This is a genomic window from Gulosibacter sp. (assembly GCF_052090685.1).
Classification (GTDB): Bacteria; Actinomycetota; Actinomycetes; order Actinomycetales; family Microbacteriaceae; genus Gulosibacter.
The window spans coordinates 1-115,343 of the sequence record NZ_JBQDBE010000003.1; the positions used below are offsets into that span (position 1 = coordinate 1).

The following is a 115,343-nucleotide window of genomic DNA, read 5'->3' on the forward strand; positions in this document are numbered from 1 at the left end:
TCCACGGCACCGCGGGTGTCGCAGCGAGACTCCGAAATACATCCAAGCGACTAGGCCTCTGCACGCGACGATACGTTGAGCAGCAGCGGTTGCAGCGCGTCCGCGAGCGCGGTGCCGCCTAACTCCGCATCCGCATCCTCGACATATTCTTCGGGAGAATGCGAGATGCCGCTTGGGTTGCGCACGAAAATCATGGCGGATGGGATGCTCGCGGCCAAGACACCAGCGTCGTGCCCGGCACCGGTGCTGAGTATCGGTGCCGACGGCAACGACTCCTGGAGCCGTTTCGAAAGCGAAGCGTCGAAACTCACGGTAGGGCTGATCGATTCTTCGCGAAATTCCATCGTGCATGACTCTTCGGCGGCGATCAGTTCTGCTTGTTCGCGGATGTCTTCGACGAGATGAGCAGTCACAGCATCATCCGGGTGGCGCACATCAATCCAAAAATCGACACGCGAGGCAATCACATTCGTCCCACCCGGGACCGGCTGGAGCCGACCGACCGTGGCACGAGCATCCGATTCTCCGGTCGCGAGATCGCGAATCTTGACGACCATTCTGGCCGCCGCGATCATGGGATCGCGTCGATCGCTCATGAGAGTGGTGCCGGCGTGGTTGCCTTGCCCGTAGACGGAGATGCGCCAGCGGCCGTGGCCGATGATGGAGGATGCGATGGCGATGGGTTGGTTGAGATCGATCAAGCCGCGACCCTGTTCCACGTGCAGTTCCACGAACGCGCCAACCTGGGCCATTAATTCTGGTTGTGGACCGATGTGTTCCGGGTCGAGGCCATGCTTGCGCGCAATTTCCGCGAAGGTATTGCCTTCCGCATCACGAAGATTCCGCGCGACATCCGGTGAGATAGCTCCGGCCATGAGCCGAGAACCAAGACACGCGACACCGAAGCGTGAGCCTTCTTCCTCGGGGAACACGACGATCGAGAGAGCGCGATCACGAGAAATCTCGCGCTTCTGCAGCTCGTCGAGTGCCACAAGCGCCGACGCGACACCGAGTGGGCCGTCGAACTGACCGCCGCCGGGAACTGAATCGAGGTGGCTGCCCGTAATGAGAGCGTCTTCACGGTTCCCGTTCGGCAAATCCCACCATGCCCAGATGGCACCGTTGAGGTCAGGCTCCACGGAAAGGTCGCGGCGCTCTGCCTCGGCAATGAACCAACTCCGGAGGTCCGCCTCCGCGGTCGAGAACATTGGCCGGCTGTAGCCGCCACGGCGCAGGTCAATACCGAGATGTTCGATATCGCGCATTAGCCCGGTGACGGATGCGGTGGCGATCATGCGGGTGTTCCTCCTACGAGTTCGTGGTTCGCGAGCACGCGAAATTCATCGGGAACTGAGCCGGTGCCAGTTGCGAGCCCTGCGGCCAGCTCCCCAATAATTGGCGCAAATTTCCCACCGTGTCCCGAGCACGGCGACACCACAGTTACTCCATCGACGCGATCGAGCACGAAATCCTCCGTCGGCGTGCTCGTGAACAAGCATGTCGTTTCTGCGTAGGGCTCGGGGATGAGGCCGGGCAAATATTCCTTGACGTACTCCACGAGGCGAGCTCGATTGGCGGGGTCGATTTGACCATCCTGTTCGGCTGCGGAAGACAGCATCTGGCCGCCGTTGAACTGCGCTACCTTCTGACCGCGGTAGTCTGCGTCGCGGCCACCGGGTAGACCGTAAGACTCCCAGGTCCCGTACTTGTGGATGAATGTTGGCCAGATTGCGCGATTGGGTTCGGCGTAGTCGGCGTAGGGGAAGTGGTAGGCCTGTTCCTGGCGCACTTGGATTTTCGGCATTGCCCGCACGAAGCGTTCGGGGAGTGAGAGATTGCGCAGCAGCTCTGGAATCCAACCACCTGCAGCAACGATCACTTCCTCAGCCTGCAGCTGTCGACCGTCTTCGGTCGTAATCACAAACCCGGTCGCGGTTCGGGCGACATCCGCGACTTCCCAGCGGGTGCGGATCTGAGCGCCCGACTGGATCGCGAGATCGATCATCGAATACACCGTGTTCTGGGCGTCGAGCACGCCAGCATCAGGCTGCCAGAGTACTTCCCCGTCGAATTTGAACTGTGGCCAGCGGGCTTGCGCTTCTTCGGCGCTGAGCAGCTCGTGAGTGATGTTTTCGGCTTCCAAGACCGGTACGAGACTGCGCGGATCGCGCACATCTCCATGGTCGATCGCGCCGAACGTGGAGATCAGGGTGCGGGAACTACGGCGGCTGAGTTCATCCCAACCGGATGCCGCTGCTTTGACGAGTTGTACATAGGTTCGTTGGTGGTAGGCATATCGGAAGATTCGAGCCGAGCCATGCGAGCTTCCTTGCGCGTTGGCTGGAATATCACGCTCGAGCAGCGTAACTTCATGACCTTCGTCAGCGAGACGCCATGCGGTTGCTGCGCCCATCAGGCCGGCACCGATGACGACGTATTTGGATGATTCCACGATGGTTCCTAGTGAGTGGTAATGATTGTGAGTCCTCTGGATTGGGGACTGGTTCTATTACGTCACTGGATAATGTGTGTGTCCAATATCGATTATGGAATGATTATTTTGGATAGACTATTAATCTATGGAGATTAGGCACCTCGAGTATTTTTTGGCGGTCGCTCAAGAGCTACATTTTGGTCGAGCGGCGCAGCGGCTACGGATTTCGCAGCCACCCTTGACCGTCGCGATTAAGCAGCTCGAATCCGAGCTCGGAGCGAAGCTCTTCGTACGCAGCACCCGGCGGGTGCAGCTCACTCCCGAGGGCGAGACATTTCGGCGGCGAGCATCAGAATTGCTTGACAGCTTGGACGCGGCAATCGAGGAAGTGGGCAGCGTCACGCGCGGCTTGAGTGGAACGCTCAAGGTCGGCTACGTGAGTTCCTCAAGCTATTCCGTGCTCCCGAATACGATTCGGGAATTCTCGCAACGACTTCCCAATGTGCGATTGGATATTGAGCCACTGACGTCGGGTGAGCAAACTGATGCGCTGCTCGAGGGCGAACTCGATATCGGGTTCTTGCGGGATGCCGGTGCGGTTCCTGGAATCAACCTCACTCGAGTGGCCGTCGAACACTTGCTCGCGGTGTTGCCATCGAGTCATGTGATGGCGAATGTGGGTGAGATTGAGCCGACTGATCTCGCCGATGAGCGTCTCGTGCTCTTCCCCTACCGATTGATGCCCGGCTATGTTTCGCGCCTCATGGAGATTTTTGCAGGGGTTGAACGCCCGCCAAAGGTTGTGCAGAAAGCGGTTCACCAGGAAACGGTAATGGGGCTCGTTGCGGCGGGTGTCGGGGTGTCTGTCCTGCCAGAATCGATCCGGCGAATTCAGATGCCTGGAGTGGTGTCGAAGCCGATTCATGGCAGTCCGACTTCCGAGCTCTTCATCGCACATACTGATGACGCGAGCGAAGCTGCCCGGGCGTTTCTTGGGTGTGCCGTTTCGGTGGGAGAAGTGGTTGAGGATGAGGTCGCGCGGAAACGTGCGGCGGATGAGGCAGCAGGGGATGCGGCGATCAGTCCTGTCGCTTAGCGTGGCACGCGGAACTCGTCCGGAACCGCCCCGTTTTGCGTGGCGACACCGGCAGCGAGCAATCCAATGAGCGGCCCAAACTTCGCGCCGTGGCCAGAGCAGGCTGACACAATCGTGATGCCCTCGACGCGTTCGAGCACGAAATCTTCGGTCGGTGTATTCGTGAAGAGGCACGTCGCTTCGCTATACGGCTCCGGAACCACTCCGGGAATGAACTTGCGGACATAGTCGGTCACCCATTGACGGTTCGCCGGGTCCACTTGTCCGTCCTGTTGCGCGGCCGAGGGCAAGACTTTGCCACCGTTGTGGAGCGCCACCTTGAGACCCCGGTGGTCCCCATTTCGGCCGCCAGGCAGCGCATAGATTGCTTTCTTCACACCGCCCTCGCGCAGCATATGATTCATGGTCGGCCACTCTGGGGCCCGATGGCGATCGTGAACCGACGCTCGGAGTTGTGGCATTCACAAGAGAACGAGTAGGGCTTCGAACGATTGACAGTTAGGAGATCAGTTCGCTGGACCTAGCCTCCAATGAGAACGAAGAATCGGTCTGCGGTGTGCGAGGGAGCGCAGCGCAGTGAGGAGGCAACGAATTGACAAGTTCAATGCAGGCACTCGTAGCGCGAGGAGGGCGTGCCGCGCTCGAACCTCGAGCGATACCAATGCCCGGCCCCAATGACGTGCTGGTTCGAACCACAGCAGCCTCGATGTGCTCGGCGGATCTCGCGACGATCGAGGGCGCTTTTGACTTCGCGTCGGGCGAGGAGAACACCGACGCGGGGGTGGTCGTGGGCCACGAGGCCATTGGCATGGTCCACGCCACGGGAGAGCTCGTCGAAGGGTTCAAGGTTGACGATCGAGTCGCATCGATGTCGACGACGCCATGCGGTCAATGCGTTAATTGCCAGCGTGGATTTCGCGGGCACTGCGGCAGCAAGGTCTGGGGTGGATACATGGCCGGCGTTACTCTGGACGGCACGCTTTCGGAGTTCTATCTCGTTCCGGACGCGCAACACAACCTGTGCCGGATCCCCGATGATCTCACTGACGAAGAAGCGCTTCTCGGGGTAGACACCCTTGCGTCGGGGAGCTCGGGAATCGAGGGCGCGAATATTCCTCTCGGCGGCGTTGTCGTGGTGATCGGCCAGGGCCACGTGGGGCTTGCGGCGATGGCGACAGCGCGACAGTCGGGTGCCGGTCTGGTGATCGGGGTGAAGAACCGTCCGGGTGGCGAAGAACGGGCCGCCGCGCTTGGCGCTGACACGCTCCTCAATAACCACGAACACGATGTTCGCACCGAGATTCTTCGCCTCACCGACGGGCAGGGCGCCGATTGTGTTGTCGAGGCTTCGGGGTCGCGCCAGGGCTTTCCGCTGGCCGTTGAACTGACCAGGGTCGGTGGCACGATCAGCATACTCAGCTCGTATGAGTCGTTGTCCGAGTCGGATGATGGGGTGCTGGGAATTCCACTGGAGCACTGGGGCTGGGGGCTGGGCGACAAGACGATAATCAGCACGTTTCAACGATGCGGAAAAGAACGATTATCGCGGCTTTACCGACTTTTGCAGAACAAGCGCATCGATGCCTCCCTGTTCTTTACCGATTCGTACCATTTCAACGATATTGAGCGCGCTATCGCTGATCTTGCGGATCCTAAAAAATCAGTACTCAAGCAGTTCATCAAATTCTGAATACACAGAGGAGTCATTATGTCCACAGTCGAATATGACGTCGTCGTCATTGGTGCAGGTTTCTCCGGGCTTATTGCGGCGCGAGATTTGGAAGCCGCGGGTCACCGAATTCTCGTTCTCGAGGGAAGAGACCGTCTCGGTGGTCGCACTTGGTACCGCAACTACCGCGACAGCGACAAATTGATTGAAATGGGCGGCACATGGGTTTCCAAGGACTGGATGCCATCCGTCATGCGCGAAGTCGAGCGATACGGAATCGACATTGTTGAGCAAGCGGAGTGTCAACAATACGCATGGGTTACCGGCGGCCAAAAGCGTGAGCACGCGCCCATTCCGCCAGAGGAATTCCAGGCCGCTGAGAAGTTCATCGCGTCTTTCCACGAGGAACTCAAACGAGTTCCTGGTGGAATGCTCGTGGAAGCGGAAGATTATAGCGATTTGGATGTCCCAATTTCACAATGGCCACCGATCCGCGATCTTCCGCGGGCCACTCGCGAGTTCGTGTATTCCTGGGCAGCAATGTATACGGGATGCTCGGAAGACCACACCTCGTTGCTCCACCTCCTGACCATTGCAGGACAGTTCGGCGACAACCTCACTGGCTTTCACTACGGCCTGTCGGCACGGTTTGCAGATGGAACTGTGTCGCTGATCAATGCAATCGCGGGATCCATAGCCGGCGAGATTCGGCTGAACACTCGCGTTCGAAAGATTCGACAGCCGGAAGGATTGCCTGTCGTGATTGAGACTGACGGTGGAGAAGTCACCGCGCGGACGGTCGTCTGCACGGTGCCGATCAATTCCCTGCACAGAGTGGAGTTCGACCCAGCACTTCCCGAGAAAGCAGCATCGAAGGTTGCCAAGGGCACCAGCTCGAAGTCGTTCAAGATCTGGGCACACTGCCGGAATGTCCCCGAGGAGTTCCTCGGCGTGGGTTGGAACACCGGTGTTGAATGGGCGTACAGCCTGTATCGTCTCGAGGACGGAACGTCGCTCGTCTGCACATTTTCGTTCGACGCAACTCAGATCGAGCCGACGAGTTTGGAGAGCGTCCAGAATGCCCTTCGGAACTTCCTCCCCGAAGTCGAAGTCATCTCGATCGACTCTCACAATTGGAACAATGACGAGTTTTCCGACGGAACGTCGATGATCATCGATGCGAACTGGGTGGCGAGCGGCGAGTATCTTGCGTTTGCGAAGCCCCACGGGAGCATTTATTTCGCGGGAGCCGACCACTCACTAGTGTGGACCGGGTGGATCGCGGGTGCCATCGATAGTGGTTCATCGGTAGCGAAAAGAGTTCAACAATCATTATTGCCCGTCTCGGTGAACTAGAAGCCGTGCTGCGGCGCTACTTGTGAGCCTTACGAGGCTGCGAATGAATTCTCGTTGATTTGCCAACTGCCTATTTCTGCAGAGGTCAATACGTTTTTTCGTTAGAAACTATTCACAATATTGATGCAAAGGGGCCATTAGCGTGAGTGATAAGACAGGCGTGTCAGCGATTATTCCGCCGCATGAAAAAGAAAACACAAAACTGACCGGGAACATGGGCGTCGTTGACGTCATTTTTACGGTGGTTGCCTATAACGGCCCAGCCGTGGTGTTTATGGGGTTCCTCCCAGTGCTCATCCTTTGGGGGAACGGACTCGGTGCACCTGCACTGATCATTGCGGTTGGGCTGCTCCTAGCCGTCGTTGCCTCGGGACTGCTCAAAGTCTCGGAGGCTACGCAGCGCCCGGGTGGCTTCTACTCGCTCATATCCGCAGGCGCGGGTCGTGTCGTTGGACTCGGGGCGGGATTCACCGCCCTCATGACGTATTTCGCCGCGGCAGTCAGCGTGTACGTGATCGGCGGGATTGCGTTCGGCGACTTGGTCGTCGACTTCTTGAACGGTCCGAATCTCCCGTGGTGGGTTGGCGGAGCGATCATGCTCGTATTCGTCGCTGTCCTCGGTTACTTAAGTATTCAGTTTTCAGCTCGAGTTCTCTATGTCCTACTCGGCGCGGAATTCGTCTTGATCGCGGCTTACATTATTGCGGTTCTTGCCCAAGGCGGTGCCGACGGTCTCGGCCTCGATTCATTCAAACCTGAGCACATCTTTTCCGGATCCCTCGCCGTCGGAGCACTCTTTGCCGTGACAATTTTTGGTGGCTTTGAGGCAACCGTGGTCTTCCGCGAAGAAGTGAAGAACCCGGACCGAACGATCAAACGAGCCACCTATGGCGTGGTGGCGCTGCTCGCTGGATCGTATGCCTTGCTTGCGTGGACGTTCATCAATGCCTATGGACCTTCCGTCATTCTGGAGGTGCTCGCGGAAGACGTCAGTGGTGCCGCGGGCGCAAGCGTCATGGAGTATGTCGGACCCTGGGGATACTTTTTCGCGAATCTGTTGCTGTTTACGAGCGCGTTAGCTTTGGCTCTCGCGTCGCACAACATCCTCACACGGTACGTCTACAACTTTGGTGTCGACAGGATCTTTTCTCGTTCAATGGCTGCGAGCCATCCGAAGCACGGCTCGCCGTTCAAAGCATCGTTCTTTGTCTCGGTCGCTTGCGTTGTCGGCGTTATCGGCGTCGCACTCACGCCAATCGATGAGGGTATTCTCTATGGCACCGTCGTTTCATTCGTTGCATACGGCATGATCATCCTCATGACGCTCGTGACCTTAGCGATTGGGCTGTACATGTTCAGGAATCGCATCGGCAACAAGCTCCATGTATCTGCCATGTTCATTTCGTCGGCCATCTTCTTTGCGGCATTGTTCTTCGCATCTGTACGCTTCGACCTCCTGAGCGGCTTGTCGGGGCCGCCAGCGATTATCGCTCAAGTCGTTTGTTGGCTATTCATCCTCTCGGGTGTTGCCCTTGCCGCATGGTTGAAGTCGCGTAAGCCCGATGTGTATGCCCGCGTTGGCCGTCGCGAAGATTAAGCGATAGGTATCCGCGACGCTGCGAGGCGCGCCTGATACCACGAAGAGAAAGACAAGGAAGAAGAGAAGCAAAGAATGACTCAGTTCCTAAAATCTACGACTGATCACTCCGATGTGTTGATTATCGGAGCTGGACCGTCGGGTTCGACTGCGGCGCGCATCCTCGCCGAGAGTGGTTACTCGGTTACCGTGCTCGAGCAAGGAGGCTGGGTGAACCGACTTGACTATCCCAGCGACAAGCTCGAGCGCGATGTGCTCACGCACAGTATCTGGTCCGGCAATCCCAATACAAGACAGCGCTCCTGGGATTACCCGTGCGACGTCGAGGACGCGGAGATGCACCCGATTAATTTCAATGGTGTCGGCGGGAGCTCGATCATGTTCGGCGCGGAGTGGCCGCGGTTCGTTCCCTCAGACTTCCGGGTGAAGTCGCTCACCGGCGTCGCCGACGACTGGCCACTCACGTACGAGGATCTCGAACCCTTCTACGACCTCGCTGACGAGATGATCGGTTCGTCTGGACTCGCTGGTGACACGGCGTACCCGTCCGGTATCGAGCCACCGATGACGGGAGTACCCATCGGACGAATCGGCGTGAAAGCCGCAGAGGGACTGAATAAGCTCGGGTGGCACTGGTGGCCCAACTCGCACGCTATCGCGACGAAGACCGTCGGCGATAGGGGCGCGTGCGCCCGGTGGGGAACCTGTATGACTGGTTGCCCGGAAGGCGCAAAGGCGTCGTTCGATGTTGCGATGTGGCCCGCAGCATTGACCGCGGGCGTGACCCTCATCACCGAAGCGCGAGTCAGCGAGATTACCGTGAATGATCAGGGACGAGCGACAGGAGCAACCTGGATCGACGCCGATGGTAAAGAACATCACGCGAGCGCGACCAAAGTCATTCTCTGCGCCAACGCGGTGGGGACAGCGCGAATCCTCTTGATGTCCACGTCTAAGCGATTCCCGAACGGCCTCGCCAATTCCTCGGGCCTCGTCGGCAAACGGCTCATGATGCATCCGCTCGTGACGGTCATGGGCGTCTACGACGAACCCTTGCAGAGCTGGCTTGGGCCGCACGGGGCGAATATCAACTCGATGCAGTTCGCCGAGTCTGATGCGAGCCGGGGCTTCACCCGCGGCGCGAAGTGGTTCTCGATGCCAGTGACCGGCCCCATGGAGATCCTCGACCGCTACGCGGATCTACCGGTGGAGGAGCGGACCGGTGCCGCCGGCCAGCGCCTTGTCGAACAGGCCATGGGCCGATCGTTCGAATGGGGTGCGGAGATCGAGGATCTGCCGATGGAGTCGAACGCGGTGTCGCTGAGCTCGAAACTCGTCGACAGCTCGGGCCTTCCCGCGCCGAAGATCACGTACCGAATCTCCGACGACAGTCGGAAGAACATTGAGTTCCAGGTTGCGAGGATGACGGAAGCGCACATGGCGAGCGGTGCCGTCGAGACGAAGCGCGTCGAGTGGATGCCCGAGGTCGGCTGGCACATGCTCGGTACGTCGCGATGCGGTACCGATCCGGAGTCATCAGTCGTGGATGAGTTCGGGAAAACGCACGACGTTCCGAACCTGTACATCCTCGACGGCAGCGTGTTCGTGACGTCCTCCTCGGTGAATCCCACGCCCACCGTCGTTGCGTTCGCGGCCCGGTCGGCAATTCAAATCGCAGAAGGCGCCGCATAGCCGTATCGCGGCATCGGACGCGCGGAAGGGCTCCTGGCGGATTCGCCAAGAGCCCTTCCGCCGCCCTCTCGACGTGGTCGCGGCTAGAATGCGCTGATGCCGCCGTTGACGCTAATCGCCTGACCGGTGAGCCGAACGGATGCGGGACCCGCGAGAAACGCGACGATCTCGGCTTGGTCTTCCGCGTTCGCGACACCGAGGGCGGCGAGTGCGGCCGCCTTCTCGAAAAGCTTCTTGCTGAAACCCTCCTTTGTGGCGCGTGCGGTGGTCGGTGTGCCCGACAGCAGGGAAGGCGTCACGACGTTCACGCGGATCCCGTCCCTCTTTGCCTCGAGCGCGGCTGCGCGCGAGAACATGACGATCGCCGCCATCGCACCGCCGAGTACCGTTTCGCCCGGGGTGGCGGCCTTGGCGGCATCCGAAGCGATATTGATGATGCTGCCAGACTGGCGCTCGCGCATGTACGGGAGCACTGCCCTCGTGAGCAGCATCGGCGGGACGCCCTGCTGGATGAGCATGTCCGGGATGGCCTCGATTGGGGTCCGGAAGAGCAGCTCCGGAGTTGCCGGCGCCGAAATCGAGTTCACGAGAACGTCGACGCGACCGAGCGCAGTGGCCGCATGATCGATCGAGTCTTCGACGGACTTCGGATCGACCGCATCGAAGGCGATGGCTTCGACGGTTGCCTCGGGGAACTCGTTGAGGAGTCGGTCACGGGCGGCCTCAATTCGCCCCTTATCGCGCGACATGAGCGCGAAATGCCGGGTGCCGAGCGCGGCCAGCTTCGCTGCGCTCGCGTAACCGATGCCCGAACTCCCGCCGGCGACGATGGCCCGGACCTCTGGGTAGTCGACGGCCACGTTCGGCTCTGCAGTCTCAGTCATCTCGACGCCTTTCGATGTGAATGCACCACAGTGCGCGAAAAAAGCCACTGTGCGTAAAAACTGCGCGTATAAAGCTGTGCAATTCAAGGCATCGTAGGTCCCCACTGCACGCTCCCTCACTCGTAACTCTTTCAAGCAAACTCGTCCGCCATAGTCGTATGTACGAATGACGGCGTGCGCAGGCCTCGATAGCGTCCAGGCATGGATAACGCGTTGCGTCAGGGCCTGCTCTTCGAAGATTTCTCACTGGGGGATGCATGGGTCACTCCCCGACAGACCGTGACGGGGTCGGATGTGGCCGACATCGCCGGTTTGACCGGTGTGCCGATCGAGACCTCGCCACACGGGCGTCAGATTCTGCCCGAGGCGGGCGTCTTGGCGATCGCGACCGGTCTCGCCTGGGTGCGGCTCGGAATCAACGAGGCGACCGCCATGGCGGTGCTCGGGATGGAGGAGTGGGAGTTCGTCGCGCTGGTGCAGGTCGGCGACACGATTCATGTGGTGCAGCGGGTCGCTTCGCTTCGGGAATCGCAGAGCAAGCGGGACCGCGGTGTCGTGAAGTTCTCGTTCGCCGTCAGAAACCAGAACGACGTCATTTGTCAGCAGGGGATATGGGTTTTCCTGTGGTCGCGCAAGCCAAGCGTGTGATCGTCCAACTCGGAAAGCGAGACTCTCGGAAGAATTCTGTCGAATCGAGATCGCGTTGGTGATTGTTCCAAAACTTGGCAGTATGCACGGTGCGTACTGTCGAAGCAGATTCACGGTTGTGTCGGACGTCAAGGGGGAATGTAGTGACACTTAACGAGCGCTATTCGGTGCTGTTCGAACCCATTCAGGTTGGGCCGCACACCGCGAAGAATCGCTTCTGGTCGACGCCACACGCCATCGGCTACGGTATCGACAACGTTGCTTCCCAAGCCGGCGTGCGTGCGAACCGAGCGGCGGGCGGTTGGGGAGTGGTGTTCACCGAGGCAAACACGATCTCGCCGGACATGGACAAGACTCCGTTCAAGATGTCGCGCCTCTGGGACGAGGGCGATGTCCGCAATCAGCGGTTCGTGGCCAGCGAAATCAAACGCAATGGCGCGCTCGCGGGCATCGAGCTGGAATACAACGTTTCGGTGAGCCCGATGACCGAGGGTCGTGGGCTCGAGCCCAAGGGTCTCGGGGGCAGCATGGGCGAGTCCGGAATGCTCGTCCCCTACGCGGGTACTTTGATGGAACTCGACCGCGACGGAATCGAGGAGATCATGCAGATCTACGTCAGCGCCACACTTCGCGCGCGGGATGCCGGCTACGATCTCGTGACATTCCACTGCGGCCATGCCGCGTCGATCATTTCCCGATTCCTCATCCCTTACTTCAACACGCGCACAGACGAGTACGGTGGTTCCGTCGAGAACCGCACTCGATTCATCCGGGAGATGCTCATCGCGGTTCGGGAAGCCGCTGGCCCCGACATCGCGTTCGGACTTCGGCTCGGCGTCGACACTCTGGACGCGCCGATCGGGCTTGGCGATCGAGGCATTCGAGCAAACGGCGATACCCCACAGATCATTCAGGCACTCGACGACCTCGTCGACTACTGGGATTTTGTCCCGGGCGTCGAAGACTGGGGCATTGATGCGCAATCCTCGCGAACCGTCGGTGAGAATCACCAAAAGCCCTACGTTGACGGGCTCAAGGCCTACACCGCCAAGCCCGTCGTTAACGTTGGCCGGTTCAACAGCCCCGACACGATGGTGGATGTACTGAACAATGGCCAGTGCGACTTCATTGGCGCGGCACGAGCCGGGATCGCGGACCCGTTCCTGCCCGAAAAGGTTCGCACTGGCAATATCGAAGACATTCGCGAGTGCATTGGCTGCAATATCTGCGTTTCGCGGGACGTCGTCTCGATGCCTTTGCAGTGCACGCAGAATGCGACTGCGGGGGAGGAGTACCGTCGAGGCTGGAAACCGGAGGAGTTCTCACTGGCCAAGAACCGCGAGAGCGACGTCCTCATCATCGGTGCCGGCCCCGCGGGTATGGAATGCGCGATGGTGCTCGGGAAGCGCGGCCTTCGCAATGTGCACCTCGTCGATGCCGAATCGAAGATCGGCGGCAGCGTCAACTGGGTGTCGAAGCTTCCCGGGCGCCACGAATGGCGACGACTCATCGAATATCGCGAGCACCAGCTGAGCAAGCTCGAGAACGTCGAGATCATCTTGGGAACAGAATTCGACGCGGATGAAGCGCTTGACTATGGCGCGGGCATTGTTATCGTCGCGACCGGTTCGCACTACTCGCGTAATGGGCTCGACCCGTTCAACCGGCTGCCGATTGGCCTGGAGCCCGTGTTTGGGGAGCGGCTCCTAACTCCGGAACAGGTCGTTCGGGACGAGGTCGAAGTCGGCGAACGCGTGGTCGTCGTCGACTACGACGGTTATTTCATGGGGCCGGGTATCGCCGAACTCCTGGCGAAGCAGGGTAAACAGGTTGTGCTTGCGACCAAGGGCGAGCACATCGCGGAGTATCAGCGTCGAACGCTCGAGGCGTCGCACACGCTTCGCGATCTGCGTGCCCTCGGAGTGAAACTCTGGACAGAAACGGCGGTCACACCCGCCGGGCCAGATACCGTGTCTCTCACCTCGCCGGACCGGCAGGAAACGTTCGGCGTTGACAACGTCGTCCTTGTCGGACCGCGGCACTCCGACGATGGGATATTCCACGGGCTGCAACAGCGAAAGAGCGAGTGGGCCGAGAACGAGATCCAGATGGTGCACCGGATCGGCGACAGCGTCCGGCCCCACTTCATCGCTGAAGCGATCTTCTCCGGCCACCGACTTGCCCGAGAAATTGACACGGAGAACCCCGCGAAACCGCTCCCCTTCATCCGGGAACGACGAATCATCGACTCCTCACCAGAGGATTACCAATTGGGCGCACGCTCACTGTCAAGCATCTACTGAGTATTCGCATTCCAGAGAGGAACTACAGCAGCATGGCTAACAATCCACGGAACATCCTCATTACCGGCGCCGGTAGCGGCATTGGTGCCGCAGTGGCAAAGGTCTTCGCCGATGCCGGCGACCGCGTCCACCTCTTGGATATTTCGGACGAGCGCCTCGGGACGGTCGCCGAGGGGCTGCCCGACGACCGCGTCGAGACCCATGCGGTCGACGTGACCGATTTCGACTCGGTGCAAGACGCGGTTCGTCGTGTCGCGGAGCACGGGTCGATTGATGTCCTCGCCGGCTGCGCGGGCGTCTTCGACGGCCTGGCCACCGTCGAAACCACGACGCCCGAGCTGTGGCACCGCATTATCGACATCAATCTCACCGGCACGTTCAACGTCGTGAAACCGGTCGCTGAACAAATGATTCGACAGAAGTCGGGCAGCATCGTGCTCATGAGCTCGATCGCGGCGCACCGTGCCACACCGGACGGGCTCGCCTATGACGCTTCGAAGGCGGGGATCGAAGGCATGGTCCGTCGGCTCGCGGTCGATCTTGGCCCTCACGGGATCACCGCGAACACGATCGCACCGGGCGTGATCAAGACCGGCATCCGCGCGACCTCGGAAGAGATCCTGGGCGAGCTTGTGCCCGACACGAATGTCGGCGTTGGCACGAATTCGGATCTCCAGCGGATGCTGCTACCCCTGCAGCGACCTGCTGATGCTTCCGAGGTCGCGTCGGTCGTGTTCTTCCTCGGTGGCGAGGGCGCGAGCTACATCAGCGGCGACGTCATCCACGTCGACGGTGGCTGGATTGCGGCCTAGGGAGGGATTAGACGCGCATGGCATTGACGATGCCCGCGGGGAAACGACTCGCGGTTTCTCTTGGCCCCGACTTCGACGCACACAGCGTATGGATGGGAACGTTCCGTTCGACATCGCAGTCGGATTTGTCCCGTGGTGAGTTCGGTGCCGAGGTTGGTGCGCCGCGACTTCTCGACACGCTTCGCCGGTACGGCATCACGACGACGTGGAGTGTGCCTACACACACGATGCAAACGTTCCCGGGTGCGGTTGCTGCCGTGGTCGAGGCTGGTCACGAAATCGCTGCCCACGGGGTGTGGCACGAGTACGTTCCCAAACTGGAACTGGACGAAGAACGTCGCCTCGTCGAGCTACAGGTGCGATTGCACGAGCAGCTCATCGGCAAGCGGCCGCGCGGCTATCGATCGCCGGCACTCGACATCACCAACAACACGTTCGCGGTGCTGGAAGAATTCGGGTTCGAATGGGACTCGTCGCTTATGGGCCGTGACTTCTATCCCTACCATCCGCGACTCGTGACCGAGATCGATAAGGAACAGGGGAACACCTTTAGCGACCCCTACAGGCTGCTCGAGATCCCGGTTTCGTGGGGGCTCGATGACTTCCCCGAACTCGAATTGCTCAAAGGAAACGCGACCCAGCAATCGAACGAGACGTTGCTTGCTCGCTGGAAAGCAGCGTTCGACTTCGCCTACGAACGATGCCCGGGCGGCATCGTGACGCTCACCCTTCATCCACAGACGATCGGACGCTCATACAACCTGCTCATGCTCGAGGCATTCATCGGGTACGTGCAATCCCACGATGGGGTCTGGTTCCCCACGATCTCCGAGGCCGTCGACGCCTGGCAGCCCGACGTCACGAATCACTAGCCAACACCGTTCGCGGAAGAGAGAAACGTCATGACTTCGAAACCCACCCCGCTCGGCTTGGAAGAAGAGCACGTTGCGCTGAAAGACATGGTGCGAGATTTCGTCAATCAGCGGGTGCTGCCCGGTGCCGGGCAACGCGACCGGAACGACATCTATCCGGAAGAGCTGATTCCTGAACTCGCGGAACTCGGTCTCTTCGGCATCACGATCTCCGAGGAATTTGGCGGGTCCGATGCCGACTACGTGAGTTACGGGGTGATTTTCGAGGAACTCGGACGCGGGCAGGCGAGCCTGGCCAGCCTCGTGTACACCAATACCGCGGGTGGGTACCTGATCGACAAGTTTGGGACGCAGGAACAGAAGGAACGGTTCTTACCCGGGATCGTATCCGGTGAACGGATGAGCGCCATCGCGATGACCGAACCGTCCACGGGGAGTGATCTCAAAGACATCAAGCTCACCGCCCGACGCGAAGGCGACAACTACATCGTGAACGGGTCGAAGATCTTCATCACGCACGGTCGCCGGGCCAATCCCGTGCTGCTGCTGGCGAAGACCGACCCCACGATTCAACCCGCGCACCGTGGCGGCATCAGTATGCTGCTGATCGAGCACGACACCCCCGGGCTCTCCTACGGCAATGACTTCGAAAAACTCGGGCACAAGGGCCTTGAGCTTGCCGAACTCGTGTTCGAGAACGCGGTCGTGCCCGCCAAGAACCTCCTCGGAGACGATGAGGGTAAGGGCTTTTACCAGATGATGGCGGCCCTCGATCGTGGCCGAATCTACATGGCCGCGTCGTCGACCGGCATGGCGCAGGCGTGCCTCGACGAAGCGCTCAAGTACGCAACACAACGCGAAACATTTGGGCAACCGTTGAGCGATCGCCAGGCCATCCAGATGAAGCTCGCCGATATGGCGACGAGCATTGAAGCGTCACGATTGCTGTACCTCAACGCCGCTCACAAGACGGTCGCCGAGGGTCGAGCGAGCGGTGCCTCGGCAATGGCAAAAATCTATGCCACCGAGTCGGCGATGAAGTCGATCTATGACGCGATGCAAATTCTCGGTGGGTCGGGGTACATCAAAGAATTCCCAATTGAACGTTATTTTCGCGATGCCGCACTGATGCCAATCGGTGAGGGGTCGAACGACATTCTGCGATTTGTCCTCGCGAAAGAACTTGTCGCTGGTATGAACTAGCGGCGTTGACTGTACTTATAAGGAGAAACTGTCATGACAATCAATGGAGATAACGGGAAGAAGTATTGGCAGACTGGCGTAAGCCGAATTGAGCCAGAACACGTCTACATTCGTGGCTATGATCTGGAATCTCTTATCGGAATGCCCTTTGCTGCCACTGTGTTTCTGCAACTTCGTGGTCGTCTGCCTTCTCCGAATGAGGCACGCGTTGTTGATGCGATACTCACCGCAATTCTTGATTACGGGCTCGAGAAATCAGGGACAGCCGCGAGTCGGTTCGTGGTGTCGAGCAATCCGAATATGCAGGCCGGTCTCGCGGCGGCAGTGCTCGCGGCCGGAGAACACAGTCTTGCTCCGGAATTCGCCGCCAGCTATATCGCCGAACAGTATGAAGCGTTCCAGCAGGCCGACACTGATGACATGACGGAATTTGCCAAGTCCGTTGTCGAGGACGCGACCGCGCGGAGATTCCGTATCCCCGGCTTCGGCCATCCCGTCTTTCGCTTCGAAGATCCGAGATCGCAGAAACTCAAGCAGATCGCGGTGGAGGCGGGACTGTGGCAGGGTCCCGCAGCACTGTACGAGGCAATTCACGCTGAGTTCGTCAAGAACCCAAAGCTTGCCCATTTCCCGATAAACGACGTGGGTATGCTGGCAGCGCTATGCGTAGCGCTCGGGTTCACGCCGAGGGAATCGACGGCGCTCGCGGTGATCGGCACCCTCCCCGGTGTTGCTGCCCATATCACCGAGGAAATGTCATCGGGGCATCTCATTCGCAAGATTCAGTCAACTGAAGCTGAATACGACGTGCCCGCGCGGGATCTTGCGGCCGACTTGCTAGAGGCCGGTTGGGTACCCGGTTCACCCGTCGAGAGCGCCGCATCCGTTCGCGGATAGTACGATTCCAAATTTCCAAACGGCTATTCAGAGTCATTCTAGTTTGTGACTCTTTGGAAACTGATTAACTAGTCGCAGTGCTATTTAGCCACCTGAATGGATTCGCTTCAAAGGCGTCGGGTGTAAAACGAAAGTGAAGGATAAGCATGGGTACTCCCACAAATCGTGAGCGCATCGATGAGCTGACTCAGATTGAAATCGCAAAGCTTCTTTCGAATACAAGAAAGTCAAAAGAGCGCTGGGAGCAATCGGCAGAATTTCTCGTCGACTGCGTTGCAAGCTCATATCAGTTGATGGATCCATACCCCATTTCAATTGAACGGGGGCAAGGAGCAAAAATTTGGGATGTCGATGGTAACGAATATCATGACTTCATGAATGGCTTTGGAGCAATGATCCAGGGCCACGCAAATCCCATTATTGAAAAAGCTGTTGCCGAACGATTTTCTCTCGGCACACATTTCGGTGCGCCGAGTGGTGACGCGGCGGCGGTTGCCAGCGAACTCGCACGACGCTTCGGGCTGCCAAAGTGGCGATACACGAACTCGGGTTCTGAGTCGACGATGGACGCCATTCGCATCGCGCGCGCGACGACTGGCCGGGAAGCGGTGCTGAAAATCTTTGGTTCTTACCACGGTCACCACGACGCGGTGATGGTGGACGTGGGCTGGATCGACCAGTCGAAGCGAGGCACGCGCGACCGCTACGCATCTGTTGGATACGGCGAAGGAATCCCGCAGTCGACCATCGAACTCACCTACGCGGTGCCGTTTAACGATGCCGCCGCCATGGAGAAGCGTATCCACGAACTCGACGCGGAAGGCCGGAAGCCGGCATGCGTCATCATGGAAGCGGCAATGCTCAATCTTGGCGTTGTCCTTCCCGAACCCGGCTACCTCGAGCAGGTGCGGGAGATCACTTCGCGCCACGGGATCCTGCTCATTTTTGACGAGGTGAAGACCGGCCTCTCGCTCGGGCCCGGCGGAGCGACCCGTGCGTTCGGTGTCACTCCGGACCTCCTGGCCGTCTCGAAGGTGCTCGGCGCCGGTCTCCCCGCTGGGGCTATCGGTATGACCGAGGAAGCGGCCGCACGAATCTCGGACGGCAGTGTCGTGCAGGTCGGTACGTACAACGGCAACCCGCTTGTCCTCGCCGCGGCTCGTGCATCACTCTTCGAGGTGCTCACCGAAGACGCCTATGAATACATCGGCAAGCTTCGCGAGCGCATGGTCGCTGGGTTGGATGACGTCATCGCTCGCTATGACCTCACTGCGTACACCGTCGCGATTGGGGCGAAAGGATGCGTCGCGTTCTCTGACACGAAGGTCGTGGACTTCGAAAGCTTCTGGGTGGACCAGGAGCACTACGACCACACTTCCGCGCTCACGTCTCTGGCTTGGCTGTTCAACGTCAATCGCGGCGTCTTCACCGCACCCGGTAGAGAAGAAGAATGGACACTCTCGGTCGCACATGATGAGTCGACGGTAGACGCGTACGTTTCGGCGTTTGACGCGTTCGCATCCGCGATTCGCGCATAGGACCGGCCACAAGTCACAAGGTTAAGCGGCGGATCGGCCTCCCTCTCGACATCGGGCGCGTTTTCGCCTTTCTCGCCGATCCTCGCACTACGTTTGTGTCGGGGACGGTGCCGCCGGTTGACGGCGCGCAGACCGCGCACCTCAACTATCTGGAGCCGGTGACCGCGGTTCCCGAGCGGCTTTGGAATTGAACGCGGTGAATTCGATTGGAGACGGGCGCGTGAATCACGGCTTCGGTGGCAAAGTGGCGCTCGTCACTGGCGCGACCTCCGGAATGGGGCGAGGGAGAACTGAAGGTCTTGCTCGTTGCGGAGCGAACGTAATGGCGGCTTGAGCGCGCAGCAACCGCTTTTGAAATAGAGTCTGCGTTCTGGAAGAAGTCCAATAGTCCACAACGGATCCGTTTAAATAACAGTGCGATTCGTCCGGGGAATGGCACAATATTGTTCCAACACGAATAACAGCGTGCGCAACTCAGCGTTGAGTATTGCAAGAGGAGAAATTCATGACGATAAAAGCCCATAACATTACAGGTTCGGCTGTGGATGATGAAGCACAAAAGTCGGGCTTGCAAGGAAAAATGAATGCGTTGGAAGTCGTGTTCACGGTGATGGCCTATAACGCGCCGGCACTCGCGTTTATGGGTTTCCTGCCGGTAATGATTCTGATGGGAAATGGGTTGGGGACGCCCGTCCTTCACATCGCGGTCGGAATTCTCATCTTCATTATTGCAACTGGCCTGATGAAAGTTTCTAACGCATTAAAACGATCCGGCGGTTTCTACTCATTTACTACTGCCGGGCTCGGTAAAGAAGCAGGGCTTTCCACCGGGTTCACTTCGATGATCACCTACTTTGCGGCAATGACAGCAAACTACGTTCTTGCTGGGATTGCGTTTAGCGACTTCGTTTCGGGCGTCTTCAACGGACCCGAAATACCTTGGCCGGTCGGCACCGTGATCGTCTTTGTTGCAGTTTCCGCATTGGGATACTTGAATATCAGTTTCTCTTCAAAAGCGTTGCTAATCTTCCTCGGTCTCGAACTGGTACTCATCGCGACATACTGCGTCGCAGTGTTCGTCCAAGGCGGGGCCGAAGGGATCTCCTTCGATTCGTTCAAGCCTGAACACATCTTGTCTGGATCGATTGCCGTGGGTGGTCTGTTTGCGGTCGGTCTGTTTGGCGGCTTCGAGGCGACAGTAATATTCCGCGATGAAGTGAAGAATCCAGATCGCACGATTCCGCGCGCCACATACGGTGTCGTCACGTTGATTACTGTTCTATACGCCGTAGCAGCGTTTGCGCTGATCAATGGCTACGGCGCGGGCATCATCATGGAAGTGCTCGCGAACGATGTCGTGACGGTGTCGGGAGAAAGCATCCGTACGTACGTTGGTGATTTCGCGTATAACGCAGCCATCGTTCTGCTATTCACCAGCGCCTTCGCGGGGGCACTTGCCGGCCACAACGTGCTTGCGCGTTATGTCTTCAACATGGCAGCCGACGGGGTCTTCCCGAAGACACTCAGTTCTACGCACTCTAAGCATGGCTCTCCATACAAGGCCTCGGTAATCGCGTCCGTAGCTGCGCTGATCATCTTGGTGGTTCTCGGTGTCCTACTCTTCCAGAACAACAATCTGTACGGATACATCGCTGGTGTGTATTCCTACGGGATGCTGATTCTTATCACGACGGTTTCATTCGGAATCGGGGTATTTCTATTGCGCAAACTGAAGGGAAATAGGTTGCATGCCATCGTCATGTTTGCCGTGGCGGCACTCATGCTCGTGATCTTGGTATTCGCTTCCTTCCGATTTGATTTGCTCAGTGGAATGACGGGCGCGCTCGGGGTTACGGTTCTCGCGATCATCTGGCTGTTGATCGCATCGGGTGCCGTGATTGCATCCATTTATAAGCGAAAGAAAGCGGATGTGTATGCTCACATTGGCCGAGAATAGTCTGGAAATCGGCATCGACTAATTCAGCAGCGTAGTGCTGCTCGCGAAGGGCACTTGGTGGTCTCGTGATTTTACCACGTGACTGTCAGGCGCCCGTTGTCGCGTTTTCGAGTCCTTTGTTGACGATCCAGCTGAGGCCTTTGAAGTTGGAGAAAATCCATACCTGGTGGTCGTTCAGCGCGATATAACAGTGACATGGCAACCACGAATTCGATCCTTTCCCACGAAACACCGGCTCTCTCATCAGAACGCATCGTCGCGCTCGTTCAAGACCTCTACGGATTCCCCTGCGTCGTTCAGCGTCGGCTGTCGAGCGAGCGGGACCAGGTAATGCTGATCGCCAGGAGCGACGACGGCGAAGCCGAGTACATCCTGAAGGTGTCGAACGGTGCGGAACTCGAGGTCAACGTCGAGCTCGAGAACTCGGCAGCGGTTTGGGCGCGTCAGAATGATCCGGAGCTCCCGGTAGCCGGTCCGCTCCAGAATGCCGCGGGCGAGTACTACAGCCATTCCGATGGGCATTTCATCCGCCTCTTCCCGAAGGCACCGGGAACCGCATCAATCAAGGGCTCTGCCCTCAACAACGCAGAGCTGAAAGCGTACGGAGAAGTCTCAGCGCGATTCGCGAAAGCGCTGCGCGGTTTTTTCCACCGTGGTGCCGCGCGAAAGCTGCTCTGGCATGTGGAGTCGCGCGACGACGTCCGCGAGCTCATGACCTATATTTCCGATCCCGATCGCCGTGCGCTTGTCGAGCGCGCGTTTGCGCGATTCGACGACCGAGTCGCACCAATTTGGAGCTCCCTGCGCGCCCAGGTGGTCCACTCGGATCTCACGCTCGACAACGTCATGCTGGAGAACGGCGCAGTTACCGGAATCATCGACTTCGGCGATGTCACGCACACCACGCTTGTGGCAGATGTGGCGGCCGCGCTATCCGCGGTGGGCGATATGCGGCAGGGAAGCGACCTCTTCAGGGCGTTCCGCGTATTCCTTGATGGCTATCAACGGATTTCGCCTCTCGAGCCCAATGAGCGTGCCGCGCTCGGCGACGTATTGGGCCTGCGCCTGGCGGTCACCGTAGTCCTCTCCGCTTGGCAGGGCGCCGTGCACCCGAACAATGGCGACTATCTGGAGGCATGGGACGACGCGGCCTGGAATATGCTGGCGGGACTGGATGCGCTCAGCCACGCGCAGTTACTCCACGAGTTCGGAGTGGCGACACCAGAGCTCGAGCCGACGGGCTCGTTGACCGAGCGCCGAAACCGTGTGTTTGGATCTGCCCTCGTGCCACTCACCTACAGTCAGCCGCTCCGGCCTGTTGCGGGATCCGGTGCCTCGCTTTGCGAGGCGAACGGAAATGTAGTTCTTGACGCGTATAACAACATTCCCTCCCTGGGCTACGCCCACCCGCGCGTGGTAGGCGCCATCGCAGAACAGAGCCGTACGCTCTCGACCAACCTGCGGTACCTGCATCCAGCGTCCATCGATTATGCCGAGCGACTCCTCGAAACGATGCCCGAGGAATGTGGATTTGACACAGTGCTTTTCGTCAACTCCGGTAGCGAGGCGAATGATCTGGCATGGCGAATCGCTCGCGCGGCAACGGGCCGCACCGGTGCAATGGTAACGACCAACGCCTTCCACAGCGTCACGATGGCTGGCACGGAGCTCTCTCCGGGAGAATGGTTGAAGAGCCAGACGACCGACCGAGTGGCGACGTTCGAGGCCGGTGCAACGATCGACGGCGCCATCGACCAACTGCGCGGCAGCAGCATCGAACCCGGTGCGCTCTTCCTCGATCCGATCTACGGTTCGGACGGCATTCTTTCGTTTACCAACGAGTACCACGCAGCACTCAGTGATGCGGCACACGCGGTCGGTGCTCGGATCGTGGTCGACGAGGTGCAGGCAGGATTTGGGCGCACCGGACGGCACATGTGGGCTTTTGCGGCCGTTGGGCTAAAGCCCGACATAGTGTCGCTTGGGAAACCGATGGGCAATGGCTACCCCGTGGCGGCGCTGGTACTGCGAGGTGAGGATCTCGCGGCGCTCGGAGCCGAACAGGAGTTCTTCAGCAGCTTTGCGGGATCACCGGTCGCGGCGGCCGCCGGACTCGCCGTTCTCGACGTGATTCGGGATGAGGGCCTGGTCGCGGAATCCGCACGCAAGGGTGAGTACTTGCGTGCTCGACTCCGTGAAGAACTGCGCGGGCACCGGGCGCTCGACCACATCCACGGCAACGGCCTCATCCTCGGTCTCAACTTCGGGGTTCGAGGAGCGGCCAAGTTCATCGCCGACTTTGCACGCCAAGAAGGAGTCCTGCTCAGCGCGACCGGGTTCGAGTGGGACACCATCAAAGTTCGGCCGCCACTGGTCATCACCGACGCGGAACTCGGCCGAGTCGCGAAGACCATCGGTGCGGCCGTCGCCGCGATGCCGAATTGAGCCATCATGAAGTGGCGCGGGCCCGGCTGCATTGCGGGGCCCGCGCTCTTTCGTTTGCCGATACGGGTACGGACACACGAATCGGCGGGTGCAGGGAAACCCCGCACCCGCCGATTCAAGACATCAGCCCACGTAGACGTCAGCCCTTGCGCTTGAACATCACGAGCCACTGGCCCTCTTGGACCACCTCGTCGCGCTGATTGAGAACCCGCACATCGAACGTGACGATCCCGCGGTCCGGTTTGCTCTTTGAAGGACGGATTTCCGCCACGGTCTGGTCGACATGGATCGTGTCGCCGATGAGTACCGGTCCAACCAGGTTCCAATTCATTCCGAGGAAGGCGATCGCGGTGCCTTCCTTGATACCGAGTCGCGACTCGAGTCCGGTTGCAATTGCGAATACGCCCGGTCCGTGAAAAATACGACCGCCAAATTGCGTTGTCTTTGCATATTCTTCGTCGGTGTGAAGGGGGTTGAAATCGCCGGAAATGCCCGCAAAGATCGTGACTTCAGCGTCGGTGATCGTGCGTCGCGGTGTAATCCAATGCTGCCCGACAAAGAAGTCGTCGAGATAAAGGCCACGGTCAGTCGACTCGGTGACGGAAATGCTATCGGTCATAGTGAATAATCCTTTCCAAATGGATATCAAAATTGTCGCGTCAAGAGACTTGTCTCCATAGTGTGGATAGACCGACACGATGTCGATTCTGTTGGAATCATTCCAAGATCGGCTACGGGTGATCCGAAGCGCGAGGATTCCGCATACTTGAAGGTGAAAGGGTGACACCGAGTTTCTGGTTCTCGATACTTTCCGCACCGAATCGAGCGGCATTGTCAGGCGCCGGGTGGGGCGAGGCCGTGTTGGCTTCCCTGACCAGTGCCCCGGGCATGCTGAGCGTCGCTAGATCGAGCGACGTGAGCGCGAGAAACAGCGAAGAAATTACCGCGGGGTCGCGCAAACTCACGTCGAGGAGTTCCTCGACCTTGGTCAGCCGATAGCGCAGCGAATTGTGGTGGATTCCGAGGGCATCCGCGGCTGCAGCGATATTCTGCGCATGGTGGAAATACTGGCGCAGCCCTATCAGGATCTGGTCTCTTTCGAGTAATGGGCCGAGGTACTCCCGTGACCAATCCGACATGACGTCGATTCCGACGTTTGCGAAGAGACGCGTCGCGAAGTCGAATTGCTCGAACGAAATGTGCGAAGTCGGGTTGGATCGTGAACGCAGTGTACGAATTCCGAGCCACGCATCGGCATAGGAATCGAAGGTTTCCGTGACGTTATTGATATTTCGTCCAAGGCCGAAGAGTCGCTCCGATAGCTTGTCGCGATGGCTTCGAATGACACGCGTCAACGTCGCTTCGCTTGCCTGAACCAAATAGACAGCACCGTCTTCGCGTCGCGTTGAAAGCGAGAGGACTTCGGCTTCGTCGAGAAGCTGCGTGAAGAGTCCGTAGCTCTCCTCCAGCAGCGACCGACGACTGGCCTGCGGAGCGGATCGCGTTGGTGCGGCCACAACAACGCGCAATGGCGAATCGTAGGTAAAGCCGAGCGCGGCGATTCGGCTTTCCAGCTCTGGATACTCGCGCTGAGGCTTGATCGATAGGGCTTGTTCGAACAAAGAAGTTCGTACCGCCTCTTCTTGCGACCGGGCTTGGCTATTCACCCGCTGCACCGTCTCGATGAGGGATGCGGCGATATGAATGGCCGCAGCTGTGGACGTGTCGGGGAATCCCTCCCTGCGTGATGCCACAACGAGCCAGCCGGGCAGGGTGTGGGATGCATCGGCAACCTGGAGCCGAATCGCCTGACCGCTCCAGTCGGCCGTGCCAATGTATTGACTCGGCGCATCCGTCTTTTGTAGTTGCTCGAGCACTTGCCTGAGCGGAATCTGCCCGGTGCTTTCGCGCACCGTACCGTTCGCGGTGACGACCAGAGCGACGGCATTGCAGATGCGCTGGAGGCGTTCCAGAATTGCCTGCGTCGGGGTGTCGCTGTTGAGTTCTTGCGCAAATGAACGCTGCAGCGAGGTCAGTCTTCGCAGCTCCGCGGTCGTCGGATCTAAGGTGAATCGTAGAACGCTCTCCACGGCCATCGTCGTCGAGATGTGCGCGGGTGCGATCGCGATTGCGGCGGCTGAATTCTCATCAGAGATCGCTTGGAGATCTTCGGGCTCCCAGCCCACAAGCATCCAAGCGTTCACATGAGACGCGTGAAGATCCTCGAAGAACGCATCGCGAGCGCTCGTGGTATTCGGCCGTTGGGCGATCGCCAACGAGCCAGTCGGGATGCTTCCGTCTGGCTCCCAGATCGAAACCCCGGCGATTTCCGGGTCGGGATCCTCGGGTGCTCCGATAAACCTGACCGGTGCACTCCAGGAACGGAACAGGTCACTGAGCCGAAGCGTGGAGGCGGTTGTCGCCATAGCGCATCCTCCCATGTTCAATCGACACTGACCGCAACAAGTATCCCCAAGAGAGTCGGCTCAATAGGACTGTAAAACTCACAAGGGCATGAGTTGTTCCTTGTGAGAAGTCTAGAATAAGGCGGAGTGCAGATTGCTAGCGTTGGTGTGCAGCTAGACAAAATGCAAGGATTCACAACGCCGTGGAATAAACGTAGTGCTCAGGAACGAGCCTGCTATGCGGGCGTGAGTCCCACCCGGAAGGGTAGACCACGAGGAGAACAAGGCACCATGATGCATGCGCAACTTGATTCCGCAGATGTCGTCGTCATTGGCGCGGGAATCTCCGGAATCACGACAGCCTACGAACTGAAAAGGCGCGGTTACGATGTCGTGGTTCTTGACCAGCGGTTCCCTTCCTACGGAGCGTCGGGACGAAACGGGGGTGCACTCTGGGTGCAAACGTGCCGTTCCGGCATCGAGCTTGATCTCGCGAAGGCGGGTCAGCAGAAGTACAACGAGTACATCGATGAACTCGGCAATGTCTTCGACTACCGGCAAAACGGTGGCCTTTTCTTCTTCGAAACCGAGGAGCAGGGGCACGTGTTCGAGGAATACGTGAGGGACCGCAAGCGAGCTGGGCTCGAGGTCGAGTTGCTCGATCAGAGCACCATGCGGAAGCGTTTCGAGTTGGTTCCTGATGTCGCTATTGGCGGCGTCTACTGCGCGGAAGACGCGCAGTTGTCCAGCCCGAAGTTCGTTCGTGCCGTCGCCTCCGCTGCCACTCGCGCTGGTGTGCGGGTGTACGAGACGACGTCGGCATTGTCGACGATTCGCCAAGATGACGTTGTCGTCGGCGTACGAACGGTACGCGGCGACGTGCGGGTGTCTGCTGTCGTGTGGGCAACGGGACCGTGGGCCGTCAATCTTGGGGTCGAAGGCATTGAGATCCCACTGACGACCGCCCGCCAGGGGCAACTGATCTTGCAAGCCATCGCGCCGGTTCCAGGCAATCCGGTGATGCGTGGGCCTCGCGGCGTCGAACGTTGCACGGCACTCACCGGAGTCAAAGGGTTCGACGAGGCGATATTTGATGACGCGTACTCGAACCGCGCCGAGCACGAGAGCGCGTCCAGCGATGTGGGGTACGACGATACGATCGCTCAGAGCAGCGAGGGAGAGCTCTGGGTCGGCTCGAGCATTGACGGGCATGGCTCCCTCAACCCGCACATGGGTCTTGCGGCGTCGCAGACCATGGTGAACTCCACGCTAAGCCGCTATCCCGATCGGCAGGCGCTCGGCATCGTCGGTCTCTGGGCAGGCATCGCGTCCTGGACTCGAGACATGCTGCCCGTGATCGATCGGGTAGACGGCGCGTACGTCAATGCGGGCCACGTGTTTGGTGTCGCGACCGGCCCGATCGGCGGCCAACTAATGGCGGAGACCGTCTCTGGTGAGTCTGGCCCGCTCCACTCACCGCTGCGGTTGAGCCGGCCCGGAATCCAATAGATCGCGAGATCGCGAATTTGGTGCTTTGCCAACGGAGGTTTGAATTCTCCGTAAAGGATACAACTGTACCTCTATCAATGCGGAATTAGCGTAGATCACAGGAAATGGCCTCGCTATTCCAAATAGAGCAACTTTCAAGAATTTCTTCAATGAGCGAAGTGAATTAGAAAAGGGTCCCGATGTTAGCAACACTCGGTCAACTGCCATATTTTCAAGAATTATGGTCAATTGCTGATAGCACTCCCAGCGCCACTGCGTTTATCGACGCTGATCGTAAAATCAGTTATGCGGAAATGGTTGAAATCGTCAACCAGCGCGCGCATGCGCTCCTTACGGCCGGGTTGGGCGAGGGCGATCGTGTGGCGCTCGTCGCAGAGAATTCTGCCGACTATGTGCTGACCGCGTTCGCGGTGTGGGTGGCCAAGGGCGTGCTCGTCACAATTTATCCCTCGATCCCAGCGAAAGACGTACAAGCGACGATTGCGGACGCAGATCCAGTTCTCGTGCTGACCGATGAGCGCACGCACGACCTGGTTCTAGCCTCGGTTCGCGCGGGAATGCACACCTCGCGCATTGACAGCGAGGAATTCGTCGTCCAGGGACTCGCTTCGAGCGCAGAACCGACGCCCTTCAACTTGCGCGAGCCACTGCACCTTATTTGCTACTCCTCGGGCACGACCTCTCGTCCGAAGGCAATCATGCTCAGCGCCCACGCACTTCACAACGGGGCAAAGGTCTATGGCGAGGTCTGGGGGCTCGAATCCCGTGACGTCACTCTCGTTGCCCTGCCGATGGCCTGGCTCTACGGACTTGTCACGTCGGCGATGTCCACGCTTCGGGTCGGCGGCACAGTGGTCCCGCTTCGTCGTTCCAAACCAGAACTCGTGGCCGAAACGATCCAACGCCGTGGGGTGACCGTCTTGCCGACTGTGACCACGGTGCTCGGCAAGCTCGCGTGGTTCTTAGAGAACGAGGAACGGCGTTGGGACTTGAGTTCACTTCGCCTCATTATCTCCGGTGGCGAACCGAGAAACGAGCAGGCGTTCACGATGCTCCGCGAGTACACGGGTATCCCAGTCCACGACACCTATTGCCCGTCCGAGAGCTTCCCGCTCATCACCTACGACCCCCGCCGCGACCCCCAGCCACGCTCTGGATCCGCGGGGAGGCTGGTACCCAGTGCACAAATGCGTGTGGTGGATGTGAACGGCAAGGATGTCGCAACGGGTGAGCCGGGCGAGGCATTGGTAACGGGTCCTGGCCTCCTACTCGGATACTGGAACGATCCGGACCTCACCCAGGAATCGATCGTCGACGGTGTGTGGTACCGGACCCATGACCTCGTCAGGGTGGATGCGGACGGCTACGTCTACGTTGTGGGGCGGCTTTCCGACATGATCATTCGTGGTGGCAGCAATGTCTCGCCGGGCGAGGTCGAGAGCGCGCTCCGGCAGCATCCCGCGATTGAGAACGCAGCCGTCGTTGGTCAGCCTGATCCCGATTACGGGGAGGAAGTCGTCGCGGTCGTCCAACTCTCGGCGGGAGCGAGCGTCGGTGATGAAGCGTTGCGCACGTTCGTAGCAGAACGACTCGCAAGCTTCAAAATCCCAACGACATTCGTGAGGGTCAACGAGTTACCGATGAACGAAACCACGCTGAAGATAAATCGCTCGAAGGTTCGTCAAATGTTGGCATCACTCAAGGAAGAGGTGCAGTCATGACCGGTCTTCGCGTCGCGAGCGTGCAGTTTGAACTTCGCTCAGAAGAGTCCCTGGACGCGTATTTGACGCACACGGAAGCCCTCGTATCTGAGGCGGTCGGCAACGGTGCAGAGCTCGTCGTATTTCCTGAGTTTGCCAGCACCGGCTTGCTGGGAACTATTTCGGATCATGAGGTTACGGCTGAGACGATCTCAGACGATTATCGGCACCACCTCGCAAGTTTTGCGGATGCAATCGCTGCGGCGACGCAGGACATCGCGCAGCGTCACAACGTGACGTTGCTGAGTGGCAGCCACAATCGCATTGCGGAGGACGGTTCGCTTCGCAATACCGCTTTTCTTGCGCATCCGGACGGTCGCTTGGAGATGCAAGACAAGCTGCACCTCACGCCCCAGGAACACGAGATGGGCGCAACCGGAGGCAATGAACTGCTCGTGACGCAGATCGGTCCGTTCAAAGCCGGTCTCCTCATTTGCGCCGACATTCAGTTTCCAGAGCTTTCTCGCTATCTCTCGAAGAACGGAGTCGAGCTGATCGTCTGTCCTTCGCTGACATGGAACCGACGCGGCGTGCACCGGGTCAAGACCGGGTGCGAGGCGCGGGCAATCGAGAATCAGATGTTCGTCGTTATGTCCCCACTCATCGGCTCCAGTGGTTTCCCGAGCGACGCACCGATGTACGCAGTCGGGAAATCGTTGGTGACCACGCCAGTCGACCGGGCGTTTGGTCTCAACGACGGGCTCTTGGCCGCCTCGGAATCCAACGAGGAAGGCATTATTTATGCCGATCTCGATCTCGATGTGCTGTCGGCTTCTCGGGAGAACCCCGAAGCCCCGGGGCTCAAGCTTCAGCGCCCCGATCTCTACCGCGAACTCGACGGCGAATTGGCAGCGTCATGATCGTCTATTCGCATCGAGTTCGCTATCACGAAGTCGACCAGCAGGGTTTCCTCTTCAATGGCCGCTTCTTCGAGATCGCGGATGTTGCTATGGCCGAGTTCTTTCGAGCAATTGGTTGGAGCTACCGGGAACTCAATGAAGTCGGTGCCGATCCATCCGTGGTCAAGGCCGAAGCCAACTTCGTCGCACCGGCGAAGTATGACGACTTATTGGATGCCGATGTGCGATGCACGCACGTCGGCACGAGCAGCTTCATCCTCGAGACGACCGTGCGGCGAGACCTTGAACGAATCGCCGAACTCACGCTCACCTACGTGAACGTCGACGCGGCAGCCGCGAAATCGGTCCCCCTGCCGGATGCGATTTCGGGCGCGCTACGGGACCAGTGGGCAGTCGTCGACTAGGCCAACCACAACACGCTTTCGCGGCAAAGCCCGAATCGCTCAATCCAATCCTGAATCACCCAAACCAAGGAAGGTGTGCACATGAAAATTGCAGTGCTGGTGAAAGAAGTTCCTGACACAGCTGGCGCACGGAAGTTAGACCCGGTCACCGGTATTCTCGACCGCGCGGCGTCCGAGTCGGTTCCTGACGAGATCAACGAACGCTCTCTGGAGCACGCACTTTGCTATCGCGAAGCGGGAAATGATGTCGAGATTACCCTGGTCGCCGTCGTGCCGAGCGGTGCCGACGGCTCAGTGCGAAAACTGCTCGCCATGGGGGCAGATGACGCCGTGCTCGTTTCGGACGAGTCTGTTTCGGGAGCGGACGCGGTGCGAACCGCCGGAATTATCGCCGCAGCACTCTCGAAGATTGCACCGGATCTTGTCGTTGCCGGAAGCGACTCGACGGATGGCCGAAGTGGTCTGGTTCCGTCGATGATCGCCGAATACCTCGGTTGGCCAGTGCTCCCAGGGTTGACGACCGTACAGATCGACGGGACCGCAGTGACCGGCGATGTCGGAGTGGCCGGCGAGCAGCTCCAGCTTCGTGCCGAGCTGCCCGCAGTGATCTCGACAACGGAAATCTCGGCGGAGCCACGATTCCCGAATTTCAAGGGGATCATGAAAGCGAAAAAGAAGCCGATGGAGACGTGGACGCTCGCCGACCTTGGAGACGTACCGCAACATCCCGCAAGCTCGGTGATGGTATCGGCGATTGAACGCCCCGCACGCGTGGCCGGCCCGAAGGTGGAAGACGACGGTACGGGAGCCAAGCAACTCGCCGAATTCCTTACCGCCAACAAGCTCATCTAGTCGACGTAGACGTCGGCTGAATCGAACGGAAAAGACATGGTTAACGTACTTGCATTTATTGAAACCACTGTGGCTGGCGAGATAAAGGGGAACGCTGCTGGCTCACTCGCTGCTGCCGCTGCGGTTGGCTCGCCTTCGGCGGCCGTGCTCGTCGCGCCGGGTGCCGACACGGTGGCGCTCATTGCCAAACTCGGTGAGCTCGGCGCCACCAAGGTGTTCGTCGCGGAAGCCGCCGGTGACGGCTCATTCGACAGCGATGAGGTGCGGCTCCTCGCCGGTGTGATTGCCGCGGAGACACCGCACGCAGTCATCCTGCCGGACACAATCGACTCACGCTCCATCGCGGCAAGACTCGCGGTACGCGTCGGTGGCGGTGTCGCGGCCGACGTCACAGGGCTCCGGTTCGACGAGGAAGGCGACGAAATTATCGCGGAGCACGCGGTATTCGGTGGCGACTACATCACTGAGTCGGCGATCGATGGCGGCGTCATGATCATCTCGCTGCGGGACGGCGCGATCGAGGGACGAGCCGAGGGCGTTGCCGCACCGGAATCGGTGACGATTGAACTCGAACCCGCTACCGGACGGTACGCGCAGATCGTCAGTTCCACACCGGTGGTTGCGGACTCCAGTCGACCCGCGCTCAACGTGGCCGACATCGTGGTCTCTGGCGGTCGCGGAATCGGCTCGAAGGAGGCGTTCTCGATTGTCGAGGAACTTGCGAGCGTTCTCGGCGCGGGCGTCGGGGCCTCACGTGCGGCTGTCGACGCCGGTTATGTGCCGCAGACCTATCAGGTTGGTCAGACTGGCACGACAGTCACACCGCAGCTCTACATCGCGCTCGGTATTTCGGGTGCGATCCAGCACCGAGCCGGCATGCAGACTTCGAAGACGATCGTTGCAATCAACAAGGATGCGGACGCGCCGATTTTCGAGGTCGCCGACTTCGGTGTCGTTGGCGACCTGTTCAAGATCGTGCCGCAGCTCGTCGAGGAAATCAACACGCGACGAGGCGTCTAAGCATCGTCGCGTAGCGGAGGCCGCGCGGGAGAATTCGCTGAAGAACACAGGAATGCAGATGTCAGAAGAGTTAGACGGGGCACCCCGTAAGCAACGTATGGGGAAGCCTCCGCGCGAGGTTGTGGAGCAGCGTCAACAGCACGCATCGGAGGCTGACTCGGACATTCCACTGGAAGCTCAGCCTCCGAAACGCACGCGCATGGGTACCGGAAATGCTCCTTCGTCAGCACGCACGGCAACTCCCGCACACGACGCGGGAGTCTCGAACGAACCCATGGCGGGGCGACTGGCTAGTCGCCAGCGGATGGGTGGCACTGGCCCAGCCTCAGGAGGCACGCGGCAGCGGATGGGGGCCGGAAATTCGGATACGGCGAACTCTGCTTCGGGAGGCGCACGAACACGCATGGGCGCATCCCCAGCGGCAGCTAGTGCGGCAACGTCAGCCGAACCGGACTCGACTCCCCAGGGCTCGCAGCCACCGGGCACCCAACCAAAGCAACGCATCCAGCCCGCAGCATCAGCATCCACAGCGAACCCCGCAGCGGTGCGGTCGACGGCGGACTCAACCAAAGCCGGCGATGCGAGCGGAAGCAACCGCTGGATTCGTCGCGCCATTTGGATTGTCGCGATCCTTGTCGTCGCGGTCGTGCTCGTACTGGTGGCGCGGTGGCTACGGGGGCTCGCCGGAGTCCAGGACTTCTTGGCGGAATTCCCGGGGCACAGTGAGCTGCCCGAGAACGCTCCAGTCGGCCTGCCCGGGTGGATCGGCTGGCAACATTTCTTCAATATGTTTTTCATGGTGCTGATCGTTCGAACCGGGCTCCAGGTTCGGCTCGAGAAGAAGGCACCGGCCTACTGGAAGCCGAAGGAACGATCCTTCTTCTCTCCCCGAGGAGCTACGCCCAAGAAGGTGAGTCTTTCGCAGTGGCTGCACCAGTCGCTCGACGTGTTGTGGATGCTCAACGGTCTCGTGTTTATAGTGCTCCTTTTCGTCTCCGGGCAGTGGATGCGCATCGTTCCGATGAGCTGGGACATCGTGCCCAACGCACTGTCTTCGGCATTGCAATACGCGTCCCTCGACTGGCCCACGGAGAACGGTTGGGTGTATTACAACGCCCTCCAATTGCTCGCCTACTTCACCACCGTGTTTATCGCGGCGCCGCTCGCGGTCATTTCGGGTATCCGCTTCTCGACCTGGTGGCCGGACAAGAACACGAAACTGTCGAAGATCTATCCCGTCGAGGTAGCGAGGGCCATCCACTTCCCGGTCATGCTCTACTTTGTGGCGTTCACGATCGTGCATGTTTTCCTTGTGTTCTTCACCGGAGCCTTGCGCAACCTCAACCACATGTACACCTCCCGCGACGTCGTTGACTGGTGGGGGCTCGCAGTATTCGCCGGATCGGTCGTGGTTATCGCCGCGGCCTGGATCCTGACTCAACCCATCTTCATGCGGCCGCTTGCGGCCCGAACCGGCACGCTCTCAAAGTAAGGAAAAGCACTCCATGGCCCTCGTAGAGTTCCCAACGATCCCCGATCTCAACCACATCATTGACGGCAAGCGCGTCACTACCTCGGACCGACTTCCGGTGTTTAACCCGAGCACCGGCGAACAGGTCGCGGACCAAGCCGTCGCCACCGAGCAAGATGTAGACGCCGCGGTGCAGGCGGCGAAGCGTGCGTTCACGACGTGGACGCGGACTTCCGGCGCGGAGCGCGCGGAACTGCTCCTCCGGTTCGCCGACGCGATCGCCGCGGAAGCGGAAAGCTTTGCGCGGCTCGAGTCGCTCGATGTCGGCAAACCGATTTCGACGGCGCGCGAGGAGATGTCGTTCTACGTCGACCCGTTGAAGTACTTCGCCGGCGCCGCGCGGCTCGCGCACGGCACCTCCCTCGGGGATGTCGGGCCGGGCCTGCACTCGCGCGTCGAGCGGGAGCCGATCGGTGTCGTGGGGCTAATTATCCCGTGGAACTTCCCGCTGCTCGAGGCGGTGTGGAAGATCAGTCCGGCGATCGCCGCCGGGAACACCCTCGTGATGAAGGTGACCGGGGTGACGCCGCTCTCGACGACTCGCTTCTTCGAAATCGCGCAGGAAATCTTCCCTCCGGGCGTGATGAATCTTGTCGTCGGGAACTCGACCGGCGGCAAGGCACTGGTTGCGCATCCGGACGTCTCGCTCGTGTCGCTCACAGGCGCGACGAGCACCGGCAAACAGGTCGCCGCATCCGCCGCCCAGACGCTGAAGCGGATGCATCTTGAGCTAGGTGGCAAGGCTCCGGTCATCGTGCATCCAGACATCGATCTCAAGGCCGCGGCCGAATACCTCGTGGGGACCGGTTATGCGAATTCCGGCCAGGACTGCACCGCGCCGTGTCGCGTCATCGTGCACGAGGCCGCGTACGAGGAGTTCGTGGGGCACTACGTGGACTTCGCAAAGGGAATCCAGATGGGCCAGGGCCTCGACGAACGCACGACAATGGGACCGCTGGTCTCGGCGACGCATCGTGACTCGGTGAGAGGCTTCGTCGAGCGGGCGGCAGACTATGCGACGATCGCGCTCGGGGGTGGCGCTGAGGACGGCGGCGGCTATTTCGTCAGCCCAACGGTAGTACTCGATCCGGCGCAGGACTCCGAGATCGTGCAAGAGGAGGTGTTCGGGCCCGTCGTGTCGATCCAGCGGGCCGGGAACGAGGAGCAGATGCTTCAGTGGGCGAACGATAGCCAGTACGGGCTCGCTGCCAGCGTGTGGAGCAATGATTTGAATGTTACGCAGCGGGCTGCTCGCGAACTCAACTTCGGTACCGTGTGGATCAACACTCACATGCAGGTCATTCCGGAGGCTCCGTTCGGCGGCTTCGGGAACTCGGGCTATGGCAAGGAGCTCTCGATGATGGCGCTCGAAGAATTTTCGCGGTACAAGCACGTCATGACGCAGACGGCGTAGGGCGCCACGAACGATGTTGCCGTCGCGCGTCGGCTGATGGCATCGTCGAGTGAGTGATGGGGGCGGGAATTAATTCCCGCCCCCATCACTCACTTGAGTCCTACCGAGTTAGTTGCTCAGTATCGAGGCACCCTTAAGCGACAGCTTGTTGCTGTTGAGCACGTTGACGCCGTGGTCCGGGAACTCGTCCCGGTGAAGCTCGTATGCGGCCGAGACGATGGTGCACCCGATGATGACCGACTGCGCCTCGCCATTCTCGGCGACGCCCTGAATGATCTTGTCGGCGAGTACGGCAGCGGCGCGGGTGTCCGCGAGGATCGCGTCGCCATCGCGGCGGATCGCCGTCACCCCTGTGCTGAACCCTGCAAGACCGTAACCCGCGATGAGATCTTCCGTCGGCTGCACTGCCTCGTCGATATCGGTGATGACGTGGAACTTCGGGCCGAGCTGGGCCGCGAGCCCACCGAGGAGCTGCATCGGCGCGATGACCGGAATCGTCGCGGCCTCTCGGGCAGCCGGGACCGCGGGATCGTAGAAGCACGCGACCACGACCGAGTCGTATCCGTCCGCTTCGGCCTTCTTCGTCGCCTCGACGACGAGCTCCTCCTGCACAGACTCGTACGACTCGTCGTCCGCCTCGAAGCGAGTGACGTGGTCGGCGATTACGTCAATCCCGTCGAGCCCGGTGAACTGCCGCCGAATGATGTCATCAAACGCGTGGTCATTGCGCTCCTGCGCGAAGTTGAATGGCGTGAGAAAGAGCACTCGTGCCGCGGACTTGGTTTCCATGATTCCTCCGTTGGTCATGTGAGTCGTGCTGATTAGCGCGATACAGTCGCGCCTCACTCCATGGTGGGAGGGTAGTCGCTTCGCGTCTTGTGGAGTTTTAACAAGATTGCTTGCGAACCGGGGCGGATCTCCCAAATGAGAGCGGTGTCAGTTGCACAAATTCTGAGCAGTTGTTTCTCGGCGGTGCAGGACGTGGACCGAAACTTGCACCGTATGTGGATTATCTAATCCCGTGCTCGCTTGATTGTGATTCTTCCGACGTGCTGTGCGATGCGCCCCCATTAGCGTTGTTACATTGGCTCCGCTGAGGAGCGTCCCGACATAACGTGGTGATGGGAGTAGGTTTTGAATCCAACCTCTGAAGTCTTGGATGCACTGATTATCGGTGCAGGCCCAGCTGGTGCAACAGCTGCTCGTGTTCTTGCCGAGAGTGGCTACAACGTGACCTGCCTGGAGCAGGGCAAATGGATAAATCGACTCGAGATTGCGGGTGACAAGCTCGAGCGCGAGGTACTGGCGGCAAGCTCCTGGTCGATCGATCCGAATGTACGCAATCGGAAGACAGACTATCCGTGCGATGTCGAAGACGCGGAAATCCATCCAATTAACTTCAACGGAGTTGGGGGAGGAACGGTCCTCTACGCCGGTGAATGGCCACGGCTCATCCCCTCGGATTTCAAATTGAAGAGCCTTTACGGCTTTGCGGATGACTGGCCAATCTCCTACGAAGATCTTGAGCCGTACTACGACCTCATGAATGAGATGGTCGGGTCTTCGGGGTATCCCGGCGACACCGCCTACCCTGCTGGTCTCGAGCATCCACTCACCGCACTGCCGATTGGAAAAATGGGTGTCAAAGCGGCCCAGGGGATGAACAAGCTGGGTTGGCACTGGTGGCCGGCGGCACAGGCCATCCGGTCGAGCAGCGAGGGCGACCGTGGTGCGTGTGCTCGGTGGGGGATGTGCCAGCATGGCTGCCCTGAGGGTGCGAAAGCGTCGTTCGATATCGCGATGTGGCCCGCCGCGATTGCAGCTGGCGCCAAGGTAATCACTGAAGCGCGTGTCCGTGAGGTGACTGTCAACGATCAGGGCCTCGCCACGGGCGCAACCTGGTTGGACGCGGAAGGAAACGAGCACCACACCGCGGCAAAGGTCGTGATCATGGCTGCGAATGGCGTCGGCACGTCTCGCATCCTGCAGATGTCGACATCAAACCAGTTTCCAGACGGGCTCGCGAACTCATCTGGACTTGTCGGCAAAAATTTGATGCTTCACCCGTTCGTCGGAGTAATGGGCATCTACGAGGAAGATCTCGAGGGGTGGATGGGGCCGTTCGGCGCCAGCCTATTTTCGATGCAGTTTGCTGAAACCGATCTCAGTCGTGGGTTCAAACGCGGAACGAAATGGTCGCTCATGCCGGTCACCGGACCGATGGATGTCTTGGAGCGTTACGGCGATCTGCCAATCGAAGAACGCACCGGAGCGGCTGGACAGAGGCTCGTAGAGAAGGCCCTGGGACGGGCATTCGAGTGGGCCGCAACCATCGAAGACCTCCCGGAAGAGCACAACCGGGTAACGCTCAGTACGACGCTCAAGGACAGCTCCGGCCTGCCAGCACCAAAGATTCACTACACGGTCTCGGAAGATAGCAAACGCAATATCGCCTGGAACGTCGAACGGATGCAGGAGGCTCACCGTGCGGCTGGCGCGATCGAGACGAAAGAAGTGCCGTGGATGCCGGGCTGCGGTTGGCACTTGCTCGGTACTGCTCGTTGCGGTACCGACCCCTCTACGTCCGTCGTGAATGAATTCGGTCAATCACACGACGTTCCGAACCTGTATGTCATGGACGGCAGTGTCTTCGTGACTTCTTCGACCGCGAACCCCACTTTGACTATTTCGGCGTTCGCAGCGCGCGCGACCGAACACCTTGTTGAGAATGCTTCGAACCAGGAGGTACCGCTGTGAATGGCGTGCGGAACACCGTTGACGTAACTCTAGACCTCGAGACGAGGTCGGCGGTCGCGCGAATCATGGACGTGCTTCTGCCAGGGACGGAGTCTTTGCCTTCGGCTACTGATGTGAACGCGCAGGACGAGATGCTGGACCGAACCCTCAAGGCCGACCCGACGCTAGCGCCGATCGTGCGCAAAGCCGGCGAGATGGCGAAGGATGCTTCGGAAATCACATTCGACGACATCCAGACTTGGATGGGCGAAGACTTGGAGCGCCTCAACTTCGCGTTGCATGCGGCCTATTACATGGTCAAAGAGGTTCGCAATCGCCTCGGGTATCCGGGACAAGGCCGCCATCCGGTTTCAGAAGCGACCCCCGACCAGCTGGTCACACCAGAACTGCTCGCGCCGGTAATTGAGCGCGGGCCGATCTACGTGCCGACTCCCGAGGAGTAGCCGCAGTCTTCACAACCCGCACGTGTGACGACTTGGCCACAAAAATCACCTTGATTTAGCGCCCAAATTTACGCATTGGACATAGGAAAGGCCGGATCAGCGCGGTACGCGAAATTCGTCCGGAACTGCCCCGTTTTGCGTTGCGACCCCGGCAGCGAGCAATCCAATCAGTGGCCCGAATTTCGCGCCGTGACCCGAGCAGGCCGACACAATCGTGATGCCATCGACGCGTTCGAGCACGAAGTCTTCGGTTGGTGTATTGGTGAAGAGGCACGTCGCTTCGTTATATGGTTCCGGAACCACTCCGGGAATGAATTTGCGGACGTACTCGGTCACCCATTGACGGTTCGCCGGGTCCACTTGACCGTCCTGTTGTGCGGCCGAGGACAAGACTTTACCGCCGTTGTGGAGCGCCACCTTGAGGCCACGGTGCTCCCCATTTCGGCCGCCAGGGAGCGCATAGATTGCTTTCTTCACACCGCCGTCGCGCAGCATATGAATCATGGTCGGCCACTCGGCGTCATCGAGCAGTTGCGCATAGGGGAAATGGAAGGTCTGTTCTTGTCGCACCTCGAAGTGCGGTAGCGCATCCACGAACCCACCCGGCAGCGGGAGGCTTGGCAGGATGTGCGGCAGCCAGCCACCGGCTGCGATGACAACCTCGGCCGCGTGGATGTCGCGGCCGTCTGTTGATCGCAGAACGTAGCCGGTGGTGGATGCTGTGCTCACCTCGGCGACGTCCCAACCGGTGAGTATCTGCGCGCCGGCTTTCTCCGCGAGAGTGACCATCGAATCCACCGCACCTTCGGCATCGACGACGCCTGCCGTCGGTTGCCACAACACGTCGGTGTCGACCGCATACTGCGGCCAGCGGGTGCGGGCATCCTCATGCTCGATCAGTGTGTGTTCGACGCCCACCCGCGAGAGGACCGCGGCGAGGCCACGCGGGTCGCGCTCGGCACCGAAGTCGATTGCGCCGACTCGCTGCATGAGCGCTCGGTCGCTTTCGCGCTCGAGCTGGGACCAGACGGGTGCCGCCTCCTGCACGAGTCGCGCGTAGGTGTCGTTCGGATACGCGTAGCGAAAGATCCGGGCGGAACCGTGAGAAGATCCGAAGGCTCCGGCGGGAACATCGCGTTCGAGGAGGGTGACTTCCTGGCCTCCGGCTGCGAGGTGCCAAGCGGTAGCTGCGCCCATGAGTCCGGCGCCGACCACGACGTATTTGGAAGATTCCACGGGACTACATTACGGGTTCGTGCGGGGATTACGGGTTCGACCGGTCCGGTTCGGACACGGAGGTCACTATTAGGGTCCGACCCACTGGACTGAACCAATTGGATCCACCAGGACCACTTCGACAACGCCGTCGATTTCCGCGAGGAAGAACTTGCCCACGCGCATGCTTGAGTGTTCGAGGGAGCTCTCGTCAAATGAGCATGTCTCGCCTTCCGGGCAGATGATCTCGAGCATCGTCCCATAACCGCGGGCCGGGAAAGCAAGCCCGGAATTGGGGCCTCCTGCGGACCACGCGTTGAGCTCAAGTTTGAGCTCGGGAAGCGGTTCCGGCGAGGTCTGCAAAATGATGTGGGTGCCGGTGAACGTTCCGTCCGGCGCGATGACGTCGGCGAGCGGCCTGGGAGTCACTGCGTCGCCGCCGGTCTGGGTCCAATTGAAGCCGATGTCTTCCGTGGTGAGCGCACACATGTCGCCGCATTCTTCGATGAACGCCTCGACCGATGCGGCGGATGCGGTGGTGTCGGGCGCAAGTTCGGTTGGCGAGCTCGAGACGGCAAATACTGAGGACGTGATTGTGAGTTCCGCAGGCTCCTGCACCATGAAATGCGGCGCGAGCGTGGCGGTGTGCGTTCCGACCGGAAGCAACCACTCGTCGACGACCGGGCTGTTCATCGACCCGAGCTGTACCCCGCTCGAGATGGTTACCGGGGCGAGCGGGACCGCGCGACCCTCGAAGGCGATGAATTCTTCGGTCTCCCACATCGGGATGCTGCCGTCCACGGTGAGCACGGTGTTGTGCTCGTACACGGTGAGCGTCGTTGTGAATGGCATGTCCTCGCAGGTGCCGCTGAGGTCAATCTCGCTGCGTGGGGAATCACTCTCCAGGCCCCGCGTTGCGAGCACCTCGACTTCGAACTCAGGCTCGGCCTCACCGCGGCGCTCTGCGGCAATCGACTCGACTTCCTGCAACTCCTCGGCGAAGTTTGACGAGAAGTTCGGGTTCGAGTACTGATCGAAATTGGCGACCATCGCATCCGCCGCGAGGTAGTCACCCGCGCAAAGGTGCCGAGCAAAGTCGATCGCGGTCGTGACTTCCGGTGCATCCTCGTCGAAGCTCTGCCCGCATCCCGTCAGCGCGAACGCGAGTGCGGCGGTGGCAGCAACACCGGCGCTGCCACGTCGCCTGCGCCCCAGCGAAAAGAGCCTCATCGTCATGATGGAGGAGTGTAGCGACGATGGTGCCGACTCAACCGAGACAAGCCATATAACTCGATAACATTGGAACGTGTCGAATGAAGTTCGCGAGCAATGTGAAGCTGCCCGGCCGCTACCGCACGATGCTCTGGCCGCACATCGTGACGAACTGGTCGAGCTAGCTGCGGGATATGGCCTGAGCGATGTTCGCGTCTTTGGTTCGGCGATGCGGGGTACCGATAGGCCGGGTAGTGACTTGGACATTCTCGTGACCCGCGCGCCGGGGATTGGCCTGTTGACTTTGGCTGCGTTTGCTGATCAGGCGAGCGACCTGCTTGGCGTCGAAGTAGACGTCGTCACTGATGGCGCGCTCCGTCCTGGTAGCGAGATTCTGAGGACGGCGATTGCCATATGAATGCGAGAGATAGCGGAGCACTTCGAGAGACTGTGCTCCCGGCAACGACCACCCCTAAACCTCCACCCGCGGCACCCGATGACCAATGCGGGTGACGATCTCGTAGTTGATCGTTCCGGCGGCATCCGCCCAGTGCTTTGCGGTCGGAACGCCCGCTGCAGCGTCTCCGAAGATGGTCACGAGATCGCCCACCTGCACGGGCTCATCGCCGACGTCAATCACGAACTGATCCATGGCCACGCGGCCAGCAACACGGTAGTGACGCCCGCGCAATTCGACCTGGCCTAGTCCGGATGCCTGCCGCGGAATTCCGTCGGCATATCCGAGCGGTACGAGCGCGAGCGTGGTCTCGGCCTGGGCGCGGTACGTGTAGTCGTACGAGACACCCTGCCCGGCTGGGACTCGTCGGACTGCGACCACCGGGGCTTGGAGCGTCATCGCCGAGCGCAGTCCAAGTTTCCGCGCTGACCGATCCGCGAAGGGGGAGAGACCGTAGATGCCCACGCCGACTCGGACCGTGTTGAGCCGAGCCTCCGGCAACGAAATGGTCGCCGCAGTCGCCGCCAAGTGCGTCATGCGCGGGCGCAAACCGGCCTCGTTGGCCCCGCGCACCGCATCCTTAAACACTGCGAGTTGACGCAAGTCATCCTCTCGGGAGGCGCCTGAAAGATGGCTAAACATCCCGACCACCTCGAGCCGCCCCGCCTGCTCCAATTCACGAGCCCGTCGGAATAGCGCTGCCCATTCCGCCGGCGCCGCGCCACCCCGCCCGAGGCCCGTTTCGACCTTGAGATGGATGGCTGCCCGCCCCGCGGTGCTCGCTTCCGCAACGGCTTCGAGCTGGGTAACCGACACAATCCCGAGCTCGATGCCCGCCGACAACGCATCCGCAAAGCACGCACCGGGCGCGTGCAACCACGCGAGCACCGGAACATTCACAATGCCCCCGCGTACGAGTGCCAGAGCTTCGTCAATGTCTGCGACGCCGATTCGGGTCGCGCCGCCCGCAATCGCGGCGCGTGCGGCACGAATTGCACCGTGTCCATAGCCGTCAGCTTTCACGACGGCGATGAACTCCTCCACGCCCGCAAGCTGCTTCAAGTGCGCAACATTCGAGGAAATCGCGGCAGTGTCAATGAGCGCGCGACGCCCCACAGCAGGCACTTCCTGAGGTTGATCGCCGTTCATGCGTGGCTCCGAATCCTCACGGTGTTCCGTAATTCGCATCCCAACCCCGCCCTATCGAAGCGGGTTGAACGGCGCGATCGCAGGATGCGTGCGACCGGTGTCGATCTGCTCCGCGAGGAGCTTGCCGGTTGCCGGTCCGAGCACGAAGCCCCACATGCCGTGACCACCAGCCACGTACACGTCTTTCATCTTCGTCTCGCCGACGAGCGGTAGCCCATCCGGGGTCACCGGTCGAGAGCCGACCCATTCATCCTGACGCTGCTCAAAATCGATGCCGGTCATTAGGTGCTTGGCCTGATTAACGATGGCCTGGATGCGCTGCGGCTGCAAGGGCTCGTCGGGTCGACGGAACTCCATGGTCCCGGCAATCCGGAACCGTCCCTGATATGGCGTGCACGCCAGGCGAGCATGCGGCAAGTACACGGGGTACTTGACCGGCTCGGGTGTCTCGACGGTAAACGAGTAGCCGCGGCCAGCTTGCACGCGAACGCGCACCCCGAGTTTGCGCGCGAGCTGCGGCAACCACGCGCCCGTGGCGAGCACGAGCTTGTCCGCGCGCAGTTGCTCACCATTCTCCAACAGCACACCGGGCTGGGTGCCGCGCAGCACGGATAGCACCTTCTTGCCGGTCAGGATTGTGCCGCCCCGCTGTTCAACCGCCTCGCCGAGCGCCTCAGTGTATGGACCGGGTTCGAGGAACCGCTGACCCTCGAGACGGTAGGCGGAACGAACATTGTCGGAAAGAATCGGCACGAGCTCCTGTGGATTCTCGAGCGGTTCAAATTCAACCGCTTGCCCGTGTCGCACAACGCCGGCAACCTCGTCTTTGAAGCCCTTAGCCTGGTTTTCCTCGGCAAACCCGATTACGAAGGGACCCTCACGAGTCCAGGAGGCAACTCCGCCGTCGATCATCTCGTCGAAGTGCTCGAGCGCGAGCTTGTCGATCGGCGTGAGCCGGGCCATTGTCTTGTCCCAGGTGCGGCTATTCGCGTTCGCCATGAACCGCGCGATGAAAGCCCACAGGTTGAAGTCGAGGCGGATCGGCATGTGCATCGCCCCGTTCGGGTCGAGCAGCCCCTGCGGGCCACTGAGCCAGAGGCTTGGATGCGCGAGTGGGATGGTCTTCCCCGGCGCCAACCAGCCGGCATTCCCCCAGGAAGAACCGGCCGCGACTCCTTCTCGGTCGACAACTGTTACTTCATAGCCGCGTTCCTGCAGATGCCATGCTGTCGAAAGCCCAACAATCCCTGCGCCGACCACAGTTGCTGTACGCATTCTTCCCTCCTTTGGTGATGCGACTCATTACTCAGCAAAGATTCCATACTCTTCGGCGGTATCGCTGTTTGAGCGAATATAATTCTGGATATTGGAGCATTACGGAAGAAAATTTAGCGAATACGGGTGTTCTTGGCTGCGAGTTGACGAATTTTCTTCGACGCCGGGAATCGATCTCGGTAGCCAGCCGAACGCGTCATCCACCTGAGAGAAAGGCAGCAGCCCATGGCAATTCACGCGATATCGGAGCGCCGGGTGCTCGACGAACTCGACCTTGCCATGATTCGCGAGCTCGAGCGCGACGGCCGCATGTCCAACAGCCAACTCGCCGCAAAGCTCGGAATCGCTGACTCAACCTGCCATAAGCGGATGCGTGCGCTAATCGACAGCGGGACGATCACGGGGTTTCATGCTGAGGTTGATCCGGATGCGCTGGGGCTGCAGATTGAGGTGCTCATTATGATCCGCATCCATGGTCAAGCCCGTGGTTCGCTGCGAAAATTTCAAACTTTCCTCGAGCAGCTGCCCGAATCCAAGCACGTCTATTTCATTTCGGGAGATCGCGACTTTATTGTCCACGCCGCCGTTCGCGACTCGGGAGCGCTTCGCTCACTCGTGTCAGATCAGATCAGCACCCGCGAGGAAGTCGCGGCGACGAACACCAGCATCATTTTTGACCACTCGCCGCAGCGGCGGGTTAAGGGGTAACGCGGTGGACGTGGCCCGTCAATAGTCGATAGCGCGCTGATGCGGATGGTGTGTCACTATTCCTTCAGACTCGACGCCACGGCACGCGCAGCTTCGAGTCCGCGCTCGATCGCGCCGTCGATGTGCCCGACCCATTTTGCCAAGCGGTAAGCACGCCCATGGAGATCAATAGGAGGACCGTGTCACGATAAGTACACCTTCGATCGATACCGACGAATGATATTGAGCTGGAACCCACTGCACACCAACACCGTTTCGGAGCGAAATACATGATCAACGGCAATGTGTCGCACTGGTGGACGCAAATCGGCATCCCCTCACCCCGCCGCCCGCTCGATGAAGACATCAACGTCGACATCGCGATTGTGGGCGGCGGGTACACAGGGATGTGGACGGCCTACTACCTGAAGAAAGCACGGCCCGAGCTGAGCATCGCGATCCTCGAAGCTCGCTTTTGCGGCTTCGGGGCATCGGGCCGAAACGGCGGTTGGCTCACGAACACGGTAACCGGTGGGCTCTCGCAGTACGAGAAAACGCACGGGCACGCGGCGGGCGAACGATTTCAGCTCGCCATGAACGCGACCATCGACGAGGTCATCGCCGTCGCCGAAGGTGAGGGAATCGACGCCGATATCGTCAAGGGTGGCAACCTCGAAGTTGCCTACGCACCCGCACAGTTGGCGCGCCTCGAAGCGAGCTTCAAGGCCGCATCCGAATGGCGCGGCACGGACTGGGAACTGCTTTCGAGCGAGGAAGCGCGAGCCCGAGTCAATGTTGCTGGCACCCTCGGCGGGATGTGGCATCCGCACGCTGCCCGCATCCACCCCGCCAAGCTCGCTGCGGGACTGTCGCGGGTGGTCGAAGGCCTCGGGGTGGAAATCTACGAGCAAACGAAGGTATCGGAAATTAGTCCGCACGAAGCGATCACGGAACGCGGTACGGTCACCGCTTCGTCGATCATTCGCGCAACCGAAGGGTTCACCGCAGGCATTCGTGGGCTGCACCGCGAGTGGTTACCGATGAACTCCTCGCTGATTGTCACCGAGCCACTATCGGATGCGCAGTGGGAGGTACTTCGTTGGCAGGGCAACGAAGTGCTCGGTGATCTCGCGCACGTATATATGTACGCGCAGCGCACGGCCGACGGCAGGATTGCCTTCGGGGGCCGGGGAGTACCGTATCGCTGGAACTCGCAAACAGACCTCGACGGGTACACCCAGGCGATCACCGCGCGAACCCTCCACGATCTGCTCATCCGGTTCTTCCCCATTCTGCACGGAATCGACCTCGACCACCTTTGGTCGGGGACTCTCGGAGTACCGCGCGATTGGGCTTCGACGGTTGACTACGACCGCTCGACCGGGCTCGGCCACGCAGGTGGGTACGTGGGCACCGGCGTTTCGAACACGAACCTTGCCGGGCGAACATTGCGTGACCTTATCCTCGGCGAAGACACGGAACTGACGAATCTTCCCTGGGTTGGCCACAAGGTTCGGAAGTGGGAGCCGGAACCGCTGCGCTGGCTCGCGACACGTGTGATCTACGGTGCCTATGGGACCGCAGACAATCTCGAGTTCCAGGGCAAGTCAAGCACCTCGAAACTTGCCACCCTCGCGGATATCGTGTCGGGGCGCATCCACCAGCATTAAAGAGGTGAGCTTGCGCAGCAGCACCGCGCAGAATTGAGCGACAGGGGAGGGGTAAACGATAGGAGTGCACAGTGACCACAGTGTCGATCGGTGATGCCGCCGAGACGAGCGGCACGTAGGTATCGGTTGGGTACGCGTGAAGCAATGGCCAGTAAGTGGAACTGGCAGGTTGTGGCGCAACGCATGACCTGAGTAAACAGGCGTGTGAGACTCCTACTCGAAAATCTCTGGATGCTCCGTCAGGCGCAGCCGAGTTCGTCGAATGTGCAATCGCATGATGGATCCCGCCTCTGCAGCATCGCGGCGCCGAATCGCGCTCGCGATGAGCTGATGGTCGCTATCAACCGAGCGGTCTCCGGAATTCCGTCCGATGGACATGAACACACGTCGATAGTGGTGAGTACGGTCCCATAGACCTCGTACCGTGTCCGAAAGCAAGAGGGTCTCCCCTCCTGAATACGTGAGATAGTGGAATTTACGATCGAGTTCGAGAAACGCTTCAAGTTCCTCGGTTTCCGAAATCTCTTGCGCGAGTGCTTCAGCTCGGTTGATGACTTCATCTGTGAGTTCGGGGACTGTGAACTCGAGAAGAAGCGGTTCCAATTGCTCACGAATCCGGTAGAGCTCGTCACATTCTCGAAGACTCAGTTTTGAGATCCATGCGCCTGTATTTGCGATACTGCTGATGAGACCGTCAGCTGCGAGCAACCGGAGCGCATCCCGCACGGCTGCCCTCGACGCGCCGTAACGCTCGGCAAGGTCAGTTTGGCGGATGCGTGTGCCGGGTTCGAAGTGCCCAGCAAGGATGTCAAGACGTAACTGCCTGGCCACATTCGCACCGGCTGCTCCGTGGCTGATTGCACGGAACTTGGCCGCGGATTCTAAAGTCGTCATTGTCCTATTCTGCAGGTTGTCTCGGGTGCCATAGTTTCCGGGTTGTCGTCGCTTCGTATGCTTTGCCATTCGGGTAGGACACGAGCTCGAATTGCATGCCCCAGGGGGCACGGAAATAGACCCAACGCTGTCCCTCTGCAGCGTGGGCACTCTTCACAGGCGTACCCATTACTTCGACGCCCTTGTTGCGAAGGTACTGAACAGCGGCGTCCATGTCATCGACGTAGAGAGCGAGGTGGTGGCCGCCAATGTCGCTATTTGCAGGCTGAGGCAATTGGCCATCGGCTGAGTCGTACTCAAATAATTCGAAGTTGCTGCCGTTACCGAGACGGTAAAAGCGAATTTCCCGAATTTTCGTACGGGGATGGACACCTATCTGAACTTGCATCCAGTCGTCGGTGGCGCTCTTACTGCCGAGGGTGTATATGTGCTCAGCGCCGAGCACGTCTACAAGAAACTCTTCTGCTTCATCAAGGTTAGGCACCGTGAATCCAATGTGGTCGGTGCCATGGATAGTCGGAATCATGAGTTCACGATAACTCAAATTGGCGCCAAAAGGGTGATGTTTGCACTCTGGAGCGCTTGAAAGGCCCAAACTGGCGTTGCTATTGGCGCCAATGTGGGGGTATTCTCGTGTAGTAGCGCCAGAGTGGCGCCTGCGCGTACGAAAGTGAGGCAAGGATGCCGAAGCGAGAACGCCTGGATACGGGCGTCGAATGGGTCCAAATTGAGACCACTGACGAAGACTGGGCCGCGGCAGATCCGCAACTCCTCAAAACCATGCTTGGACAGCTCCACCTCATTCGAGCTTTCGAAGAGGCGTTGTTGGAGCTCGCAGGTGAAGGTCTTGTACACGGTCCAGCACACTCCAGCATCGGTCAAGAGGGTGGCGCCGTAGGGTCCATTATTGGGCTGAACTCGAAAGACACCGTGAGCGGTTCGCACCGAGGTCACCATCAGTTCCTTGCCAAGGTCATCGGACACGTTACGCGGGAAGGTCTAAATCTTGATCGCCTCGTATCTGACGAGTTGCAGAGTGTCCTGCAACGCACTTTTGCCGAAATATTGGGACTTGCGCAAGGCTTCTCGGGTGGGCGTGGTGGCTCAATGCACCTTCAATGGCTTGAGGCCGGTGCCACGGGTACAAATGCAATTGTTGGCGGGGGTGCGCCCATGGCCGCAGGAAGCGCTTGGGCGCACAAGCATTCCGGCACCGACAACGTGTCGGTAAATTACTTTGGTGACGGATCGAGTCAGATCGGATCGGTCCTCGAGTCAATGAATCTCGCTGCGGTGTGGAAGCTACCGGTAGCCTTCTTCATCGAAAACAATCTCTATGCCGTTTCGACGCATGCGAACGAGGCGACAGCTGACACTCGTTTCTCCGTTCGGGGGCAAGGGTTCGGGATCCCTGGTTGGCGAGTAGACGGGATGGACCCACTCGCTGTGCACCTGGCAATGAAGGAAGCTAAAGCGAGGATGCGATCGGGTGAAGGCCCCGCCGTTGTAGAGGCGGAGGTCTACCGTTTTTTCCATCAGAACGGTCCTTTTCCTGGCAGTGCGTTCGGCTATCGCACAAAAGAAGAGGAAGCGACATGGCGTGAGCGTGACCCACTATTACGTGTCGCCAACGAGATGCAGAAGCTTGGGTTGATTGACAACAAAGGTGTCGAGTCGGTTCGCGCGCAGGCGCAGAAATCGATGGCCGCAATCGTGGACGAGCTCATCGAGCAAGACCCAGAGAATACGGAAAAGCGACGTATTCGACCCGAGCTGTGGCCGAATAGCGCAAATGTTGACACCGGCATCCGAAGTTCTGGCAAAGAACTTGAGTCACTCGAAGTGTTGGAACCACATTCTGAATCAAAGCCACGGCGCCCGCTTAAGTTCGTGGATGCCGTCGCGCAGGTCATGGACCGGCGGATGACCATGGACGAACGAATTATCGTTATGGGCGAGGACGTACAACACCTCAATGGCGGTACTAATGGTGCCACTAAGGGGCTTCTAAAGAACCACGGTCCAGAGCGAGTTATCGGAACTCCAATCAGTGAGAACGGTTTCTTCGGTCTTGCTACGGGGCTTGCAACCGATGGGCGATACCGCCCTGTTGTCGAGTTCATGTACCCGGATTTCATGTGGGTCGCAGCCGACCAGGTGTTCAATCAAGCTGGCAAAGTACGGCACATGTTCGGTAACAACAACTCGGTCCCGCTCGTGCTCCGCACCAAAGTAGCGATGGGTTCCGGTTACGGATCGCAGCACCTGATGGACCCCGCTGGCGTTTTCGCGACGCAGACAGGGTGGCGAATTGTCGCGGCATCGAACGCTGCGGATTACGTTGGACTGATGAACGCCGCGCTTGCGCTAGAGGACCCCGTGCTTGTGATCGAGCATGTCGACCAGTACTCGAAACAAGACCAGGTGCCAGAGGGTGATCTGGATTACATCATTCCGCCGGGTAGTGCGCGTGTCGTCCGTGAAGGAAAAGATGTCACAGTTCTCACCTATCTCACAATGGTCGAGCACAGCGCGGAGGCGATCGAACAGACCGGTGTAGATGCTGACCTCATCGACCTTCGTTGGCTAGATCGTGCCTCGATCGACTGGGACACGATTGGTGAGAGCATTAAGAGGACTAATAGCGTGTTGATCGTTGAGCAGGGATCTCTGGGACCGTCATACGGGGGTTGGCTTTCGGACGAGATCCAGCGTCGATTCTTCGACTGGCTCGATCAACCGGTCGAGCGAGTGACGGGCGGAGAAGCATCTCCCTCAATTTCAAAGGTCCTTGAACGTGCGGCAATCGCAAAGACTGAAGAGGTCGTCTCCGGCCTCAAACGAGTTCGTAAAGGCTGGGGTAATCGCTAATGGCAATCATTGTTCGTATGCCGCAGTTGGCGGCAGGAGGCGACAACGCTTCGATTCAAAGCTGGTTGGTAGCTAAGGGTGACACCGTTGCCCAGGGTGATCCGATCGCAGAAATTGAGACGGAAAAGGCCGTCGTTGAGTATGAAGCTGAAACCGCTGGTGTACTAGCTGGCACCCTTGCTGAAGCTGGTGACACCGTTGAAGTCGGCGAACCAATTGCGGTGATCGCTGAGAGTGGTGAATCCGTTGAGGATGCCCTGGGGAGTGCGAATGCTACTTCCGAGCCAGCAGATCAGCCAGCGGCAGAGACAGCACCGTCAGCTTCCGGTCCAGTACAAGAGGAGTCGGTCACGCCCTCGACTCTGGACGTTCCTGCCACATCCAAAGAATCTGAATCACCGTCAGCCGCTTCTGACCGAGTGTTCGCGAGCCCCCTCGCGCGGAAACTCGCGAAAGAAAATGACGTTCACGTATCGCTCCTTAACGGCACGGGCCCCAACGGTCGCATTGTTCGGCGCGATGTCGAAGACTTCCTTGCAGCAAAACCGCAACAAGACGCTTCGCCAACGCCTGCGTCAGCTAGTACTACAGTTCATACAGCCAACGTCGCTGGACCTGCGCCCGAGAACGTCAAGTACGAAGATATTCCACACTCTGGGATGCGACGAGCGATCGCACGACGGTTGACGGAGAGTAAAACAACAGTTCCCCATTTTTACGTCAATGCAGATATTCGCGTTGACGCGATGTTCGCGATGCGTAAGCAAATCAACGCGAAACTTGAGGCCAAGGTCTCAGTGAATGACCTCGTCGTCAAGGCTGTCGGCGTAGCGCTTGCAAAGGTACCAGGGGCAAACGCGATTTGGACTGAGGAAGCCACCCGTAAGTTTAAGTCGGTTGACATTGCCGTTGCTGTGTCGGTACCAAACGGACTGTTGACACCTGTAGTGCGTGGTGTAGAAACCAAGTCGATCACGAAACTTAGTGAGGAGATTCGTGAACTGGCGGCCCGGGCACGGGAGGGCAAGATTAAGCAGCACGAACTCGAAGGCGGGTCATTCTCAGTGTCAAATCTTGGAATGTACGGGACCAAATCCTTCTCCGCTATCCTGAATCCTCCCCAGGCTGGAATTCTCGCTGTTGGCGCAGCTGCCAAACAGCCTATTGTCAGCGACGATGGTGAGATAGAAACCGCCATGGTAATGAGTGTGACGTTATCTGCGGATCATCGAGTACTGGATGGAGCACTTGCCGCGGAATGGCTTGCGGAGTTTGAACGCATCGTAGAGAACCCTATGGAGATTTTGCTCTAGTCAAATGCCGTAAAGATACCGCGTGCTGGTTGCGGTACTCGCTAGCGGTGACCGACACTGCCCACTAACACTTCATCCCTGTGCATCTGTATTGACCAAATATTGGCAAGCAGTGAACACGCTATAAACGTGCGAGTTAAATGCAACATGGTGACTCTTGCTGCAAACATGGCCAACTTCATCGGAAAGAGTTGGCGTTAAGTTGCAAAATTCTGCAACTACTGGCTTTCCTAAACCGTGGGTGTATTGCTACACTGAACAGATAGCAGGAGGCCTGCTAAACAAATTCAACTAACCGCCCAACTCAGTGAAGAGGGGCCGAGGAGTGTGAACAGTGACGTCAAACAATCGACTCAGTGGAAAGACAATCGTCGTAACAGGTTCGGCATCAGGAATTGGTGCGGGAATTGCTGAGGGTATGGCTGCGGAGGGTGCGAATCTCGTGATCGCTGACCTCAACTTGGATGGTGCGGCTGCCGTGGCCGAGAAAATCGTGGCAAGTGGTGGTCGCGCTATTGCTGTTCGGGTAGATGTGACGGAGAAAACGGAGGTGGCCGCCGGAATCGCCAGTGCCGTTGAAGAGTTCGGTCGGATCGATGTGTACTTCAATAATGCCGGGATGAACTCACCGATGAAATATCTCGACATCACTCCGGAGAACTTCAGTCTTGTTATGAAGGTAAACGCGCTCGGTACGCTTATCGGCACGCAGGAAGCAGCCAACCAATTCATTAAGCAAGGGACTCCCGGCAAGGTGGTCAATACTGCTTCGATCGCTGGGCGTCAGGGATTTCCAAGCTTCGCGCCCTATAGCGCGGCCAAATCTGCGGTTATTTCCCTCACTCAGTCGGGGGCGCGCGCACTTGCCGAACACAACATCACCGTGAACGGCTTCGCGCCCGGTGTCGTCGAGACCCCGCTGTGGGACAAGCTTGATGCTGACCTCGAGGCCATTGGCGAAGGGGATGCTGGATTTGACTCGATGGCGGGCGACATCATCCTTGGACGCGCAGCGCAACCCTCCGACATCGTTCCCACAGCAATCTTCCTCGCTAGCTCCGATTCGGACTACATCACGGGTCAGATCATCCCCATCGAAGGCGGAATGATCCTCGTTTAGACGAGTTCTGCACGTGAGCAACCACACGCAGCATTATAAGGAGTACTTATTATGAAGGCAGCTGTTTACCACACTGCAGGTGATATTCGGTATGAAGACGTACCGGAGCCGGGTGCGGTCTCATCTTCAGAGATCCTCATCAAACCACTTTGGTGCGGCATTTGTGGCACGGACGTCCACGAGTATCAGGCGGGCCCGATCGTCACTCCGGTCGATCCGCACGCGCTTACGGGTGCCACCAACCCTCAGATTCTCGGCCATGAAATGTCCGCGATAATAATTGAAGCGGGTTCGGAGGTCAAGAATGTTGCAGCGGGTCAGCGTGTGTCCATCATGCCTCTGCTCTCGTGCAAACAGTGCTATCACTGCGTTCGCGGCCGCAACCACCTCTGCGAGCGAATGGCTTGTATCGGTTTGAGTTACAAGAGTGGGGGACTTGCTGAGTTCGCGCTTATCCCTGCAGAGAACGCGTTTCCGATTCCGGATAGTGTGAGCGATTTGCAGGGTGCTCTCGTCGAGCCTACGGCTGTCGCTGCCTACGGGGTGGACTCCTCTGGTGTCCGACCCGGCGAATCACTGCTCATCTCTGGCGCCGGACCGATCGGTTGCCTCGCCGCACTATATGCGGATGCTGCTGGTGCCAATGTCATCATCTCGGAACGCAATCCGAATCGACTTAGACTGGCCCGATCGCTTGACGTGGGACAGGTTGTTGACGTTGGGGAAGAAATTGATATCGCAGAATTCATCCTCGAGCAAACGAATGGTGTGGGCGTCGATGCTGTGGTTGAGTGCTCCGGAAATGAGGCAGCGCTTCAAAACGCGATTAGGGCGGTTCGCGCGTCTGGAACTGTTGTGCAGACAGGTTTGCACACGAGACCAGCAGCAATGGACATGATGAGGATTTCAGAGCGAGACATCTCTGTCATCGGGACCTGGTGCTTCCCAGTCACCGATTGGCCCCGCATCATCAACCTGATCGATCGCAAGCTGAGCAACGTGGAACGGGTGGTTACGTCCAAGCCAAAGCTAGACGAATCCATCATGGATGTATTTGCCGAGCTTTCTGATCCCAAAGGTACGCAAACGAAGATCCTGATCCAGCCCCAAGCGTAGAAGCCTCAGACGCACATCGAACCAAAAGGAAGCTCCATGTCTCAATCAGGGACAACTACACAGAACGCAAGCGTCCGAGCACCTCGCGCGCGGTTCCCCATAAATCGTGGTCTGCTGACGATGCTCATCGCTTTCGTCGTGTTGATCGTGGTGTCGATGCTCTTTGCACCATCCAGCGTCACGTCCGGAACTTTCAACAACATGCTGAAATTTGGAGCGGTGCTGGCAGTCGCAGGCCTTGGGCAGATGCTGGTTATACAGCAAGGCGGCATCGATATGTCAGTGCCTGGAGCAATTTCACTCGCAGTGGTACTGATGTCTCATATTCCAAATGGTGACAACTCCCTGATCGTTCCTGCGATGGCTCTCGCCTTCCTAGCCGCTATCGTTGCGGGACTCGTCAATGCGCTTCTCGTAGCGCGCCTAGGTCTGAACTCGATCATCGCAACGCTCGGTGTTAACGCTCTGTTTATGGCCGTGGTGCTCGCAGTTTCGGGAGGAACGCCGACGAGTAGTCCCAGCGCACTCGTCAGCACCATTAGCTCGAACACAGTTGGTGTTTCGAACGCATTTCTACTTGCAGTACTCACGCTCCTCATAGTCACGGTCGTCATTAAGAAGACCATTGCGGGTCGCAAGTTCGAATCCGTGGGCTCCAGTGTGCCCACCTCAATAGCGGTTGGCTACCCAGTTCGCCTGTACCGAGGATTCGGTTACGTCGGCGCACAATTGCTCTATACGACTGCAGGAATCATCCTTACGGGAATTACCCTCCAGCCGAATGCATATATGGGCACGAGCTACCTGTTAACTTCCGTTGCCGTCGTCGTGCTCGCCGGCACGTCACTCCTAGGCGGAAAAGGCTTCCCAATTGCGACAGTTATCGCAGCACTATTTATGAGCCAACTCGATCAGTTCACCCTGGCCCTTGGCGTTCCCTATGCCGCTCAGACGCTCGTACAAGCGATTGCGCTCGCGGTTGGTGTGGCGATCTACACGATCAAATGGGACGGAATAAGGGCAAAGCTCCTGCGACACCGGAGTCCGTCGACGGCATAGTCCTATGCCTATCCCCTCCTTTACCTATATAACCACGAATAAAACAAGGAAGTTTTTATGTCTACACACATGAGTGCGAAGCGTTTTAGTCAGCTACTGGCTACAGCTGCTGTTGCAACACTAGCTCTCGTCGGTTGTGCATCCGGCGGAAGCAACGAAGCGGGTCCTGAACATACTGGTGATGTGCCTTCATGGTGCGGCCCAGAAGAAACCTCGCTTGCTCTTCTCGATGGATTCGGCGGTAACGGATGGCGTGTTCTCACTGCCGCAGCAGGTGAACAAGAAGCCGCGAAGTGCCCGAGCGTTACTTCATTTGAATACGCTGATGGTCAGGGCGACACTCAGAAAGCAATCTCTGACATTCAGGGAATGGTGGCGACCGGAGTTGGCGCCCTCGTCATTTTTCCAGATGCCGGTGAAGCGGTGCTCCCTGCGATCCGTAGCGCCTATGACGCTGGCGTGGTCACGGTCCCTTACCGTGCAGATCCAGGCGGGGAAGCGGGAGTTGATTATGACGCCTGGATCGGTGCTGACTTCACATCGGATGGCGTGGCATGGGGCACCTGGATTGCAGAACAGTTTCCTGACGGGGCCAACATCCTCTTTGTAGGAGGTCCAGCAGGTTCGAGCCAAGGCAATTCCGAGCGAGAGGGCCTAGAGTCTGTACTCACAGACGACAAATACGTCATGATCGGTGAGCAGCCCTTTGAAGTGACCAACTGGGATCCTTCAACAACCCAGCAAGTGCTCACAGCGGCGATCAATAAGTATCCAGAGATCGATGTGATCATTTCCGATTTTGGGCCTTCGATGGTTGGAGCGCTGCCAGCGTTCGCCGAGAATGATCGCTCGATTCCGGCACTCGTAACATCCGATGGAAACGTTCTCGGCTGCTTCTTTGAAGAGAATAAGGACGCGAATCCTGATTTCCAATTGATGACAGTTGAGACGGGCGTCGACAACGCACGGCTGGCCGTTCAACACGCCGTTGCTCTTGCTACTGGTGGTACCCCGCCTGAAGAAACCACCTTCCAGGCAGAGGTCTTTGAAGACTCGACATCTGACGATAAGCCTGTCCAGTGTGAATCCGACCTGCCAGACGACATTTATCTCTCATCGGAGATGTCTGGCGAAGAACAAGCTGCGCTAATCAAATAATCCGATAGGCGTACTCGGTTGGCCAGGCGCAAAGCAGGTCTGGCCGACCGAGCCCCACCGCCGCAACGATTTCAGTTCGAAAGATGACTCAGATGACTCAGCACGTGAGCGACCCTAACGGTCCGGGAATCTCAATTGCAGACCAGGAACGCGGCACGACGATCCTCAAGGCAGAGGGCGTTACTAAGACCTTCGGCGCGGTGAAAGCGCTGACTGACGTATCACTTGCCTTTGCTCGGGGCGAAGTTCACGCATTGCTTGGCGAAAATGGTGCCGGGAAGTCAACCCTGATGAACGTGGTCACCGGTGTCCTCGCACCCAACCGAGGGACGATCAGCATCGATGGCGATTCTTACGAACGACTGACCCCACGACTCGCCGCCGATCACGGAATCGCGATTGTTCATCAGCACCCGGCTGTCATGCCAGACCTCACGGTCATGGAAAACATCTTGATTGCTCGACCGAAAGACCTCGCTGACGCTGATAACCTTCGCGCGGCAGTTCAAACACTAATCGACCGCGTGGGATTGACCGTGCACCTCGACGAGCGAGTCGAGAATCTCAGTATCGCGCAGAAACACCTCCTCGAAATCGCTAAGGCACTTGGGAGTGACCCCCAGGTACTCATCCTCGACGAACCGACAGCACCGCTTGATAGTGATTCAGTGCAGATGCTGTACTCAATTATCGAAGAGGCCCTCGCGCGTGATATCGCGGTAATTTATATCACGCACCGCATGGCAGAAGTCCGAATCCTTGCGCGCACGGTGAGCGTTCTCCGCGATGGCAAGGTGACACTGAGTAACAAGAAAGTCAGTGATATCACTGATGACGAGTTATTCACGTTCATCGTGGGTCGTCAGCTGGAAGCTCAGTTCCCTGACAAACTTGAATATGTCGAAGGCACCTCGCCCAACCTTGTGGTTGCGGAACTTTCTGGGCCCGGATTCCAGAACATAAGTTTCACCGCCAACCCCGGAGAGATTATTGGGATCTCCGGAGTAGTGGGTAATGGTCAGAGCAGTCTGCTCAAGGCATTGAGCGGACGAACACGCCATACTCATGGCACTATTTCCATCGACAACATGGAATTCACGACCCGGCAACTGCTAAAAAATGCAGGGTACATGCCAGCGGATCGTCATCACGAAGGTCTCTTCATGAAGTTTGGGCTTCGGGAGAACGTTGTGGCCTCTTCGCTGTCGAAAGTCTCCAACGGTATTTTCCTCAACTCCAAGAAAGAACGAGTTGCAGCGCATCGCGCTCTTGAACAGCTCAACGTGAAGGCTTCGAGTATCGAAGCTGACATTTCGAGCCTTTCAGGTGGCAACCAGCAGAAGGTCGTGATGGCCCGAACGGAGCTCAGCGCACCGAAGGTCATTCTTGCTGATGAACCCACCCAGGGTGTTGATGTTGGTGCCCGTGCGGAGATTTATCAGATCTTGCGTGAGCTTTCCGCGAGTGGCACTCCTGTGGTGGTGGTGTCTTCGGATGCCGCAGAACTCGAGGGGCTCTGCGACAAGGTCCTCGTGATGTCGCGGGGCCAGATTGTTGCTGAGCTTTCCGGCGAAGAAGTTACCGAGCAGAAGATGGTCCGCGCCGCGGTCTCGGCCCAGACGGAATCGATCGCCGATGCTAAGTCATCTGCACGAAAGTCAACCAAGGACTCCTCAAGGGCAGGGTTTGAACGCTTTCTGAGGGGTGACTATTCGCCAGCAGTTCTCCTCGGTCTACTAGTTATTGGCTTGGCGCTCTACGTGTTCACCGTTAATGATCGATATTTCAACGCGTTTAATATTTCATCCATGATGTTGCTCGCATCTGCCCTGGCTTTTATCGCTATCGGGCAGACCGTGACCTTGCTTGTCGGCGGAATTGATTTGTCACTGGGGCCATTAGCGGGCTTGGTGGTCGTCATTGCGTCATTCCACCTTAATGAAGGCGCTTCCTTGGGCGGAATATTGTTGGGGCTAGCGACGATGCTCTTGGTGTCGATAATTGTTGGCCTCATCAACGGCGTATTAATTAGGTATGTGAAGTTCACTGCTGTAGCTGCAACACTCACGCTCTACATCGCGATTCAAGGTATTAGTTTGATCTTGCGTCCTCGAACCGGTGGTGCAATCAGTAAAGAAATCATAGATCTTCTCACTGCTGGGTTCGGCGCAATTCCTTTCATCTTCATTGCAGCTGTTGTTGTAACGCTCCTTCTTGAATATGCACTTCGGAAGAGCCGTTGGGGGCTAAGTGTCCGCGGGGTTGGATCAGACGAGGTTGCCGCACGAAATCTAGGTGTGCGGGTGGACTTCACCGTGGTTGGCGCATACGTATTAGCCGCAGTTCTCACGTTCCTCGGTGGTGTCGTCCTCATGGCTCAAATTGGGGTGGGTGACCCGGCACAGGGCGTCTCGTACACAATGACCAGCATTACGGCAGCGGTACTTGGTGGCGCGAGTCTGCTGGGTGGACGTGCAAGCTTTATCGGTACGCTGCTCGGTGCGATGCTGCTCACCCAGGTCATGAACGCAACAGTGTTCCTGCGGCTGGATGGTTTGTGGCAGTACCTCCTGCAGGGTTTTCTTATCACCGTCGCGGCCGTTGTTTACACGACTATTCGAGGGCGACGAGCACGTGCGTTGTAGGTGGTGTCTGACTATTTATGAAGCAAAAAGCTTTGTTTGGGTGAGTCACGTGGATCGCTCCAACAAGAAATGTCATGAGTGATGTGTCTTTGGGGAATTAGTCGTATCGAGTGAAGTCGTTGCACTAGCGTCGTCTCCTGTCATCGGATGGCTGCAAAGAATAGACCTATCAGGTGGGTTGGGTGTTCGCGGGAGAATCTCATCATTATCGGCGGTGGATACTCATTCGTTGAAATGCGCCGTTGCGAGGAGCCTCGCTACTTATTGAGAAATTGCCGCGCAAGTGGCGCACAGCTTGCTGTGTGATGGATGAGGTGAGCGAGAGTGAGCTAATCCAATCCAATCGGTTAGTGAGCGACGCGGTCTAGGAGCGTACATTGCGCACTGCATCATCAGGCGGCGACATGCTCGACTAAGCGCTGAAATCCTCTCGAGGATCGTTGTCAGCGGTTTCCAAAGTCCGAGATTTTGACTAATGTACAGTATGAATTAACACTTGTGCAGTGCTGCGCAAGTATGACTCGCATCCGCGACAAATGAGAAGGAAGTGATTCTGTTGGCTATCCCGACTTACGGAATGAATGATGTCGACTGGGAGCAGCGTATCGATCGCGACTCCCTCCGTGACGGTCGTCTTGCGCGGCTTCGCGCAGAACTTGAAAAATCTGATCTGGGGGCCTTGCTCGCGTTTGACTTCTCTAACATCCGCTACATGTCTGCGACCCACATCGGCACCTGGGCCATGGACAAGGCGATCCGATTCTCACTAATTACCCGCAATAGTGATCCCATTGTGTGGGACTTTGGGTCTGCTGCAAAACACCATGACCTCTACAACCCTTGGCTGCACACCACCCATAGTGAAATGGATGCGGACCCCCATGCTCCCCACCATGACGCTGTGAAACCGCGGGCAGAATCGGGTGCTCGCGCCGGTATTTCGACGCTTCGTGGTGCTTTCCATCCGGACGCGGGCATCGCTGAAGAGGTCGCGCGCAAGATCCGGCGTGAACTTGAAAAATTTGGCCTTCTCAATGAGCCTCTCGGCGTTGACATCATCGAGCTACCGATACTTTTTGCAATGCAGAAGGCCGGAATCTCGGTTGTAGATGGCCAGCAGGTCTTCCTCAACGCTCGTGCAGTAAAGCTTCCAGAGGAAGTTGGGCTCCTAACCCAGGCCGCCTCAATGGTGGATGCCGCGTATGAAGAGCTCTACGAGTTCCTCCGCCCCGGCGTCCGTGAGAACGAAACTGTCGCACTCGTGTCAAAGGTGCTCTACGACCTTGGTTCCGAATACGTTGAAGGTGTAAATGCGATCTCCGGTGAGCGTTGCTCGCCGCACCCGCATGTGTTTTCAGATCGACTCATTCGTCCGGGAGATCCGGCATTCTTCGACATCCTGCACAGCCACCAGGGCTACCGAACTTGCTACTACCGAACGTTCGCAGTTGGTTCAGCTAGTTCTGCTCAGAACGACGCGTATAAGCGTGCCCGAGAGTACATGGACCGTGCAATCGCCTTGGTGCGCCCCGGCGCGACAACGGCTGACATTGTCGCAGTATGGCCCAAGGCCGAAGAATTTGGATTCCCAGATGAAGAAGCGGCATTCGCATTGCAATACGGACACGGGGTGGGATTGTCGATTTGGGAGAAACCAATCTTCTCGCGCCTCGTTTCGTTTGATCACCCTGAGGAACTCAAAGAGGGCATGGTATTCGCCCTGGAAACTTATTGGCCCTCAGCCGACGGTATCGGTGCAGCCAGAATTGAAGAAGAAGTCGTTGTCACGGCAGATGGTTGTGAGGTCATCACGAAGTTCCCTGCTGAGGAACTGCTCGTTGCTGGCCAGCGCTATCACGCCGTGGGAGGGCCCCTCTCGACGTTGCGCGACTCCCAGTCGCACCTCAACACTTCGGCCGGACGCGGCGAAATCTAGGATCGCGATATGGCAAACACAATGAAGGCCGCTATTTACCACGGCGCAGGTGACGTCCGAATTGAGCGTCACCCAATGCCAGAGGCCCAAATTGGTGAGGTGTTGATTCGCGTCACTCGATCTGGGGTCTGCGGGACGGATGCTTCCGAATGGAAATCGGGACCGAAAATCTTTCCAGTCAATCATGTGCACCCAAACAGCGGGCACCGAGGCCCAATGGTTTTCGGACACGAATTCATTGGTGAGATCGTCGACAGCAAGAGCACCGATTTTCAGGTCGGAGAGCGAGTCGCCTCGGGAGCGGGCGTTTCCTGTGGCGAATGTGCTCGGTGTCTCGAGGATCGCACTAACCTGTGCGATCACTACAAAACATTCGGCCTCAACATTGACGGTGGCATGGCCGAATATGTGGCTGTTCCTGCTGCGACCTTGGTGCGAATTCCAACCGAGGTGCCGGATGATCGTGCCGGTCTCGCACAGCCGCTCGCGGTCGGTCTGCATGCAGCCCGCCGCGCTAATGTTCAGCCGGGTGACAAGGTCGTGCTGATTGGTGCAGGCGCCATTGGGACCTTTGTGCTAGCGGGGATCAAACATCTTGTAGATGCAGAAGTAGTCGTGAGCGACTTCGCGGGCCACCGACTTGAGCGCGCGGAGCGGCTCGGTGCAGCTCGGACTATTGCCGTGGACGCGGACGACTACGAGGCCAGAATTGCCGAACTGGCAAAGACCGCTGACGTTGTGATTGAGGCGAGTGGCGCACCGGGACAGCTGAACCGGGCAATCGCTCTCGTCCGTGATGGCGGCACGATTCTTCAGGTGGGACTTCCCACGAAGCAACAGGAAGTAGACATCCACACCCTCGTTTTCCGAGAGATCGTGATCACAACAACGCTCGCGCATGTTTGCAAGGACGACATGCCAGATTCGCTCGAGATATTGAAGTCACCTGCGCTTCAAGATGAGCTACTTGATTCAGTCCGGCCATTGGAAGACTTGGCGGAGCAACTCCAGCTACTTGCCACCGGCCAGATCGAAGGAAAGATCTTGTTCGACCCCTCACTGTGAGGAATAGAGCCCGAGCAATTGGTTAACATCGAACCGAATCAACGTTGATTTATATGAAGAAGAATACAACAAAGGTAGAAGTATGCAAGCGCTTCAATTCGTAGCAAAAGAAATGCCTCAAGTTAACGAGGTGGAGGTCCCTGAAATTGGTCCTGACGAAATCCTCGTGGCCTCGCGAGCGGTCGGTGTATGCCACTCCGACATCGAACTGCTCGAGGGGCAATACATAATCCCATTTACGTATCCAATCATTCCTGGTCATGAATGGTCAGGTGAGATTGTGAAAGTTGGCGAAAATGTGACAGCGTTCACGGTTGGTGATCGCGTAGTTGGTGAATGCGTAATCGGCGAGGACCATTTTGGCTTTTCGATTAGTGGCGCCATGGCTCACTTTTTTGTTGTCCGGCCCGAATGGCTACATCGGATTCCGGACAGCATTGATTGGGGAACGGGTGCCCTTATTGAGACGTTCACCGTCGGTTATCGTTCACTCATGCAAGTGGGCAACGTTAACGCAAGTGATACCGTCGCGGTGTTAGGTGCGGGTCCGGTAGGGCTCGTAACGGCTGCTGCGGCCGCCGCGCTTGGTGCCACAGTCGTCGCGATCGAACCCTCGGAAGCGCGGCGTGAGGCTGCGATCAAGCTCGGTGCGACCCACGCCGTGGAACCGGAGGATGCCGACGCGCTGCTCAATAGATTGACTGACGGCCGTGGTCCCTCCGTCGTAATGGAGGCAAGCGGGAACGCAAACGTGATGGCGAACGCTATCCGAATCGCGGCACAAGGCGCGCGACTCGGTTTCATTGGCATCAACATCGGTCAGGAAGCATCGGTGCCGCTCGGGCTGATCCAGTCGAAGGAGCTCACGATTGTTGGGTCGATCGGTTCGCCAAATGTGTGGCCCGAAGCCATCCGTTTCTTGGAACGAACAGGCATTGACTTGTCTCCGCTCATTACCGACACTTTTGAGCTAGACGACGCTATCGATGCGTTGACCGCATCGCGAAACACCGCGAAGAACCTCAAAGTGCAGGTTCACCTCGACGCATCGATCTAGGTAATGAGACGCGCAGTCACTAAACGGTGACTGCGCGTCTTTCATGGACGCGCTGCTACTGAGATGCTCGCCCTTCGCCGTTCGAGCGAACACACATGTAACCCTTAAGGAAGTGAAATGACTAATCTCGACGAGGCCCAAAATTTTCACGCACTCGTTGTTGGTGGCAGCGGAGTGACTGGCCAAGCACTGATACGAGAGCTCGTAGCCCGGGGGTGGCGGGCCACGAGCCTTTCGCGTTCACAGATGGTCGAGATAGCTGGTGCGAAAAGTGTTCTCACCGATCTCACTGACGCGGATGCCGTTTCTGACGTCCTCGCGGGCGACACGTTTACGCACATTTTCCTCTCCGCATGGGCACGTCGGACTACTGAGGCTGAGAACATTTTGGTGAACCGTGCGATGGTCCATAACGTGCTTGAAGCAACGGTGCCTAGCGGAACTGTGCGACATGTCGCACTTGTAACGGGCTTGAAGCACTACTTCGGGCCCTTTGAGGCGTTTGCGGTGGACACCGTTCGGGACACACCATTCCACGAAGATGAGCCCCGACTCGAGATCGACAACTTCTACTACGCGCAAGAGGACGAGCTCTGGGGGTACGCTGACAAGTTCGGTTTTGGCTGGAGCGTGCACCGATCGCACACGATCATCGGTAGCGCACTCGGTAACGCGATGAACATGGGACAGACCCTCGCTGCACAAGCTGCAATTTGCCGGTTTGAAAAAAAGCCATTCGTTTTTCCCGGTAATGAGGCGCAGTGGAATGGCATCACGGATATGACCGATGTCGGTATTTTGGCGCGGCAAATGATCTGGGCCTCTTCGACAGTTGGGCTGCCCAGCCAAGCGTATAACGTTGCCAATGGTGATGTATTTCGTTGGCGTTGGATGTGGCCACGTATCGCGGAACTGCTTGGCGTCGAACCAGAGGGATATTCAGGAGAACCACGGCCGCTTGAAGTGCAGATGGCTGGGAAAGACGATGTTTGGCATGAGATTGCAGAACGTGAGGGTTTGGTTGAAGCGGAAATCAACAAGGTGGCTTCTTGGTGGCACACCGATAGTGATCTCAACCGCCCAGTCGAGTGCTTCACCGACATGTCACGCAGCCGGAGTGCAGGATTTCTAGACTCAATAGACACTCTGTCATCTTTTGCGAAACTCTTCGACAGCCTTCGCGCTTCGAAGGTTATCCCTAGTTAATAGTCGAGCTGTCCGTGCACTCTGGATACTGCAGTCGTGTGCTGCGCACGGGATCGAGGTGAGAACCTCCCTGGGGCTGACCATTGCTGGTCGGCCCCAGGGAGGTTCCTGTGCATTGAGTGCGCATACGCACATTTTCGTAGTTAGGTACGAAACTGACGTAGCACGTCGAGCATATCCAGAGGATCGGCGTTGGTTTGAGTTGTTTCTTCCATATGTTCCTGCACTCGGTCAGTCTTTCTGGCTTCGGCTTGGCGGCCAACGACGTACCAAATACCAACTGCTGCTTGATCCGATTTATTACTGAATAGATGCGGTTTCTGAGAGTCAAACACGAACGCGTCACCACTGTGGATTGTGTGTACGTCAAATTCAATCTGGAGCTCAAGTTCTCCGCTGATCAAATAGACATGCTCGACACCGAAATGGCGCATGAGATGGCCTTCAATGGAACTAGAGCCACCCGGGTGGTACGTCACGCGCAGTGCCTCGACGTCGGTGCCGTCGAGGACGGGGAGCCGCTCCCATCGCACTCCGTTTTGCATCTCTAGGGTGGGGAACCGACCGGCTCTTTGGGACAGAAAAGACTGCGTACGGCTGCTTGGAAACGTTTGGGCGCTATCAACGGGAACATCCACCAAGTTCGTCTCGGCTTTTTGGCGCCCGAGCAGGACATCGGTTGAAATTCCCAGTTCTGAAACGAGCGCGTATAGTGTGCTCACCGATGGCTTAGTTTTTCCGGTTTCAACTTGAGAGAGCAAGCTCGGAGAGACGCTAATCTTGGCCGCTAGCGCACGCAGGCTTAGTCCCTTCTCTTCACGAGCTTGCCGAAGGAGAGGCCCCATCAACTCTGACGGGTGGACTGAATCGATGCTCATTTGGGTAAATCTTTCTAGTGGCCTGCTGGCCCGTTGTGATGCGGTTGATTCGGGTGTGAACAAATTAATTGGGTCATGCAATAGCTATTCATAGCCCGTTGTCAGTAACACCAGATTACTTGGCTGGGCTTGAAGTTTCCGCGATTCGATCATCAGAGCGATTTCAAGGGTCCGGCGATTGTACGGAACACCAGCCTGGGCGCGAGACACAATTTCTCCATTAATTTCATGGATCTCTGCTCGGCGACCCTTTCGCCAGTCCTGCAGGACGGCGGTTAGCGTGTTGGGGCGTGTATAGTCCCGGAGAACCGCGTCCAGCAAGTCCCTAACGTAGGTCGCCCTCGCCGGAGTATCAGTGTTTGTCTCGGCAAAAATTTCAACAATCTCATGCCCGTTCGCCAGAGCTGTGTCAAGCGCTTCTTGACCTGTCTTCACCATGAATTCGTACATCCCTGGCAACGAGGTGGCTTCCGCTAGAGGCAAATCAAGAACAGCTGACGTGACAAGCTCACACGCGTTAGCAACCAGCTTCATCCATTTCGCAGATCGGATGTCGTCGATGACTCGGGTCGTTGCCGCTGATTCCAGGACTTCCGCAACCCAGGCCGCACGGGCTCGTGATACCGGTGTTTCACCGCCGAGCGCTAGCCACATTGGCGCTTGCTGCTCTATGGTGGCGGGTGTCATCAGGTTGGAGGCCACCTCGATGACCGCACCTACGGAGCGGTCCAAGCCAAATGTTTCAGCCACGACATCGAGCGTAAGACCGTTCTGCACGGCGACTACGGTTCCGTTATCGGAGAGATACGGGAGGAGCAATTCGCAGGACCATCGTGTGTCGTATGCCTTGACTCCCAATACGATGAGGTCGTATTTCATTGCAGGGTGAGCTAATTCACAAAGATGCAAAGTTTTGACTTGTGAGATTTGGGTACCTTTTGGAGTCGTTACGGTCAACCCGTGACTGCGTATCGCCTCGATATGTGCCGCCCACGGGTCGATTGCTGTGACGTCCGCTCCAGCATCCGCGAGAGCCGCAGCAATAGCACCACCGTTCGCGCCGGCGCCAAACACCGCAATGCGGACCTTCAGTGAGGGAGTGAAATGCTTGCTAGAACTCATAATCGACAATGGACTTTTCTGACACTAGGTCCCCAACGGTGTCAAGCACGGCTCGGTGATGGGGGTGAACTTGGTATTCACTGAGTTCTTGAAAAGAGTCGTGCTCCGTAATGAGTACCGCATTCCAATGGCCCTCGACTGATCCATTGTCGATGCCGAATTGCAGAAAACGGACGCCGGGCACTGACGCGGCGAGAGGTTCGAGAGACTCACGAAGCTGACTTGCAGCTGCAGACTTTCCTTCCGCAGTTTCGGCCTTAAACTTGAACGTAACGACGTGTCGAATCATTGGCTGTTCTTTCCTTAGTGAGAATAGTGAAGTAGCGCTTCGCGCATCAATTCCGCGTTCTGGATTCCTGGTGTGAGCTTGCCGTTTTCAATGTCTTGCCCAATGCGAAGAATGTGCTCATTGACGGGGGTGGGTACGCCAAATTGTTGACCGAGTGTCACGATGTATCCGTTGAATGCGTCGAGCTCGGCGCGTCGACCCTTCATCCAATCTTGTAAGACAGCAACACGAGTGTCTGGCAACGAGAAGGATTCGAGAACTGCATCGAGTAGGTCGAGTGCGTACTGATAGTTGTTCGGGACCTCAGCGGAAGTCTTTCCAAATATGGGAAGCATTGTGATGCCCGCCTTGAGCGCGAGCGAGTAGGCCTCGCGCGAAGCCTCGTCCATTACTTTTCGAATTCCTGGTACCTGAACGGCACTCAATAAGGGCATGTCGAGGATTGCCGAAGGCAGCATCTCGGGGATATTGGCGATGAGCTTCATCCATTTCGAAGACCGGATATCCGTCGAGATTTCTGCAGTGCCAGCGTGGCTCAGAATCTGGGCGACGGCCTCGACCTGCGGAGTCACAGTGCCGTTAAACGAACCGACCGTGAACCACGTACCCTCACGTGGAATCTGGCGATCAATGACACCAGGGGTGAACATGTTCGCGGCAATACCGAGTACGACCCCTACTGAGCGATGCTCCCCGACAACTTCCGCGACAGTGTCAATCGTCATCCCGTTCTGAAGTCCCGCGACGATTGAGTTCTCATGAAGGAGCGGCTCGATCAGCTGTGTAACCCAGCGAGTATCGTAGGTCTTAGTGGAAACAAACACGAAATCGAAGGGATCGCGCAGCTCAGCGACTTCGCACAGGTGCAGCGCATTCACTACAGAGTGTTCTTCGGAGCCATCAGGGAGCCTGACGGTTAGCCCGTTTGCTTTCATCGCCTCGACATGCGCGGGCCACTGGTCGATAAACGTTACATCGATGCCAGCGCGAATAAAATCGGCTCCTATGGATGCGCCATTGGCACCCGTGCCGAGGACTGCAATCTTTTGGTCGCTCATGAGCTTCCCCCTTTGGAAGTTGTACAGCTACAATAAACGAAAGCATACATGGGGGCTATTCAAGGGGGAATAGATGAACAGTGAAGTCCCGAAAACTAAGCTGCGCGTTGCAGTATTGGGCACTGGTGCAAACGGCTCGATTATAGGGTCCGACCTGGCTGAATCTGGTGTCGACGTGTCGTTTATCGATCAGTGGCCGGAGAACATCGAGGCGATTCGAGAGCACGGAATTCGTGTGCAGCTTGGCGAAACGACTCGGACGACTTCGGTTGCCGCGTATCACCTCTGCCAAGTATCCCAGTTCAGGGAACCGTTCGATGTCGTCTTCCTGGTTTCGAAGGCCTATGACACGAGCTGGATGGTGGAATTAATTAAGCCGCTTCTTCATGCAGACTCTGTCGTAGTCGGGGTGCAGAACGGGATGACCGCTGACACTATAGCTGAGCGTGTCGGCTCCGAGCGCACTCTTGGCGCAGTAATCGAGTCAACTGCCGCAATGTACGTCCCCGGACTCGTAGAGCGCCACTCAACTCCCGACCGCTGCTGGTTCGCGGTCGGCGCGATTGATCCGGCGGCGGCGCATCATGTTTCGGTCGTGGCGGACTTGCTGAGACGCGTCGGGGTTGTCGAAGAGACTGATGACATCCAGTCTGCTAAGTGGATGAAACTCATCCTAAACGCGGCAGAGCTTGTGACCTCGGCCGTCTTGGATCTCTCAATCGCCGAATGTGCACGGTTCCCTGGGATGCGCGAATTTATGCTCGGCGCTGGCGATGAAGCGATTGCTGTTGCGCAGGCTGTCGGCTACGAGATCCGCCCAATCTTTGGCATGGAGGGTGACAATGCCGCTGACCCCGCTAGCTATGTCGCGACGGTTCTCGATGAGCTCGTTGAAAACTACATTCTGCCGCACTCTCGTTCGACTGTGCTGCAGGACTGGATGAAGTACCGTCGAAGTGAAGCGATCGAGCTGAACGGTGAAGTGGTGCGCCGCGCGAGCGAGCACGGTCTGGCTGCGCCGATCAATCAGGCTGTTACTGAAATTGCATTGCAAATTGAGCGCGGTGAACTTAAAGCGGGTATCGAGAATTTCGCACTACTGGAGGCTCGGGTAGCGGAGCTCCGGGAAGGCGTGAGCGAGAAAGTGCCGGTTCCTATCGAAGTGCCGGTGAAGCGCAGAGTGCACAGATAGCGAGCGCAAGTGGGCCCAGCAAAGCATGGCTGGGCCCACTTGCACTTCCCGATAACGAGTCGGCTAACCAATGAACTTGGGACCGCGGCGAATTACTTCGGCAATGATTGACCAATCACCGTCAACGAGGTCGGGGTCGTTGATTGCCTCCGAGTACATGTCTCGCATTACGGGGGCGGTGGGAAGGACCGCACCAAGCTCCTCCGCAGCTTGCTGCACCAGCGTGAGGTCCTTGAGTCCGAGCGGAACTGGAAAGGCCGCGGGTTTATACGAGCGCTGAGCGATGATTTTTCCGTAGCCAACGTAGGCGGAACCGGTGAACGCTGCATCGGTCAGAATGTCAACGAAGGTTTCCGAGTCAATACCACCGTGTTCGACAAGTGACAATGATTCACCGAGTGCTTGCATCGCATGGATGAGGTTATAATTGACGCCGATCTTGACCAGGCTCGCTTGTTCGGGATCCTCCCCGACGTGCCAAGTTTGTTTACCGATGTGTTCGAGGATAGGGCGAGCTTGGTCGACGAGTGCTGATGGACCAGCCGCCACGATGTTGAGTTGTCCAGCTGCCGCAACATCCGGACGGCCAAGGACGGGCGCGGCAACGTATCCCACATTGTGGGTGTTATGGAGGGATGCCAGTGTTCGTGTCTGTTTCAAGCTGACTGTTGCCATGTTGACGTGAATCTTGCTGGACGCTTCCGTCAAAAGTGCGTCGGTGAACGTTGTCTCGACTGCTTGGTCATTCGACAGCATCGAGAAAACAATGTCGGACTCGGCGAAGACCTCCTCCACATTCTTTGCCCGGATTGCGCCTGCGGCCACTAGCGCATCTGCCTTATTGGGGCTCCGGTTCCATACTCGAAGTTCGTAGCTTGCGTTGAGTACACGCTGCGCAATGGCCGAGCCCATGTTTCCGAGCCCGATAAATCCAACTTTGGTGGTCATGTAGATCCTTTTCTTCGGTGGCACTAACGAACCGTGCAATTAGCGATGAGTGGACTCATCGCCATTGGGCGCAGCCACTCACCGACTTTGGCAAGCCTTGAGTCTGAGACTGCTTCAGGGTCAAAATTCGGTGACTAGTCGTTCGTCACTTTGCTGCTGAGTATCCGCCGTCAGCCAGAATCGTCTGCCCAGTTATTGCTGACGCATCGTTTGACGCGAGGAAAGCGACAACCTTCGCAATCTCTGCTGCCTTCATTAGCCGCCGCTGGGGTACTTGCGAGATCCAAGTGTCCACCGTGGTGGGGTCTGCAGCACCCACACCTTCGAGAATCGGGGTAGCGGAGTATCCTGGAGCAACGGCGTTGACACGCACGCCGTGTGGCGCCCATTCGACACCGAGCGTGCGAGTAAGGCCAATGATCGCGGACTTCGACGCGTCATACGCGATGTGGTTTTCTGGGCGTGTCGCGGCAAATGCTGCGATGGAGGAAATGTTCACAATGGCGCCTTGAGTTTCGATGAGCGCTGTGCCGAACTCGCGACATGCGATGAGTGTGCCGAGCAAGTTGATGCGCAGTACACGGTCCCAATCTTCAGTCGTGGCTTCGAGGGTTGCAGAATCCTCGGTAATCCCTGCACAGTTCACAAGGGCATCAACACGACCTACCTCATCAAGAGCCGTCGACGCGAGGACTGCAATTGACTCGGGCTTTGAAACATCGACCGGAGTAGCGAGCGCAGTGACGTTTTGATTTGAACTAATGGTATTAGCCGTACGTTGAGCGGACTCAATGTTGATGTCTGCGATGACAATTGCATGTCCACGAGACGCGAATTCTTCGGCGACTGCGGCTCCGATTCCCTGAGCTGCACCTGTGACAACGGCTACCTTCTGGGACTGATTTTGCTTAGTCAAAGTGTTCTCCTTAGTGCTTCATGACAGTCGGTTAGGCAGTAATGAATCCACCATCGATTACTAGCTCGCTGCCTGTCATGTAGCTAGATTCATCGCTAGCGAGGAACAGAGCGCCATAGGCGAGCTCTCGGGGACGACCGAGTCGCTTCATTGGAGTCGAGGCGACTATGCCAGCTGTGATTTCTGTATCTTGGGCTTCGATCATGGGCGTCGAAATGATGCCAGGGTGCAACGAATTGCAGCGGATGCCTTTGTCTGCATATGAGAGGGCAACATTTTTGGACATCAGGCGCACTGCGCCCTTACTTGCAGTGTATGCGGCCACGCCGGCTGCGCCAACGATGCCCCACATAGACGAAACATTCACGATGTTGCCTTGGCCCGCCTGAATCATGTGGGGGAGGACAGTTCGAATGCCATAGAATGTTCCATTTAGGTTGAGGTCGATGATTCTGTTCCAGTCATCTAGACCGATACTGTGGATCGGTTCATAAGATCCAACACCACCTGCATTGTTCAACAGCACATCGACTCGACCTTGCTCGGATATCACTCCGTCGACAATGCGCTGCCATTTGTCGAGATCGGTCACATCATGCTCCACAAAGTGGATGTTCGGGTTCGAAAAAGAATCAGTTGGTGCCTTGACATCGACCATGTAGACGGTGGCGCCTTGCTCAGCGAAAAGTTCGACGGTTGCCCGGCCAATTCCTTGACTGCCACCCGTCACGATCACGATCTTGTTGGCTAGTCTCATAGCGTTCACCTCGTTGTGAAGTTCATGTTGGTGCGAAATGCATGTGTTCGCTCACGCTACACTATTTTGTGCAATTACGGTCCATGAAGTTCACGCTCGGCTGCGTGCGCCACTACGCTTCTGGCTAGGTGGAGACGGCTTTCATGAAGGTAACTTGTAGGCATTCGCAGGGCTCATGTCGAGTTTCCGAGCACTTCTGCTGGGCCGGGGGTGTTGAGTGGTACTTAGATACTGTTCACTTATGATGAATTTTTAGGGTGACACCGTGGCAAGTACTAGTTATAGTGAACGGACTGACCCGCGCTGTGGGGCAAGGGTCGATTAGCAAAGGAGCTAATTAGTGGTGAATCGACTTAAGGTTGGTGTCCGGAAACGTATCGATAGTTCGGTAGCTGGTCCTATTGGTAGGACGTCTTGCAGTGGTGGTGTTGAAGGGACCAATTTTGTCAGCTCTGAGTTTTCCAGTGAAAATGCGGGGCTCCGATGAGGCGCAATCAACTGGGTGAAACTGGCCTTGACGTCTCAATCCTTGGTTTCGGGACAGCACCGTTTGGGCAGCTATTTGGGCCGGTGTCGTTTGAACAAGCACGCAAGGCATTACTGCGTGCACTGGAACTGGGCGTGAATTTTATTGATACGTCTCCATATTACGGAGACGCTGAAGAGCGCCTTGGCAGGATGGCCGGAGAAATCCCTGACGAAGTCCTCATCGGGACTAAAGCCGGACGATATGGAATCGATGATTTCGATTTTTCTCCTGAGCGGATTCGTTCAAGTGTGGAGAACAGCCTGCGAGTGTTGAAACGGGACCGAATCGATGTATTTCAACTCCATGACATCGATTTTGGGGACCTAGACCGAATCCTGAGTGAATCGTACGACGAGCTCGTTCGGCTTCGGGATGAGGGAAAGGTTCGAGCGATTGGGATGACGTGCTATTCCATTGCAACGAGTCGCAGAGTTCTACTCGAAACAGACGTCGACGTAATATTGAACTTTGCGCACGGGACGCTGCTCGATGACTCGCTCTCGACTGAACTTTCGCCCATTGCGCGTGAGAACGGGACAGGAATCATTAACGCAGCGGCAGTGGCGCTCGGTCTACTTACTCCGAAAGTTCTCGAGTCATCTGACCAAGTACCCGACTCCGTAGACTTGCAACCGGTGGCAACTCGAGATGCTGCTCGAAATATGGCGGTCAGAGCCAAAAAATCAAATGTTGACATCGCTTTTCTGGCGAACCAGTATTCGACACAACAAGTTGACTGCGACACCACGATTATAGGTACCACCAATATCAGACACTTGGAAGACGCGGTGAGGGCAACCGAATCTGAGCTAGATAGAACGCTCATCGAAGAAGTGCTGAGCTATCGATTGCCAAGTCGGAGCCATCAGTGGCAAGTCGGGATACAAGCCAACGACGTCTGGAATTGGTAGAGACGAAAGATTTCTCACGGGATACATAAGTTTGCTGCGATTAAGACTAATAAGGGACAAAATGGCGCAATCACAATCACTGCCAAAACTGATCGCGACGTGTTGGACGACCGCCGGCGATGCAGCGCCTCAAGTGGGCAACGAGCGTAGCCCGATTGACCTCGCGACGCGCATTGAAACAGCTGCTGAAGCCGGTTGGTCGGGTTTCGGAATCGTGCATGCCGACCTCGTCGCGTTCCGAGAGACTCACAAGAACTATTCTGAGTTAGCAAGAATGCTGAGTGACAACGGCATGGAATACGTTGAACTTGAGTTTCTGGGTGACTGGTGGAGCGAGGGCGCGAGTCGTCGAACTTCGGACGTCGTACGTGCAGAACTCTTTGAAGCTGCAGAACAGCTAGATGCGCACGCGGTTAAAGTTGCACCGCAGACAGACGGCGCAGAAGTTGCCAAGGATCAGTTCTTCGCTGAGTTTGACAAGCTTGCGACAGAGGCAGGCTTGAGAGGTACTCGAATTGCTCTTGAAACGATGCCGTTTGCAGCGAACATGCAAACACTTGAAGACGGAATCGCTCTCGTGTCTGAGGTGGGAAATCCTTCGGGGGGACTTTGTGTCGACATCTGGCATGTCGCTCGCGGCAACACTGACTATCAAGTTATTCGCGATAAGTTGCCCGCCGAGTACATCACCGTCGTTGAACTCGACGACGCTGCTTCGGAGCCAATCGGGTCACTCTGGGACGACACCGTAAACCATCGATTGTTGCCTGGCCATGGGTCTCTCAATGTTCCGGAATTTATCAATGCCATTCGAGCAACCGGGTACGCCGGGCCATGGGGCGTCGAATTGATTTCGGCTGAGCATAGAGCGCTCTCAGTGGTTGAAGCAACGCAAGCGGCCTACGACGCCACAGTCCGGACCTTTGTTGAAGCGGACCGACTCGTTGGCAACACCTAGAACACTGGTAGCTCACTCATTCAGACACGTACGCGCGATCAAATGTCGATTTGGTCAATTAGATCACTAATAGAAGGAATTCCATGGTTAATAGACTTGAAGGTAAGGTTGCGCTCGTAACCGGGGCAGCAAACGGAATGGGAGAAGCGATCTCTCGGCTATTCGCGTCCGAAGGAGCCACAGTAGCGCTCACGGACATGACGGAAAGAGGTGCTGATGTTGCCGCTGAGATTCGAGAAGCTGGCGGCAACGCGGAGTTCTGGCCGATGAACGTCACTGATGAGGATCGCGTGGCTCAGGTAATGAGTGAAGTTTTTGAGCGGTTTGGTGCACTCAATGTGCTCATCAACAACGCGGGAATTTCAGGACCAAATGAACCGACCGACCAAGTCGAGTTTTCAGAATGGCAGAAGGTCTTCGGCGTCAATGTGGGAGGTCCCTTTATTTGCACGAAACACGCCATTCCATACTTCCGCAAGACGCCCGGGCAGAAGAGCGTAGTGAACATGTCATCGATATACGGGCTTATCGGAAATTCTGACGTACCGGTATATCACGCGACAAAAGGTGCGGTTCGAATCATGTCGAAGACCGACGCGATCACGTACGCGCCAGAATCTATCCGAGTCAACGCCGTCATGCCAGGTACCATCCTGACGCCGCTCAACATCGAAAAGGGGAAGACACTCCCGGGTGGAGTTGAAGCCTACTTGGACAAGATGCGTGGCGAACACCCGATCGGAGAACTTGGCGAGCCTGAAGATGTGGCGTACGCGATGCTATTCCTTGCCTCGGACGAGTCGAAATTTGTCACAGGCGCCGAAATCGTTGTTGATGGCGGCTATACGGCTCAGTAGCCAATTTTGAACGAGCCACCTGGAGTAGCAGACGTCGAGCAATCTAGCCGGAACAGTAGCCCAAGCGGTCCGTAGCAATCAGTCCGCATGCCGTCGCTTTGCGGAATAACACCTAGCGTGCCGTGAAAAATTGAATGCAGCAGTAAACAGCTTGTGATTAGTGCAACTGATCGCTAGTGTGTACTCTAACTAAACAACTTGATCGAAGGTTGTTAGTCCAATGCGTATCTTTCACAAGGAAGTGACCTATGCAGCGTAATCATGCAAGAAGAATCAAAGTCGCAAGTATCGTGGCTGCGGGCACGCTCCTGCTTACCGCGTGTTCCGGGGACGGTGGGGCAGGCGGGACGGAAAGCACCCAGAGCGACCTTCCCGAATCTGTTGATCTTCAGGGACAAACTGTCGTATCGCTATTTACAAGTCTTAATAATGACTACTATTCGAGCTGGGATGATGGGGCAAGGGACGCAGTTGAAGCGTTCAACGGGAATTACGTTGCTCTTACGAATGAGGGAGATCCCGCCACGCAGATCTCTCAGTTCCAGCAGCAAGTTGACGAGGGCGTGAAGATTATCTTCGTGACCGCGCCGGACCCTTCGAGCGTCCCTGAGATGGCTCGCATCGCTGAAGCGAACGATGTTTGCTTTGCCAATTTTTGGGAGCAGGACCCGTGGGTTACGCCCATGGACTCTGGCGACAGTTATGTCACGTACTTGAGTCCAAACTCAGTGCAGGCTGGATATGAAACTGCAACGGCCCTCTTCGAAGAGATGGGTGGCAGCGGTAATTTCGTTCACCTAACGGGACACCCCGGTGGTATCCCGGACTACCAGCGCACCCTAGGCGTCGATATGGCACTGGCAGAATACCCGGGCATTACGCTGGTCGACCGACAGCCCGGTGAATGGAACCGTGAAGACTCGCGTACCGCAATGGCAGGAATTATCTCCCGTTTCGGCCCCGATATTGATGGTGTGTTTGGGCAGAATGATGATGTCGCAATTGGAGCTCTCAATGCGCTTCAAGAGGCAGGGATCGAAGACGTGCCAATAACCGGCATGGATGGTAATGAAGGCACTATCGACATGATTGAGTCGGGTGATATCTGGGGTGCGTACTCTTCAATTCCACAGTGGTCGGCTGGATTTACTTTTGTTCAAGCCTTGGACTACTGCCAAAGTGGTGAGACCGCGGCCCCGCTCAATCGACAGTTGTGGACCGGTGGAATTTTTGTAACCGCGGAGAATGCCGCCGAATATAAGGAAACCTATCTTTCCGGAGACCTTCCATTTGACTGGGTAAAGATGAGTAAAGTTGCTTACCCCGATGAATGGGACCCACAGAACAAAGTCGAAATCATGAACATGGAAGAAATGTGGGCGTATACAGGAGATGAGGATGTCGATTTGAATCCTGATTACCTCGCGGATCTGCCCAATGCCGACACACTCAACGCCGAGTGGGACGACCACTGGACACTTCTGCGGCACGATTCGGAGTGACTGACTACGGGACCATGACCAAAAAGTCATGGTCCCGGGTATACGCGGTCGACTATAGATCGATTGAACACGATTTTTTGAAGAAGGACGCCTCCAACTGATTGCCATACGTTGGCATAAGTATCGGTGGTGTCTGCCTACCCTGAAAGGCACATAATATGGCTACGACACAGACTCAAGCCATCGCTACGGAAATTGAGAAGGTGGAAAAGCGACAGAATTTAAAGTCGTTAGGTTTACCAATTGCGGCAATTATTCTACTGCTAGCGCTCTTCTCCATACTGAGTCCTACATTCTTGCAACCACAGACATTCATTACGATTCTTCGAGAATCCTCTGTTCTCTTAGTGGTCGCGGTCGGCGTTACATTCGTCATTCTAATGGGAAGCATTGACCTTTCCACAGGGGCCACTGTCACTTTGGCTGGATTAGTCGCCGCCAGTGTCGCAAAAGATGGGAACCCTATCGTAGCAGTCACGGCAGGAATCGTAGTCGGGCTGATCATTGGGCTCGCCAATGGAGCGATGACTGCGTACTTGAAAGTGCCAAGCTTCCTTGTGACATTGGGGATGTCGCTAGTCGTAACCGGTGTGGGACTGTGGCTAGTCGGTGGGCGTCCCGTTCAGATATCCAATCAGGGCTTTCGCTGGATCGCCCAGGAACAATTGCTCTGGATTATCCCCAATTTGGTAATTTGGGCGCTTGTTATATGGGCAGTAGCTGCTTTTGTTGGTACGCGTACCCGTTTCGGCAGATATACGTTCGCGATCGGAGGCGCGGAGGAGGTGAGCGCCTTGGCTGGTATTCCTATTCGGCGGATAAAAATGTATTCACTTGCGTTGGCGGGTATTTGTGCGGCCTTGGCTGGTGTTTTGCTTGCTTCTCGCATAGGCGCGGCTACGCCCGGGATGGGAGATGCACTCACGCTAGACGCTATCGCAGCCGTTGTCATTGGTGGGACTGCGATCACCGGAGGAGTAGGTGGAGTGCCGAGAACTGTCCTCGGCGTACTCGTAATCACCATTCTCACCGTAGGTCTGAACTCGATGGGTGTGCAGCCCTTTTTGCAGAGCATTATCCAAGGAACTGTCGTGATCGTGGCCGTGGCTCTTACCCTTGATCGCGGCAAGCTCGCAGTTATTAAGTAGCGCGCAATTCACCGGAGGCAACACTAATGAATGATGACAAGCCGATTCTTGCTGCGCGTGGCCTTGATAAGAAATTTGGTCCGGTTCATGCTGTCAAGGACGTTGATCTGGATGTACGGGTTGGAGAGATACTTGGCCTAGTTGGTGAAAATGGAGCGGGGAAATCAACACTCCTTTCAATGCTCAGTGGAACTTTGAGGCCAGACGCAGGAACGATTAATCTGAACGGAACGGAAACTGAATTTGATTCGTACCATCAGTCGACGTTAAATGGTGTATTCCGTGTATTTCAGCACCAAGCGCTTGTGCCGAATATTACTGTCGCGGAGAATGTATTTCTTGCGCAGGAAAAGCAATTTACGAAATTTGGACTCCTGGACCATAAGCGTATGGTCGCGGAAACGCGTAAAGTATTCGAAGACTTCGGTGTTGAACTCGATCCGAAAGCAACTCTCAGTAGCTTGAGTTTCGCCGAGCGACAAGTGGTCGAAATTGTCAGGTGCCTCGCACAAGCACGACTGCTTGGCGTCGAACATCCTGTTATATTACTTGACGAACCGACCAGCGCACTTACAAGGGGGCAAATCGATTTCTTCTTCGACTTTGTGAATCGAATTCGGAATCGATCCGCTCAAGTATTCGTATCGCATCGATTGGAAGAGATCGTTGCTTTGTGTGATCGCCTAGTGGTCTTGAAGGATGGCGCCGTTGTTGCGGAGAACTCGGCACCGCGAGAGTTGGATGAATCGAAGATCCATTCAATGATGGTCGGCCGTGAAATCAGTATGTACGCTCGCACTCACGTGAAGCGGGACCATGGCGAGAAGGCCCTAGAACTTGCAAATTTCACTAGCTCAACATTTCACGATGTTTCGTTCGAGATAGAGAAAGGTGAAGTTATTGGGGTGGCGGGTGTAGTCGGCTCTGGGAAGTCGCATCTTGGTCGTGCAATTTTTGAGTTGGGTGAAGGGTGCTCCGGCACCATCCTCATCAACGGAGAAGTCCCAAGAAACACTGGTCCGCGTGCAGGTATACGTTCGTCAGTTGGCTACGTGCCGACCGAGCGACATCGGGAGGGCATCGTTATGAGCCTAAGTGTTGCTGAGAACCTGTCACTTCCATTTATCGGTGCAGCAATTGGTGGGAATGTGGTTGATACTCGTAAAGAATATCGCGAGGCAAAATCTGCAATTGAGAAGCTCAAGATAAAAACTCCCAGCGCCCGAACATTAATTCGAAACTTAAGTGGAGGTAACCAACAGAAGGTGATTCTGAGTAGGTGGCTTGCGCTTGAATCGAAGCTTCTCGTTCTCGACAATCCAACCAACGGTGTCGACGTCGGGGCCAAGGGTGAGATTTACGAAATTATCGACCAATTGGCGGCATCAGGCGTCTCCGTGCTGCTCATTAGTGACGATCTTCCCGAACTATTGATGATGTCTGATCGTGTTTTTGTGATGAAGGACGGCACGATTAAGTCTGAACATCATGTTAATGCGGAGAAAGAACTCTCCGAAGTCGATCTTGTTTCGGAAATGGTCTGATTGTTCAAACCTGTGAAGTTTACTGGTGCCGAAAACGAATCTAAGAAACTCGGCTTCCTGTAGATTGAAATAGCTTATGGGGCTCGCAACAATGAGAGTACAACGACGTGCCGAAAATACCGACGAACCGAAAGGAAACAAATGGATCTTAATTTAGAAGGTAAGAGAGTTCTGGTAACGGGCGGGGCCTCGGGAATCGGTGATGCAATTGTTCGAACTTTTGCCGAAGAAGGTGCAATTGCAGTCTCCGCGGATATCAACGAAGCCGGATTGAATCTGCAACGGGGTCAGCTTGCAGAGAAAGGTGTCGCCTCTCATAGCATTACTGTGGATCTTTCGACGGAAGGTGGCATTAGTAATATGTTAATGCAGTGGCAGTCATTATTTGAAAACGCGCCCGATATTGTCGTTAATAACGTCGGTAAAGGTGTGCTGCGCACAATGGAGGAGACTTCCGATGAGGAGTTTCACCGAACACTTGAGCTTAACCTTTTCGCCGTGGTCCGTACCGCACGAACCTTCTTGCCAATGATGAAAGCCAACGGGGGTGGTGCAATGATTTCGATTACGTCAGACCTGTCTCGACAGCAAGAAGACAGCATCACTGACTACGCCGCTTCCAAGGCAGCGGTCGCTGCTGTGTCGAAGTCCCTTTCGCGACTTTATGCTCCCACTATCCGAATTAACTGTGTTGCTCCGGGACCGATATACACACCCTTCTGGTCAGATGAACAATACGGCTGGCAGAAAAATGTAGAGGCCGCATATGGCGAGGCCGGAGATGCAGCACTCCAAGCCCTTGTCAATGATCGCGGTATCCCACTCGGAAGAATGGGCACTCCTCAAGAAGTTGCGAACGCTGTCGTCTTTCTCGCCTCTGATCGTGCTGGCTTTACGACTGGCGCCACGATCGGTGTTGACGGCGGCAGTATTCGCTCAATTTTCTAGTTGAAAGGAACCTTGAACCATGGAGATCCGACGTCGCGATCGTGCACTTGTGGAAGAGCACCACGGCACTATTGAAACCCTGTTTTTCTACGAATTTGAAGAGCTCCGCAGTCAGACGCAGGGTGGATATCTAGAGTTTGCTGATGAATTTCGATTGAAAGCGGGCGAGGAACTTGAGCCACATTCGCATAATTCGGATGAGTTCTATTTCATTTTGAGTGGCGGTGGAACTATGACTATCGATGGTGAGCAAGCTCATGTTGAACGTGGCGAGCTTGTCCGGATAAAGCCGAATCTCATCCACTCCATATCTGCCGACCAGGGCGAAGATATCGTTGCTTTCGCATTTGCCATTAGTTATATGGCTGAGGATCAGTTGGGCTACACGGCGTATCCGAAAGACGGCAGCGACCCGAAATTTGTTCCGCTTGGGACATAGGCAGTGAACTTGCATTGGAGGTCGTTGCTTCAATGGTTCCGCCAGAAACTTTAAACGAATAAGAATAAGAAGGGCAATTATGTCGGATAGTAGAGTTGTTTTTATCACCGGTGCGAGTGGTGGCCAGGGCAGAGTCGCAGTGGACCGTTTTGCGCGAGAAGGCTATCGCGTCATCGCTGCTGATCTCAGCAGCGATGCGGTCGAAGGGACGCGCTCCGAAGTGCTTAGAGACCTTCCGGAGGCTGAAATTCTTGCGCTAGCAGTGGACCAGTCTTCGCAGGAATCGCTGCAGGAGGCGGCGAACCGAGTGAGAGAATGGGCAGCACGTATCGACACTCTCGTTCTCTTTGCTGGCGTGCTTCAGCGCGAAGGCAAGCCCGTATTCGAGCTTCCTATCGAGGACTGGGATCGCGTACACAACGTCAATCTGCGTGGTACTTTCCTCGCTTGCCGGGAGCTTGGTCCGCTTATTCCAGAGAACGCCGGTGGATCGATTGTCACCATCGCTTCATGGTGGGGGCGCGAAGCGCACGGCCCATATTCGGCATACTGCACGTCGAAAGCCGGCGTGATCAGCTTCACTCACACTCTTGCGCGTGAGCTCGCAGAGAAGGGTATTCGTGTCAACTGCGTTGCTCCAGGCAATATCGACACCCCGATGCATCGCCATGGACTGCAGAGTGAGGCCGACGAGCGTGGAATCTCCTACGAAGAGATGCGCGACATCGAATGGGGCAAGATTCCACTCAAGATCGCGGGCCCAGCGCACACGATCGTGGATGCTGCCTTCTTTTTGGCTTCTGACCAAGCCTCATACATGACGGGCGCGACTCTCGACGTAAATGGTGGCGTAGTGATGGTCTAGTCGATTACGGATCTAGAAATGGCGGCTGGACTTTGACTGATCTGGCCGCCATTACTTATCGTTCACGATGACGCAGGTCCAGTCGACTCGCGTTTCACCTGACTTGGACCTCTCTTAGTGTGTTTTGAACCTGGCCAGAATTTCGGTGATCTCCTCCGGTACTTCGGGCACCGCGAGCAGTTCGTGCCCGTTGATCTCGATTCTCGCTTCACGCAACGGCCGTAACTCGCGAACGAATTTCTTGATCGACCAGCCCGTGACCGCTTGAATATGCCTGGCGACCGCCAGCGCGCAGAACACGATCGTCAAGTGCGCTTCGATACTGTCACGCGTGTGGTGATAAATCGGACGGGCCTGGAGATCGCTTTTCGTCATCCGGAACGACTGCTCCACGTGCCAGAGATCGTGATACGCCGCGATCACCCCGGCACCACCCAGCCGTTCCTGACTGAGGTTCGTGACATACCCCTTCAACCCGGCGATGCGTTGGGCACGATCGTAAGTCTCCTCGTCGAAGGCTTTCTGCCCACCGCTGGTCTTCACGAACCGGGCCTTGTGGACCGGCTTTTCACCCGCGATTTGCGCGAGGGCACGGTTGCGTTGCTGGTTCAGGGTACGGTTATCGCGCACGAACCGCTTCTTCGACCACTGGTACACGACCCGCTTCTTCGACCACTGGTACACGACCCGCCACTTCGTCCGCTGTTTGCCCAGCGTGGTCGTCGTTTCGACGATCTCACCATCACCGAACAGATCACCGCGATGTTCGAACCGGTCCGCGAGATCCAGCGGCGCTTTACTGGTACGCGAACCCACAATGAACTTGTAGTCGGCGTCTGCCAACGCGAGCAGGTTGTCGTTCGAGAACATGCCCGCATCCGCGACCACAATAATGTCGTCGAGTCCGTGGCGGGCTTTGAACTGTTCCAGGATCGGCACGATCGTGCGGGTTTCGGCTTTGTTGCCTTCGATGGAACCTAGGCGTTGTTGGTAGTGGTGTTCCACGGAGTTGGTAGCCAGATTCTTGCTTGTCCAACTCGATGGAACACCGCTACCGAATACCCCTATCTTCCACCTTCGAAACACCCGATCTCCAGCGGGTACCCAAACCGGTCCACGAGCAGACCGACGACGATTTGTGGGTCGACGCGGCGTTCTTTGGAGAACCCCACTTTGCGCAGGTCGTCCTCGTCTTCTGCTTCAAAATATAAGGTTTATGCCGATGTTTCAGTTATGCCGATATCGGTGTGAATTGTCCTGATCACGTGTGGGATCGACCGCCGCGTTATCGGCATAACTAGAGTCCGGAAAGCCATTCAAGGATCTCTGGTTCCGGGCGGAAACGCCCTGTGGGGGTGTTCGGTGGTCGTGTTCGATCGATCGCGGCTTGTTTGATGGTCATGTCGGCGTGGAGGTAAGCGTCGGTGGAATGGGTCTGTTGATGACCTAGCCAGAGCGCGATCACGGCGATGTCGACTCCTTCTGCGAGCAGAGTCATCGCGGTGGTATGACGCAGCGTGTGCATCGTGACGTGTTTCTCGGCCAGGGTGCCGCACTGGCGTGCCGCGGTAGCAACGTGCAGGCGGAGGCGATGTTCGAGGGCATCGCGAGAAAGGTGGTCCCCGTGAGGCCCGCAGAAGAGCGCGTGCCCGGGCCGGGTTTCTCGTTCTTCGAGGTACTCGGTGATCACGCAGAGGGTGGTGGCGGTCAGCGGGGTGCTGCGGGTTCGGCGTCCTTTGCCGGTACAGGTGACGTGCGGGGCGGTGCCCAGGTGCACATCGGCAGAGGTCAGCGCGCAGAGTTCGCTGATGCGCAGGCCGGTTTGGATCGCGAGGACCAAGAGTGCATGGTCACGTCGACCGATCCAACGACGGCGATCTGGAGCGGTGATGAGCGCGTCGACTTCGGCGGGAGTGAGGAACTCGAGCATGGGTTTCGGTGCGCGTTTCGATGGAATCATGAGGACTCGGGAGATGGTATCGGCATGGTCCAACTGGTTGACGAGGGCGTGGCTGAGGATTGCGCGGATCGCGCAGAGTCTGCCGTTGCGGGTGGCGATACTATTGCCGCGGGTGTGTTCGAGATCATCGAGGAACGCGGTGACGTTGTCCGCGTTCACGTCGCTGAGATCGATCTGGCTCGGTGTGGTGCCAGTTCGGGTCGCGAGATATGTGAGTAGTAGCCGCCAGGTGTCGCGATAGGCGGCGATGGTGTTGTCAGAGAGATTGCGTTGGGTTGGCGCGAAGGCCGCGAAATAGGTCTGCAGTGCCGTGGTGAGCGTGTTCATGATTGCGACTGTTCATGGTCGAGGCGTCCGGCTGCGGCCGCGAGGAGTTCGGGGACCGCGGTCAGATACCAGTAGGTGTGTGCGGGATCGGTGTGCCCAAGCCACGTAGTCAGCAGTGTCAAGGTGCGTGCGGGATTTCGGTCGTGTGTGTAGGCCGCGATCATGTGCCGGGTGGCGAAGGTATGGCGCAGGTCGTGGAGACGGGGCCTTCGCTGGCCGGGCGGGGTCAGTGAGAGCGACTCGGTGAGCGCCGCGAAGTGTTGCTCGATGGTTTCGCTGACGAATTGGCTACCGCGGTGATTGACGAAGATCGGGCCCGTCGCCGACGGGCTGGTTGCTTGTCGGGCAGGGTGGCGTAGGTACCTGAGGAGGGTTTGCGTGGTGGTGGGGTCGAGTGGCACGAGCCGGTCGCGTGGTGTTTTCGTGGCGCGAACCAGGAGCATGTGTTCGGTGGTGTCGAGGTCAGGGACGGTCAGGCGCAGGGTTTCGCCGATGCGCAGGCCGGTGGCGGCGAGGAGCCCGATGATGGTGTGCATCGTGATCGTGACGCGAGGGTGCGGGAAACAGGTTGCGCAGGCTTCCAGGAGTCGGTCGAGATCGGCTTGCGAGTAGATGTAGGGCGTGCGCCTGGTGGTTCCGATCGGCAGCAGACGTGTCGGGATGATGGGCGCGTCGAGATCGTTGGCGTGGAGCCAGTTCGCGAATTGACGTACGGCACTGAGCCGTTGGGACTGGGTGGACGGGAGGAGATCTGGCTGGTTTCGTGCCCAGGCGATGGCGTGTTCGATGGTGAAGGATTCAGCGGGATGGGTGCGGTCGAGCCAAGCCAGGAATTGTCGGAGGCGATACTCGTTCATGGTGAGCCGGAACCCGAGGGCGCGTCGTTGCGCAAGATAGTGATCGAGGTGGTTGTGGAGGTTCATTGTGGCAACTTTCCGAATGAGACGGTCAGCGTGCGGAGCGAGTTGATGTCGCTGCGCGCATAGGTTCGGGTGGTGGTGACGGTGGCGTGGCCGAGGAGTTCTTGTGCTTCACGGAGCCTGCCGCCGGCAGCGATGATGTGCATTGCGGCAGTGTGTCGGAGTCGGTGTGCGTGGACGGCGCCGAGTCCTGCGGCGTCGGCGCGGTGAGCGACGATGTCAGAGATCCCGGCGCTGGTGAGCGCGTGTGTTGGTGGTCGAAGCCGCACGAACACGGCCCGGTCGGTGCTGTTGAGCGGTCGAACGCGTAGCCAGTTGACTAGCGCTTGTCCCACGTCGTCCGGGATTGGGAGCGTCAGTCGGCGTTGTTGTTTTCCCACGACGGTGAGTCGTCCGGTAGCCCAGTGGATATCGTCGAGTGTGAGTGTCGCGGTTTCGCCGGCCCGCAGTCCGAGTCGTGAGAGGACGGTGATCACGGCACGATCGCGGATTCCGGTGACGCTGGTTTCCGGGCATGCGGCTAGGAGCATATCGACCTGGACGGGAGTGAGGCCTTTGGGGAGTGTGGCGGGGGAGGTTTGTGGGCGGAGTATCCCGGCTGCAGCGTCATGATCTATTCGTTCGGCGGTGTGTGCCCAGCGCAGCAGTGATCGTGTCGCGTCGACAAGCGAGGATTGTGATGCTGCGGCAAGGCGAGGCGCACGCGTAACGATGAACGCGTTGATCATCGAGACCGTGCACCGTTCCCACGCAATGTGTTCGTCAGTGTCACAGAGCGAGGCGACGAACTCGGTCACCCAGTTTCGACGATGTCGGATACAGTCGGCGCTGATACCGCGAATGTCGTGCTGCCATTGTCCCCAGTGGTCGAGTTCTCTTGCCGCGATTTGCGGGACGGGCGGGGTGGGTTTATCGATCGGTGGACGAGGCCGTTTTCGGTCGGGCGGGCAGTCGTTGAGGTAGCCGGCCTCGACCAGAAAGCGACGCAGGGCTGATCGTCGTTGCTGTACGAGTGCGTGTCCTGGAGTTCCAGGACCGTAGTCATTGGCAAATGCTTCAAAGACAGTGGTCGTCATTGCCGGTAGGGAGAGGTTGTGGTCGACCATCCAGGTGCTGAGTCCCCTGGCGACGGAGAGGATCTGTGCGACCATCGCCGGGCGATAGTGTTCGGTCGCCAGCCAGGTGGTGAGTTGGTCGTGGACGACACCGGACAGTGGCCCACGCATCATGGTGGGCATGATTGTTTCCATGAGGGGTCCCTTCAAATAATGGAATATTTGAAGAGTCACACCCATCGATTCAGTTATGCCGACAATTCGGATATCGATCCCACACGTGATCAGGACAATTCACACCGATATCGGCATAACTGAAACATCGGCATAAACCTTATTATGCCGACGTCGGCATAATAAGGTCGTGACGTCATAGAGTACGAGCGCGAGCCCGCCGGTGGTCGCGGCGTATTCAAACGCGGCTTCGGATGCCAGGTCGCGGTAGCCACGATCGTTGATCCGCGCGAGGCACCGTTTGATGGTCGACAGGTGCACGGCATCGACGCCGAGCTCGTCCAGGATCTTGCCGGTTGCGGTTTTTGATGCTGGTTCCACGATGCGGGCGAGGACGAGTTGTTCGAACGCGGCATCCTTGATGCGATCGAGCCCGCACGCCCGGTACGCGTGTTGCAGGGTGTCCCACAACACGCGTGACGCGTGCCCGGTGATGACCGCACCTTGGCGGGCTGGTTTTGCCTGGTCTGCACCGGGTTCGGCGGCTGCTGGTGGGAGGTCGAGGTCGAATTCACCTTGTCCGGGATCGAGTTGCTGTCGACCGATTTCGAGTAACAGTGCGAGTTCGGTGTCGGTGTGGGCGGAGCCGAGGTGCTTGATGATTTTGTCGCGCCCGTCCACGCGCCTGGCGATCTGCACCGCGGTCGCGCCGGACGCGGTCTTCACTTTGCGCAGGAACGGGGACATGACAGCGACTTTACCGCCCGGTTTAGTGTGTCAAAACACACGAATCCAGACACCACTTCCGCATCATTACGCGGATCATCACTCAACCACCAGCACTAGAGGTCCAAGTCAGGAGTCGATTACGGATCTAGAAATGGCGGCTGGACTTTGACTGATCTGGCCGCCATTACTTATCGTTCACGATGACGCAGGTCCAGTCGACTCGCGTTTCACGAAGTCTGGCATGAGCATGATTCGCACCGGTGCAGTGATGTGATTGTCGAGCGCGCTGAATGCGAGACGGGCGCTCTGCCTGCCGATTTCAAAACTTGGCAGCCGGATGGTGCTCAGTGGGGGGTAAACATGATCGATCAGTGGAGCATCGTTATATCCGATGACGGAAACGTCCTCTGGGCATCTGAGCCCCATATCTCGAATCGCGTCGAGCGCACCTACCGCCATGAGATCGTTGTGGGCCACGATACCGGTCGGTTGTTGTGTCCGATCGCGTGAAAGTAGCATCGATGTCATCCGATATCCCTCTTGGATCGTGCTTGCTTGGGCAATAGTTGCGTCTGAGACATCAACAAGTTGTGAGTGCCTTCTCATTTCTGACTGATAGCCAGCACATCGGTCAACGAACGATGAAATATCCGAGGGTCCCCTCAATTGAGCAATCTGAGTGTGGCCGAGCGACACGAGGTGCTTCACCGCGGCGCGAGTTCCTTCGACATCGTTCTGCAAAACTTCACGTCGATGGACGGTTGGATTCGTGGGATATTCAACGCTACCGACAGTGCGGACCGCTAGGACAACAGGGAGTTGGTTTTCAAGTTCAGCGATAAAAGATTCGTCTGTTTGATGAGCGGCACTGAGGATAATCGCGTCGACACGGTTTGTGAGAAGTCGGTGCATAACCGTACGTAGTTTTTTGGGGTCCTCGTGTGTTTCAGCTACGAGTGGGAGGACTCCTCGTTGCTGGGCCTCAGAATCGATGCCGCGTAGCAATTGCGCGAAGTACGGATTCGAAAGATCTGCAACGACCACGCCAAGCGTTGCAGTCGAACCTTTTCGTAGTGATTGCGCGACCGCATTCGGGCGATAACCAAGTTGTTTCGCCGCGTCGATCACTCGCTTCCTAGTGGTGGGCCTTACTCGATCCGATTGGTCCGTGCTGAGCGCACGCGATGCCGTTCCGACATGAACTCCTGCGAGCATCGCAACGTCCCTTAACGTCGCAGCTTGAGCGTCGGTCACTGGTACGCCTTTTCGTGGTACATGAGTATGTGATTCAACATTGTCGGCGCTGTTAGAAGTCAAAATGGATTTGCGACGATGAGTTCGTCCGCTGGATACTTCGTGATCACTACAGGACCGTCTTCGGTAAGAACGATTTCCTCTTCAATACGTGCAGCGGAGAAGCCATCTGTGGCAGGGCAATAGGTCTCAACAGCGAACACCATGCCAGCTTTGAGTTCAACTGGCTCTCGGTAACTGTTCAACCTCGAGACAATGGGACGTTCGTGGAGTCCGAGCCCGAGTCCGTGGCAAAACTGCAGACCAAACGCAGACAATTCGTCGTCGAAGCCGAGCGACTCAGCGGTGGGAAATAGCCCGGCTATCTCATCGGACCCCAAACCCGGCTTGAGAGCAGCAATGACATTGTCCATCCACTCTCGTGCTTGAGAGTATGCCGACCGCTGCGGACCAGTCGCACTACCGACATTAAATGTTCGGTAGTAACACGTGCGATATCCCATGAATGAGTGAATAACGTCGAAGAATGCCTGGTCTCCAGGACGAATAATTCGATCAGTGAAATTATGTGGATGCGGATTACAACGCTCTCCAGAGATCGCATTTATAGCTTCCACCTGGTCGGACCCGTATTCGTACAGCTTCTTCGCTGCAAGTGCAACGATCTCGCTTTCGCGTACACCCGGCTTCAACGCCTCGACGATATCCACATACACTCCGTCAACCATCGCGGCCGCCTGATTGAGCAGCATGATTTCGTCGTCACTTTTGATTTCTCGTGCGTCGAGCATGTGCTGCTGTGCGTCAACCACTGTTAGCCCCTGACGCTGCATCTCAAAGAGCATCGGCGGTTCGACGATGTCTACGCCAATCGGCTCGTTTTGCAGTCCAAGATCAGTCAGAATCCCCTTGATCTGTGTCACCGCATCGATCATCAGCCCAGCTGATGGTGAAACGGCTCCCCGGAACCCCAGGAATCCGGGGTGATTATGTTCCTCTGGCAGCCATGGCGAATAGAGTTTGTGGTGTTTCACCGCAGAGCCAAAATCCCATAGGTGCGGAGCGCTGTCACGCGTAAGCAGGGCGTACCGGATCATCTTGTCGCCGAGGGCTCCTCCCACCCAGGACTGGGTGGTGTATCGGATGTTGTAGAAATCGAACAGCAAGAACGCGCCGCACTCGCTTTTTTCGAGGGCTGCCTGCGCACGACCTACTCGATAGTCGCGCAGACGATCGAAGTTGACTCGGGTCTCATAGTCGACCGACATTTGTCCGGGAGCGGAGAGGGCACGCTGGGAACTCGGGTGCGGCATGACGGTCCAACTTTCAACATAGAAACTACTGGATTGTGTGTCCAACTGTGTAGTAAAACTTATCAGTCAATGCGAACGTTTGCAAAGGACCGGTGTTTAAGGTGAGATAGATTCGGGCGGCAGATCGCTGCTGTTGCATGAGTTGCTCGGTGATTTAGGCGCCTGTGAGCGGCGTCAGCTAGGGCGCTGCAGTTCAAATTTGGCAGCGTTGCCGTAGATTGCTGAGTATTTGTGTAGTTATACTGTACGCGCTGTCTTGGCTATTTGGCCTCAATCTCGGATCGATTGATTTGACAGTCGGTAAGTTAATTGGCCGCTCACGGTGTAGCAATGACATCCGATTGACTCGCCGGAGCGTCATCTTCGGAAAGAGAAATACTGGCTAATCCAAAGGGGGGGGAACAATGTCATTCACAGTCGAAGGGATACATCATGTTGGTATCACGGTTCGAGACATCAAACGCTCATTCGAGTGGTATCAGCTGATGTTCGGGCTCGTGCCCGGGCCGATCAATCACAATTCCGGACCGGACCTCGAAGCGGGAGTCCAGGTCGAAGGTGCGCAGCTTGACTACTCAATGATTGAGATTGGGGCGCTGCGAATTGAGTTTCTCGAGTACAAAGAGCCCGAGGGCAGAGATTTTAACCTCCAGAACTCAGACATAGGGGCAACTCACATATGCTTCCAGGTCGACGACATGGACGCGGCCTATAACAGTCTGACAAGCAAAGGTGCAGTTTTTTCCGCTCCGCCAGTGGCTCTTATTGATGGGTCCTTGGCGGGATCGAAGTGGGCCTACTTGCGTGACCCAGACGGTATCCAACTTGAGCTCTGGCAGTGGCCCAAGCACAACTAGGTGTTGCAGCTCATGCGAAGTCGATGCGGAGGGTAGCTTGCTTGCGTTTTAGCTACCCTCCGCAGCCTTTCCTTGCAGGTTGCAGGTGACTGTTTCAACCAAGCTTGCGCCAACCATCTCGAGGCTAATTCATCCTCGTGAACTTCATGCGGAGCGCCCTAAATCACCGCAGCCAACGCCTCCCCAACAATGTCCAACCCACGCCGCGCCTCTTCATCTGTGATCACGCACGGAGGAACGAAGTGCAAGCGGTTATCCGACGTGAACGGCAGCGCACCGCGATCAAGTACAGCCTTCTTGAGCGCCCCCATGAACTCGGCCGAAACAGGCTCGCGCGTCTGCGCATCCGCCACAAACTCGACTGCCCAGAACACACCTCGACCGCGCACCTCGCCGATGACGTCGAAGCGTTCCGCCAGCGCTCGAAGTCCGGGACCGATGACCTCTTCGCCGACTCGTCGAGCATTCTCGATGATGCCCTCGTCCGCCATCGCTTCCATCGACGCGACCGCGGATGCACACGCGAGCGGGTGCCCCGAATAGGTGAGTCCGCCGGGGAAGACGCGCTCGTCGAAGGATGCTGCGATCTCTTCCGAGATCACCACGCCACCGAGTGGCACGTAGCCCGAGTTCACGCCCTTGGCGAAGGTGATGAGATCGGGGCGAACGTCGAAGGCATCGAACGCGAACCACTCGCCGGCACGACCAAAGCCGGCCATCACTTCATCCAGAATCATGATGATGCCGTAGCGGTTGGCAAGTTCGCGCACGCCAGGGAGGTAACCCTCGGGCGGCACCATGATCCCCGCGGTGCCGGGGATCGTTTCGAGGATGATCGCCGCGATCGACTCCGGCCCCTCGGACTGAATCACGCGCTCGAGGTGCTGCAGAGCGCGCTCGCATTCTTGCTGCTCGTTCTCGCTCCAGAACTCACTGCGGTAGGCGTAGGGGCCAAAGAAGTGCACGTGGCCGGTTGCGTATTCGTTCGGAACGCGGCGCCAGTCACCGGTCGCGACGATCGCCGCGCCCGTGTTGCCGTGGTAGGAACGGTACTGGGAGAGCACCTTGTCGCGGCCGGTGTGCAGGCGCGCCATGCGGATCGCGTTCTCGTTCGCGTCGGCACCACCGTTCGTGAAGAACACCTTGTTGAAGCCCTCGGGGGTGTGGCTCAGGATGAGTTCGGCCGCACGTGCGCGGGCAGGGTTGGCGTGAGCGGGCGCGATCGTGGTGAGCTCGGCCGCCTGGCGCTGGATGGCCTCCACCACGCGCGGGTGCTGGTGGCCGATATTGACGTTGACGAGCATGCTCGACAGGTCGAGATACTCATTGCCCTCGAAGTCTTCGACGGTGGCACCGTGGCCGGTCCGAATCGCGGTTGGTGCGAGCTTCGCCTGCGCCGACCAGGAATGGAACACATTGCTGACGTCGTGGTTGACCACTTCGGCATTGCTGACGTTCGTGGATACGGTGCTGGACATATCGGCTCCCTTGTCTCGACTTGCTTGACGGTGTCCCGGTGCTTGGTATTTCAGCGAACTGCTTCACGGTACGTTCCGTGTCGGTGAGTTCTGTCTCGAGGGCGAACTCTTCGACCGCGGCCATTCGCCTCGCCTAAGCTTCCGGTGATTTGCTCGGATCTTCCAGTGCCGAATTGGCGATCTACGCGTGGGTTTGTGCCAATTCGGATACTCTGGGCGGGTGGTAATGACCCTTCGTAATCTACTCAGTGAGTCTGGCTTTGGGCTGCGGCTACTCCCCGGCGATCCGGCGAGCGCCGAACAGCTCGATGCTGAAATCTCGTGGGTGCACTCTTCCGATCTCATCAACCCCACCCCCTGGCTCGAAGCGGGGCAGCTGCTGCTGACCGACGGTGGTCAGTTCCCCAAGGTTCAGGATGCGCCGGGCAGCTTTGCGGAGGACGCCAAGGCCTATGCCGAGCGTCTCAAACGCACCGGCATCATCGCCCTTGGCTTCGCGGTCAACGTGGTGCATCAGTCGGTGCCGCGCGAACTCGTGACCGCCTGCGCCGAGGCGAGGCTTCCGCTCATCCTGGTGCCCTCATCCACACCGTTTATTCGGGTGATTCGACGCGTGGCCGACGCCATCGCCGAAGAACGAAACACCAGCCTGCAGTGGTCGATTCGCGCGCAGCGAGCCGTCGGGCGAGCAACGCTGCGGCCGGATGGGTTGTCTGCGACGCTTCGCGAACTCGAGTCGCAGCTCGGATGCTGGGTCGCGCTCTACGACGCAATCGGGCAGCGCGTGCCGGTGCGAACCAAACGCACCGTCCCGGTTGAGGTTCGGGAAGAACTCGAGGAAGCGGTCGCGGCGCAATTGCGGGGCGGTCGCCGAGCGGCAACAAACCTCAGCGATAGCGAGAGTGCCATCACGCTGCAAACCATTGGGCAGGCCGACCGACTCCGCGGCGTCCTCGCGATTGGGACCGCGCTGCCGCTCGACCCCGCGGGAGTCGACCTGGTCGCGAGTGTCGTGGGAATCGCATCCATCTCAATCGAACAGAGCCGCGCACTCGACGATGCCCGACGCGGCTTGCGAACCGGGGTAATGGAGCTGTATCTCGCGGGGTCGACGGATGCGGCGGCGCGGGCCCTGCGGGACATGAACACGTGGTCGCCGCAAGGGCGAATCCGGGTTGCCGTGGTGCGCGGAACGACCGACTGGGGGCACATTCTCAACGAACTCGAGCTCATTGCGACCACCGTCGAGGTGGCATTTGCGCGGATCGGCGATGAGCTGCTGGTCTTGTATCCCTCGAATACGGATGCGCCGCTCGAGTTTGTCGCTCGGGAGGGGCTGCGTGCGGGCATCTCGGGGCCGGTCGGAGTTCGGGACATTCCCCTTGGTCGCGAGAACGCGCAGCACGCCGTCCGGCGCGCTGACCATTCGGGCGAGATCGTCGACTTTGAGCGGTTGGCTGAACGAGGGATGCTCTCGTGGCTCGACGCTGCGGATGGTCGGGTATTGGCGGAGCGTATCCTTGTGGGGCTGCGCGCACGACCTGACTCGGAAGAGCTGATGGCCGCGCTGCGCGCGTGGTACGAACACAACTGCGCGTGGGATCCGGCCGCGCGCGAACTCGGGATGCACCGGCACACCCTGCGCTCGCGGATCGCGCTCGTGCAGGAGATCACGGGGCTCGATCTGGAGTCATTCAGTGCGCGGGCGGAGCTTTGGTTGGCGCTGGAGTTGGCTGATTAGGGGCTCATCAACTTAGTGCATGATGTCATAACACTTGACTTTCGAAGTATGTGGGGAAACACTTGTGATATGGCAATCACCATTGCAGAGTATGCCGAGAAGGAGGGTATCTCGGTCCAGCGTGCTCGTGAACTAGCGCGGAATGGTCGAATTCCTGCCCGAAAGTTCGGTGGCAGTTGGGTGGTTGAATCAGGTTCTGCGAGACAGTCGAGGTCACAACGCCCGCTGTCTCCAACCTCGCAGGCTGATCTCATCGCCTACTTCAATACGCGGTCTTTGCTGCATGTGAACGGTACTCGTCGTGCGCGGCTGGCCGAGCGAGTACGGAAACTGCAGGATGCTGAGAATCCAGCGGCGTTGATTCGGCAGTATTTTGCGGGATCGCAGGCTTCCGATGGCATCGGCGGTGCCGCGATCATTCGTGCAGCATTGAGAGGTTTCGACGTTCAAGTACGGGAGGTGCTCCAAGTCCGACATCGACTGTTCATTCGGTCGAGTGCGGACCTCGCACGGGTAATGCTCGATTCGCGGGCGCTACTGGGGGAGGAAAGCTATCGCGCAGCTACGGAGCAGTGGCTGACCAAGACGCAGATTCGTCAGCTTGAGCGCGGGAATCGCTCGGCGGTGGCGATGCCTCAACTGCAGCAGGTGTTGTCATCCATGGGACTGCAGGTATCCAAAATTGAGCTTCCACGGAAGGCCGCCAATGTCTAGCAATGTGCTGCATGCATGGATTTGCGGTGCATACGTCGGCCGGTTTGAGCGTGCAGCGACTGCACTCAATCCTCACTTCGTATATGCAGCTAACGCTGAGACCGATATCTCGCTCTCGCTTAAGCAAGGGGAGCAGCCTTCCGACTTGGCTGCTCGTAACTATCTCGATGGGCTTCTTCCTGAAAACCAGGCTGCGCGTGAACAGATCCGGATTATCACAGCAGCCGAAAGCTCGAACTACTGGGATCTGTTGACTGCCATCGGTGGGGACCTCCAAGGTGGCGTGGTCTTGCACCCGGATGAAGATGGTCCCGCACGAATTGAAGGGTACGCAAGCCGAGCCTTCGAAGAAGACGTGGCAGACCGCATCCAGCAGATTCATCGAGGAGGTACCGGGTATGTGAAGAGTGGACCGCCGCCTCGATTCTCGCTTGCTGGCGCGCAATCAAAGTTCGCGCTTGCTCGAACGACCTTTGGCGACTTTTGGTCTGACGCGGCGACTCCATCCACACACATTCTGAAACCCGAGAGTGCTGACCACTCTGGCCTAGAGCTCATAGAGTGCGCGACCATCCAACTCGCAAAACGGGTAGGGCTCCGTGTCACCGATGCGCGCCAAGAAGCCTTTGCGGGCGAGACGACCTACATAATCGAAAGGTTCGATCGGAATCGGAATTCAGACGGTACGGTGTCGCGGACTCATAGCGAAGACATGGTGCAGGCACTTGGGAGGCCAACTTCTGAGAAATACCTGGTCCATACGGACGATGTCGTTCGGTTGCTTCGAGACAACTCGGGAAGCGACGAGCTTGGTTACGAGTTTTACCGGCAGTACGCGTTCAACTCGATCATTGGTAATGCGGATGCGCACGGCAAGAACTATTCCATCCAGTTTGATGGTCGAGACATTACGTTGAGTCCCCTCTACGACTCGATCCCGATCGTATTCTTTGCCCAGTACGACCAGGCGCTTGCCATGCCCGTCGGCTGGACGGATCAGTTCGTAAGCGTGACGCCAAGTGATTGGATTGAATCTGCAGAAGACTCGGGACTAGATCCAGATCGTGTGTCATCCACCGTGCGTGAAGTTGCCGCAGGCGTCCAAGAGCACGTTGAATCAACTCTGGGAGTGATCGATCATCCACGCGTCTCTCGTGTTGGTCTTGACCAGATTCTTCGAGCAGCGGCGCGGCAGTCCGGGGCTGCGTGAAATAGGTCGACGCTCCATTATTGATGGATGCGGTCAGGCAAGCGTCGAGGCTCCGCCAGGTCCAGTTGTCGACGCGGCCGCGACCTGGGTCGAGCACCTGTGCAGCACACGGTTGAGTTGCTGATCCTTGAGAACGGCGCGCAGTGGAAGAGCGTGACACCGGAATTTTGGCGCGTCAGGAACGCCTACGACCGCGTACACGCTGAGCCGCGCTGAACGGTTTGGCAGTAGATCGGCTCACCTATTCCGATGGTGAGACGTGCACCTTGGACGTCGCCGAGTTCTCGAACCCTGGCAACACCGTCACGGAGTTCCGGTTCTCAGACTTCGACGGTGAAGTCGGTATCACCCACATCGAATCGCCCTGATCACTCACCTCGACCGGCTCGCCTCCCGCATTTCGACCGGCTCTCATCACTCACTTCGAATCGCGCTGAAAGAATTGGCGTACCCGAGCACCCATGAGGTGGATATACCCCCTGAACGCCCCGGCACGCCAATACTGGCAACCAGAAGGCCGGTTCAAGCAGGGCATTCTGGTAACCCTTCGGCCTGTTCAAACTGGGCAGGTGTGGTGCGCTGAAATATTTGGCGTACCCGTGCACCCTTGAGGTGGATATACCCCCTGAACGCCCCGGCACGGCAATTCTGGCAGCGGGTGAGTGGGCGGATGAGGGTCGGGACGGCAGTCGTGCGGATGGCAGGTGGGCGGCGGCCGGTGGTGGGCAGCCCCCAAACAGCAAAAACCCGGGTCGGCAGCCGTAGCTACCAACCCGGGCCAGCATCCAAGACCGAAATCTCGGGGCTAAAGCACTAGTCGTTCTGCGGGAAGCCGAGGTTCAGGCCGCCGTGGCTCGGGTCGAGCCAGCGCGTGGTGATTGCCTTCTGCTGCGTGAAGAACTTCACGCCTTCGGCACCGTGTGCCTTGGTGTCGCCGAAGAGCGACTGCTTCCAGCCACCGAAGGAGTAGGTTGCGATGGGTACCGGGATCGGCACGTTGATGCCGACCATGCCGACCTCGATCTCGCGCTGGAAGCGGCGAGCTGCGCCACCATCATTCGTGAAGATCGCAGTACCGTTACCGAATGCACCCGAGTTGATGAGCTCGACGCCCTCTTCGTAGGACTTCACACGCACCACGGCGAGGACCGGGCCGAAGATTTCTTCGGTGTAGACCTTCGAGGTGGTGGGGACCTGGTCGATCAGGGTCGGTCCGAGCCAGAAGCCGTTCTCATCGCCGTCGACCTCGATGCCGCGGCCGTCAACGACAACCTTGGCGCCGTCTTCGATCGCAACGTCGATGTAGCCGGCGACCTTGTCGCGGTGCTGTTTGGTGACGAGCGGCCCCATGTCGCAGCCGCGGCGGCCATCGCCCACGCGGAGGGTGCCCATACGCTCGACGACCTTCTCGATGAGGTCATCGGCAACCGGCTCAACGGCGACAACAACCGAGATCGCCATGCAGCGTTCACCGGCTGAGCCGAAGCCCGCGTTGATTGCCGAGTCGGCAACGAGGTCGAGGTCTGCGTCGGGGAGCACGAGCATGTGGTTCTTCGCGCCACCGAGCGCTTGCACGCGCTTGCCGTGGGCGGTACCGGTCTCGTAAACGTACTTCGCGATCGGGGTCGAACCCACGAACGAAACCGAAGCGACATCCTCGTGGGTGAGAAGTGCATCCACCGCCACCTTGTCGCCGTGCAGGACGTTGAAGACGCCGTCGGGAAGTCCGGCTTCCTTCCAGAGCTGACCGAACCAGTTTGCAGCCGACGGGTCCTTCTCGGAAGGCTTGAGCACTACCGAGTTACCCGCGGCGATTGCGATCGGGAAGAACCAGCCCGGCACCATCGCGGGGAAGTTGAAGGGGGAGATGATTGCGGCAACACCGATGGGCTGCTGCACCGAGTGAATGTCGAAGCCGGTCGAGACCTGCTCTGAGAAGTGGCCGCGGAGGTGGCTCGTGATGCCACAGGCGTATTCGACGACTTCCTGCGCGCGCGAGATTTCGCCGAGTGCGTCGTCGAGAACCTTGCCGTGCTCGGAGGTGATAATTTCAGCGAGCTCGTTCTTACGCTCATTGAGCAGTTCGCGGAACTTGAAGATGATTGCGGTGCGGCGCGCGAGCGAAACGTCGCGCCACTCGAGGTATGCGGCGTGTGCATTGGCGACAGCTTCGTCTGCCTGTGCCTGCTCGGCGAGTACGACGCGCTTGGTCTCAACACCGAGTGCGGGGTCGAATACGGCCGAGGTGCGTGCATCTGCAGGCGCCTGCTCGACTCCGTTGATCCAGTGACCAAGGATGGGGAGGTCGCTCATGTGAGTCCTTTCGCGTGGCGAATGTTGGTACGTGAGCGACGATACGGCGGTAGGCAAGTCGGATGCACTGGCTATCTGTCGAAATGTCCTAACAAAGTTTGCCAGTTTGGCAGATGCTCGCGAAAGACCCGATTAGGGCGAGGTTTAAAGCTTAGGATGCGCTGAAGTTCGCGCGGATCCAGTTGGTCACCACTCCGGCAAACTGCTCCGGATGCGTCCGATTCCACTCGTGGCCCGCGCCGGGAATGATCTGGAGATTCGCATCCCGCATCGACTCCACCACTTCGCCCGAAGACTTGTGGTTCATTCGGTCATTACCGCCGACCACGACCAGTGTGGGGCATTGGATCTGGAAAAGTTCCGGCCGCAGATCGAAGTCGGTGAAGGTTTCGAGCACGCGAAGGATGTCTTCTTTGGTGAGTCCCGAGCCGCCCTCTTCTATGGGGCGACCGGCTACTGCTTTCTCGGGCAGCACGCTCATCATGGCACGCTGAAGCTTGAACATTACCTTCGGGGGTCGGGCCAGTGGTGCCGAAAGGATGAGCCCCGACACGAGCCCGGGCTCCAGCGCCGCCGCACGGATGGCGACCTGGCTTCCGAGCGAGAGCCCGACGAGTATCGCGGGCTCCTCACTGCGATCGGCAACATCGGCGAGCACCCAGCGGGCCGCGTCATCGAGCGAAAACGGCTTGTGTGCCGGTGCGCTCATGGAAGGAATGGTGGTCGCCGCAGGATCAATCCACTCTGGCAAGCTTGCGACGACGGCGTCCCAGTCACTGGGTGATTGGCCGAGGCCGTGGAGGAATTCGACGGGTATGGCACTCATCACTTCATTCTGCCTCAGAGTTCCTGGCCATATGCTCTACTCATATCTGCAACGTCGCTGCTCTCTGCGCCTGTTAGGTCTTGTGGCTTCGTTGGCGGAAGCAGCGGTACGCGTGCAGGAGTAGCCCAACGCTAAAGATGAGCGCGACCAGCATCCCCATTGCTCCTGGACCTCCGATGCTCAATGCCGTGCCGCCGACGATGGCGCCAAGAAAACTGCCGAGATTTGCAGTGCCTGACGCGAGAGTCGCAGCGAGCCTGGGGCGATGGCCAAGCGTGCGTAAATATAAAACCTGTGCGGCGGGTGTGACGAGGCCCAACGCGAGTCCTGTAAAAAGAACCCCCAGCGCAGCCGAGACTCCGATGGCTGAAGGAAAGCTGATGAGAACGGAACTGACCAGTCCGCTGAAACCGGCAAGGCTCATAGCAAGATTCGCGGACCGATCTGCGATCCAACCACCGGCGAAATTCCCAATGTTCATGCCCACACCGAAAAGGAGCATTAGGAGCGGAACAGAAATGAGCGGATGGGGGCCCTGTAACCATGCACCTATTGGAGCCGTGAACGTTACTATGGCGAAACCGCCGCAGTTAATTAGGGTGACTGCAGCAAGCAGAGCTACAACAATGCGACTTCGCTTTACGCTGTCGACTGTCGCCGTTGCTGAAGACGCATGGGCGGGGGGACTTACGAGAAGCAGAACCGCAATGGGGCCAATAAACAACGCAGCGCATATCGTGAGTGAGATGCGCCAGTCACCGCTGGACCCTAGCGCGGTCAAGACAGGGACACCGAGGAACGTTGCCCCCGTAAGTCCTCCGACAACTACGGCCGCGCCGCGGCCGTGATGATTAGACCCAAGTAGGCGGGAAACGACCAACGCCGCCGACCCGACGTATGCGGCGTGAGTTAGCGCCGAAATAAATCGCAGCGCAATGCCGACAGCGAGATTGGGGCTAATAGAAGTGAATAAAGTAAGGCACAACATCGAGGCTGCGCACACGATGAGCGAGTGTCGCTCTGAGAGGCGTCTCAATAGCAGTGGTGAGACGATCATCCCGACCGCCACACCTAGGGCGTATCCCGAGACCATTCCTCCGGTCACTGCAATGCCGAATTCGGGGTCTGAAGCGAATAGGTCGGGTGCGAGATCTGTAGCGATTTGCGGTAGCAGGCCCATTACGAGGAACTCACTTGCACCGATACCAAATGAGCCGAGAACTAGCCCGATGGTCAATACAATTGAGCCTAATCGATTCGCTGTACGTTGAGGTCCGTCCACTAGGGTCTCTTGTTAATTTTATGGCCGGAGTGTCGTCGGCTCGAGAGGAACTAGCACTGGCGCCTAGCGTTGGCCTCTTCGAAGCAGTGCAGCGTTGCCTGCATGGTCGATTCAAGCGACTCGTGAAGCGGGGCCACCCGGTGCTCTCTTGAGAGAATCTCCACACCCCAGATGCCGTCATACCCGGTGGAACGTATGACATTGATGAACTCGGGCACGTCGAATGCACCCGTGCCAGGGAGTAGTCGTCGGTAGACTGTATCTTCCCACAGCGTCCCAATCGGTTCCACCGCCGCATCGTCAAGCTCGACGACAACAATGTATTCTGCGGGCAGAGTCTTTGAGATGATTGAGTAGTCAGAGCCCCCACGTGCAACGTGCCAAATATCGACGCAAAGCCCTCCCGCCGGATTTGCGACTTGGGTAACAAGATCGATGCCTTCTTCAATGGTGCTCATATTCGTTGCGAAGGGGAGCGTCTCTAGTGCGACGCGACATCCGTGCTGCGCGGCCTCGGTGGCAATACGATCGAATTCAATGGCGAACACATCGGGGTTTACAGGTGCGTTCGAGGTCTCTGGAGCGATTTTCACTGTTTTCGCGTCGAGAACCTCAGCGGCATGGAAGAGTTCCCTCCGCGTCTGATCGGACGCAGAACGGCGATCATCGTCTGCCCACCAGTCACCGAGAAATTCCAGTTCAACGTGGTCGAGACCATGGTCATTGAGCATGGACTTCAAATCGGCAAGGGACTGGGTTCTTTGATGCTCCATTAGATCGGCGTGCACCATGCCAAATCCCGACCATCCCGTGGCTGAAGCAGCGCGAATTCTGTCGAGCAAGGGGAGGGGACTCCGCTCGTCGACGCTTTGAGGCACGACGTTGCCAGCAGAAGACCAGCTTGTCGGTAGAAGCCGTGGGGGAAAGTCCTTGCTCATCAGTCACTCCGTTACTTCATTGTCGAGGCGGCTCTACTCGGGGCCGTTCTGGGGCGGACACCTTTGTGTTGGAGTGTTAAGTGTAAACGAACAAATCAATGGTTGCAATCGTTAGCAGCTGAGGGAGTCGTGAGATACAAACGTTAGCATTTGGGATTGTGTTCAGTGCTGATTTATGTGAAAGTAGCCCTGTTCGCCGGTCCGATGGGCAAGCTACGTGAGGCTGTTGGTCTTGGCCCTAAGGCAGCGGGCCGTTCGCAATTTGCAAAGGAGCAATGATTATGGGAATTCACTTACGAGGTAGACACCTCTGGAAGAAGCTCGGCACAGCTGCAATTACAGCTGGGTTGGTCTTCGGCCTAGCGGGCTGTGGCGGTGGTGGTGCCCAGGAAAGCGGGCCCGCCAGTGATCTCGAAGGGACCGGGTCGCTGGACGGGGAGGGGCAGACGCTTGTTGTGTTCATGCCAACGACTTCGAACGTTTATATGGCAGCCAACCTCGACTCCATCGAGCAGGAGGCGGCTGAGCTCAACTTCGAAGTCAAGTCGTTCGAGAACAACTTCGACCAAACTGAGCAGGATCAGCAAGTTCAAGAGTGGCTTGCCACTGGGCAAGAGGCCGCGGCCTATCTGTTCTGGCCGTCTGCGGCGGAAGCGGCGACCAACTCGATTCGACTGCTGGCTCAAGACGCTCCTGTTTTCCAGTTCAATCAGGGAGTGCAGGAGGACGCACAGGAGTTTGTGACCGCTTATGCGGGTGTGAGCGACTGGGGCATCGGACAGCAAGCTGGGATGAGCGCGCTCGAAGCGATCGGCGCGCAAGAAGAGGCGGGCGTGGAGTTCAGTGGGCCGGATGGGAAGCCGAACATTATTGAATTTAGGTTCCCGACCGGTTACGTTGCGGGCGATGACCGCCACGATGCATTCGTCGAGGCGACTGATGGTGCCTTCAACGAATTGATCGTGGAACCGCTCACGACTACGGATGCACAGGCCGGGTATGAGTCGGCAAGTCAGGTGATCCCACGGTTTAAAGCAGAAGGAATTGACTTCGTGTATGCGCAGAACAACAATTCTGCTGCCGGGGTCGTCCAGGCGCTTGAACAAAATGGCCTCACTCCAGGTGAAGACGTCATCGTGATTGCCGGCGACTATTCCGGCGACAAAGCTCCACTCCAAGAAGGCAAGATCCACTCGGCGGTCATCCAGTCACCGGTAATCGAGGGAATGCTCGTTGTCCGAGTTGCCGCGCAGTTCCTTGCTACTGGCGAGGTCGTCGAAGAGGAAGTGACGATCGAGGCGGACGAATCGAAGCCCGAACTTGAAATGGTTCCGCCTGCCACCACCACATTCATTATGAACCCGCCGGTGACTCAGGAAACGTATGACGACTTCTTGATCTGGGACATGACGATCGAAGAACTCGTCAAATAGTCGATTTTGAGGCGATGCCCGTGGGGATTGGGTAGAGGCGTGCAATCGCACCGCGCCCAGTCCCCAGGGAACCCGCCTCGATCAGCGTAAAGAGATACTCGATGAGGAATACGCAATGTACGAAGAACAAGCGCCTTTTCGGCTTTTGATAGAGAACGCTTCCAAGACCTATGGCGCTATCAAAGCGCTCGCTGATGTTCGGTTTGAACTCCGTGCTGGCGAGGTGATGGCGTTGCTCGGAGAAAATGGTGCTGGAAAGAGCACGATCGTAAAGATCATCTCGGGACTGGTTCGGCCTGACCCCGGTGCCAAGATCACGATTGACGGCAAAGCTGCGGACATTACGACTAATGGGCTCTCGCAAGCCGCGGGGATAGCGGTCGTCCAGCAGGAGTACAGCACTGTGGGCACCATGACAGTGGCAGAAAACCTGGTGCTCGGACAGGCGAACGCACCATTTTGGTGGGGCAAACGACGGCTCCGAGAGAATGCGGTCAAACTGTTGGCCCGCGTCGGACTCGAAGACCTCAACCCGGACACTGCCGTCGAGGAGCTTTCTGTTGCTGAAATGCAGCTGCTCGAAATTGCACGAGTGCTCGCTCGAGACGCCAAAATCGTGATTTTCGATGAACCGACTGCAGCACTCTCGGATGCGGAGATTGCACGAGTGTTGGAAGTAGTGAAGAAGCTCGCGGATGAGGGGCGCAGCGTCATATACGTTACCCACCGGCTCGGCGAAGTCTTTGAAATAGCTGATCGCGTGACGGTGTTTAGGAACGGCCGCAGTGCAGAGCCGCGAGAGATTGACTCGCTGGATGTCGATCAGGTGATTGCACTTATGATCGGTCGTCAATTGGGCCACATGTATCCGGATCGCTCTGCAGGAATCGCTGAGCCGGTACTTGAAGCCAGATCACTGCGTGCTCCCGGTCTTCGAGACAGCGTCGACATTGTCGTCCATCGGGGTGAAATTGTGGGCCTAACAGGGCAGCTGGGGTCAGGCACGCAATCGATAATGCAGACTTTGGCTGGAATGGAGCCCAGGCTCGGAGGCGAAGTTACGCTTCAGGGCGAATTGGTGGATCTGCACAGTCGTACCAAAGGGATCGAGCAAGGCGTTGCATATTGCTCTCCCGATCGGAAGCGGAACGGCATATTCGGCGGAATTTCAATTATCCGTAATCTATCCTCTGCCTGGCTCGAATCAGTCGCCACGCTTGGCATCGTCAACTCAAAGCAAGAATCAGACCGAGCACACAGCAATGCGCAGCAGTTCGCGATCGACGTGATGAGAATGCACTCGTCTGTTGGAACGTTATCGGGGGGTAACCAGCAGAAGGTTGCGCTCGGTAAATGGCTCGGCATTAATCCACGAGTGTTGCTCGTGGAGGAACCCACTCGAGGTGTTGATGTCGGCGCTCGAGCAGAGATCTATCGCCAACTGCGTGAACTAAGCGACGCAGGCGTGGCAATCATCGTGAGCTCCTCGGATACTAACGAAATATTCGGGCTTTGCGACACCATCGCTACTTACTACAAGGGCCGGCAAACCAACATCAGACCATGGAGCGAATGGACTGAGCCAGAGCTCGTTCGCGAAGTCATGCATCGAAAGGAAGCAATCAATGACTAAGACGATCGAAGAAGCTCGCACGACTCCAGTTCAGGTAGTTCAAAGCAAGAAGATTACCCTGCGGCATTTCGCAACCTGGGCACTCCCACTGCTATTGCTGGCGATTGTCGTGGTCGCCGCACTGACCACGCCTAGATTCATGAGTTTCGATAACTTGAGAGCAATTCTGATCAACGCCTCCGTAGTCGGGATTGTCGCGGTTGGGATGACTCCGGTGACAATTTCCGGAAACTTCTTCTCGCTCGGAGCAAGCCAATCCACGGTGCTATCGGCGGTAATGTTTTTGAGTGTTGGAAGTGCGACTGGTTCGGTGCTGGTGGGTGCATTGGCCGCTCTCGTTATCCTATGCGTAGTCGGCGTTGCTCAGGGATATATCGTATCCGCGGGCCTTAACCCGATTATCACAACCCTGGCAGCAGGAACTATTGTGTTCGGCCTCGTTACGGTATTTACCAACGGTGAGGTGGTCGCACCGCAGGGACTTGATATTAGCTGGATTGCCCTAACGAACTTTCTTGGGCTTCCATTGCCTGTGTATATCTTCCTCATATATCTCGCAATCAACTGGTTCTATATGGAACACACAGTGGCCGGTCGGCGAACCTACCTGATGGGCGCGAACCGAAGTACGGCTCAACTGAGCGGAATTTCGGTGCGAAAGACCACGATATGGGCATTTCTCTCGATGTCGATCGGCATCACAATTGCGGGCATCCTCTCCGCGGCTCAACTGCGCCAGGTCCAATCGGCGGACCTCTCGGGACTTACCATGGACGTCATCGCTGCGGTGCTCGTCGGAGGATCTGCGATCTCTGGCGGTGAGGGATCGCCGTTGCGTTCGGCTCTTGGCGCCATCCTGATCGTGACGCTCGGCAACATTATGCTGCTCCACGGTCTGCCCACGGGCGTCCGACTGCTTGGCGTCGGGATCCTGGTCGTAGCCGTTGTTTCTGTTCTCCATGTGCTCCGAAAGGCGACGGCACGATGAAAAGCAATACTCAACAACTCGTGCGTAATTACGGTCTACAGCTCGGCATTTTCGTTGCTCTAGTGATTACGCTGGCGTTTATTGCGCCCACATTCCGGGGAGACTCGGCAGTCTACGCGACGCTTGAACGACTCTTGCTAATCGGCATCATCACGGCTGGTCTGACGGTGACAATGATTGCTGCCGAACTGGATCTCTCCGTTGCCGGACAGGCGGTGCTCGCTGGCGTTATCGCGGTACAACTGGGCGATCTTGGGCTATTCCCCAGCATAGCTATCGCGTCGGCCATTGGTCTGCTGATAGGACTGTTCCAGGGGTGGTTGATCGCCAAGATCGGCATCAACTCGTTGGTGTTCACTGTCGGAATGCTGACCGTCCTGCAAGGCGTGGCCTGGCTTGTCGCTAATGGTGGCCCCGTAATGCTCAGCAACTACATGGCGACTGACGTACTCCTCGCTCGGTACTGGGTATTCTCGCCGCTCTCAATTACCGCCATTGTCGTGGTTGTTGCTGTTGGTATATTCCTCACCTACAGCAAGTGGGGGCGCGAGATCTACGCTGTAGGTGGTGCACGACATGAAGCGGTCGCTGCGGGTGCGTCGGTAAAGCGGTCAATGGTTTTGGCTTTCGGAATCTCCGGGTTTTGCGCAGCGCTCGCAGGCGGACTCTCTTCACTGAAGGGCGGATCTGTCACGCCTGACAGCTTTGGTGCCGTCATGCTCACCTGTGTCGCAGCTGCGCTTATTGGTGGCGTCAGCCTTACCGGCGGCCGAGGGAACGTAGTCAATATCGTCCTGGGCATTCTCATCATTGTCGTGCTCGCAGCTGGACTCTCCGCTATGGGAGTGGCCTCGTACTTCACAGAATTAATCACAGGTGTCCTGCTGCTGGTTGTGATTGTTGTCGAATTCATCATTCTCAGGGTGGCGAGGCGAAACCGGATCGCGAAGCTCCGAGAAGCACACACAACTGCATAGGAGCAGAAATATTATGAACACCGATACTTTGAAATCATCAGGAAGAGAGCGAACCCCGATACGTGGAAAAGTGGCATTCGTCACTGGTGCTTCTTCCGGCAATGGAAGGGCAATCGCTCTGAGACTTGCTCGAGACGGAGCCAAAGTAATATGCGCCGATCTTCGACGAGATGCACACGCACCATCGTTCGACGGTGATGTCGCCACTGACGCGATGATCAGTGATGCCGGTGGCGACGCGCTCTACGTCGAGTGCGATGTTACAGACGGGGAGTCGGTACGTGCCGCGTATGCGCGAACGATTGAGCATTTCGCGCGGCTTGACATCATCGTCGCGAATGCAGGCATATCTCCACAACCTCCGGTTGCGCTTCCGGAAGAGGAGTTTGACACGTTCCGAAAAGTGACACAGGTTAATCAGGAGGGAGCTTGGTGGACTGCTCGCGAAGGTTCCCGGATCCTTCGTAGCCAAGGAGAAGGCGGCCGGATCGTCCTCATTTCATCCGTTGCCGGACTCGTTGGGACCGACTCGGGTGCGCACTACTGCATGAGTAAGGGCGCCGTGAATCAACTGGCAAAGGCGCTTGCTTTTCAAGTTGCTGCGAGCAATATCACCGTGAATGCGGTGTGCCCTGGTTTCATTCGTACAGCCATGACTGAGCAATATCTTTCTGAACCCGAGCGGGCAAAGTTAGTGAGCCGTCAGCATCCACTGGGGCGAATCGGCGAGGCCGCGGATGTAGCGAATGCAGTGGCGTTCTTAGTTGGCCCAGATTCCAGCTGGATCACCGGAGTTTTGCTGCCAGTCGACGGTGGGTACACCGCAATTTAGAAAAAGATGAGCCATAAACAGCATTTCGTCTCCAATAACGAAAATCAGTAAGGAAATCGAGCTATGGGAATACGTTTGGAAGGCAAGACAATTGGTATCACCGGTGCCGCGAGCGGCATGGGACTTGCGTTTGCCCACCGGTTTGCCGATGAGGGCGCTAACGTCCTCATCGTGGACCTAGATCGAGGCGCGGCTGAAGCGGCTGCAAAAAGTATTATTGCCGCGGGAGGAAATGCAGTTTCAGCCCAAGCCAACGTCACCGATCGTGGGCAGATCCGTGCCGCGGTTCAGGTCGCAGTGGCTGCATTCGGACGGATCGATATCTGGTTCAATAACGCTGGTCTGAACAGGCCTATGAGTTTCATTGACATAACCGAAGAAAATTGGTCATCGATCATGGACGTGAATGCACTCGGTGTGCTTATCGGAACCCAAGAGATAGCAAAGCAAATCGAAGCACAGGGGGGTGGTGGGAAAGTCATCAACACATCTTCCATCTCAGGACGAGTCGGTGATGCAAATACTGCACCATATTGTGCAGCCAAATCCGCAGTTATCTCGCTCACGCAGTCAGCCGCTAAAGCACTTGCTCCAAAAGACATAACTGTGAATGCATTTGCGCCAGGCGTCGTAGCTACTCCGCTTTGGACCAAACTGGACGAGGACTTGATGTCGATCGGGGCTTCCAGCGCTCCGGGTGAAGCAATGAAGAATTTCTCCTCAGATATCCTCCGCGGTCGAGCGGCAGAAGCAGAAGATATCGTCGGAACGGCGCTTTTCCTCGCCTCTGAGGATTCCAACTATATGACAGGTCAGGTCATCATGATCGACGGCGGCATGGTCCTGGTCTAGCGCTAACCATCAAATACTTGAAAGGGTTAAATATGAGTGGAAATGTTGGTTCGAAGGTTGCTTTCATTACTGGCGCGACGGGTGGTCAGGGGCGTATCGCAGTTGAGCGATTCATCACAGAGGGTTACCGAGTGGTCATGGCGGATTTGTTTGCTGAACCATTGGAGCGAGTCAGGGTAGAAGTACTGCAGTCTCATCCAAGTGCGGAACTGCTGCCATTGGTCGTTGACCAAGCCTCTGAAGAATCACTCCGAGATGCGGCGGAGAAGACCCGTGAATGGGCGGGCCAAATTGACGCCCTAGCGCTTTTTGCTGGTGTAGTTCAGAGCGATGGACTTCCCTTGTTAGAAATGTCGACAGAGGAATGGGATCGTGTTCATAGTGTAAATTTGCGTGGTGTCTTTCTTGCTTGCCGTGAGCTCGTCCCGCTGATCCCACATAATTCTGGCGGTTCGGTCGTGACGATCTCTTCCTGGTGGGGGCGAAATGCGCATCCATTCTATTCTGCATACTGCACCTCGAAGGCCGGAGTAATCAGCCTGACGCAGGGACTTGCGGCTGAGTTGGCAGATTTCGGTATACGGGTCAATTCGGTTGCTCCCGGCAACATCGATACCGCGATGCACCGAGCGGCGCTCGAAGGTGAGGCCGCAGAACGAGGCATCACATTCGATGAAATGCGCGATATTGAATGGTCGAAGATTCCGCTCAAAGTTGCGGGGCCGCCAGAATCAATTGTCGACGCCGCGTACTGGCTTGCTTCCGACCAAGCGTCATACGTGACGGGGGCTACCATCGATGTTAACGGCGGAGTGCTTATGACGTAGCGAGACGTCGACGCGGCCGTTCTTCTAGAACTAATGCTCTAGAAGAACGGCCGCAACTGTTCACGGTTGTTCTGCGAAAAGCCGCACCAAGATGAGTTCCGGAGGGCGTGTTGAGATCGGTGAGATTCTCCTCAGAAAGTTGAGGCCTCAAATGAGATATGCGGCAATGGTGGCGAGATCACAGCTGGAACCTAGGCGTTGTTGGTAGTGGTGTTCCACGGAGTTGGTGTGTAATCTCGGGACATCGTGGACAGTGAATCTCATCACTTCGCGGACGGTCGACCTCAATGCTTCGTACACAACTACCAAACGATTTCGGAGCACCACGACCTGGCACCCAGTTATCACGGGGTGAACGTTTCGGGGAGTTCTCGTTCCCGGGCTTCGAATTCCGCGAGAAACTCGGCGTGCCTCGCAGCCCACGCCTTCGACGGAATCGTCATCTGAACGCCTTGAATCGAGTACGACAACACGTAACGACTCCGTACTCGAAGCGCGACCATCGGCAACGGAAACGAGAACACCACCTCTCCCGTGTCGATATCCGACAACAAGAACTCCTCATCCGTGATCGTGCGATACCACTTACGGCCGGCAAACGGCGCAGGCAGCGACACGTGATAGCCAAGGTAGTACACCTGTCGATTGTTGACGGTGACCTCCACGATCGATTGATTCGCAGCTTGGTCCGACCCAACCTCCGTGTGGTCAGGCAGCGGCCGCCCACTCTTCGATACCGTGACCGTCGCATACCGCAGATCAGTCTCGTCAACATGGCGCTGCTGACGATACTGCGACGCTCTTGCCTCCAGCACTTCAACCGCGATGGGTTCGCTGGCTGGCGTGTACTCGAGCAACGCCCACGCTTGCGCGGGCGCGGACTGCCCCAAGGCTTGATGAGGTCGACGGAGGTTGTAGTGTTCGCGATATCGCGTGATCAACGTCCGAACCTCGTCAAGCGACCCTGGCCGGTTCGCGTCCAGGAACCGCTTCAATGTTTGATGTGACCGTTCATTCTTCCCCTGCGTCGTCGGCCGACCTGGCCGGCCACTGATCGGCATCGTGCCTTTCGACGCGAGATAGATTTCGACCGCCCCGATCTCGCCACGTCGTAACTGATTGAAGGCGTAGGAGTTGTCCGATCACAGTTCCTGCGGGGCCCGTACCGGTCGATCGCGGTTTCCAGGACCGATTTGGCGTCGGCACTGTTCTCGTGACGGTGATGGGCCCAGCTGCCGGTATCGAACCGGGTCGCATCATCCAGCATCTGCTACACCGTCACCTTTTGCCCCGTGGTGAGTCGATGCTCGAATGCGTCAAGCTGCCATAACGCCATCGCGGTGGACCGCACGAACGGCACGTACGACGATTTCGGTCGTTTTCGTGGCGTCACCTCAACATGCCCAACTTTGGCGAGCAGTCGGGCGATTGTCGCGACTGAAGGCACGGCCCCGCCAGGGAAATCGGTCTGTAAACAGGCTTCGTGGCGAACTGTTTTGGGTCCGTAGTCCCAGCCATCTGCTTTGAGTCGTTTACGGATTTTCACGAGCGCGTTGACCACCTCCGGGCCGTACTTCCGTGTTGGTTGTTTCGGGGCCCGTGACTGCGGGTGCAGGGCCGCGGTTGAGGTGCGGGCCGCTTGGTCACGGATTTTGTAGAACACGCTGCGTGAGATCTTCTGCGCCCGGCAGAACTCGACCACCGTTAACGCGTCGGGCTGCGTGGGGTCGTAGTTGATGATCAGTGCCCTTGTTCGGGGTGTAAGCGCGTTTGACATGCGCTCAACACTGACCCAAAACTCATGCCGCTCGTGTCCTCGATGCGTTGAGACATCCTGTCCACGATGTCATGACATCGTGTGTCCGCGATGTGATGAGACAGGACATACGAGGCATTGAGGTCGACCGTCCGCGAAGTGATGAGATTCACTGTCCACGATGTTCCGAGATTACACACCAAATCAATGGAACACCGCTACCGAATACCCTATCTTCCAGCAGCCATTCAGATACTGGGCGGAGCGGTTGAACTGCGCTCTACGAACTCCGGTACGAGCATGATCCGGACTGGCGAAGAGGCATCACCGGAGATCGCTGAGAAGGCGAGTCGAGCGCTGTGTCGACCTAGCTCGCGCGCTGGCAACCGCACTGTGCTTAGAGGAGGGTCGATGTGGTCGATGAGCGGGGCATCGTTATAGCCAACGACAGAGATGTCCTCAGGGCAACGAAGCCCGAGTTCTCTTATGGCGTCGATGGCACCAACCGCGAGGAGGTCATTGTGGGCAAATATCGCTGTGGGACGGTCCATCAGGAGGCGGTGCTCGAGGAGCGTTTTCGTAAGACGATATCCCTCAGCGATTGTGCTCGATTGAGCGACTTCCTGGTGAGAAAGATCGCGCACATTGGGATTCTGGGTGATCGCCTCGTGATACCCCTGGCTTCGCCCGATGAATGACGAGATGGCAGGTGTCCCCTGAAGTTGAGCGATACGGCGATGGCCGATATTGATGAGATGGGAGACAGCGGTCCGGGCCCCCATGAGGTCATCTTGCAAGGCTTCTCGTCGCCCATCGATGTGCCCGTGGGAATCTTCTGGATCTGGCAACGTGCGGACAGCGAGAATGACCGGTATCTGAGCCTCCACCGACTTGATAAACTCCTGGTCTGTGATGTGGACAGCGCTTACGATCACTGCGTCTACCCGGTTTGCGATGAGGCGGGAAACTACGCGCCGCAATGTCCCAGGGTCGTCGTGGGTTTCGGCCACGAGCGGCATTACTCCTAGAGGCTTAGCCTCGTCGTCGACGCCACGGAGCAGCTCCACGAAGTAGGGATTGGACAGGTCGGCGACGACGACACCGAGTGTGTCTGTCGTACCTTTTCTGAGGGACTGCGCTACGGCGTTTGGTCGATACCCAAGCTGTGCTGCACTTTCGAGCACTCGTTTGCGAGTGCTCGAATTGACCAAGCCAAATTGATTCGCGCTCAGCGCGCGCGATGCGGTTGCAACGTGGACGCCCGCGAGTTCGGCCACATCTCGCAGTGTAGCGGATTTGGCATTTGCCAAGGGAATCACCAAACTCTCTGTTGGGTCGTGAGTGACGCGTAGGATGAATTCGCTTCAATGAGCTCGTCTAACGGATGCATAGGGAAGACAAACGGGCGATTTTTGCGAGCACAACCTTTCCTCGATCCGTGCCGCGGAATACCCGTCGCTATGCAGCGAGTACGTCTCGACTGCAAACACCATACCCGCCTTGAACTAGACTGGCTCCCGGACGTTGTTCATCAGCGAGGCGATTAGACGTTCGAACTCGCCAAGTCCCGTGGAATGGCAGGGCGGCAATTCGGAAGTGGGGAGGTCTATCACGGGCGCTCACGGCATCGTTCTTGCGATGCCACTTATAAGAATGGCCTGCGTCCTCACCTCACGAAAAGTGGCAGCCACTCTGCTGCTCGCAAGTTGCTCAGCCGCCGCCACGTCATCACCTGAGACGACCGAAAGCGGGCCTTGACGCACCGGCGGCGCTGCGAAATACGGACTAACATCCGTACGTGAGCATTCCGAAGCCGAGTCTTCGAAACCTCTTGCTCGTGCTGGCTGACCTTACGGGGGCGGTAGTGCCACCCAATCCCTCATCAACGGGTCGCTTTCTGGAGTAATCGGAAGCGGATTGCACGCCGCCTCGATTTCGTTCGGAATCGGCCTAGTCTTGATCGCCATCATTACGCTGTCGCGGCGGGACGCGCGTCAAGGCGTGGACGCATCGTCGCGGCCGTGCGTTGCGGGGAGCTGCCGTGGTGGGGACTGCTCTGCGGGGCTGTGTGCTGCCACGTTCGTGCTAGGACAGGGTGTCACGGTGCCGATTCTCGGTGTCGCCGTACTGATGACCTCGATGGCCGTCGGACAATTGCTCGGGTCGCTCGCGGTCGACCACTTTGGTTGGCTTGGTGCCCCAGAAAAGCGCATCACGCGGTTGCGAGGTCTCGGCGCGGGGCTCGCCATTGTCGCGGTGGGCTTGATCGGTGTGGATGCGGGCATGGATCTCGGCTCGATTGGCCTGATGGTGCTCTCTGTCGCAGTGGGGTTCCTGCTTGCGCCACAACTCGGCATCACCGGAACGGTGCGGTCGCACGCGCAGGATTTGATCGGTCCGTCACTGCTCAATTTTGTTGTCGGCTTCATTATTCTGGCTGCCGCAGCGCTGATCAGTTCTGCAGCGGACTGGGTCGAGTTCACCGGCTTCCCCAGAGGCTGGTGGCTCTATCTCGGCGGTGTCATCGGCGTTATCTACCTCTTTCTCGTCGCGTCTGTCGTGCGCACGATCAGGGTCTTCGTGCTTTCGCTCGCACTCGTCGGCGGGCAACTGCTTGGCTCGTTGATCTTCGACCTCGCCTCCGGCCGTGCGAGTTGGATACTCGCGATCGGTGCCGCGCTGGCCTTCGTCGACATTACGGTCGCGCATTTGGGGTCGCGGGTGCGGTAACCCTTTCCATGTGATGCTTACTGACTGGAACCAGCTGGAAGCCAATTCCCTTCGAAAACCCTACGAAAACCCTACGAAAACACTAAGAAAACCTTTAGGGTTGCAATATGGCTTTCCAGCGTAGGGTGACCATCGGTGTAGCGGCACGACGTGTGGGCGTACCAGCCTGGCGTTTGCGCGCCTGGGAGGGCGCTGGTCTGATTCGCCCAGAGCGGACAAGCAAGGGGTATCGCCTCTATAGCGAAGATGACTTAGGCCTTGCCGCTCGCCTCGCATCAGAACACTCTCATGATCGGATGGCTTTAGTGGCGCTTGAGCATGCGGCGGATCCAGGGAATGAAACGCTGACGACTCGTGAGCCCCATTTGAACGTCACTGAATCTGCGCCGCAAAGGTTCGCCGCGGCTTCGACGGATCACTATTTGAGTCAGCAGTCTGAGAAGCATGCAGAAAGCCGCCCGCCAGCTACCCGACAAGAAGAAGAGTCGATAATTCGTCATCTAGTGAGCGGACTACAACGCTCGGATGATGCCCAAGAGGTGTATTCCGTTGCCCTTGAATGTGCCTTACATGTGGCAGGCACAGGCATCGGTTCGCTGAGCGCCGTTGACTCGGCCCGTCAGCAATACTCATTGCTTGCAAGTCAGGGGCTTTCTAAACGGTATTTAGAAGGTATTGAAGCCTGGCGATTACAAGAGGGTTTCGCTGGACGCGCATTTAGCCAGCGAGAGACCATCGTGCTCGGGGACATCCAGGAGGATCGTTCTGTAACTCGAGAGAGCGTGCGCGCCGAAGGAGTTCGAGCATACGCATGTGTGCCGCTCTTACGCGGCCAACGGCGACTCGGCATTCTGCAGGTGTACGGTTCACGTCCCAACAGCTTCAGCGTGCAACAGATCGCAATGCTCGAACTGATCGCTGCGATGGTTGCGCCGAGCCTAGAAATCGCTGATCTACAAAGCCACGTTGACGCATTGCAAGAGGAACGCGCGCGTTCTTTTCGTGAATGGGCCACACAAGTTACCGCAAGCGCGCATCAAGAACGAGCGGAAGTTGCGGACCAGCTTGATGATCAGCTGCTATTGCTGCGCGAAGGATCAGCCGATTCCATTTCCATTGCGGAATCGATCGAATTAGTAATTTCTCGACTTCGAAGCGGTCGTGACGAACAAGTAGATCTCCTCCCACTCGTGCGTTCAAACATCATCGATCGGCTGTCGAAATTGCATTCCGTGCATACAAACCTTGAGGTGGGCGATTGGCCTAAGTCGCTACCGAGCGGTCACGTTTCGCGACTTTATCTCGTCATTCTTGCCCTTGCGGAGAGCGCTGCCGCGCTGGCTCAGTCACAGTTGCGAATTCGGTTCGACAGTGAAGACGGTGCTCTACGAGTTTTGCTCGCAGATGATCGAGAAATGCCTATCAGCGGTATCAAGAGTGTTCCGGTCGACCCAAACACACTCATGACCATCAAGCACCTAGGGGCAAGCGTGCAATTACAGCCCGTCGGTCCCGGTGAATCAGTAGGCTTGTTGATTTCGGTTCCAAGAACGACTTTCGAGGTCCGCGGGGATGACCTCACGGTCCGTGAGCGACATGTTCTTGAAGCATTGCGGCTTGGCGCATCCAACCGTGGGATCGCCGCAGAACTGGGAATCTCCGTCAAGACATTGCAGAATCACCTCACGTCCCTGTACCGAAAACTTGGCGTGGCTAGTCGAGCTCAAGCAGTCGAGTATGCCGATCAAGTCGAAGTTCGGGAGCTCTCTCACGACTGATCGCCTGAGAACTCTTCCCAAGCATGAAGGGAGGGGTCCTATGTGCGAGAGCAACTGAAGTCCTCATTCCAATAGGGGATCGAGCCGTCCTACGGTGTGGTCATCCCAAAACACCGTGGTCATTGGGAGGGCTTCGAAGTCGAGGTCCGTCGCATTGGAAGAGGAGCCTCAAGGCATGACAGTTCAGGACCCACCCCGAGTAAGGACGATGGAATGGTATCGATCACGGTCGTTGTGGCTCGAAGATGCACTCGAGGACGCTGAGCTTCGCCCTTCGCTAGAGGGTGAGATTGACGCAGACGTGGCCATCGTTGGAGGTGGGCTCATCGGTGTTTGGTTGGCCTATACCCTTGCCGTGGAAGCCCCGGAGCTGAACGTTGTAATTCTTGAACGGGATGTTGTGGGCTTCGGCGCTGCGGGGCGCAACGGAGGTTGGGCAGGTGCAGGTATCGCAGGCTCACCTGAACGCTATGCGCGAAGTCGAGGATGGGATGTAGTGCGTGAGGGCGCAGCCATCTTCCGTGACGCTGTTGCCGACATTGGTCGGACTGCCGAGACTGAACAGATCGACTGCGGATTCATCCAAGGTGGAACGCTTGCCTTCGCAAGTTCCACACCGCAAGCCGCTCGCCTTCACAAAAGTACGAAGAATGCAGAAAAGCTTGGCATCGCAGGTCCGGGCGACCGGATGCTCAATCTGGACCAGGCGAAAGCAATCGTGGACATTCCGACGATGAAAGCAGCGCACTTCACGCCTGATTGCGCAAGAATCGATCCCGCGATCCTCGTTCGTGACCTTGCTGCGTCTGCTGAGCGACGTGGGGTTCGGATTTTTGAAGATAGCGAAGTGATCGACACCCGCAGTCACAAGGCAATTACAAACGGTGGTCGAGTCAACGCAAACCGAATTGTGCTCGCTACGGAAGCATGGGCTCCCCAATTACCGGGCGGGATGCTCACAAGTCTTCCGCTGACATCGATGATGATTGCGACGGAGCCCTTGCCCGAACACGTCTGGGATGAAATTGGGTGGCCCCAAGGCCTCACAGTTCGCGATAAATCGCACCTATTCTTTTACGCACAGCGGACTCGAGACAACCGCATTGCGATTGGTGGACGAGGGTCACCGTATCGGCTCAGCGAACCGTACGCCGAATTCGGAGCACGTGATGAGCCGGTATGGCAGCGACTTCGTGCGACTATCGATGAGCATTTTCCAGCTGCTTCCGGGGCCAGCATTACTCATTCTTGGGGTGGCATTCTGGCTGTTCCGCGCGACTGGAGTATGTCTATCCGGTACGATCACGCAGCTGGAATTATTCGTGCTGGAGGTCTCGCAGGCCATGGTGTTGTCGCAGCAAACGTAGTCGGAAGAACAATCGCTGACATGCTGCTTGATCGTGACACCAAATTGACCCGCATGCCATGGGTGGAACATCGGTCACGACGCTGGGAGCCTGAGCCTGCGCGGTTCATTGCAGCCAACGCCATTGTGCAGTTGCTCAAGAGCGCGGACGACTACGAGGACCGGACCGATAAGCCCGCGTCACGGTCAAAGCTCGTGGCCCCGTTCATGCCGCCAGCTTAATCCGCACCACTAACCGTCGAAGGAGACAAGATGAGAATTGGAATTGAATGTGGTGGCACCTTCACCGACGTTGTGGCGACGGATGACCACGGCGAAATCGTCGCCACTGCGAAGGTGTTCTCAACACCAGAAGATCCGTCGAAGGCAGTACGGGCCGGTCTCGCTGAACTTGATGACGCGAAGGTAGCCGGATCCGATCTGCTCCACGGCTCAACGGTCGCGACGAATGCGGTGCTGGAACGTAAAGGCGGCCCCGTAGCTCTCATCGCCACTCGTGGTTTCAAAGACATTGTGTTTCTGCAGCGACAGGACCGCAGCACGATGTATGACCTTAACTATGTAAAACCCGAGCCGCTCGTCAGCAGGGAAGCGATCATCGAAGTGAACGAGCGGATCAGCGTTGGCGGAGAGATCGTTCTCGAGCTGGAACAAGACGCAGTACGCGAGACAATCCAAGCGATTCGCAAAACGGCACCCGCCGCAGTCGCGATCAGCCTCCTCCACGCCTACGCGAATCCTGCGCATGAGCTCCAG

94 protein-coding genes and 4 pseudogenes (1 of these 98 running past the window's edge) are annotated in these 115,343 nt (G+C 57.6%); 64 read left to right on the forward strand and 34 right to left on the reverse strand.

The features are described from left to right. Positions 1 to 50: 50 nt before the first annotated feature. Complete coding sequence (locus ACTHXA_RS02545; protein ID WP_441669040.1) at positions 51 to 1,295, reverse strand: allantoate amidohydrolase; 1,245 nt, start codon at positions 1,293 to 1,295, stop codon at positions 51 to 53. Next, a complete protein-coding gene (locus tag ACTHXA_RS02550; protein ID WP_441669042.1) occupies positions 1,292 to 2,452 on the reverse strand; it encodes an FAD-dependent oxidoreductase in 1,161 nt (386 codons plus the stop codon). The genes ACTHXA_RS02545 and ACTHXA_RS02550 overlap by 4 nt, the downstream gene beginning before the upstream one ends. 127 nt (positions 2,453 to 2,579) lie before the next feature. Here ACTHXA_RS02550 and ACTHXA_RS02555 point away from each other — a divergent pair, with 127 nt between their 5' ends. Next, positions 2,580 to 3,530 carry a LysR family transcriptional regulator gene (locus ACTHXA_RS02555; protein WP_441669044.1) on the forward strand — a complete coding sequence of 317 codons (951 nt, stop codon included), beginning with the start codon at positions 2,580 to 2,582 and terminating at the stop codon, positions 3,528 to 3,530. Here ACTHXA_RS02555 and ACTHXA_RS02560 read toward each other — a convergent pair. Beyond that, complete coding sequence (locus ACTHXA_RS02560) at positions 3,527 to 3,934, reverse strand: FAD-dependent oxidoreductase (protein WP_441669046.1); 408 nt, start codon at positions 3,932 to 3,934, stop codon at positions 3,527 to 3,529. The two genes, ACTHXA_RS02555 and ACTHXA_RS02560, sit on opposite strands and share 4 nt — an antisense overlap. A gap of 188 nt (positions 3,935 to 4,122) precedes the next feature. On the opposite strand from ACTHXA_RS02560, the gene ACTHXA_RS02565 reads away from it, so the two are divergent. The 4 genes from ACTHXA_RS02565 (at position 4,123) to ACTHXA_RS02580 (ending at position 9,844) form a co-directional block, all read left to right on the forward strand. Then, positions 4,123 to 5,220 carry an alcohol dehydrogenase catalytic domain-containing protein gene (locus tag ACTHXA_RS02565; RefSeq protein ID WP_441669048.1) on the forward strand — a complete coding sequence of 366 codons (1,098 nt, stop codon included), beginning with the start codon at positions 4,123 to 4,125 and terminating at the stop codon, positions 5,218 to 5,220. 18 nt (positions 5,221 to 5,238) lie between these two features. Next, positions 5,239 to 6,555, forward strand: coding sequence for a flavin monoamine oxidase family protein (locus tag ACTHXA_RS02570; RefSeq protein ID WP_441669050.1), 1,317 nt, complete (start codon positions 5,239 to 5,241; stop codon positions 6,553 to 6,555). Positions 6,556 to 6,697: 142 nt separating this feature from the next. Beyond that, complete coding sequence (locus ACTHXA_RS02575) at positions 6,698 to 8,152, forward strand: APC family permease (RefSeq protein WP_441669052.1); 1,455 nt, start codon at positions 6,698 to 6,700, stop codon at positions 8,150 to 8,152. A gap of 75 nt (positions 8,153 to 8,227) precedes the next feature. Beyond that, positions 8,228 to 9,844 (forward strand): GMC family oxidoreductase, encoded by a 1,617-nt coding sequence (locus tag ACTHXA_RS02580; RefSeq protein WP_441669054.1) that lies wholly within the window; start codon positions 8,228 to 8,230, stop codon positions 9,842 to 9,844. 83 nt (positions 9,845 to 9,927) lie between these two features. Here the strand turns inward: ACTHXA_RS02580 and ACTHXA_RS02585 are convergent, their stop codons facing one another. Then, positions 9,928 to 10,728: an SDR family NAD(P)-dependent oxidoreductase gene (locus tag ACTHXA_RS02585; protein WP_441669056.1), complete on the reverse strand. Its 801-nt coding sequence runs from the start codon at positions 10,726 to 10,728 to the stop codon at positions 9,928 to 9,930. Positions 10,729 to 10,929: 201 nt separating this feature from the next. On the opposite strand from ACTHXA_RS02585, the gene ACTHXA_RS02590 reads away from it, so the two are divergent. The 9 genes from ACTHXA_RS02590 to ACTHXA_RS02630 all read left to right on the forward strand — a co-directional run bounded on the left by ACTHXA_RS02590 (position 10,930) and on the right by ACTHXA_RS02630 (position 23,403). Further along, a complete protein-coding gene (locus tag ACTHXA_RS02590; protein ID WP_441669058.1) occupies positions 10,930 to 11,376 on the forward strand; it encodes a hypothetical protein in 447 nt (148 codons plus the stop codon). 143 nt (positions 11,377 to 11,519) lie between these two features. Next, positions 11,520 to 13,679 (forward strand): oxidoreductase, encoded by a 2,160-nt coding sequence (locus ACTHXA_RS02595; protein ID WP_441669060.1) that lies wholly within the window; start codon positions 11,520 to 11,522, stop codon positions 13,677 to 13,679. A 32-nt stretch (positions 13,680 to 13,711) separates the two neighbouring features. Further along, positions 13,712 to 14,491, forward strand: coding sequence for an SDR family NAD(P)-dependent oxidoreductase (locus ACTHXA_RS02600; RefSeq protein ID WP_441669061.1), 780 nt, complete (start codon positions 13,712 to 13,714; stop codon positions 14,489 to 14,491). A gap of 17 nt (positions 14,492 to 14,508) precedes the next feature. After that, complete coding sequence (locus ACTHXA_RS02605; protein WP_441669063.1) at positions 14,509 to 15,363, forward strand: polysaccharide deacetylase family protein; 855 nt, start codon at positions 14,509 to 14,511, stop codon at positions 15,361 to 15,363. A 30-nt stretch (positions 15,364 to 15,393) separates the two neighbouring features. Next, a complete protein-coding gene (locus ACTHXA_RS02610) occupies positions 15,394 to 16,566 on the forward strand; it encodes an acyl-CoA dehydrogenase family protein (protein WP_441669065.1) in 1,173 nt (390 codons plus the stop codon). Positions 16,567 to 16,599: 33 nt separating this feature from the next. Beyond that, positions 16,600 to 17,463 carry a citryl-CoA lyase gene (locus ACTHXA_RS02615; RefSeq protein ID WP_441669067.1) on the forward strand — a complete coding sequence of 288 codons (864 nt, stop codon included), beginning with the start codon at positions 16,600 to 16,602 and terminating at the stop codon, positions 17,461 to 17,463. A 146-nt stretch (positions 17,464 to 17,609) separates the two neighbouring features. Beyond that, positions 17,610 to 19,001: an aspartate aminotransferase family protein gene (locus tag ACTHXA_RS02620; RefSeq protein ID WP_441669069.1), complete on the forward strand. Its 1,392-nt coding sequence runs from the start codon at positions 17,610 to 17,612 to the stop codon at positions 18,999 to 19,001. A gap of 487 nt (positions 19,002 to 19,488) precedes the next feature. Beyond that, positions 19,489 to 20,958 carry an APC family permease gene (locus tag ACTHXA_RS02625; protein ID WP_441669071.1) on the forward strand — a complete coding sequence of 490 codons (1,470 nt, stop codon included), beginning with the start codon at positions 19,489 to 19,491 and terminating at the stop codon, positions 20,956 to 20,958. A gap of 195 nt (positions 20,959 to 21,153) precedes the next feature. After that, a complete protein-coding gene (locus ACTHXA_RS02630) occupies positions 21,154 to 23,403 on the forward strand; it encodes an aminotransferase class III-fold pyridoxal phosphate-dependent enzyme (RefSeq protein WP_441669073.1) in 2,250 nt (749 codons plus the stop codon). Positions 23,404 to 23,542: 139 nt separating this feature from the next. On the opposite strand, the gene ACTHXA_RS02635 is transcribed toward ACTHXA_RS02630, so the two are convergent. Both ACTHXA_RS02635 and ACTHXA_RS02640 read right to left on the reverse strand, forming a co-directional pair. Beyond that, positions 23,543 to 24,022, reverse strand: a complete 480-nt coding sequence (locus tag ACTHXA_RS02635; protein ID WP_441669075.1) for a MaoC/PaaZ C-terminal domain-containing protein — start codon at positions 24,020 to 24,022, stop codon at positions 23,543 to 23,545. A gap of 112 nt (positions 24,023 to 24,134) precedes the next feature. After that, complete coding sequence (locus ACTHXA_RS02640) at positions 24,135 to 25,829, reverse strand: PucR family transcriptional regulator (protein WP_441669077.1); 1,695 nt, start codon at positions 25,827 to 25,829, stop codon at positions 24,135 to 24,137. 270 nt (positions 25,830 to 26,099) lie between these two features. Here ACTHXA_RS02640 and ACTHXA_RS02645 point away from each other — a divergent pair, with 270 nt between their 5' ends. The 8 genes from ACTHXA_RS02645 to ACTHXA_RS02680 all read left to right on the forward strand — a co-directional run bounded on the left by ACTHXA_RS02645 (position 26,100) and on the right by ACTHXA_RS02680 (position 35,158). Continuing rightward, a complete protein-coding gene (locus ACTHXA_RS02645; RefSeq protein ID WP_441669078.1) occupies positions 26,100 to 27,317 on the forward strand; it encodes an NAD(P)/FAD-dependent oxidoreductase in 1,218 nt (405 codons plus the stop codon). A 179-nt stretch (positions 27,318 to 27,496) separates the two neighbouring features. After that, entirely contained in the window at positions 27,497 to 29,038 is a 1,542-nt protein-coding gene (locus tag ACTHXA_RS02650; protein WP_441669080.1) for a class I adenylate-forming enzyme family protein, read from the forward strand. Beyond that, positions 29,035 to 29,937 (forward strand): nitrilase-related carbon-nitrogen hydrolase, encoded by a 903-nt coding sequence (locus tag ACTHXA_RS02655; RefSeq protein ID WP_441669082.1) that lies wholly within the window; start codon positions 29,035 to 29,037, stop codon positions 29,935 to 29,937. Before ACTHXA_RS02650 ends, ACTHXA_RS02655 begins: the two co-directional genes overlap by 4 nt. Continuing rightward, positions 29,934 to 30,341, forward strand: coding sequence for an acyl-CoA thioesterase (locus ACTHXA_RS02660; RefSeq protein WP_441669084.1), 408 nt, complete (start codon positions 29,934 to 29,936; stop codon positions 30,339 to 30,341). Before ACTHXA_RS02655 ends, ACTHXA_RS02660 begins: the two co-directional genes overlap by 4 nt. An 81-nt stretch (positions 30,342 to 30,422) precedes the next feature. Further along, on the forward strand, positions 30,423 to 31,193 hold the full coding sequence (locus ACTHXA_RS02665; protein ID WP_441669086.1) for an electron transfer flavoprotein subunit beta/FixA family protein: 771 nt from the start codon (positions 30,423 to 30,425) through the stop codon (positions 31,191 to 31,193). 36 nt (positions 31,194 to 31,229) lie between these two features. Then, entirely contained in the window at positions 31,230 to 32,213 is a 984-nt protein-coding gene (locus tag ACTHXA_RS02670) for an electron transfer flavoprotein subunit alpha/FixB family protein (protein ID WP_441669088.1), read from the forward strand. A gap of 58 nt (positions 32,214 to 32,271) precedes the next feature. Next, positions 32,272 to 33,705, forward strand: a complete 1,434-nt coding sequence (locus ACTHXA_RS02675) for a cytochrome b/b6 domain-containing protein (protein ID WP_441669090.1) — start codon at positions 32,272 to 32,274, stop codon at positions 33,703 to 33,705. Between the two features lie 13 nt (positions 33,706 to 33,718). After that, positions 33,719 to 35,158: an aldehyde dehydrogenase family protein gene (locus ACTHXA_RS02680; protein ID WP_441669092.1), complete on the forward strand. Its 1,440-nt coding sequence runs from the start codon at positions 33,719 to 33,721 to the stop codon at positions 35,156 to 35,158. 108 nt (positions 35,159 to 35,266) lie between these two features. Here the strand turns inward: ACTHXA_RS02680 and ACTHXA_RS02685 are convergent, their stop codons facing one another. Next, complete coding sequence (locus tag ACTHXA_RS02685; protein WP_441669094.1) at positions 35,267 to 35,947, reverse strand: aspartate/glutamate racemase family protein; 681 nt, start codon at positions 35,945 to 35,947, stop codon at positions 35,267 to 35,269. Positions 35,948 to 36,292: 345 nt separating this feature from the next. Between ACTHXA_RS02685 and ACTHXA_RS02690 the strand changes: the two genes are divergently transcribed. Together ACTHXA_RS02690 and ACTHXA_RS02695 are read left to right on the forward strand one after the other, a co-directional pair. Further along, entirely contained in the window at positions 36,293 to 37,915 is a 1,623-nt protein-coding gene (locus ACTHXA_RS02690) for a GMC family oxidoreductase (RefSeq protein ID WP_441669096.1), read from the forward strand. Next, positions 37,912 to 38,358: a hypothetical protein gene (locus ACTHXA_RS02695; protein WP_441669098.1), complete on the forward strand. Its 447-nt coding sequence runs from the start codon at positions 37,912 to 37,914 to the stop codon at positions 38,356 to 38,358. The genes ACTHXA_RS02690 and ACTHXA_RS02695 overlap by 4 nt, the downstream gene beginning before the upstream one ends. Before the next feature lie 96 nt (positions 38,359 to 38,454). Here the strand turns inward: ACTHXA_RS02695 and ACTHXA_RS02700 are convergent, their stop codons facing one another. Together ACTHXA_RS02700 and ACTHXA_RS02705 are read right to left on the reverse strand one after the other, a co-directional pair. Further along, positions 38,455 to 39,594: an FAD-dependent oxidoreductase gene (locus ACTHXA_RS02700; RefSeq protein ID WP_441669100.1), complete on the reverse strand. Its 1,140-nt coding sequence runs from the start codon at positions 39,592 to 39,594 to the stop codon at positions 38,455 to 38,457. Positions 39,595 to 39,663: 69 nt separating this feature from the next. After that, positions 39,664 to 40,809 carry a hypothetical protein gene (locus ACTHXA_RS02705; RefSeq protein ID WP_441669102.1) on the reverse strand — a complete coding sequence of 382 codons (1,146 nt, stop codon included), beginning with the start codon at positions 40,807 to 40,809 and terminating at the stop codon, positions 39,664 to 39,666. 70 nt (positions 40,810 to 40,879) lie between these two features. Here ACTHXA_RS02705 and ACTHXA_RS02710 point away from each other — a divergent pair, with 70 nt between their 5' ends. Next, a complete protein-coding gene (locus ACTHXA_RS02710; protein ID WP_441669104.1) occupies positions 40,880 to 41,203 on the forward strand; it encodes a nucleotidyltransferase family protein in 324 nt (107 codons plus the stop codon). Between the two features lie 54 nt (positions 41,204 to 41,257). Here ACTHXA_RS02710 and alr read toward each other — a convergent pair whose 3' ends face one another. After that, positions 41,258 to 42,391, reverse strand: a complete 1,134-nt coding sequence (gene alr / locus ACTHXA_RS02715) for an alanine racemase (RefSeq protein WP_441669106.1) — start codon at positions 42,389 to 42,391, stop codon at positions 41,258 to 41,260. A gap of 51 nt (positions 42,392 to 42,442) precedes the next feature. After that, positions 42,443 to 43,666 (reverse strand): NAD(P)/FAD-dependent oxidoreductase, encoded by a 1,224-nt coding sequence (locus ACTHXA_RS02720; RefSeq protein WP_441669108.1) that lies wholly within the window; start codon positions 43,664 to 43,666, stop codon positions 42,443 to 42,445. 225 nt (positions 43,667 to 43,891) lie between these two features. On the opposite strand from ACTHXA_RS02720, the gene ACTHXA_RS02725 reads away from it, so the two are divergent. Together ACTHXA_RS02725 and ACTHXA_RS02730 are read left to right on the forward strand one after the other, a co-directional pair. Beyond that, a complete protein-coding gene (locus ACTHXA_RS02725; protein ID WP_441669110.1) occupies positions 43,892 to 44,374 on the forward strand; it encodes an Lrp/AsnC family transcriptional regulator in 483 nt (160 codons plus the stop codon). Positions 44,375 to 44,643: 269 nt separating this feature from the next. After that, the gene (locus ACTHXA_RS02730; protein WP_441669112.1) at positions 44,644 to 46,023 is read left to right on the forward strand and encodes an NAD(P)/FAD-dependent oxidoreductase; all 1,380 of its coding nucleotides are present in this window, start codon (positions 44,644 to 44,646) and stop codon (positions 46,021 to 46,023) included. A 213-nt stretch (positions 46,024 to 46,236) separates the two neighbouring features. On the opposite strand, the gene ACTHXA_RS02735 is transcribed toward ACTHXA_RS02730, so the two are convergent. Continuing rightward, on the reverse strand, positions 46,237 to 46,917 hold the full coding sequence (locus tag ACTHXA_RS02735) for a GntR family transcriptional regulator (RefSeq protein WP_441669114.1): 681 nt from the start codon (positions 46,915 to 46,917) through the stop codon (positions 46,237 to 46,239). 4 nt (positions 46,918 to 46,921) lie between these two features. Continuing rightward, the gene (locus ACTHXA_RS02740) at positions 46,922 to 47,443 is read right to left on the reverse strand and encodes a VOC family protein (RefSeq protein WP_441669116.1); all 522 of its coding nucleotides are present in this window, start codon (positions 47,441 to 47,443) and stop codon (positions 46,922 to 46,924) included. Positions 47,444 to 47,598: 155 nt separating this feature from the next. On the opposite strand from ACTHXA_RS02740, the gene ACTHXA_RS02745 reads away from it, so the two are divergent. The 11 genes from ACTHXA_RS02745 to ACTHXA_RS02795 all read left to right on the forward strand — a co-directional run bounded on the left by ACTHXA_RS02745 (position 47,599) and on the right by ACTHXA_RS02795 (position 63,463). Then, positions 47,599 to 49,788 (forward strand): alpha-ketoacid dehydrogenase subunit alpha/beta, encoded by a 2,190-nt coding sequence (locus ACTHXA_RS02745; protein WP_441669118.1) that lies wholly within the window; start codon positions 47,599 to 47,601, stop codon positions 49,786 to 49,788. After that, positions 49,788 to 51,101: a pyruvate dehydrogenase complex dihydrolipoamide acetyltransferase gene (locus ACTHXA_RS02750; RefSeq protein WP_441669120.1), complete on the forward strand. Its 1,314-nt coding sequence runs from the start codon at positions 49,788 to 49,790 to the stop codon at positions 51,099 to 51,101. The genes ACTHXA_RS02745 and ACTHXA_RS02750 overlap by 1 nt, the downstream gene beginning before the upstream one ends. A 334-nt stretch (positions 51,102 to 51,435) precedes the next feature. Continuing rightward, positions 51,436 to 52,221 carry an SDR family NAD(P)-dependent oxidoreductase gene (locus tag ACTHXA_RS02755; protein ID WP_441669122.1) on the forward strand — a complete coding sequence of 262 codons (786 nt, stop codon included), beginning with the start codon at positions 51,436 to 51,438 and terminating at the stop codon, positions 52,219 to 52,221. A 51-nt stretch (positions 52,222 to 52,272) separates the two neighbouring features. Continuing rightward, entirely contained in the window at positions 52,273 to 53,337 is a 1,065-nt protein-coding gene (locus tag ACTHXA_RS02760) for a zinc-binding dehydrogenase (protein ID WP_441669124.1), read from the forward strand. Positions 53,338 to 53,373: 36 nt separating this feature from the next. Next, positions 53,374 to 54,396 (forward strand): ABC transporter permease, encoded by a 1,023-nt coding sequence (locus ACTHXA_RS02765; RefSeq protein WP_441669126.1) that lies wholly within the window; start codon positions 53,374 to 53,376, stop codon positions 54,394 to 54,396. Between the two features lie 57 nt (positions 54,397 to 54,453). After that, positions 54,454 to 55,554 (forward strand): substrate-binding domain-containing protein, encoded by a 1,101-nt coding sequence (locus ACTHXA_RS02770; protein ID WP_441669128.1) that lies wholly within the window; start codon positions 54,454 to 54,456, stop codon positions 55,552 to 55,554. 83 nt (positions 55,555 to 55,637) lie between these two features. Next, on the forward strand, positions 55,638 to 58,199 hold the full coding sequence (locus ACTHXA_RS02775; protein ID WP_441669130.1) for an ATP-binding cassette domain-containing protein: 2,562 nt from the start codon (positions 55,638 to 55,640) through the stop codon (positions 58,197 to 58,199). A gap of 556 nt (positions 58,200 to 58,755) precedes the next feature. Next, positions 58,756 to 60,135 carry a M24 family metallopeptidase gene (locus tag ACTHXA_RS02780; protein ID WP_441669132.1) on the forward strand — a complete coding sequence of 460 codons (1,380 nt, stop codon included), beginning with the start codon at positions 58,756 to 58,758 and terminating at the stop codon, positions 60,133 to 60,135. Between the two features lie 9 nt (positions 60,136 to 60,144). Then, positions 60,145 to 61,200, forward strand: a complete 1,056-nt coding sequence (locus ACTHXA_RS02785; RefSeq protein ID WP_441669134.1) for a zinc-dependent alcohol dehydrogenase — start codon at positions 60,145 to 60,147, stop codon at positions 61,198 to 61,200. A gap of 112 nt (positions 61,201 to 61,312) precedes the next feature. Then, positions 61,313 to 62,257 carry a zinc-dependent alcohol dehydrogenase gene (locus tag ACTHXA_RS02790; RefSeq protein ID WP_441669136.1) on the forward strand — a complete coding sequence of 315 codons (945 nt, stop codon included), beginning with the start codon at positions 61,313 to 61,315 and terminating at the stop codon, positions 62,255 to 62,257. A 117-nt stretch (positions 62,258 to 62,374) separates the two neighbouring features. Beyond that, positions 62,375 to 63,463, forward strand: a complete 1,089-nt coding sequence (locus ACTHXA_RS02795) for an SDR family oxidoreductase (protein ID WP_441669138.1) — start codon at positions 62,375 to 62,377, stop codon at positions 63,461 to 63,463. A gap of 143 nt (positions 63,464 to 63,606) precedes the next feature. On the opposite strand, the gene ACTHXA_RS02800 is transcribed toward ACTHXA_RS02795, so the two are convergent. From ACTHXA_RS02800 to ACTHXA_RS02815, 4 genes are all read right to left on the reverse strand, one after another. Further along, positions 63,607 to 64,341, reverse strand: a complete 735-nt coding sequence (locus ACTHXA_RS02800) for a helix-turn-helix domain-containing protein (RefSeq protein ID WP_441669140.1) — start codon at positions 64,339 to 64,341, stop codon at positions 63,607 to 63,609. A gap of 84 nt (positions 64,342 to 64,425) precedes the next feature. Beyond that, positions 64,426 to 65,463, reverse strand: coding sequence for a ketopantoate reductase family protein (locus ACTHXA_RS02805; protein ID WP_441669142.1), 1,038 nt, complete (start codon positions 65,461 to 65,463; stop codon positions 64,426 to 64,428). Next, positions 65,453 to 65,752 carry a Dabb family protein gene (locus tag ACTHXA_RS02810; RefSeq protein WP_441669144.1) on the reverse strand — a complete coding sequence of 100 codons (300 nt, stop codon included), beginning with the start codon at positions 65,750 to 65,752 and terminating at the stop codon, positions 65,453 to 65,455. The genes ACTHXA_RS02805 and ACTHXA_RS02810 overlap by 11 nt, the downstream gene beginning before the upstream one ends. Positions 65,753 to 65,766: 14 nt before the next feature. Next, a complete protein-coding gene (locus tag ACTHXA_RS02815) occupies positions 65,767 to 66,810 on the reverse strand; it encodes a ketopantoate reductase family protein (RefSeq protein WP_441669146.1) in 1,044 nt (347 codons plus the stop codon). A gap of 73 nt (positions 66,811 to 66,883) precedes the next feature. Between ACTHXA_RS02815 and ACTHXA_RS02820 the strand changes: the two genes are divergently transcribed. Next, positions 66,884 to 68,002, forward strand: coding sequence for a ketopantoate reductase family protein (locus tag ACTHXA_RS02820; RefSeq protein ID WP_441669148.1), 1,119 nt, complete (start codon positions 66,884 to 66,886; stop codon positions 68,000 to 68,002). Between the two features lie 63 nt (positions 68,003 to 68,065). Here the strand turns inward: ACTHXA_RS02820 and ACTHXA_RS02825 are convergent, their stop codons facing one another. The 3 genes from ACTHXA_RS02825 to ACTHXA_RS02835 all read right to left on the reverse strand — a co-directional run bounded on the left by ACTHXA_RS02825 (position 68,066) and on the right by ACTHXA_RS02835 (position 70,623). Then, the gene (locus tag ACTHXA_RS02825; protein ID WP_441669150.1) at positions 68,066 to 68,950 is read right to left on the reverse strand and encodes an NAD(P)-dependent oxidoreductase; all 885 of its coding nucleotides are present in this window, start codon (positions 68,948 to 68,950) and stop codon (positions 68,066 to 68,068) included. A gap of 145 nt (positions 68,951 to 69,095) precedes the next feature. Continuing rightward, positions 69,096 to 69,866, reverse strand: coding sequence for an SDR family NAD(P)-dependent oxidoreductase (locus tag ACTHXA_RS02830; RefSeq protein WP_441669152.1), 771 nt, complete (start codon positions 69,864 to 69,866; stop codon positions 69,096 to 69,098). Positions 69,867 to 69,897: 31 nt separating this feature from the next. Then, positions 69,898 to 70,623, reverse strand: coding sequence for an SDR family NAD(P)-dependent oxidoreductase (locus ACTHXA_RS02835; protein WP_441669154.1), 726 nt, complete (start codon positions 70,621 to 70,623; stop codon positions 69,898 to 69,900). Between the two features lie 483 nt (positions 70,624 to 71,106). Between ACTHXA_RS02835 and ACTHXA_RS02840 the strand changes: the two genes are divergently transcribed. The 9 genes from ACTHXA_RS02840 (at position 71,107) to ACTHXA_RS02880 (ending at position 80,324) form a co-directional block, all read left to right on the forward strand. After that, positions 71,107 to 72,063 (forward strand): aldo/keto reductase, encoded by a 957-nt coding sequence (locus tag ACTHXA_RS02840; protein ID WP_441669156.1) that lies wholly within the window; start codon positions 71,107 to 71,109, stop codon positions 72,061 to 72,063. A 61-nt stretch (positions 72,064 to 72,124) separates the two neighbouring features. Further along, positions 72,125 to 73,021: a sugar phosphate isomerase/epimerase family protein gene (locus ACTHXA_RS02845; protein WP_441669158.1), complete on the forward strand. Its 897-nt coding sequence runs from the start codon at positions 72,125 to 72,127 to the stop codon at positions 73,019 to 73,021. An 83-nt stretch (positions 73,022 to 73,104) separates the two neighbouring features. Next, on the forward strand, positions 73,105 to 73,878 hold the full coding sequence (locus tag ACTHXA_RS02850) for an SDR family NAD(P)-dependent oxidoreductase (RefSeq protein WP_441669160.1): 774 nt from the start codon (positions 73,105 to 73,107) through the stop codon (positions 73,876 to 73,878). A 248-nt stretch (positions 73,879 to 74,126) separates the two neighbouring features. Then, positions 74,127 to 75,380, forward strand: coding sequence for a sugar ABC transporter substrate-binding protein (locus ACTHXA_RS02855; RefSeq protein ID WP_441669162.1), 1,254 nt, complete (start codon positions 74,127 to 74,129; stop codon positions 75,378 to 75,380). Between the two features lie 158 nt (positions 75,381 to 75,538). Then, positions 75,539 to 76,528 (forward strand): ABC transporter permease, encoded by a 990-nt coding sequence (locus ACTHXA_RS02860; RefSeq protein WP_441669164.1) that lies wholly within the window; start codon positions 75,539 to 75,541, stop codon positions 76,526 to 76,528. Between the two features lie 26 nt (positions 76,529 to 76,554). Further along, positions 76,555 to 78,072 (forward strand): sugar ABC transporter ATP-binding protein, encoded by a 1,518-nt coding sequence (locus ACTHXA_RS02865; protein ID WP_441669166.1) that lies wholly within the window; start codon positions 76,555 to 76,557, stop codon positions 78,070 to 78,072. A gap of 141 nt (positions 78,073 to 78,213) precedes the next feature. Further along, positions 78,214 to 79,020, forward strand: coding sequence for an SDR family NAD(P)-dependent oxidoreductase (locus ACTHXA_RS02870; RefSeq protein WP_441669168.1), 807 nt, complete (start codon positions 78,214 to 78,216; stop codon positions 79,018 to 79,020). 19 nt (positions 79,021 to 79,039) lie between these two features. Further along, positions 79,040 to 79,459: a cupin domain-containing protein gene (locus ACTHXA_RS02875; RefSeq protein WP_441669170.1), complete on the forward strand. Its 420-nt coding sequence runs from the start codon at positions 79,040 to 79,042 to the stop codon at positions 79,457 to 79,459. A 79-nt stretch (positions 79,460 to 79,538) separates the two neighbouring features. Further along, the gene (locus tag ACTHXA_RS02880; RefSeq protein ID WP_441669172.1) at positions 79,539 to 80,324 is read left to right on the forward strand and encodes an SDR family NAD(P)-dependent oxidoreductase; all 786 of its coding nucleotides are present in this window, start codon (positions 79,539 to 79,541) and stop codon (positions 80,322 to 80,324) included. Positions 80,325 to 80,438: 114 nt separating this feature from the next. On the opposite strand, the pseudogene ACTHXA_RS02885 reads toward ACTHXA_RS02880, so the two are convergent. The 7 genes and pseudogenes from ACTHXA_RS02885 to ACTHXA_RS02915 all read right to left on the reverse strand — a co-directional run. After that, positions 80,439 to 81,293 (reverse strand): annotated as a pseudogene (locus ACTHXA_RS02885) (IS1634 family transposase); the annotation flags it as partial. Positions 81,294 to 81,621: 328 nt separating this feature from the next. After that, complete coding sequence (locus tag ACTHXA_RS02890) at positions 81,622 to 82,611, reverse strand: tyrosine-type recombinase/integrase (RefSeq protein WP_441669174.1); 990 nt, start codon at positions 82,609 to 82,611, stop codon at positions 81,622 to 81,624. Next, positions 82,608 to 83,534: a tyrosine-type recombinase/integrase gene (locus tag ACTHXA_RS02895; protein WP_441669176.1), complete on the reverse strand. Its 927-nt coding sequence runs from the start codon at positions 83,532 to 83,534 to the stop codon at positions 82,608 to 82,610. The genes ACTHXA_RS02890 and ACTHXA_RS02895 overlap by 4 nt, the downstream gene beginning before the upstream one ends. Next, positions 83,531 to 84,781, reverse strand: a complete 1,251-nt coding sequence (locus ACTHXA_RS02900) for a tyrosine-type recombinase/integrase (RefSeq protein ID WP_441669178.1) — start codon at positions 84,779 to 84,781, stop codon at positions 83,531 to 83,533. Before ACTHXA_RS02900 ends, ACTHXA_RS02895 begins: the two co-directional genes overlap by 4 nt. Positions 84,782 to 84,943: 162 nt before the next feature. Further along, positions 84,944 to 85,507: pseudogene (locus tag ACTHXA_RS02905) on the reverse strand (IS1634 family transposase); the annotation flags it as partial. Between the two features lie 177 nt (positions 85,508 to 85,684). After that, complete coding sequence (locus ACTHXA_RS02910) at positions 85,685 to 86,743, reverse strand: LacI family DNA-binding transcriptional regulator (RefSeq protein ID WP_441669180.1); 1,059 nt, start codon at positions 86,741 to 86,743, stop codon at positions 85,685 to 85,687. A 59-nt stretch (positions 86,744 to 86,802) separates the two neighbouring features. After that, on the reverse strand, positions 86,803 to 88,101 hold the full coding sequence (locus ACTHXA_RS02915; protein ID WP_441669182.1) for a M24 family metallopeptidase: 1,299 nt from the start codon (positions 88,099 to 88,101) through the stop codon (positions 86,803 to 86,805). A gap of 359 nt (positions 88,102 to 88,460) precedes the next feature. Here ACTHXA_RS02915 and ACTHXA_RS02920 point away from each other — a divergent pair, with 359 nt between their 5' ends. After that, positions 88,461 to 88,913: a VOC family protein gene (locus tag ACTHXA_RS02920; RefSeq protein ID WP_441669184.1), complete on the forward strand. Its 453-nt coding sequence runs from the start codon at positions 88,461 to 88,463 to the stop codon at positions 88,911 to 88,913. Positions 88,914 to 89,071: 158 nt separating this feature from the next. On the opposite strand, the gene ACTHXA_RS02925 is transcribed toward ACTHXA_RS02920, so the two are convergent. Then, a complete protein-coding gene (locus ACTHXA_RS02925) occupies positions 89,072 to 90,391 on the reverse strand; it encodes an aspartate aminotransferase family protein (RefSeq protein ID WP_441669186.1) in 1,320 nt (439 codons plus the stop codon). 226 nt (positions 90,392 to 90,617) lie between these two features. Between ACTHXA_RS02925 and ACTHXA_RS02930 the strand changes: the two genes are divergently transcribed. The 3 genes from ACTHXA_RS02930 to ACTHXA_RS02940 all read left to right on the forward strand — a co-directional run bounded on the left by ACTHXA_RS02930 (position 90,618) and on the right by ACTHXA_RS02940 (position 94,056). After that, positions 90,618 to 92,132, forward strand: a complete 1,515-nt coding sequence (locus tag ACTHXA_RS02930; protein WP_441669188.1) for a PucR family transcriptional regulator — start codon at positions 90,618 to 90,620, stop codon at positions 92,130 to 92,132. Between the two features lie 69 nt (positions 92,133 to 92,201). Further along, positions 92,202 to 92,846 carry a hypothetical protein gene (locus ACTHXA_RS02935; protein WP_441669190.1) on the forward strand — a complete coding sequence of 215 codons (645 nt, stop codon included), beginning with the start codon at positions 92,202 to 92,204 and terminating at the stop codon, positions 92,844 to 92,846. After that, complete coding sequence (locus ACTHXA_RS02940; protein WP_441669192.1) at positions 92,839 to 94,056, forward strand: HipA domain-containing protein; 1,218 nt, start codon at positions 92,839 to 92,841, stop codon at positions 94,054 to 94,056. The genes ACTHXA_RS02935 and ACTHXA_RS02940 overlap by 8 nt, the downstream gene beginning before the upstream one ends. A gap of 813 nt (positions 94,057 to 94,869) precedes the next feature. On the opposite strand, the gene ACTHXA_RS02945 is transcribed toward ACTHXA_RS02940, so the two are convergent. The 4 genes from ACTHXA_RS02945 to ACTHXA_RS02960 all read right to left on the reverse strand — a co-directional run bounded on the left by ACTHXA_RS02945 (position 94,870) and on the right by ACTHXA_RS02960 (position 99,415). Beyond that, positions 94,870 to 96,369 carry a CoA-acylating methylmalonate-semialdehyde dehydrogenase gene (locus ACTHXA_RS02945; RefSeq protein ID WP_441669194.1) on the reverse strand — a complete coding sequence of 500 codons (1,500 nt, stop codon included), beginning with the start codon at positions 96,367 to 96,369 and terminating at the stop codon, positions 94,870 to 94,872. A 151-nt stretch (positions 96,370 to 96,520) separates the two neighbouring features. Beyond that, positions 96,521 to 97,195, reverse strand: coding sequence for an alpha/beta fold hydrolase (locus tag ACTHXA_RS02950; RefSeq protein ID WP_441669196.1), 675 nt, complete (start codon positions 97,193 to 97,195; stop codon positions 96,521 to 96,523). Between the two features lie 73 nt (positions 97,196 to 97,268). Further along, positions 97,269 to 98,477: an MFS transporter gene (locus tag ACTHXA_RS02955; RefSeq protein WP_441669198.1), complete on the reverse strand. Its 1,209-nt coding sequence runs from the start codon at positions 98,475 to 98,477 to the stop codon at positions 97,269 to 97,271. A 50-nt stretch (positions 98,478 to 98,527) separates the two neighbouring features. Next, positions 98,528 to 99,415, reverse strand: coding sequence for a sugar phosphate isomerase/epimerase family protein (locus tag ACTHXA_RS02960; protein ID WP_441669200.1), 888 nt, complete (start codon positions 99,413 to 99,415; stop codon positions 98,528 to 98,530). Between the two features lie 281 nt (positions 99,416 to 99,696). On the opposite strand from ACTHXA_RS02960, the gene ACTHXA_RS02965 reads away from it, so the two are divergent. The 7 genes from ACTHXA_RS02965 to ACTHXA_RS02995 all read left to right on the forward strand — a co-directional run bounded on the left by ACTHXA_RS02965 (position 99,697) and on the right by ACTHXA_RS02995 (position 106,957). Further along, on the forward strand, positions 99,697 to 100,848 hold the full coding sequence (locus ACTHXA_RS02965; RefSeq protein WP_441669202.1) for a sugar ABC transporter substrate-binding protein: 1,152 nt from the start codon (positions 99,697 to 99,699) through the stop codon (positions 100,846 to 100,848). 115 nt (positions 100,849 to 100,963) lie between these two features. Beyond that, entirely contained in the window at positions 100,964 to 102,481 is a 1,518-nt protein-coding gene (locus tag ACTHXA_RS02970) for a sugar ABC transporter ATP-binding protein (RefSeq protein WP_441669204.1), read from the forward strand. After that, a complete protein-coding gene (locus tag ACTHXA_RS02975) occupies positions 102,474 to 103,469 on the forward strand; it encodes an ABC transporter permease (protein WP_441669206.1) in 996 nt (331 codons plus the stop codon). The genes ACTHXA_RS02970 and ACTHXA_RS02975 overlap by 8 nt, the downstream gene beginning before the upstream one ends. Beyond that, complete coding sequence (locus ACTHXA_RS02980; protein ID WP_441669208.1) at positions 103,466 to 104,446, forward strand: ABC transporter permease; 981 nt, start codon at positions 103,466 to 103,468, stop codon at positions 104,444 to 104,446. Before ACTHXA_RS02975 ends, ACTHXA_RS02980 begins: the two co-directional genes overlap by 4 nt. Before the next feature lie 13 nt (positions 104,447 to 104,459). Then, complete coding sequence (locus tag ACTHXA_RS02985) at positions 104,460 to 105,278, forward strand: SDR family NAD(P)-dependent oxidoreductase (protein ID WP_441669210.1); 819 nt, start codon at positions 104,460 to 104,462, stop codon at positions 105,276 to 105,278. A gap of 63 nt (positions 105,279 to 105,341) precedes the next feature. Next, complete coding sequence (locus ACTHXA_RS02990) at positions 105,342 to 106,130, forward strand: SDR family NAD(P)-dependent oxidoreductase (protein WP_441669212.1); 789 nt, start codon at positions 105,342 to 105,344, stop codon at positions 106,128 to 106,130. A gap of 32 nt (positions 106,131 to 106,162) precedes the next feature. Beyond that, complete coding sequence (locus tag ACTHXA_RS02995; RefSeq protein WP_441669214.1) at positions 106,163 to 106,957, forward strand: SDR family NAD(P)-dependent oxidoreductase; 795 nt, start codon at positions 106,163 to 106,165, stop codon at positions 106,955 to 106,957. 344 nt (positions 106,958 to 107,301) lie between these two features. On the opposite strand, the pseudogene ACTHXA_RS03000 reads toward ACTHXA_RS02995, so the two are convergent. Both ACTHXA_RS03000 and ACTHXA_RS03005 read right to left on the reverse strand, forming a co-directional pair. Next, a pseudogene (locus tag ACTHXA_RS03000) lies at positions 107,302 to 108,734 on the reverse strand (integrase core domain-containing protein). Between the two features lie 227 nt (positions 108,735 to 108,961). Continuing rightward, positions 108,962 to 109,990, reverse strand: coding sequence for a LacI family DNA-binding transcriptional regulator (locus ACTHXA_RS03005; RefSeq protein WP_441669216.1), 1,029 nt, complete (start codon positions 109,988 to 109,990; stop codon positions 108,962 to 108,964). Between the two features lie 589 nt (positions 109,991 to 110,579). On the opposite strand from ACTHXA_RS03005, the pseudogene ACTHXA_RS03010 reads away from it, so the two are divergent. The 5 genes and pseudogenes from ACTHXA_RS03010 to ACTHXA_RS03030 all read left to right on the forward strand — a co-directional run. After that, positions 110,580 to 110,960, forward strand: a pseudogene (locus tag ACTHXA_RS03010) (DMT family transporter); the annotation flags it as partial. 60 nt (positions 110,961 to 111,020) lie between these two features. Further along, positions 111,021 to 111,443, forward strand: coding sequence for a DMT family transporter (locus tag ACTHXA_RS03015; RefSeq protein ID WP_441669350.1), 423 nt, complete (start codon positions 111,021 to 111,023; stop codon positions 111,441 to 111,443). A gap of 107 nt (positions 111,444 to 111,550) precedes the next feature. Continuing rightward, complete coding sequence (locus tag ACTHXA_RS03020) at positions 111,551 to 113,221, forward strand: GAF domain-containing protein (RefSeq protein WP_441669217.1); 1,671 nt, start codon at positions 111,551 to 111,553, stop codon at positions 113,219 to 113,221. A 175-nt stretch (positions 113,222 to 113,396) separates the two neighbouring features. Beyond that, positions 113,397 to 114,809: an NAD(P)/FAD-dependent oxidoreductase gene (locus ACTHXA_RS03025; RefSeq protein WP_441669218.1), complete on the forward strand. Its 1,413-nt coding sequence runs from the start codon at positions 113,397 to 113,399 to the stop codon at positions 114,807 to 114,809. A 30-nt stretch (positions 114,810 to 114,839) separates the two neighbouring features. Next, positions 114,840 to 115,343 carry the start of a hydantoinase/oxoprolinase family protein gene (locus ACTHXA_RS03030; RefSeq protein WP_441669219.1) on the forward strand. The gene runs 1,497 nt beyond the window's last position, so 504 of the gene's 2,001 nt are visible here — the first part of the coding sequence; its start codon is at positions 114,840 to 114,842; its stop codon lies beyond the right edge, outside the window.

Coding starts and splice junctions, on each gene's coding strand:
- ACTHXA_RS02545 (WP_441669040.1), bottom strand. CDS start 1,295: ATGATCGCCACCGCATCCGTCACCGGGCTAATGCGCGATATCGAACAT.
- ACTHXA_RS02555 (WP_441669044.1), top strand. CDS start 2,580: ATGGAGATTAGGCACCTCGAGTATTTTTTGGCGGTCGCTCAAGAGCTA.
- ACTHXA_RS02560 (WP_441669046.1), bottom strand. CDS start 3,934: ATGAATCATATGCTGCGCGAGGGCGGTGTGAAGAAAGCAATCTATGCG.
- ACTHXA_RS02570 (WP_441669050.1), top strand. CDS start 5,239: ATGTCCACAGTCGAATATGACGTCGTCGTCATTGGTGCAGGTTTCTCC.
- ACTHXA_RS02580 (WP_441669054.1), top strand. CDS start 8,228: ATGACTCAGTTCCTAAAATCTACGACTGATCACTCCGATGTGTTGATT.
- ACTHXA_RS02585 (WP_441669056.1), bottom strand. CDS start 10,728: ATGACTGAGACTGCAGAGCCGAACGTGGCCGTCGACTACCCAGAGGTC.
- ACTHXA_RS02590 (WP_441669058.1), top strand. CDS start 10,930: ATGGATAACGCGTTGCGTCAGGGCCTGCTCTTCGAAGATTTCTCACTG.
- ACTHXA_RS02600 (WP_441669061.1), top strand. CDS start 13,712: ATGGCTAACAATCCACGGAACATCCTCATTACCGGCGCCGGTAGCGGC.
- ACTHXA_RS02605 (WP_441669063.1), top strand. CDS start 14,509: ATGGCATTGACGATGCCCGCGGGGAAACGACTCGCGGTTTCTCTTGGC.
- ACTHXA_RS02610 (WP_441669065.1), top strand. CDS start 15,394: ATGACTTCGAAACCCACCCCGCTCGGCTTGGAAGAAGAGCACGTTGCG.
- ACTHXA_RS02615 (WP_441669067.1), top strand. CDS start 16,600: ATGACAATCAATGGAGATAACGGGAAGAAGTATTGGCAGACTGGCGTA.
- ACTHXA_RS02620 (WP_441669069.1), top strand. CDS start 17,610: ATGGGTACTCCCACAAATCGTGAGCGCATCGATGAGCTGACTCAGATT.
- ACTHXA_RS02630 (WP_441669073.1), top strand. CDS start 21,154: ATGGCAACCACGAATTCGATCCTTTCCCACGAAACACCGGCTCTCTCA.
- ACTHXA_RS02635 (WP_441669075.1), bottom strand. CDS start 24,022: ATGACCGATAGCATTTCCGTCACCGAGTCGACTGACCGTGGCCTTTAT.
- ACTHXA_RS02640 (WP_441669077.1), bottom strand. CDS start 25,829: ATGGCGACAACCGCCTCCACGCTTCGGCTCAGTGACCTGTTCCGTTCC.
- ACTHXA_RS02645 (WP_441669078.1), top strand. CDS start 26,100: ATGATGCATGCGCAACTTGATTCCGCAGATGTCGTCGTCATTGGCGCG.
- ACTHXA_RS02650 (WP_441669080.1), top strand. CDS start 27,497: ATGTTAGCAACACTCGGTCAACTGCCATATTTTCAAGAATTATGGTCA.
- ACTHXA_RS02655 (WP_441669082.1), top strand. CDS start 29,035: ATGACCGGTCTTCGCGTCGCGAGCGTGCAGTTTGAACTTCGCTCAGAA.
- ACTHXA_RS02660 (WP_441669084.1), top strand. CDS start 29,934: ATGATCGTCTATTCGCATCGAGTTCGCTATCACGAAGTCGACCAGCAG.
- ACTHXA_RS02665 (WP_441669086.1), top strand. CDS start 30,423: ATGAAAATTGCAGTGCTGGTGAAAGAAGTTCCTGACACAGCTGGCGCA.
- ACTHXA_RS02670 (WP_441669088.1), top strand. CDS start 31,230: ATGGTTAACGTACTTGCATTTATTGAAACCACTGTGGCTGGCGAGATA.
- ACTHXA_RS02675 (WP_441669090.1), top strand. CDS start 32,272: ATGTCAGAAGAGTTAGACGGGGCACCCCGTAAGCAACGTATGGGGAAG.
- ACTHXA_RS02680 (WP_441669092.1), top strand. CDS start 33,719: ATGGCCCTCGTAGAGTTCCCAACGATCCCCGATCTCAACCACATCATT.
- ACTHXA_RS02685 (WP_441669094.1), bottom strand. CDS start 35,947: ATGGAAACCAAGTCCGCGGCACGAGTGCTCTTTCTCACGCCATTCAAC.
- ACTHXA_RS02705 (WP_441669102.1), bottom strand. CDS start 40,809: ATGACGATGAGGCTCTTTTCGCTGGGGCGCAGGCGACGTGGCAGCGCC.
- alr (WP_441669106.1), bottom strand. CDS start 42,391: ATGAACGGCGATCAACCTCAGGAAGTGCCTGCTGTGGGGCGTCGCGCG.
- ACTHXA_RS02720 (WP_441669108.1), bottom strand. CDS start 43,666: ATGCGTACAGCAACTGTGGTCGGCGCAGGGATTGTTGGGCTTTCGACA.
- ACTHXA_RS02725 (WP_441669110.1), top strand. CDS start 43,892: ATGGCAATTCACGCGATATCGGAGCGCCGGGTGCTCGACGAACTCGAC.
- ACTHXA_RS02730 (WP_441669112.1), top strand. CDS start 44,644: ATGATCAACGGCAATGTGTCGCACTGGTGGACGCAAATCGGCATCCCC.
- ACTHXA_RS02735 (WP_441669114.1), bottom strand. CDS start 46,917: ATGACGACTTTAGAATCCGCGGCCAAGTTCCGTGCAATCAGCCACGGA.
- ACTHXA_RS02740 (WP_441669116.1), bottom strand. CDS start 47,443: ATGATTCCGACTATCCATGGCACCGACCACATTGGATTCACGGTGCCT.
- ACTHXA_RS02745 (WP_441669118.1), top strand. CDS start 47,599: ATGCCGAAGCGAGAACGCCTGGATACGGGCGTCGAATGGGTCCAAATT.
- ACTHXA_RS02750 (WP_441669120.1), top strand. CDS start 49,788: ATGGCAATCATTGTTCGTATGCCGCAGTTGGCGGCAGGAGGCGACAAC.
- ACTHXA_RS02760 (WP_441669124.1), top strand. CDS start 52,273: ATGAAGGCAGCTGTTTACCACACTGCAGGTGATATTCGGTATGAAGAC.
- ACTHXA_RS02765 (WP_441669126.1), top strand. CDS start 53,374: ATGTCTCAATCAGGGACAACTACACAGAACGCAAGCGTCCGAGCACCT.
- ACTHXA_RS02770 (WP_441669128.1), top strand. CDS start 54,454: ATGTCTACACACATGAGTGCGAAGCGTTTTAGTCAGCTACTGGCTACA.
- ACTHXA_RS02775 (WP_441669130.1), top strand. CDS start 55,638: ATGACTCAGATGACTCAGCACGTGAGCGACCCTAACGGTCCGGGAATC.
- ACTHXA_RS02785 (WP_441669134.1), top strand. CDS start 60,145: ATGGCAAACACAATGAAGGCCGCTATTTACCACGGCGCAGGTGACGTC.
- ACTHXA_RS02790 (WP_441669136.1), top strand. CDS start 61,313: ATGCCTCAAGTTAACGAGGTGGAGGTCCCTGAAATTGGTCCTGACGAA.
- ACTHXA_RS02795 (WP_441669138.1), top strand. CDS start 62,375: ATGACTAATCTCGACGAGGCCCAAAATTTTCACGCACTCGTTGTTGGT.
- ACTHXA_RS02800 (WP_441669140.1), bottom strand. CDS start 64,341: ATGAGCATCGATTCAGTCCACCCGTCAGAGTTGATGGGGCCTCTCCTT.
- ACTHXA_RS02805 (WP_441669142.1), bottom strand. CDS start 65,463: ATGAGTTCTAGCAAGCATTTCACTCCCTCACTGAAGGTCCGCATTGCG.
- ACTHXA_RS02810 (WP_441669144.1), bottom strand. CDS start 65,752: ATGATTCGACACGTCGTTACGTTCAAGTTTAAGGCCGAAACTGCGGAA.
- ACTHXA_RS02815 (WP_441669146.1), bottom strand. CDS start 66,810: ATGAGCGACCAAAAGATTGCAGTCCTCGGCACGGGTGCCAATGGCGCA.
- ACTHXA_RS02820 (WP_441669148.1), top strand. CDS start 66,884: ATGAACAGTGAAGTCCCGAAAACTAAGCTGCGCGTTGCAGTATTGGGC.
- ACTHXA_RS02825 (WP_441669150.1), bottom strand. CDS start 68,950: ATGACCACCAAAGTTGGATTTATCGGGCTCGGAAACATGGGCTCGGCC.
- ACTHXA_RS02835 (WP_441669154.1), bottom strand. CDS start 70,623: ATGAGACTAGCCAACAAGATCGTGATCGTGACGGGTGGCAGTCAAGGA.
- ACTHXA_RS02840 (WP_441669156.1), top strand. CDS start 71,107: ATGAGGCGCAATCAACTGGGTGAAACTGGCCTTGACGTCTCAATCCTT.
- ACTHXA_RS02845 (WP_441669158.1), top strand. CDS start 72,125: ATGGCGCAATCACAATCACTGCCAAAACTGATCGCGACGTGTTGGACG.
- ACTHXA_RS02850 (WP_441669160.1), top strand. CDS start 73,105: ATGGTTAATAGACTTGAAGGTAAGGTTGCGCTCGTAACCGGGGCAGCA.
- ACTHXA_RS02855 (WP_441669162.1), top strand. CDS start 74,127: ATGCAGCGTAATCATGCAAGAAGAATCAAAGTCGCAAGTATCGTGGCT.
- ACTHXA_RS02860 (WP_441669164.1), top strand. CDS start 75,539: ATGGCTACGACACAGACTCAAGCCATCGCTACGGAAATTGAGAAGGTG.
- ACTHXA_RS02865 (WP_441669166.1), top strand. CDS start 76,555: ATGAATGATGACAAGCCGATTCTTGCTGCGCGTGGCCTTGATAAGAAA.
- ACTHXA_RS02870 (WP_441669168.1), top strand. CDS start 78,214: ATGGATCTTAATTTAGAAGGTAAGAGAGTTCTGGTAACGGGCGGGGCC.
- ACTHXA_RS02875 (WP_441669170.1), top strand. CDS start 79,040: ATGGAGATCCGACGTCGCGATCGTGCACTTGTGGAAGAGCACCACGGC.
- ACTHXA_RS02880 (WP_441669172.1), top strand. CDS start 79,539: ATGTCGGATAGTAGAGTTGTTTTTATCACCGGTGCGAGTGGTGGCCAG.
- ACTHXA_RS02890 (WP_441669174.1), bottom strand. CDS start 82,611: ATGAACACGCTCACCACGGCACTGCAGACCTATTTCGCGGCCTTCGCG.
- ACTHXA_RS02895 (WP_441669176.1), bottom strand. CDS start 83,534: ATGAACCTCCACAACCACCTCGATCACTATCTTGCGCAACGACGCGCC.
- ACTHXA_RS02900 (WP_441669178.1), bottom strand. CDS start 84,781: ATGGAAACAATCATGCCCACCATGATGCGTGGGCCACTGTCCGGTGTC.
- ACTHXA_RS02920 (WP_441669184.1), top strand. CDS start 88,461: ATGTCATTCACAGTCGAAGGGATACATCATGTTGGTATCACGGTTCGA.
- ACTHXA_RS02925 (WP_441669186.1), bottom strand. CDS start 90,391: ATGTCCAGCACCGTATCCACGAACGTCAGCAATGCCGAAGTGGTCAAC.
- ACTHXA_RS02930 (WP_441669188.1), top strand. CDS start 90,618: ATGACCCTTCGTAATCTACTCAGTGAGTCTGGCTTTGGGCTGCGGCTA.
- ACTHXA_RS02935 (WP_441669190.1), top strand. CDS start 92,202: ATGGCAATCACCATTGCAGAGTATGCCGAGAAGGAGGGTATCTCGGTC.
- ACTHXA_RS02940 (WP_441669192.1), top strand. CDS start 92,839: ATGTCTAGCAATGTGCTGCATGCATGGATTTGCGGTGCATACGTCGGC.
- ACTHXA_RS02945 (WP_441669194.1), bottom strand. CDS start 96,369: ATGAGCGACCTCCCCATCCTTGGTCACTGGATCAACGGAGTCGAGCAG.
- ACTHXA_RS02950 (WP_441669196.1), bottom strand. CDS start 97,195: ATGAGTGCCATACCCGTCGAATTCCTCCACGGCCTCGGCCAATCACCC.
- ACTHXA_RS02960 (WP_441669200.1), bottom strand. CDS start 99,415: ATGAGCAAGGACTTTCCCCCACGGCTTCTACCGACAAGCTGGTCTTCT.
- ACTHXA_RS02965 (WP_441669202.1), top strand. CDS start 99,697: ATGGGAATTCACTTACGAGGTAGACACCTCTGGAAGAAGCTCGGCACA.
- ACTHXA_RS02970 (WP_441669204.1), top strand. CDS start 100,964: ATGTACGAAGAACAAGCGCCTTTTCGGCTTTTGATAGAGAACGCTTCC.
- ACTHXA_RS02975 (WP_441669206.1), top strand. CDS start 102,474: ATGACTAAGACGATCGAAGAAGCTCGCACGACTCCAGTTCAGGTAGTT.
- ACTHXA_RS02980 (WP_441669208.1), top strand. CDS start 103,466: ATGAAAAGCAATACTCAACAACTCGTGCGTAATTACGGTCTACAGCTC.
- ACTHXA_RS02985 (WP_441669210.1), top strand. CDS start 104,460: ATGAACACCGATACTTTGAAATCATCAGGAAGAGAGCGAACCCCGATA.
- ACTHXA_RS02990 (WP_441669212.1), top strand. CDS start 105,342: ATGGGAATACGTTTGGAAGGCAAGACAATTGGTATCACCGGTGCCGCG.
- ACTHXA_RS02995 (WP_441669214.1), top strand. CDS start 106,163: ATGAGTGGAAATGTTGGTTCGAAGGTTGCTTTCATTACTGGCGCGACG.
- ACTHXA_RS03015 (WP_441669350.1), top strand. CDS start 111,021: ATGGTGCTCTCTGTCGCAGTGGGGTTCCTGCTTGCGCCACAACTCGGC.
- ACTHXA_RS03020 (WP_441669217.1), top strand. CDS start 111,551: ATGGCTTTCCAGCGTAGGGTGACCATCGGTGTAGCGGCACGACGTGTG.
- ACTHXA_RS03025 (WP_441669218.1), top strand. CDS start 113,397: ATGACAGTTCAGGACCCACCCCGAGTAAGGACGATGGAATGGTATCGA.